Below are 115343 nucleotides of genomic sequence, written 5' to 3' on the forward strand. Positions count from 1 at the left end.
AGGGGCGATGCAGGGATGCATCGCGTTGCCGAAGGGGCAGGAAGCCCCTTTCGGCAACCCCGTTCAAAAACGAGGAGCGCAGGGAATAAACGGCATTCGGGTGTCTTTTCTTTTGGATACTTTTCTTTGGACAAGCAAAGAAAAGTATCGCGGCTGTCGGTCCGCGAACCGACATCTAAAATAACCCGTCGCGTTAGCGACACATCAAAAATGAAAGCCATTCACCAAAACATCACCAAAATCCGCCGCGACTACAACGCCCTGGTCGCCAACGAAACCCTGGAAGACTACGCGCTACGCTATGCGCCGCGCAGTTTCCGGAAATGGAGCGAGTTCCAGGTCGCCAACACCGCGTTCGGCTCGACCTCGTTTCTGGTGCTGGAAGCGATCGGCGGCTTTTTGTCGATCAATTACGGCTTTACCAATGCTTGCTGGGCGATTCTGATTGTTGGTATCGTGATTTTCATCACCAGCTTGCCGATCAGTTATTACGCGGCCCGCTACCATATCGATATCGATTTGCTGACCCGTGCCGCCGGTTTCGGTTACATCGGCTCTACCGTTACCTCGCTGATTTACGCCTCGTTTACCTTCACGCTGTTTGCGCTGGAGGCTTCGATCATGTCGTTGGCGATTGAATTGTATTTCCAGATTCCGCTGGCCCTTGCGCATGTGGTCAGTGCGGTGATCGTGGTGCCGCTGGTGACGTTTGGGATTACCACGATCAGCCGGATGCAGTTATGGACGCAGCCAATTTGGCTGGCGCTGTTGATTGCGCCTTACATTGCTGTGGCCCATGCCGAGCCGGAAGCACTGATGACTTTAAAAACTTACTTCTGGATTGCCGGCAGTGGCGAAGGTTTTGATTGGCTGTTGTTCGGCACCGCGACCACCGTAGCGTTTTCGATGGTCGCGCAAATCGGCGAGCAGGTGGATTTTCTGCGCTTCATGCCGGATAAGACCAAGGCCAATAAATTCAAGTGGTGGGCGGCGATGCTGGCGGCCGGTCCGGGCTGGATCGTGTTCGGGGTGGTTCGGCAAATCGCCGGCGCCTTGCTGGCGCATCTGGCGATTCGGCACGGCATCAGTCCGCAGCATGCTCACGAACCGACGCAAATGTATCTGGTGGCCTATAACGAGTTGTTCGAAAATCCGCAATGGGCCTTGGCGACCACGACCTTATTCGTCGTTCTCAGCCAGATCAAGATCAATGTCACCAACGCTTATGCCGGTTCGCTGGCCTGGTCGAATTTTTTCTCAAGGTTGACGCATAGCCATCCGGGGCGGGTAGTGTGGTTGTTGTTTAACGTGCTCATCGCCTTGTTGTTGATGGAGTTTGGCGTATTCGGCGCGCTGGAGAAAGTGCTCGGTTTATTTTCGAATATGTCGATTGCCTGGATCAGCGCGGTGGCGGCGGAGTTGATGATCAACAAACCGCTGGGACTCAGCCCGAAGGAAATCGAATTCAAGCGCGCCTATTTGTCCGATCTGAATCCGGTGGGGATGGTTGCGACGTTTGTGGCGTCGGTCGTGTCGATTCTGGCTTATGTCGGGCTGTTCGGCGAATGGCCCAAGGCTTTTTCGGCATTTATTGCTTTGGGTTTAGCCTTTTTACTGGTGCCGATCATCGCGTATTGTTGCGGCGGTAAACATTATCTGGCGCGCGACCGGAAAAAGCACAATCGTAAGTCGCAAGACAAATGCTCGATTTGCGAGAACGAATTCGAGCACGATGACATGGCCTATTGTCCGGCCTATGCCGGCAGTATTTGTTCCTTGTGCTGTACGCTGGACGCCCGTTGTCTGGATGCCTGCAAGCCGGGATTTCGCTTCGACGATTATTTGGAGAGTCTGGCCAAGAGCCTGATGCCGGATTTTATCGGCATCACCGCGCGTTTGCGCCTGTTGCGCTTTGGGCTGTTGTTCGGTTTTCTGACCATCCTGACCGGGATTTTTATCAGTATCATTTATTACCAGGATTTACTGAGCGTCCAGCATAACCAGCCGGCCTTTGGCTTGTTGATCAACAACTTCCTGAAGATATATGCGTCCTTGCTGGTGTTTATCGGCCTGTGCACCTGGTGGCTGATTTTGAACGCGGAGAGCCGACGGGTGGCGCATGAGGAAACCGCCAAACAGACCCAATTGCTGCTGCTGGAAATCGAACAGCACAAACAAACCGATCTAAAGTTGCAGCAGGCACGACGGATGGCGGATGCCGCCAATCAGGCCAAGAGTCGGTTTTTAAGTAATATGAGTCACGAGATTCGTTCGCCGTTGAACAGCATCGTCGGCTACGCCCACATTTTAAATCAGGACCAGAATATCCCGGAAAACCGCCGGCAAGCCGTCGATACCTTAAAACGCAGCGGCGAGCACTTGAGCGCGTTGATCGAGGATATTCTGGATATTGCCCGCATCGAGGCGCGCAAATTCGATTTTAAATATCAGCCGATTGATTTTCCCGGCTTTATCGAACATCTGGTGCATGTCTTCAAAGCGCAAGCCGAAGACAAGGGCTTGAGTTTCAATTGTCAGCTGACCACCGTGTTGCCGCAGCGCATACGCGGTGATGAAAAACGGGTAGGGCAGATATTGATGAACCTGCTCGGCAATGCCGTCAAGTTCACCAGCCAGGGCGGCATCGTATTTCGGATCGGTTACAGCAGCGGTGTCGCCAGCTTTCAGGTGTCCGATACCGGCAGCGGCATTGACGAGCAGCAATTGCAAAATATCTTTCAACCGTTCACGCGGTTGGATACGCCGACCGGCAATGCGGTGTCGGGTAGCGGTTTGGGGCTGACCATCAGTAAAATCCTCACCGAGGTGATGGGCGGCGAGTTGACGGTGCAAAGTCGTGTCGGCGAGGGATCTACCTTTAGCGTTAGGCTGTTGTTGCCAAGTCTGGGGGTGGAAAATGAAGCGGAACCCCACGCGCCTATCATCGGCTATCAAGGCGCGCGCCGGCGGATCATGGTGGTCGACGACCAGCGCGAACATCGGGAGTTATTGTTGTCCTTGCTCGAGCCGTTGGGTTTTTATCTGGAAGAGGCCGATTCCGGCGAGGCCTGTTTGGACAAGGTGGCGGAACAGCAGCCGGATCTGATTCTGCTGGATATTTCCATGAGCGGCATAGACGGTATCGAAACCGCGATGCGTCTGCGCGAGCTTGGTTTACAGATGCCGATTCTGGTGCTGAGCGCCAATGCCTATCCCGGCGATCGGTTGGCGGTGTTAAATGCGGGGTGCAACGATTTTCTGTCCAAGCCGATTCAAGTCCCGCAGCTGATCAGCAAGCTAAAGCTGTATTTGTCGCTGACCTGGGTTTATCAAGACGATGGTGTGCAAGCGGTTCCCGAGAAAGCGAGCGAGCCGATGCTGGTGCCGCCGCCGGAATTAATACAAGTCTGCGTGGAATGCGTCAGGATAGGCGACTTGTTGGCATTGAAGAAAGTGCTGGCACAACTCAATCAGACCGAGCCGCGCTATAGCGCTTTTTTTGCCAAGCTGATGGCTTTAGCCAACCAATTTCGGGTAGGCGAAATCAGAAAATTGTTGAATATGCACAAACAGGAGGTGTCCCGATGATGGAAGTATCCGCGAGCAATGGCACTGTATTGATAGTCGATGATACGCCAGGCAATCTGGCTTTGTTATCCGATACGCTGTCCGAAGCCAATTATCGGGTATTGGTGGCTACCGATGGTTGTTCGGCCATTGAACAGATTCAATATGTTAAGCCCGACATTATTTTGCTGGACGTGATGATGCCGGGCATCGACGGCTTCGAGACTTGTAGCCGCCTAAAAGCCGACCCGGCGACCGCGCCGATTCCGGTATTGTTCATGACCGGCTTGAGCGAGCTGGACGATTTATTGCGCGGCTTTGGCGAGGGCGCCTTGGATTACATCGTCAAACCGATTCGGCCGGCAGAGGTGTTGGCGCGTATCGAAGTGCATCTGACTCAATCCCGCAACTTACGGCGGGCCGAGAGTTTGCTGGATCATCACGAATTTGCCGCAGTGGCGGTCGATGCGGCGGGCGGTATTGTTTGGCTAACGCCGGCGGCCAGAGAATGGTTAGCGGATTTTTCCGAATTGCAGGCGATGCCAAAGGCTGCGGATGGCACGCTGCCGGAGTCGCTGCACGGCTGGTTTCAGCGTTGGTTGCGGCAAAGTGGGCGGAATGATGCGGAAACCGAATCCGACGCTCATCGCCTGGCGCCGGGGTTTACGCTTAGAGTGAGTGCTTGCCAGCATCCGGATGAATATCTGCTGCTGTTGCAACGGGAAGACGCGCAATGGACTCCGGAAACCTTGCGCGACAAATTGAAATTGACGTTTCGCGAGGCTGAAATCTTAATGTGGATTGCCCGCGGCAAAACCAATAAGGAGATCGGCATCATCCTTACCACCAGTCCCAGAACCGTGAACAAACATCTGGAACATATTTTCGAGAAACTGGGAGTTTCCACGCGGGCGGCGGCGGTGGCGATGGTGTTGCAACGCGGTTAGTTCGGAGTATTAAAAAAGGCCGACAACTTTTTAATAGTTGCAGGCCTTTTTTGTTTGGCTTGGAGAAAGCTTACCTTCTTTAAGGCATGTACATCCCGCCATTCACATGCAATGTCTCGCCGGTGATGTAGGAGGCTTGCTCGGAGGCCAGGAAAGACACGGCATGGGCAATTTCTTCCGGCTGACCTAAACGGCCCAGCGCGATCGAACCCAGCAGGGCGTTCTTAATGTCTTCGGACAATTCCTTAGTCATATCGGTATCGATAAAACCGGGGGAAACGGTGTTTACGGTGATACCGCGTGAACCGACTTCTTTGGCCATGGATTTAGCAAAGCCGATCATGCCGGCTTTCGCTGCGGCATAGTTGGCTTGGCCTGCGTTGCCGGTGGAGCCAACGACTGAGGAAATATTGATGATGCGGCCGTAACGGACCTTCATCATGCTGCGCAACACGGCTTTGCTCATCCGGAAGATAGAGGTCAGGTTGGTGCTGATGATATCGTCCCATTCTTCGTCTTTCATCCGCATTAATAGGTTGTCGCGGGTGATGCCGGCGTTGTTGACCAGGACTGCCGGTGTGCCGTAGGCATCGCCCGTGGTTTTGATAAAGCTTTCGATATCGGCGGAATCGGCGACATTCAATTTATAACCTTTGCCGTTCTCGCCCAGATAAGCGGAAATAGCCTCTGCGCCGCTATCGGAGGTGGCGGTACCGACGACAAAAAATCCGTCGGCGACTAATTTTTCGGCAATGGCCCGTCCTATGCCGCGGCTGGCGCCGGTAACAATGGCGAGTTTTTTATCCACGGAGTTGCTCCACAACGTTGTCAATGGTTTCGGGGTCGTATAGTGTGTAATGCGCGGCATCCGGCGCGATGCGTTTGTTCAAGCCGACTAATACTTTGCCGGGTCCGCATTCGACAAAGGCGGTAACCCCTTGTTCGTGCATGAATTTGACGCTTTCCACCCAACGTACCGGTTTGAACAATTGTTCTTTCAACGCGTAGCGAATCACTTCCGGCGAACCGTGAGATTTGACGTCGGCGTTGTGGATCAACGTGCTATTCGGCATCTCGACGTTAAGGCCTTGCAGCATTTCGTTTAGTTTGTCTGAGGCGGCTTCCATTAGTGCGCAGTGGGACGGCACACTGACCGGTAACTTTAAGGCGCGTTTGGCGCCCAGTGCTTTCAAGGCTTCCATCGCGCGTTCCACCGCAGCGGTTTCGCCGGCAATCACAACTTGACCAGGGGCGTTGAAATTGGCGGCAGCAACGATTTCGCCATTGGCAACTTCGGCGCAGGTATTGACGACTTGATGATCTTCCAGGCCCAGAATAGCTGCCATCGCGCCTTCTCCGGCTGGTACGGCTTCCTGCATCAGTCGGCCGCGCTCGGCCACCAGACGAATGGCGTCTTCATAGCCCAGCGCGCCGGAGCAGACCAGGGCGGTATATTCGCCCAAGCTGTGGCCGGCCATCCAGGCGGGTTTGATATCAGTTTTTTCGCACCAGGCCCGCCATACCGCAACGCCGGCCGCTAGCATTGCCGGTTGGGTGTTATGGGTTTGGTTCAAGTCGGTGTCCGGGCCGTTGGCGACCAGATTCCAAAGGTCGAATCCCAGCGTGTCCGAAGCTTGCTCGAAAGTTTGCTTGACCAGCGGATTGGCGGCGGCCAGTGTGCCCAGCATACCGACAGCTTGCGAGCCTTGTCCGGGAAATACGAATGCCAGATTGTAACTTTGTTCTATCGTCGTCATGTTTAGTACCTGATTAATGCGGAACCCCAGGTGAATCCGGCTCCAAAAGCTTCCATTAATACGGTTTGTCCGCGTTGAATACGGCCGTCGCGCACACCTTCGTTAAATGCCAATAACACCGAGGCAGACGAGGTGTTGCCTTGGTTCTCCAAGGTCAGAATCACCTGATCCATGGACATGCCCAGCTTTTTGGCGGTGGCGGCGATGATGCGGGTGTTGGCTTGATGCGGCACCAACCAATCAATATCGCTTTGCTGCAAGCCGTTGGCTTCCAGGGTTTCATCGACAATCCGGCCTAGCGTGTTGACCGCGACCTTGAATACTTCGTTGCCGCGCATGCTGATGTAAGCCATTTCGTTTTGTTTGGCGACCGCCGCTACCTGCGGATTGGAGCAATACAATAAATCTTCGTAGCCGCCATCGGAATGAATATGCGTGGACAAAATGCCCGGCTTATCGCTAGATGTCAGCAAAATTGCGCCGGCACCGTCGCCGAACAGAATACAGGTGCCGCGGTCGGTCCAATCGACGATGCGGGAACAAATTTCCGAGCCAACCACCAACACATTCTTGGCGAAACCGGTTTTCAGGTATTGATCGGCGATGCTCAGCCCGTAAACGGAACCCGAGCAGGCAGCCTGAATATCGAAACCGACGCATTGCTTGATACCCAAACGTTCCTGCAATAGGCAGGCGGTGCTGGGATAGACGCGATCCGGGGTGCCCGTGGCCACGATGATCATGTCGATGTCTGTAGCGGCGATGCCGGCCATCTCAATGGCTTGCCTAGCGGCGATTTCCGCCATGCTGGACGCGGTTTCTTCCGGTCCGGCTATGCGGCGACTTTTGATGCCGGTTCTTTCATAGATCCAGCTGTCGGATGTGTCCACCGTGGCGGAGATATCGTCATTGGTGCGGATGGTTTCGGGCAGATAGCCGCCCGTACCGATAACATGAGTCCAGCGTGTCATTCATCAACCTTTTGGGTCAGCGCGAGTTCTAGTTTTTCGCTGATTTTACGAATAACGCCCTGCGCGACTTCCACTTCCGCCAAATGGATGGCGGTTTCGAAAGCCAAAGCATCGGCACCGCCGTGGCTTTTGATAACCAGGCCGCGCAGGCCGATGAAACTGGCGCCGTTATACAGGCGCGGGTCTATGCTGTCTTTAAAGCGCTTTAAAACCGGATAAGCAATCAGGCCGGCTAATTTGGTCAGCCAGTTTTGCGAAAAACTGTCCTTCAGTTTGCCGCCTATCATTTTTGCCGCGCCTTCTATCGATTTCAGGGCCACGTTACCGACGAAACCGTCGGCGACGATCAAATCGACTTTGACGCTGCCGGCGTTGATCGAGTTGCCTTCGACGTAGCCGATATAATTCAGCCCGGAATTTTCCAGTAATTTCGCGGCGGCTTTGACTTGTTCGTTGCCTTTCATGTCTTCTTCGCCGATGTTTAGCAAGCCGATGCGCGGGCGATCGATGTTTTCCACGGCCTTGACCACTTCTTCGCCCATGACGGCGAATTGGTAGAGATGTTCGGCACTGGAATCGACGTTGGCGCCTAAATCCAACATGTGGGTGTGGCCGAAAGTAGACGGCAGCGTGGAAATGATCGCCGGGCGTTCGATGCCGGGTATCATTTTCAGCACAAAACGGGCAGTCGCCATCAGCGCTCCGGTGTTACCGGCGCTGACGCAGGCGTCGGCCTTGCCTTCCTGGACCAGGTTAATCGCTACGCGCATGGAAGAATCTTTTTTGTTCTTCAAGGCTTTTTGCGGCGCTTCGTCCATTTCGACCACTTGCGAGGCGTGTTGAATACTGATCCGACCTTTAAACTCGACCAGCGCTTGGGATAGCAGGTTACCAAGAACCGCTTCATCGCCAACCATGATCAGATTTAAGTCCGGATTTTTTCTTAAACAGGCCAGTGAGGCAGGAACGGTAACTTGAGGACCGAAATCCCCGCCCATGGCATCAATTGAGAGAGTTGAGCTCACGCTTAGGACTAACTCCAGTAGTTGAAAGGAGCCAACAGCTGTCCAGCGACGCGTTGGCTTACCCAGAGACTATCAATAAATCAAATATTACTGCCCGTCGTGCTGACGATTGCGCTGGAAAACGCGATACTTGCGGCCGGTCTTGGACTGAGGGCTGCTCGACTCGCCTTGCGAATGGGCTGCGAGTCGGCCTATGGCAGTTTAAAACGATTAATCTTCGTCGTTGCCGGCAATGATTTGACGGCCTTTGAAGAAACCGTCCGGCGTCATGTGGTGACGCAGATGGGTTTCGCCGGTCAATGGATCCTGAGCCAGGGTTTTGCCGACTAATGCATCGTGTGAACGACGTTGACCGCGTCTGGAACGCGATACTTTGCTCTTTTGTACTGCCATTTCAATCTCCAGTTTTTTTAAGTTTTGCTAAAACAGAAAAAGGGTTGTTAGCCTTAGTCTGACTATCTGTTGCGCTGTAATCGGCATCTTCCGAACGGTTGTGCGCGAGACAATCGTGTTCATGCCGAGGGTAGTCGGGCAATGCCAGCAGGATTTCGTCTTCGATCACGGCGTTTAACGATAGGGTGTCGCCGTCCAGCAATAGCGGTTCGCAATCGTCTAGTTGCTTTGCTTCCTGTAGCGAAGAGACAACAGCCAACTTAAAATCGATATCCAGCGGCCAGGTCAGTGCTTGTAAACAAGACTGACACTCCAGCTCCACAACACCCTCGATATGGCCGGCAACGACGATGCGTTTGCCTTCCTTACCAAATTCGATCTTGGCGCTAACGCTGCCGCCATGATCGATCACGCTATCAGACAAGCGCTCGAGCGCAGCGATTTTTATATCCCCGGATAGCGCGCCACGTCTTTCGGCGAACAATAAGGGATCGATATGGTCGGGAAACTTGTCTGACATAACTGTACAATCATACAGATAACTAACTGTTGCGTCAAACGCACACCTACTCAAACCACTAACTACCGATGACCGCCATAGTCCTTGCCTCGAGTTCGAAATACCGCCGCCAATTGTTGGAAAAACTGGGTCTGGATTTCCTTAGTTGCAGCAGCGACATCGACGAGAGCCCGCAATCGGGCGAATCGCCTGATGCTTTGGTACACAGATTATCGCAGGCTAAGGCTGAAGAAGTCGGCAAAACATACTCAAACCATTTGATCATCGGTTCCGATCAGGTTGCCGTGCTGGACCAAGAAATATTGGGAAAGCCCGGCGGGCGCGACGCGGCAATTCAACAACTTGCCAAGCAATCCGGCCGGACCGTGCGATTTTATACCGGCATCTGTGTTTTGAATAGCGCAACGGGTCGAAGCTTAAGCGATATGGATGTTTGCAGCGTGTATTTCAAAAGGCTGACATCGCCGCAGATTGAAAACTACATCGATCTGGATCAGCCCTTCGATTGTGCCGGCAGCTTCAAGTCCGAAGGTTTGGGCATTGCGCTATTCAGTAAAATTGTCGGCGAGGATCCTAATGCCTTGGTCGGTTTGCCGTTGATAAAACTGGTGGCATTGTTGGAAAAATTCGGCGTCGATATACTCTGATCGGCAGCCGATAGCGTTTAATGAAATTTTTTGTTCGGCCCGAGTAATTCAAACATCTGCAAAAACTCCTCTTCGACTTGTTCCATCATCGAGATGATTTGCTCTCGAGTTAAACGCACCAGCGTTAACGATTGATTAGAAAACTCCGCAACGGCTAATTCCAGACCATCGGCTTGTTGGCCGCTATCGACCAGGCGTGCCGCCATATGCAGCAAATGCGCGTCCAATTTGTGCACTTGGGCATCGGCAGGGTTCAGATAGCAGCCTATGGTTTCGTAGAGGGATTCCGGCAAGCCCCAGGTTTTTAGCAATTCCCCACCAACCTCTGCATGAGTGAAACCAATCAGTTCTTGTTCGAAGCCGGCCAACAAGGCGCGGTTATGGTCTGCGGCAAGCAATGCTCTTAAATACTGCTCGGGCATTTTTTGACTGAGCAGCAGCGAGCCTATGTCATGCAATAGACCAGCCAGGAACAGTCTTTCGGTATGCAGCACAGCGCTGGCTTTTGCCAGCAGACGGGCAATGACCGCGCAATGTATGCTGCGCATCCAGAACGAGGTCATGTCGATCAGCTCGTCGGGAATTTTTCCGAAGCGATCAACGACTGTGGTCGCCAATACCAGATTACTCAAGTCGTCGATGCCTATCACGGTAACCGCCCGGGAAATGGTGTCGATCTTGGCTTGAAAGCCGTAGAAAGGGCTATTCACCACGCGCAACAAGCGCGCGCTCAGGGCCGGGTCCCTGGCGATAACCTTGCCGATGTCGGCCAGCGAAAAGCGCGAATCGCGGATCATCTCGCTGAGTTGAAAATAAATATCAGGCAGGGAAAACAGTTCGGTCGAGCCGGCAATCAATTGCTTGATGGCAGCTGCTTTCAATTAACTTTTCCGATACAGCGCCATCACGTGCTGCACATAATTGCGGGTTTCGGGATAGGGCGGCACGCTGTTATTGTATTTCATCACCGCGCCTTCTCCGGCGTTGTAACCCGCCACCGCCAGCGTGAGATTGGAGTTGAACATTGCCAGCAAGTCTTTCAAATAACGGGTGCCGCCGTCGACATTCTGCTCGGCATCGCGCCGGTCGGTGACGCCGTAACGGCGCGCGGTATCCGGCATTAATTGCATCAAACCCACCGCGCCGGCTGACGACACCGCATTGGGGTTATAGGCTGATTCGGCTTGAATCACCGCATGCAGCAGTTTGGGGTCCATTTGATGCTTGGCCGCAGCCTTGGCAACTAAATCGTTAAATTTGAGTTTATTGCCGGACATAAATTTTAGGTCGCGGCTGTAAGTGCGCGGCCGGGTGCGGATGATCAAACGGTAATCGAAGCCTTTTTTCGGCTCGTCGGTGTAATACACCCGACCGCTCGGATCGGTGTATTTGAAAATGTCCGCCCCCGCATCGGTGATTAGCGCTATAGATAGTGTGGCAACCAGCAGGGGTTTCATCGCGTCACCTTTTACCGATTGAACTCATTCAGTCACGCTAATCAGGCTGGCCGCCTGGACCGCCTTGGCGCGAGCATCGCTAACATTGTCGGCCGTGGCGAGTGCTACGCCCATGCGTCTCGCCACGAAGGCTTCCGGTTTGCCGAATAGGCGGATGTCGGTATCGGCAACAGCCAGGGCTTTTTCCAAGCCATGATAGGTCACGGCTTTGGCGTCTATGCCGCCTAGAATCACCGAGCTGGCGGCGGTTTTATCCAATGCGGTGTTGACCGGTAAACCAAGGATGGCGCGGGCATGTAAATCAAATTCGCTTTGCCGCTGGCTGGCCATCGTCACCATGCCGGTGTCGTGCGGGCGGGGGCTGACTTCGCTAAACCAGACTTGATCCCCAGCGATGAATAATTCCACGCCGAATAAACCCAATCCGCCTAGTGCGGTAGTCACTTTGTCGGCAATTTGCTGAGATAAAGCAATTGCTTTGGCGCTCATCGCCTGCGGCTGCCAACTTTCCCGATAATCGCCGTTTTCCTGGCGGTGACCGATTGGTTCGCAGAAATAGGTTTGTACCTGGCCGTCGCCATCCAGCGCCCGCACTGTCAGCAGCGTAATTTCAAAATCAAAGTCGATCTTGGCTTCGACAATCACCTTGCCGGTGTCGGCGCGGCCGCCGGCCTTGGCGTAATCCCAGGCGGCCTGCAACTGATCGGTGCTTTTGACCATGGATTGGCCTTTGCCGGACGAGGACATGGTGGGTTTGATAAAACAGGGATAGCCAATGCCGTCATTGACGGCGGCTTTTAGTTGTTCAAAGGTTTCGGCAAAGGCGTAATTCGAGGTCGGTAAACCGAGTTCGGCGGCAGCCAGCTCGCGGATGCCCTCGCGGTTCATCGTCAATTGAATCGCCCTGGCGTTGGGTACGATGGTGGTGTGGCCTTGGGCTTGGATTTCCGCCAACGCGTCAGTGGCAATCGCTTCGATTTCGGGGATGATGTAATGCGGCCGTTCGGCGGCAATGAGCGTCTTTACCGCCGCTGGATTGGTCATGTCGATCACGTGGCTACGGTGCGCGACTTGCATTGCCGGCGCACCGGCGTAGCGATCCACGGCAATCACTTCCACGCCGTAGCGTTGCAGGGAAATGGCGATTTCTTTGCCTAATTCGCCGCTGCCCAGTAATAATGCTTTGGTGGCGCTGACGCTGTCAGGGGTGCCTATTTTCATGATTTTGCTAAATAGTTATCGATGTCTTGTTTGGAAAAACCAATTTTTTTCGCGACCCGGTCGGCGTGGCTGACTCTGGAAATGCCGGCTATCAATTTAAATGTCGGCAAGTCGTCGGCAAATTCCACTTGTTTGGGGACCGCGATTTTTCTTTTCACAAACTCGTCCACCAATTGATGGTTATGGGTAATTAAAATGGTGCTGTTGCCTTTGCGGTAAAAACCATCCAGCACGTCGATAGACGACTGCATCTTCTCTTCAAAGGTAGTGCCTTCCGCCATTTCGTCAAGCACGACCAAGCTTTTTGCGGTGCTGGCCAGGAAAATATCGCGGGTGCGTTTCAGTTCCGTGCCAAAACGGCCTTCGCCATCGTCGAGATGACTGATTTCCGGGCATTGATAGAAAATTCGATCGGCGACACTCAAACTGGCAGCTTGGGCCGGCACGAAGCAGCCGATTTGCGCCAGCAATTGAATTTGCGTGACTGTTTTGCAGAATGCGGTTTTGCCGCCGCTATTGGGACCGGTCACGCAGACCAGACGTTCGTCGTCCATACTAAAATCGTTGCCAACATAGGTCGGATTTTTTTGACCCAGCACCGGGTTCTTCGCTGCAACCAATTTGATGTTATGGCGTTCGCTGGCGTTCAGTTCCGGCAGCACCATCTCGCTGCCGTAATCTTCGGCATATTTGATAAAGGCCAGCAACTCGTCTAGTTGGCCCAGGCCGTCCAGCATGTCGCCGAGCGCCTGCGAGTTTTTATAAATAGTGCGTAGCGGAATGATGCAGTTGTCTCGGTCGTAACCGCCGATTACCGGAATATAAGCCAAGGCCAAAGGCAGAAAAAACACCGAAGCCACCGACAAACCGTCGCGGGTGACCTGGAACATGTCGGTCGGGAAGATCTGCATCAAGCCCCAGATAGCGGCGATCAACAAACCGATCAGCATAGGCTTGAACAGAGTGGGCCGGAAGATTGTGGCAGGTGAGAACGAGTTTTTGCGTTCTTCCTTGCTTTGCAGGCCTTTCTCGCTGTTATAGACCGGGCCGACCATCAGCGAATACTCGTTGCTGTGGGAAAAATTGCCGATTTTTTCGAACACGCTTTGCAGATAAGGGCTTTGCGGCTTGCCGGAGTTGTAGATCGCACCAACTAAATTCAAAACCACGCGTATGCCGCGTACGTATTGTTTGTAGCCGTAACCTTCGATTTGATAGTCTTCGCGAGCCGTGCCGAAACCGCCGAGAAATTCGCCGAATAATAATAAATACAGCCGGTTTTCCGACGCGGCGGCATTGGCGACAATATTTTCCACGTTGGCGCGCACATCGGGATTGTCTTGAATTTCCCGTACCGCTGCTTGTTTTGCGGCTATCGCCTCCAGATCGCCCAAGGGTTGGCTTAACGAGCGATACAGCACGGTTTTACCGGCGGTAGTGCTGGCGTAGTTGACATAATCGAATAGCTCGTCCACTTCTATGGTGTTAAACGCGCCTTGATCGATCACGCCTTCACCGGTAGGCAAGGGTTGGCTTGTGCGTACCGCCGGCCATTCGTCGTTCCAGCTTTGTAAGATGTTTTGTTGCATATTACCCCCGGTTTTTATGTGCCGCGCTTTATTTAGTGCACGGTTTTGATTAAATCAAGCATCACCTCGACATGAGCGTCGCTGTCGTTTAAACACGGAATGTAGCGATAGGTCTCACCGCCGGCTTCCAGAAAGATTTCCTGGTTGGCGATGGCGATCTCTTCCAGCGTTTCCAAACAGTCTACCGAGAATCCCGGACAAATCACGTCGACGTTTTTGATGCCTTGTTGCGGCAATTCCTGCAACACTTCCACGCAATAGGGTTTCAGCCATTCGGCCTTGCCGAAACGCGATTGAAACACCAGTTTCCATTGTTGCTCGTTCAGTCCCAACTGCTCGGCGAGCAGGCGGCCCGTGGTTTGGCATTGATAGAAATACGGGTCGCCCCATTCTGTCAGCTTGGCCGGCAAGCCGTGAAACGACAGCAGCAGCAATTCGGCCTGACCGTTGGCTTGCCAATGCTGGCGAACCGATTGCGCCAAGGCTTCGATGTAACTGGGGTGTTCATGAAAGTCGCTGATGAAATGTAGGCCGGGCATGTGTCGCCAACTGACAAATTCCTCGGCAACCACATCGAAAATCGAGGCGGTGGTGGTGGAGGAATACTGCGGATACAAAGGCAGGATGACGATTTCCTGGACACCTTGTTTCTGAAAGTTTTGCAGCTTTTCCCGCAAGGCCGGCTTGCCGTAGCGCATCGCGCAGTCGATGACCAAATTCGAGCCATCTACTCCCGCAAAACCTTGCAACTTGGCGGTTAGCTTTTCGGTGAATACGATCAAGGGCGAGCCTTGTTCGGTCCAGATTGATTGATAGGCATGCGCCGATTTTTTGGGCCGAAACGGCAGCACGAACAGATTCAGAATCAGCCACCATAACGGTCTGGGCAAATTGACCACCCGTGGGTCGCCAAGAAACTCGCGCAGGAAGCGGCGCACATCGCCGGTTTTTGGGGAAGCGGGTGAACCCAGGTTGACCAGTAACACCCCAACTTTTTTCGCGCTTGTGTCGGTCATGTTTTTCAGCGATTGATCAGGTTCAGGAATTCGGAGCGGGTGCTGATTTCTTCTCGAAAAATGCCCAGCATCACCGACGTGGTCATCACCGAGTTTTGTTTTTCCACGCCGCGCATCATCATGCAGAGATGTTTGGCTTCGATGACCACCGCCACGCCGCGGGCGTCGATGGCTGTTTCCACTGCCTTGGCAATTTGCCGAGTCAATTGTTCCTGAATTTGCAAGCGGCGACCGTACATATCGACGATCCGTGCCAACTTGGACAAGCCCAAGACTTTGCCTTTCGGCAGGTAGCCGATGTGGCATTTACCGATGAACGGTAATAGATGATGCTCGCATAAGGAGTAAAGCTCGATGTCTTTCACGATCACCATGTCTTCGGTGTCGGCTTGAAATATCGCGCCGTTCAATACCTCTTCCAGGGTTTTTTCGTAACCGTTATTCAGGAATTTAAAGGCTTTTGCGGCCCGTTTCGGCGTGTCCCGCAAACCTTCCCGATTCACGTCTTCGCCTATCGCTTGAATGATTTTGGAGAAATATTCTTCCATTGCCGCCCCCGAGTAAAAAAATGTCGTGAGTATACAGCATCAAACTGTAAATTCTAAGGCGTCCAAAATCACCTGACTGCCGGCTCCAAAACGGGTGGCGTTTTCGCTGAGATGGCGGCGCCAGGCCCGCGCACCATCGACACCATGAAACAGACCCAACATATGCCGGGCAATGCAATGCAGTCTCACGCCTTGTTGCAATTGCTGCTCTATGTAAGGCAGCATTGCCAATACCGTCTCTTGCCGCGACTGGATATGATGCTCGTCGTTAAACAAGCGCCGGTCTACTTCCGCCAATAAATAGGGATTGTGATACACCTCCCGGCCCAGCATGACGCCGTCGACTTGCGTCAATAAATCCAGCGAGCTATCCAAGGATTCGATGCCGCCATTGATGACGATCTTTAGCATTGAGAAATCTTGCTTCAACTGAAACACCACGTCATAACGCAGCGGCGGCACGTCACGATTCTGTTTGGGCGACAGGCCGGACAACCAGGCTTTGCGGGCATGGACGATAAACGTCTCGCAACCGGCCGCCGCCACAGTCTTTATGAAATGTGTAAGTTCGTCGTAGGAATCGCGATCATCGATACCGATCCGCGACTTCACAGTCACCGGCATCGATACCGCTTGGCGCATCGCTGCCACGCACTCTGCGACCAATTCGGGTTCGGCCATCAAGCAGGCGCCAAAGCGGCCATTTTGCACACGGTCGCTAGGGCAGCCGACGTTTAAATTGATCTCGTCGTAACCATAGTCGGCGGCAATTTTTGCGCATTCGGCTAAATCCGCAGGATTGCTGCCACCCAGTTGCAAAGCCACCGGGTGTTCTGTTTGATTGAACTGTAAATGCCGGTCGCGGTTGCCATGCAAGATAGCGCCGGAGGTGACCATTTCAGTGTACAGCAAGGCATGTCGGGATAAGCTTCTATGAAAATGCCGACAATGCCGGTCAGTCCAATCCAGCATGGGTGCTACGGAGAATCTACAGGCTAGGTTTTTGTCAGCTTGTGGTCGTACATGGACGCGGTCAGCGGTCATCGATGGTTCTGGTAGTTGGGAAGCAGGATTTAAATTCGGTGACTTTATTATACTGTGCCGGACTGAATAAAAACGGCAGTAGGCAATCAGACGTTGATGAGGCTGAAAGAGCAAAGCGGTAGGATAGGAAAATATCAGTCGGCTTTACCCGTGTAAATCTTGTCGACCAATTCTTTAAACCACCGAGGTCTAAAAATCACCACGTACAAACCGATGCTGCTGGTAATCGGGATCGGGCCGACGCTAAACAGCATAAACACGATAAAGACTATCGCACATTTGATTCTCGTAAGGTTTGTCGGATTCATATTGCCCCGCCGATATTAAATGATGCTAAAAGCTAACACGTTGTTGGCAAATGCAGCTATTAAGAGCGAAAAAATCCTCGGTGCTGTTTTGAAATAGCGTTGTCGAGTTGCTTGGGAGTCGGGGATGGCTATCTGGTTTGTCCGCGTGGACGTTTCGAGGTAACTCAGTTTACCGATAGTGTTCGGTTGTACTGTTTGCCGGCTTTGTTCTCAGTGAGGTTGCCAACGCATTTGCTGTTGGTTTGCTTGGCATGAAACCGATGGAGCGAATTACCAACCGGCTGGACCAAAGCCTGAGTGCCGGGTTTGAGCGGGCGTGAGGCAAGCGCGTTAATTGTTTCCATGCTGCCCATGCATTGCTTGTGCTTCGGCATGGTTGCGGCGGGGGCGTTTTGGGTGGCCAGAAATACGCCGATAATGATCAGCAAAAAGCTTATGCCGCAACGCTTTAGCTCGCGTACACAGGTTTTCAGGATTTCTTCGGAATTCATTGTTTGTCTCCTAATGTTGGGGTTATAAAAACTTTGCGAGCAGACCTTTTAATGCGCAAACAGGTGTGAATGTTTTAGAAATTAGCGCCAATGCTTTTGCTGTGACCGGCAAAAACGTTGAATAACGACTCTGATTCGCGACCCGGTTGAACCTAGTGATAGTTATAGGCTGCCGTTTATCGTTGCGCAGCCAGACTTATAACAAGGCAATGCTTAAACCAATCTGAAGTGAATTTTCGCCACGCGATTTTTGGCATGTATTTCTTGGTGAATTTCCAGTGCTTCACTGCGCATGTGGTTGCAGAATGCACAAAGGCCTTCGTGGTCGGCATGTGATTTTTCATGAGCTGACAATAAGTCGCCGCATCTTTTGCAACGAGTAATCTGCTGGAGTGTTTTCATGGTGATCGCCTCGTAATCGGAATTTGTGAAAATAACGCGCTATGGGTTTGTTGGGTGTCCGGCTCTTTGTAAGGAGAGCTAAACTACACACCGCAAAACCAATGCCACTAGAGATGCGGGCATGCGGTAAATATTTTAACTAATTGTTTCTGCGTTATTTTATGAGCTGACAATGCTGGAAAGCAGTGAAAAAATACACAAGAAATTGTTGATTTCAGCACTAAATATCGTAGCGTTTACGAAATGTCGTACAAAGTATTCGGGCGAGTCGATGATTCAGGGACGTTAGAGCCTTTTGCAGGTTGTCGGTCAATTAAAAGTCGGTATTAAGCTTTGGGGTTATGGGTACCTCTACGGCGGTCTCTCCAGCACCAGCGCGACGATTTGTAAGGGTCCGGTCAGTTAATGAGCTGAATTTGGACAAGCCCGTCGCATTTTTAGTGATGCTGCTAAGGGGTTTTACCGGCGGTTAAGTTTTGACGAAATATCGTCAACCATGCAAAAATATGTGATACATTTCGCTTTAAACGTATCGGGAGGATATTCCCATTTAACTAGGTAGTGTGCGTGTCCTACCGATGAAATGCTTGAGAGTCAGCATGCGGCAACGATACTATCCGGCTATATTCAAAACGCTAAGCGGCGCTATCGTTTCTTGTCTCAGCGCACTCGCCACCGTGGTTCCCGTCACGGCAGTTGCCGCAGGTCATATGGGACATATGTCCAGCCATGGCGCCACTGGGCTGCCGGGTGATTTTTTGTTGTTTCCGGCTTTGACCGGTATCGTCCGTTTCGATCAAGAACCTCAAAAAAAACTCAGTAATAGCGAGGTTATCCCAGAGATTAACGTGTTTTACACCACCGACTATCAGCGCTTTCGGTTTCTCGGCGAATGGCTGGTCAGTACCAAAACCCATAACTTGGAAAGATTTCAATTGGGTATGCACGTAGGGGACGAAGCTACTCTGTGGCTTGGTCGCTTTCATAACCCGATCGGCTACTGGAACATGCAGTTTCATCACGGCGCGTTTCTGCAAACCACTATCAGCAGGCCCGGCATTATGGCGTTCGAAACGGCCGGCGGCGTGATACCCAACCACTTGACCGGGTTTTTATGGGAAGGCGTCCACGATCTGGGTGAGGGCGGCCTTTATTACTCGGTTGGGGCTGGCGCGGGCCCGCAAATTAATAAAGGTTTGGAAGCATTCAATCTCGTGGAGCCGGGAGGTTCCCGTCGACCCGGTGTATCGTTTCGGCTGGGCTATCAACCCATCAGCTTCGGCGTGGACGAATTCGGCGTTTCCGGAGCGTATAACCAAATTCGTTCCGACGAGCCCGCCGTAAGAAACGTTAGTCAATTTGTCGCTAGCGCTTATGCGAATAAACAAATTCAATCAGTAAGGCTGCTAAGCGAAATTGTCTATGTGAACAACACCTTGGAAAGTCGGTTGGGCGGTAAAAGCTACGATGATTTTCTTAGCGCTTACGGGCAAGTCGAATGGGAACTCAATCCGACCTGGACTTTGGTCGGGCGGGTCGAAGGCACATTTGGAGGTAGGGATGATCCGTATCTGGCGATGTTTCCCCGATACGTCGAGGACAGGTTTCTCGGTGGCGTACGCTACAAACTCAATCATACCAATTCTTTAAAGCTTGAAGCCTCCCGCGATCATTTACGCGACGATCATTTCGGGCAAGTGATGTTTCAATGGAGCGCGGTGTTTCCATGAAACTGCTTCGCGGCCTAGGTATCGCTGGTCTATTACTGCTGCTGGGTGCGCAGAGCCTGTGGGCTATCACTCGCCACTCTCTGGTACTGGCCACCAGCGCCAACTCGTCCATGCCGGCTTTGACCGTGCAGGAGGCCAGAAAATTGTTTCTGGGCGTACCGCTGGAGAAGGGCGGTGAGCATCCCGTTCCGTTATTGAACATCAGCGATCCGTTAATTTTCGAAGTATTTCTGCAAAAAGTGGCCTTCATGTCGGCTAATGCCTATGAAAGCCAGACCATATCGGTGGTTTTCCGTCTCGGCGGTAAACGTCCGGAAAGTTTTAACGATCTGAAGAGCTTGGTCGATACGCTGCAACAGAATCCGGGCACGGTGACCTATTTGTGGGAGGATCAAGTCAGGGCCAATCAAGGCCTTAAATCCGTCAATGTGTTATGGCAAGGAGCCCTGGAATGAGTCGGTTTTTTCATAGTTTTAATGGCCGAATGATTCTGGCTGTTGTCGGTATTCATTTGCTGTTGGTGCCAGTGTTGTTGTTTGGCATTTATCGGGTGATTAAGCCCAGTTTGGAAGCGCAGTTTGTCAATTACGTCAGGTCCGATGCTTTGTTATTCAGCAATCTGGTCACGCCGCGGCTGGAGCATAGCAAGGCCGGCGAATTGCAAGGCTTGTTAGGCGAGTTTCTGTTGAACGGCCGTTTGGCGTTTGCGGAAATTGCCACCGAGCGCGGCAATATTCGCGCGGACATCGAGCTCAATGCCCAGCAGCAATTTCAGGAAGATTTTTTCTTCGGCGAGCACGACGACGATATTTATTTTTTAGCCGTGCCGATTCTGAATCCGGAAGACGGCTCGCTGGCGATGTTAAGGCTGGGATACGACGAACGGCAGATTCAACGCGACATTGCCACTATCTATCAGCGTAGCGCCTATTTTGTCGCGGTTTACATGGGCTTGACCCTATTGGTGGTTGGCCTGTTCGGGCGCAAACTGGTCATGCCGCTGGAACGTTTACGTGACGAAGCCGAACAAATCGCCGCCGGCAATCACACCGGGCAATTTAATTCCGGCACCAAGATTACCGAAGTGGCGGCGTTGGCGGAGCATCTGGAAAAAATGCGTCAAGCCTTGCTTTCCGCCCGTGACGCGGCGTTGCAGGCGGCCGGGGCGAAGAGCGAGTTCCTGGCGAATATGAGCCATGAAATCCGCACGCCGATGAACGGTATCATTGGCATGATAGGCCTGGCCTTGCGTACCGAACTTACCCCGCAGCAGCGCGAGTTTCTGGGGATGGCGAACAGCTCGGCGGATGCTTTGCTGCGTATCGTTAACGATATTCTGGATTTTTCCAAAATCGAGGCCCGTAAACTCGAGCTTGACCATGCGCCCTTTAAAGTCCGCGAGAGTCTTGGTGATACGTTAAAGTTACTGGCCGGCCATGCCCACGAAAAAGACTTGGAGTTAATGCTGCGCATCGACCCGGAAACCCCGGACGATTTGCTTGGCGACGTTGGCCGTTTGAATCAGGTTATTATCAATTTGGTCGGCAATGCCATCAAATTTACCCAGCACGGCGAAATCGTGGTGCAGGTCAAACCTGAATCGGTCGACGAAAACAAAGTCTGCCTGCAAATTGCGGTTAGCGATACGGGCATTGGCATTTCGCCGGATAAACAACAGCTTATTTTTGAAGCCTTCGCGCAAATAGACGCTTCTTCGACGCGGAAATTCGGCGGCACCGGTTTGGGTTTGTCGATTTCCTCGCGGCTGGTCGAATTGATGGGCGGGCGTCTGTCGCTGGAAAGCGAGGAACATAAAGGCAGTACTTTTTTCTTTACCGCCGTGTTTGACAGGCACACTAAAAGCGAGGTTGATGCACCCTTTCAACCGCTGATCGACGTCAAAAATCTTCCGGTGTTGATCGTGGACGACAATGCCATCAATTTACGGGTGTTCTCGGAAATCTTGAACCATTGGGGCATGCGCCCCACCACTGTCGATAGCGGTGACGCGGCTATCGCCGCATTGCGGAACATGGCGGAAACCGGTGAAGCCTATGCCTTGATTCTACTCGATGCGATGATGCCGATCATGGACGGTTTCATGGTGGCGCAAGCCATCAGAGAAGATCAACGCTTCGAGCCGGTGACCATCATGATGTTGTCGTCAGCCGACCGTCCTGACGATTGCGAACGCTGCCACGATTTGGGCATTAATCTGTACGTGCGTAAACCCGTCAAACATTCCGAGTTATGGAATGCCATTCAATCGGCGTTGGGTAAATCCGCCAAAGCCTCTGAAGCCTCGCCAACAGTATTGGCCGAGCCGCCTCGTAAATTAAAAATTTTGTTGGCGGAAGATAATCCGGTTAACCAATACATGGCAGTAGTGTTGCTGGAAGAACGCGGCCATACCGTAAAGGTGGCCAACAACGGACAGGAAGTGCTGGATATACTGGCGACCGATACCTTGTTCGATTTGATCTTGATGGATGTACAGATGCCGGTAATGGACGGCTTTCAGGCTACCGAAGCGATTCGGGCCGGAGAGCGCGAGACCGGCAAACGTATGCGCATTATCGCGATGACCGCACACGCCTTGAAAGGCGATAAGGAACGCTGTTTAGCCGTCGGTATGGACGATTACATCGCCAAACCGGTGCAAGAACAGGATTTGTTGGCAATGGTGGAGTGCTGGAATATGGCGGGAACAGAACAAGCGGACAACAACAGCGTAGCGTCTGCGCTATTGGCCGAGCCGGCGCTGGATTGGCAACAAGCCTTAAACCGGGTGCGCGGCAGACAGCAGATGTTGTGCAAAATGATGACCTTGTTCCAGGAGCAGTCCACACCGTTGTTGAACGACATGGCGGATGCGATACAGCGGCAGGATGCGGATTTATTGCGACTATCCGCGCATACGCTAAAAAGCTCGGCCAACAGTATCGGTGCATTCCCGTTCGGCAAGATCGCCCAGCAGCTGGAGACGATGGGCCACGAAGCCGCTTTTGTCGATGCGGCCGCCAGTTACGAGTTACTGCAACAAGCTAGCATCCGGTTGGAGCCGGCTATTCAGGACTATTTGCACGAGTTTCAGGAATAATGCTGCCGCCGATGTTTTGGATAGGTTAAGTTAAGGAGAAATGCATGACTCATAAACGCCAGCGCGAGAAACCGTTAATTTTGATGCTGGACGACAATCCGGTCAACCTGGAAGAATTGGCGGGCTTGGTCGATGAAGCCGGATTTGACGTGCTGCGCGCGGAAACCGGGGAAGTGGCTTTAGTACAAGCCGTGGCGCAGTTACCCGATCTGATTTTGCTGGATGTACTGATGCCCGGCATGGACGGCTTTACCGTCTGCCAGACCCTGAAAACCATTCCGACGACTCGCGATATTCCGGTGTTGTTCATGACGGCCTTGGCGGATACCGCCGATAAGTTAAAAGGTTTTCAAGTGGGAGCGGTCGATTACATCACCAAGCCGTTTCAATACGAAGAAGTGCTCGCCCGCGTGCAAACTCATCTGACCCTGCAAAAGTTGAAGTTGGAGTTGCAAGAAAAAGAGCAGCGCCTGTCGCGGATTTTCGAGAATGCGATGGACGCTATTTTGACGCTGGACGAAGCTGGGCGGATTACTTTGTTCAACGCTGCGGCGGAACAGATGTTTCGCTGTAAAGCGGCCGACAACATCGGCCGGGCGGTGGATCGATTTTTGTCGCCCGAGCTATACAAAACCCTGACGAATTTTCGCAACGGCGTGCCTGCGGAGCAAGCGATCTGGGTCTCGGAAGGCATGAGCGCGGTGCGCGCCGATGAGAGCACTTTCCCTATCGAAGCCACCATCTCCCGCGTGGAAGCCATCGGCCAGAAGCTTTATATTCTGATACTGCGTGACATCAACGAACGCAAAGCCCGGCAACAGGCGGAAGCGGAATGCAATACCTTGCGGGGCATTAATCTGTATCTACAAGAAGAAGTGTTGGCCAGCCGCGACGGAGAGGAATTGATCGGCAACTCCCCGGCATTGCATCAAGCCATGGATTTGGTGAGACAGGTTGCCAATACTGACGCGACCGTATTGATCACCGGCGAGACCGGTACCGGTAAGGAGTTGATCGCCCGGGCGATTCACAATCTCAGTGCCCGCAAAGACAAAACCTTGGTGAAATTGAATTGTGCGACGATCCCGGAAAATCTGGCGGAAAGCGAGTTGTTCGGTCACGAAAAAGGCTCGTTTACCGGGGCGATTGCCCGCAAATTGGGTCGTTTCGAACTAGCAAACGGCGGCACCTTGTTTCTGGATGAAATCGGCGAATTGCCGCTGGAGATGCAGGCTAAGTTACTGCGGGTACTACAGGAAGGCGAGTTCGAGCGGGTGGGCGGCACCCAAACCCTGACCTGTAATGTACGGGTCATCGCCGCCACCCACCGGGATTTGGCGCAGTTTTCGCAGCAGGGTAAATTCCGGGCCGACTTGTATTACCGTCTGAATGTGTTTCCCATCAATTTGCCGCCTTTGCGTGAGCGCAAGGAAGATGTGCCGTTTTTGGTTAAACATTTCATCGATAAGTACGCGGCAAAATTCGGCAAGAAAATCCAATCGATTCCGGAACGGATGATGGCCGATCTGCAAAGCTATTTCTGGCCCGGCAATATTCGCGAGCTGCAACATATCATCGAACGCGCGGTAATTTTAACCAAGGGCAGTCAGCTAGCAGCCGTCGATTGCGTGAATGTAATGGGTGCCGGCGCGCCCACCGCCGCGCCGATAGTCACCCTGGACGAAGCCGAGCGCGCGCATATTCTGAAAGCGCTGGAAGCGACGTCCTGGCGTATCGCCGGCAATCAGGGCGCCGCGAAGATTTTGGGCGTGCCATCCACGACCTTGCGGTCGCGGATGGAAAAGCTGGGGATCAGTAAACCGGCCTGAGTCAGGCTAGTTTTCAAAGACATCCACGCCTTTCGGCGCTTTGAAATTAAACAGGGCCTCGTCCAGCTTGGGATTGAGCTGAATGTTGGAAAAATAAATCCGGGTTAATTGCCCGAAATTGTCGCTCAGTTCCATGCCGCCCAACTGGTTGCCGTTCAGGCCGATCAGGATGTATTTAAAACCGCTTTCTTCGTTCTTAGGCGACAGCTTCACCCAGTTCATCCCATCATCCTCCTTGCCTTGCTCCTGTAGGGTAAACTTTTCCTCTATATCCACATCGCCGGTCAGCAACAGGGCGGGAGTAGAACCCAGCGAGTCGTCGAGCTGCTTTACCGTCACTTGTTCCAGATCGGCATCGTAAAACCAGACTTTACCGGCATTCGACACAATTTCCTGCACAAATGGTTTTTGGTAGTTCCAGCGAAACTTACCGGGGCGGCTCAGGTAAAACTTGCCGAAGCTGTTTTGCGCGGGACGGCCGCTTTTATCGAAACTGATTTGCTTGAAATCCGCCGTCAAGGACGCGCTGCCGGCTAAAAAACTTTTCAGCCGGGCAATCGGCGCATCGTCGGCCCAGACTGAAGAGGTGGTAGCGATCAGGAAAATCAGAGCAAAAATGTGTTTAAGAAACATAGTTAAAAAGGGTTCAGGTTATTAAGCCAGCTTTCGCCGGATTCCGGGCTTGCTCCGCAGTCGGCAAACTGGCTGGGCGCCGAGCCGTCCACGAAAGGCATTAATTTAGCGCCGGGGCAGCCTTCATTGCTGAGCAAGCCGCTGGCAGTGTCTATCCAGGTCATCTGCACGTTATCGGGCGGTACCAGACTGACCGGCTTTTTCGACACTTGCCGCATCAGCTCGGACCAGATTTGCAAGGCACCGGTTCCACCGGTCAAGCCGGTGGGTTTGTTGTCGTCGCGGCCAACCCAGACTACGGACAGAAAGTCGCCGCTAAAACCGGCAAACCAGCTATCGCGCAGTTGATTGGTGGTGCCAGTTTTGCCGACTAAGGCCATGTTTTGCGGTAGATAGTTATAAGCTGAATGACCGGTGCCGGCGTACATCACTTCCTGCAAAATGGTATTGGTGATAAAGCTGGCCGCCGGATCGACGGCTTGACGCACGGTAAACGGATAACTCTGTAAAGCTTTGCCATCGGCAGCGTTTACCGCGCGGATCGAACGCAGAGGGGTCGCATAGCCGTCGCCGGCCAGGGTTTGATATAGCTGCGTAACTTCCAGCGGGGTCAGCGGTTGCGCGCCCAGCAGGAAGGAGGGGAACAAATCCACCGGCCGGCTGACGCCCATGCTTTTTAAGGTGTTAGCAACTTTGGCCAAGCCAATGTCCATGCCTATCCGCACCGTCGCCATATTGTAGGAGTGTGCCAGGGCTTTATGCAGAGGCACGACGCCGTGTTCCTGATTGTCGTAATTGTCCGGCGACCAGGTTTTGCCTCTTTCGGCCGGAATTTCCAGGCGGGTGTCGCTGACAGGCGTGGCGATGGTGTAGCGGTCCGGATATTCCAGTGCAGTCAAATAGACTACCGGCTTGATCAAAGAGCCTATCGGCCGTACCGCATCCAACGCGCGATTGAAACCGGTATCCTCGGCGTCGCGCCCGCCGGCCAGCGCGACGATCTCGCCGCTGTCGCGGCGGGTAACGATGGCGGCGGTTTCCAGATCGTTACTTTTCGGACTTCTCTCCAGCTGTTTCAGTTTGGCGGCGATGGATTTTTCCAGCGTGTCTTGAATGCGGGTGTCCAAGGTTGTGACGATGCGCAAGCCTTCCGAGGTTAAATCGTCTTCTTTATATTCCTGCTTCAATTGGCGTTTGACCAAATCGATAAAACCCGGATAGCGATTGGCCGACCGATGAATCACAGTCGCAACACCTATGGGTTGTTTTTTGGCTTCGCTCACTTGCTGTGCGTCGATAAAACCTTCAGTGTGCATCGCGTCCAGCACGATGTTGCGGCGCTCCAGGGTGTGCTCGGGATTGCGGCGTGGATCGTATTCGGACGGTCCGCGCACCAGAGCCACCAAAGTGGCGACTTGATGCAGATTCAGGGTTTTTAAGGACTGGCCAAAATAGAATTCGCTGGCCAAACCAAAGCCATGTACCGCGCTGGCACCGTCCTGGCCAAGGAAGATTTCATTCAAATAAGCTTCCAGAATTTCGTCCTTGCTGTACCGGTATTCCAGAATAAAGGACATTAACGCTTCCTTGAGTTTGCGGCGCAAAGTACGTTTAGGATTCAGGAAAAAGTTTTTCACCAATTGCTGGGTGATGGTGCTGCCGCCCTGCACCATGCCGCCGGCTTTCACGTTCGACCACATGGCGCGGACGATGCCTTTCGGCGAGATGCCGAAATGGTTGTAAAAGTCTTTGTCTTCGGTAGACAGTAGGCCTTGCACCAGGGTTTGCGGCGCTTCGTCCAACTTGATCAGAATTCGGTCTTCCTTGCGGGTCGGATAAAAGCTGCCGATTTGTACCGGGTCCATACGCACGATGGCCAAGCTCTCGCCGGTGCCGGAGTCAGTAATGCTGGCGATGCCGCCGCTAGTGAAACTAACGCTGATTTTGCGGCTTTCCTGGGGGGTATTGCCAAAGTTGAAGGCGCGGGTACGGATGTTGATCTGGCCGCCCTTGACGAAATAAGAGCCTTCGCCGGCCAATTGATAATCCTGACGATAATGCAATTCCAGCAATAAGTCTTCCAGATTTTTGCTGGAAATTTCGTAACCGGCGTACAGCTCGACAGGGCTGGCATACACGCGAGCCGGAATAGACCAACGCTTGCCCTCGAATTGCTCGCGTACCGTGTAATCTAGGTAGCTGACATAAGCCGCCAGTACAAAAGCCGCTATTAAGAACAGCGAAACAAGCGCGCGTTTCAGCCATGATGCTTGGGGTTTCGATTTTCTGCGTCTAACGGTCGATTTGCTGCTTCTGGGTCGTCTGGCCATTAAGTCGGTATCTGATCTCGCCACCGGCATTTAGCGGCGGCTGTGTGTGAATGGGGCGAAAATTGCACCCGCTGGTTCGGCGCAATTCATTTAACTTGTTATTATCTAATAAAATGAGTACTTCCGCACAGATTGCTGGAGTTATTGAGGAGGATAGGCGAGTGCTGATAGTGAAACTGTTTCCGGAATGGTCGACCCAGCTACCGTCGATACTGATGCGTTTCGGCTTGGCGCTGCTGCTATCGCTGACGATAACGCCGGCTGTCGGCGCCGTCGAAAACCGGGTCGATATCGAAGCCTTTGTGCGTGACGGTTGTCCGCATTGCGAACAAGCTGAACAGTTTTTGGCGATTTTAAAAGGTGAGCAACCCGACATAAGGATCGTCATTCGCAATATCTCGCAAACGCCAACCGCCTTGGAACGATTGCAACAGATTAGCGAATCCCGGCAAGCCGGGCCAATCAGATTGCCGACATTTCTAGTGCGGGGCGAATATATCGTCGGCTATTCCGAAGAAGCCGGCAGTGGCGGTTTGATTCGTAATGCCTTGCGTGCCGGTGCGCGGCAAGTTGAAGCGTCCGACGCGGAGGCCGGCAGTTGCGAAGTGCAGGTCAGCGAATCTTGCGATGTGCCGGTTAGCCAGCCAGCCGCGCCCGAATCGGACGTGTTTGCCGTGAACTTATTCGGCAGACGCATCGGTCTTGACGAGGTCGGCTTACCGGCCTTTACGCTGGCCATGGGTTTGCTAGATGGTTTTAATCCGTGCTCGATGTGGGTATTGATTCTGATGATTTCGATGCTGGCGCCTATGCAAAATCGGCCCAGAATGTTGGCGGTGGCCGGGGCTTTTGTGGTGGTGGAAGGGCTGGCTTACTTTGTTTTTATGGCTGCCTGGTTGAATTTGTTTTTGTTGATAGGCTTATCGCGGGCCTCGGAATTGGTTATTGCCGGCATTGCCCTGTTGGCCGGCGCGATCAATCTGAAAGATTTTTGGGCGTTTGGCGTGGGTGTGTCCCTATCGATTCCCGCCTCCGCCAAACCCGGCATCTACAACCGGATTCGGCGGATCCTGCAAGCCGAAAATCTGGCGGGTGCAATGCTGGGTGCCGTGGTATTGGCCTTGCTGGTGCAGATTGTCGAGTTACTGTGTACGTCCGGGTTTCCGGCTCTTTACACCCGCATCCTCACCTTGCGGGAATTAAGCGGGCTGGACTATTACGGCTACTTATTGCTGTACAATCTGGCTTATATGTTGGATGACGTCATAGTGCTGGGTGTGGGCGTCGTCACTTTGAGTCAACATCGCTTGCAGGAAAAAGAAGGCCGTTGGCTGAAATTGCTCAGCGGTTTGGTGATGGTGGGCTTGGGGCTGTATTTAATTTTGCGGGGTTTAGTCGAGTAGATGGGGGTATTGCCGGCGGGCCGCCGTTTGACATCGGCATGCTTTCATACTATCACTTGCCTTAAAACCGAAACGATCTAGGAGAATTCGTGATTGATAACAAGCGCAGGCACCCGCGCCTAAAGCATCGTGCCAAAATCAGAATGACGGTGCCGGCTTCAGCAGTGGCTGTGGTTGTGGATATGCGGGACTTTTCCGAAACAGGCTTGTTTTTACTCTGTGCCAACGAATTAATTCCGCCGATTGGCGCGCTAGTGGAAGTACAAACCACCGAATTCGACGATGCGCCGATACAAACGGCTATTGTGGTAAGGGTAGAGCCGGACGTGGGGTTTGGCCTGGAGTTTGCGCCGCGTTGATCAGGCGGTCAGGTCTATAAGCTCGCCGTTACGGCTGGGTTGTTTTTGCGAATTTAACAATTCCCCGCGGGCTTTATTAGCCATTGCCGCAGCCTTGGCGGCGATGCTTTGATCCGGGCCTGACGGACTGGCCGGTGCTAATGCTGCACGGCGGATGGTGTCGGCTTTACGCAGAGTCGCTTCCGGGTCTCCGGCAACCTCCGAGACATCAATATTCACTTCACCGCCGGTAGCGTAACGTTGACCATCCGGCCCCGTCACAAAAGTAAAACGCGCACCACTGACGGCGATACCGCCGGCAGCACTTAAATGAGCTTGTTCGTGAGCTCGAACTTCCTGGTCGCGGGCTTTAAGCTCGGCAATTTGGCTTAGCTGTTCCGGACTATATTGGCCGGATTGGGCGCTTCCGCTTTTCGCGGTTTGGGGGATGGGTTCGACAGACGCTGCTTCGCCGGTCGCGGCTGGGCTGCGGGCGGTCAGCCGATATAGCGAGGTTTGATTGGAAGAGGCGGTGACCAGCATTTTGGGCCTCGAGCGGATTCTGTTAACTGGTTCTAAGAATACACCTTGACTTCATTCGAGTTCAAGTCTTAGACGCATATTTAGCCTGAGTTGTGGTGGTAGGCGCGACTGTGGAAGTCTTGCCTATTTTTTACTGCCTGGGGCCGTCATTCTCGCTGATGCGGGAATCCAATTTGTTAATTTCACTCGGCTCCTGCTTGCGCTGAAGAGACGATTATGAATTATTGGAAGTTCCCGCTAAATGTTCAGACTGTCTAAGGTCTGCAAAGCCCACTCAATATGCTCGCGCACCATCTCCGAATCGTGACTAGATCTGTCAGATAAAGCCGCTTTGGCCTCTGGCGTTGCTTGACCATTGCCCAGCGCGACCGCGATATTGCGCAGCCAGCGCAAATGGCCGATGCGGCGAATCGCCGAACCTTCGGTTTTTTGCAGAAACTCGGCTTCGGTCCAGGCAAACAACTCAAGCAAGGTGGCCTGATCCAAACGATGCCGGGGTTTGAAATCGTTTTCCGCGCTAAGTTTGGCGAAGCGGTTCCACGGACACACCAATTGGCAATCGTCGCAACCGTAAATTCGGTTACCCAGCAAGGGCCGAAACTCGACCGGGATGCTGCCATGCAATTCGATAGTTAAATACGATACGCAACGGCGGGCATCGACTTGATACGGGCCGACGATGGCTTGCGTTGGGCAAATATCCAGACAGGCCCGGCATTGCCCGCAATGATTGCTGGCGGCTTGGTCGCTTTGCAGCGCCAAGTCTGTGTAAATCTCGCCCAAAAAAAACCAGGAGCCGGCCCGGCGGTTGATCAGATTACTGTGCTTGCCTATCCAGCCCAACCCGGCTTTCTCGGCGATGGCTTTTTCCAAAACCGGGGCGCTATCGACAAAGGCCCGGTAGCCGAACGGGCCAATCTCCGCGCTGATTTTGTCCGCCAGTTTTTGCAATCTATTCCGCAGCAGTTTGTGATAATCCCGGCCCAAGGCATAGCGGGAGACAAACGCCGCAGCCGGATCGTCCAATAGCCGCTGGCTGGCAGCGGGCGGTTCCGGCAAATAGTCCATCCGGGCCGAAATAATGCTGCGCGTGCCTTCCTGCAGCAAGGCCGGTCGACTGCGTTTCAAACCGTGGGCGGCCATGTACTGCATCTCGCCGTTAAAGCCTTGGTCCAGCCAATGCTGTAGATGCCGTTCGGCGTCGTTCAGGTTGGTATCGCTGATGCCGATCTGCTGAAAACCCAATTCCTCGCCCCATTGCTTGATGCGTTGGACAAGCGCTGTCAAATCTTCGGTTTGGTGGGGAGGACTGTTCAATCTAACGGAACCTTAGGCAAAATGTGTAGGGTCGAATTTATTCGACCTTAGGCTTTAAACAGCGGACAGGCCGAATAAATTCGGCCCTACATCCAATATTAGAACGGGTGATTTTATAAAAAGTCTACCTGAACATTTTTGATAAACGGCAATTCGCCCATCCCGGTTATTTGTCTTCTTTCTTATCAAATACCCCGCTAAAACTAAAGCCAATATCGATTTTGCCTATCTCCTCTATCACTTTCTGGCTTAATTCAGCCACCGGCTTATCGGAAAACACCGCGTAACGCATCAAATTTTCCGTATAGGTTTGCTTGTCTTTGTATTGGCTGTAAAACGCGAACATCAACGCCGCGATGCCGGTGACGGTGGTTTGCACAATCGCCGATTTATACCATTCGCGCTCGCCCAGCCGGTCTTTCAACAATACGCCCAGAGCCGGCCATAAAAACACCGCCATCGCAGACACCAGGGACAACCAGAAAAACACTTTGTTTAAAATCGCATAGCTTCTGGCTTTGGCATACAGATCATAAATCAACACCAACTTGCGCTCTTCGTCTACTGTTGTAGGTTTAGTTTCGCCTGCCGGGCCAGTTTTACAGACAGCGGTTTTGGCGTAATCCATCAGCAATTTCGCACTGGTTTGATTGGGATTAAGGATGTTGATGACGTCCTTATCGCAGGATTCCGACGCGCATCCGCTCAGCGCAATTAGTGTCACGGTGATCAACAGAAACTGACGCATGGTTTTGCTCCGTATCGATTTAGTGGGGCAATTGTTGCATAATCGATTGGATAGATCGTGGGGAAAATGCTCTGTTAACCAACGAGGTGGCTACCAGATGATTTATCATCCTTCAATGTTTAGCTATTTAAATTCTTGTTAGAACTTTCAGGATAGCCATGGCTTCTCCAGTAGAACAGTTGTACGAAACTATATACGGTGAGTTGCCGTCGAAATCAGGAGCAGCGTTCGAGCGCCTTGCGTCCATTGCCATTTTCTTGCTCGAGGGTGGCGAAGTACGTCACGACGCCAATTTGAGAGGGCAGTTTTCTAAAACTCTGTATCAACTTGATGTTCATCACAAGCCAACTGCAGGTGACAAAGCAACAATGGGCGAGGCAAAGGATTATTCCAACAGGGGAGCAAAAGTTGGTAGAGGAGATCTTCAAAAACTAGGCGGAGCTTTGCCAGACCTTGCTGAAATCAAAAGTGGCGCGTTTTTCTCTGCTACTGGTTTCACCGCTCCTGCAAAAAAGTATGCACAGGCAGCAAAGGCCATAACCGGAGGAAAGGAAATCAACCTTTATGAACTCTTGCTAAGCACTGAGCAAGATGAAAATGGATTCGTAAAAAAGATCATCATCAACGTACACTTTGAGATTCCAGCGCCATCCCATGGTCAGTTCATCCCAGCATTAACAGAGGAAGCCCAAGAGCTATTGAAGTCCAAGTTCCTCAAGGAAGGCGAGTCAAAGTTTACATACCAGTTAGGGCTGAGTGAGTTCTTTGATGCGTCGGGAAGTCCTATACTATCCCTGGAAACACTAACGACCACTGGGTATGGCGAGGCGAGCGATGATGACAAAACGTCCCATGGTTGCTATTTGCTGCCTGGGCATCACTTGAACATAAATGGGGTCCTAGCAGAACTCAAAGGACTTGAATACCATGTCCCTCACGAGTATTTCACAAGGCAAATCATCATCACGGATGACAGCACGAATAGATTCGTGGTGAAGGATGAGTCAGGCGAATCTCTATTAATTCTTACGGACAAACGCTTGCGAGAGTTTTCATTCGACGATCAGGGGAATTTACTCAAAAAATAGGCAAAAATTTTAACTGTCGATCCAATGAACACCAACACTTTGTGTCGTCTCTGGATAACATGGATATTGAAAGTATAACTTGTCATTGTGTTGAAGTTTTCGTAAGAGCGAGCAGATAATCGGAGTGTCAACCTCCACCCTTGTTAGCGGTGATTGAATTTGCTTAGGCGGAAGATAGGTGCTGTCCGACAAAATGCCAGAGAAGAGCATTTACGCAATCCCGGTAAAATCAGCGCCAATAATCTCAATATTCTATCGATTTTCCCAAGGCCACGACATGCAAACGCCCCAAAACAAACTCTACTGCACCGCCCAAATTCGCGAGGCCGAGCGATACGCGATCGACGAACTGGGGATTCCGGGCCGGGAATTGATGCGCCGGGCCGGTTACGCGCTGTTCGAGCAGATACGGCAGCATTGGCCGGAACAACAAATAGTCACTGTGTTTTGCGGCGCCGGCAATAACGGCGGCGATGGTTACGTGGTTGCGAAGTTGGCCTTGCAGGCAAATTATCAGGTAAGCGTTTATGCCTTGACCGATCCAAATGTTTTGCCGGGCGACGCGCTTAGTGCCTATCAAGATTTTTTACAGGCTGGTGGCAGTGTCAGCGACTTCGAAGCCGGACAATCCAAGCTGCAAGGCGTCATAGTCGATGCCTTGTTCGGTATCGGTTTGAGTCGTGATGTGGGTGAAGTTTATACGTTAGCCATTGCGGCTATCAATGCTTCGAGCTGTCCGGTGGTTGCCGTTGATGTGCCGTCTGGTTTGCATGCCTACACCGGCTCGGTATTGGGTTGCGCGGTCAAGGCTGATTTGACGGTGACTTTCATCGGTTTGAAGTGCGGCTTGTATACCGGAGAAGCGGCTGAGTATTGCGGTGAGATCGTTTGCAGCACTCTGGATATAGAGGACGCAGTTCTTGCGGCAATGCCGCCATTCGCGCTATTGCTGGACAAAATCGAGTTGCCGCGCCGCGCGCGCATTGCCCACAAAGGCCATTTCGGGCATGTGTTGTTGGTTGGCGGCAATCTGGGTTATACCGGGGCGATACGTTTGGCGGGCGAGGCGGCCTTGCGTTCCGGCGCCGGTCTGGTTAGCATCGCCACCCGCGCCGCGCATAGCAGCTTGATTAATATTGGCCGGCCGGAGTTAATGTGTCATGGCGTGGAATGCGGCGAAACTTTGCAAGCCTTGCTGGATAAAGCCAGCGTGGTGGTGATCGGGCCGGGTCTGGGGCAGGATGATTGGGCCAGGGAGATGTTTAACACAGTAATAGCCAGCGATAAGCCTTGCGTGCTCGATGCCGACGCCTTGAATTTGCTCGCGGAGCAGTCGACGCGGCGCGAGAATTGGGTGTTAACACCGCACCCCGGCGAAGCCGCACGCTTGCTGGGTTGTAATACGCGGCAAATCTCGTCAGATCGTTTTGCAGCCTTAACGGACATGCAAAATCAGTACGGCGGCACCTGTTTATTAAAAGGCGCCGGCACCTTGATCAGTAACGGCGAAACGGTGTATGTCGGCACTACCGGCAACCCAGGAATGGCTAGCGGTGGCATGGGCGATGTGTTGTCGGGTTTGATCGGCGGCTTGCTGGCACAGGGGTTGAGCTTGGATGAAGCGACGCGGTTGGGCGTGTATGTGCATGGCGAAGCCGCCGACAGTTTGGCTTTGGAATTTGGCGAGCGTGGCTTGCTGGCCGGCGACTTGCCGGAACGAATTAGGAAATTATTGAATTAATGAATATCTCGCTGGAAACCCCCGAAGATACCGAAGCGCTGGGCGCCGCGCTCTGGCAAGCCCTGCCGGCAAAATGTCTACTATTTTTGTACGGCGAATTGGGCGCCGGCAAGACCACACTGGTACGCGGCTTGTTACGTGCCGCCGGTCATCAAGGCGCGGTGAAAAGCCCCACGTATACCTTGGTTGAGGAATATGAAGTGAATAGCCGGCGCTTGTTTCATTTTGATTTGTATAGGCTGAAAGATCCGGAAGAACTGGAATGGATGGGCATGGACGATTATCTGAATCAAAACGCGTTGTGCTGCATCGAATGGCCGCAAATGGGCGCGGGGTTTTTGCCCACGGCCGATCTGGAAGTAAAGTTGAATTATTTTCAGCAACAACGTACCGCTGAAATCAATGTGTTAGCAAAAAATCGGCTAAATGGTATAAAACTAAACTGGAAAAACAATAACCTACTGCTATAATTTCAACGAAGTTGTCACTAGTGGAAATGCGGGGTATGCAGCAGATGTTTAGAATTTTCTGGATATGGGGTTTGTTATTACCCACGTTTTCCGCATTCGCGGCTCAGACTGAACTGGGTGCGGTCACTTACTCATCGGCCAATCAACTATTGGTCAACCTGCCGAGCACGGTCAAGCATCACGCGTTTGTTTTGAAAAGTCCTAACCGTCTGGTCGTGGATTTTGTCGACGCCAAAATGACGCAGGGTTTGAATCAACCGGCTGCGGATCATCCCTTGTTTGGCTTTGCCCGTAGCGCGATGCGTAACAACAAAGATTTGCGTATCGTCGTCGAATTGAAATCTGATGCCGACGCCAAAGTAGCCATGGTCGGCAAGAATCTGCAAATCGATTTGGCCGCAAAAGATCAGCCGGCGCAGCCGCAATTGGCAGCCAAACCAGCGGAAAGAGCGTTTACTCCTGTCGTTGCGGTTAAAACTGAAAAAACGGCAGCCACATCAGTGATTGCCGTTGCCGAAAAAGCCGATAAATCCAGCAAAAAATCCGAGACCACTGCCAAACCTGTCGCGGTTAAATCCGTCGCCAAAGCCAAAGGTCGTAACATCATCGTTGCCATCGATGCCGGCCACGGCGGTAAGGACGTCGGTGCGCAAGGCGCTAACGGCACCCAGGAAAAAGACGTGGTCTTTGCGATTGCCAAGAGTTTGCAAGGGATGGTCAACAGCCAGCCGGGCATGAAGGCGGTGATGATTCGTGACGGCGATTATTTTGTGAAGTTAAACGAGCGCCGCCGCATTGCCCGTGCCGCTAAAGCCGATTTGTTCGTGTCCATCCACGCCGATGCGTTCAGCGATAGCCAAGCGCATGGCGCATCAGTTTATACCTTGGCGAGCAACGGTGCTTCCAGCGCCGGTGCCGGTTGGTTGGCCGCCAGTGAAAACGCGGTAGATGGCGGCGGCGAGGACAGGGATGACACATTGACGTCGGTATTGATGGACTTATCCAACAAAGCCGCGAAAGAAGCTAGTCAGAATGTCGGCAACAAGGTTTTAAGAAGCGTGAAAAGCGTCGGCCATCTGCATAGAAGCGCGGTGCAAAAAGCCGGTTTCGTGGTGTTGAAGTCAGCGGAAATTCCCTCGATTCTGGTGGAAACCGCCTTCATTTCCAATCCGGAAGAAGAGCGTCGTTTGAATACCAAGGCCTATCAAAACAAAATGGCTTCGGCGGTATTTAGCGGGATAGTCGGCCACTTTAAACAATATGCGCCGGCCGATACGATGATGGCTCAGCTGAATCGTTCCGGCAAATCCAAAGCAGTGCAATTGGCTGCGTTGGCTGTGGATGACAATGAACCGGTGGCTAAAGCGAAAACAGAGCAAAAACCGCTGTTGGCGGCTAGAGAGCTGGATGCTGCTCCGACAGTGGTGGCGAGCAATGCCGGCACCCATCATGTGATCAACCGCGGCGAAACGCTGTCCGGCATAGCCCAACAATACGGGATCAGTATGCGGGCTTTGCGTATGGCCAATGCGATGAACGACGGCAACGTGCGCATCGGCCAAGTGTTGCAGATTCCGCGAGACAGCTAATAATCCAATCTAAAACGGGGCGAATCATTTCGCCCCGTTTCATTTCCATCCGCTAAAATACGCGCTTTTTCCCGAGCGCAGCCGATGCGGATTCACGCCTTACCCACTCAATTAGTCAATCAAATCGCCGCCGGCGAGGTGGTCGAGCGCCCGGCGTCCGTGGTCAAAGAGCTGGTGGAAAATTGTTTTGATGCCGGCGCGACGCAGATTCAGATTGATGTGGAACAGGGTGGGGCGCGGCAAATCAAAATTCGCGATAACGGCTGCGGCATCGTCAAAGACGATTTGGCACTGGCATTATCCCGGCATGCGACCAGTAAGATTGCTTCCTTGGACGATTTGGAACGTGTGATCAGCATGGGTTTTCGCGGCGAGGCCTTGCCCAGCATCAGCTCGGTGGCACGCTTGACCTTGATTTCCCGCACCGCCGATGCCGAATGCGCCTGGCAAGTCAGTGCCGATGGCACCGAGCAAAATTTCGATCCGCAACCCGATCCGCATCCGCTCGGCACCACGGTGGATGTGCGTGACCTGTTTTACAACACGCCGGCCCGCCGCAAGTTTTTAAAAGCCGAAAAGACCGAATTTACCCATATCGAGAGCCTGATCCAAAAGTTGGCTTTGGCACGTTTCGATGTCGGCTTTGTGTTGAATCACAATCAGCGTGAAGTGCTGAATCTCAAGCCCGCCGCGACACAGGACGCTCAGGAAAAACGCATCGCCGCGATTTGCGGCTCGGCTTTTGTTGAGAACAGCGTGAAGATCGATTTCGCGGCGTCCGGTCTGCATCTGCACGGTTGGGTCGGCTTGCCTACTTTCTCCCGCAGCCAGCAGGATATGCAGTTTTTTTACGTCAATGGCCGGCTGATCAAGGACCGATTGGTCGCCCATGCGGTGAAACAGGCTTATCAGGATGTGTTGTACCACGGCAGGCATCCGGTGTTTGTCTTGTACTTGGAACTCGATCCGGCCTTGGTAGATGTCAATGCGCATCCAACCAAGCTGGAAGTGCGGTTTAGGGAAGGGCGGATGGTGCACGATTTTCTGTTTCAGGCTTTACACCGCAGCTTGGCCGATCAACGACCCGGCGGTACGCAAGTTGCGCAGCAGATCGAAATAGCCGCCGATTTTTCGGAAACACAAACTTCGGTAGCGCCGCTAAGAACGCCGTTGAATCAACAAACGTCCTTGCCGCTGACCTTGCCGGAACCCGGTTTGGATAGTATTCAGCAAAGAACCGCGCCCGAGGCATTCGGCGCTTATCGCTACCCGCCCGAGCGGGCGAATTTGTCCGATGTGGCAGAGCAAATCAAGGCTTACGGCAAACTTTATCCGCAGACCGACCGCGCCAACCCAACTCAGCCCGCCATAGAATCGGCGATGCCGCCCTTGGGGTTTGCGCTGGCGCATATCCACAATATTTACATCCTGGCCGAGACGGCCTCAGGCATCATTTTGGTCGACGCCCACGCCGCCCACGAACGGGTGACGTATGAACGGCTGAAACAACATTATCTGAATCGAGCCATTGTCTCCCAGCCGCTGTTGCTGCCTATCAAGTTACAAGTCACCGCCGCCGAGGCCGACTTGGCCGAGCAAGAGCATGAATTTTTTACGGGTTTGGGTTTTGAAATCAACCGCTCCGGCCCGGAAGCCGTGGTGTTGAGAGCCACGCCGGCCTTGTTGGCAAAAGCCGATGTTGATCAGTTGGTGCGCGATATTCTGGCCGATCTGGCCACCCACGGCGTCAGTCATAAAGCCCAGGAAAGTCTTAATGCGATTTTGGCGACCATGGCTTGTCATAGCTCGGTGCGCGCCAAGCGCAAACTCAGCATCGAGGAAATGAACGCCTTGTTGCGCGACATGGAGCAGACCGAGCGTATCGGTCAATGCAACCATGGCCGGCCGACCTGGGTGGCGCTGAGTCATCAGGATTTGGACCGGTTTTTCATGCGCGGCCAATAAATGAGTGAGATAAAAAAGCCGTCGGCCATCCTGTTGATGGGGCCGACCGCATCCGGTAAAACCGCGCTTGGCGTGGCGATGGCGCAAGCCATGAATGCCGAGATTATCAGCGTCGATTCGGCCTTGGTCTACAAAGGCATGGACATCGGCACCGCCAAGCCCACGCTGGCGGAGCGAGCTGGAGTGTCGCATCATTTGATCGATATTCTCGATCCCCGCGAAGCGTTTTCCACCGGCCAATTCCGCAACCGCGCTTTGGAGTTGATGGCAGATATTACGGAGCGCGGCAAATTGCCCTTGTTAGTCGGCGGCACCATGTTGTACTTCAGCGCCTTGACGCAGGGTTTGGCGCAATTGCCTGAAGCCGATCCGGAGATACGCCAGCGATTAGATCAGGTATTGCAAGACTTGGGTAAGGAGGTGTTGCATGCCCGTCTGGCGCAAGTCGATCCGCAAGCGGCGGCGCGGATTCATGTCAACGATCCGCAACGCATTCAGCGGGCCTTGGAAGTTTATGAAATCAGCGGCCGACCGCTATCCAGTTTTTTCGACGCCAATCAAGACGCTGAGCATCCCTTTCGGTTTATCAAGCTGATCGTAGCGCCCGAGCAGCGTAGTACCTTACACGCCAAAATCGCCGAGCGTTTCGACCAGATGCTGGCGCAAGGCTTTCTCGACGAGGTCCAGGCTTTATGGCAACGCGGCGATATGGACGAAAGCATGCCATCGATACGCTGTGTCGGTTACCGGCAAGCGTGGTCTTATCTAAGCGGCGAATACGATATGGCGACAATGCGCGACAAAGCCATCATCGCCACCCGGCAACTGGCCAAGCGCCAATTTACCTGGCTGCGTAAGGAACAGGATGCCCATCATTTGATCACTGGCTCTGAAGGCTTGCTTGAGCAAGCCTTGGCCTACTGCCGTAACCATGAATAAAGCTGAACAACGCCAAATCGCTTACCTAGCGCGCAACGCTCAGGCCGATAAGGATGCGATCAGTGTCGAAATTTGTCGGCGCGTCGTGGAGCAGCCCTGGTATCAATCCGCGCGGACAGTGATGTGGTATCTAAATTGTCGTTCTGAAGTGCGGACCTTGTCGGCCGTCGCTACTGAATTGGGCTGCGGTAAGGGCATCGTCGTACCCTATTGCACCGTTGATTCCGAGGGCCAGAAACAACTGGGGTTATGGTATCTGAAGTCTATCGAAGAACTGCAACCGGGCATGTGGAATATTCTTGAGCCGCCTCGCGAACGTTGGCTAGAGCCTGCAAAGCAAGTGAGTGTCGATGAACTGGATGCGATCATCGTGCCAGGCGTGGCGTTCGATAAACAGGGCGGACGCTTGGGTAACGGCGCCGGTTATTACGACCGTCTACTGCAAAAAGTCCGGCCCGACGCGGTATTGGCGGCGATTAGCTACGAAGCCCAACTATTGCCGCAGGTTGTAATGGATGAGTACGATGTATTCATGGATTTTGTGGTCACCGAGCAGGCGATTTATTCAGGGAAGGGACGCACATGTCGGAGAACCTAGCAGAATTGAAACGGTTCATTCCCAGTTCGCCGGCTTTTGTGCTGGATGAAGAGCAAGTACTTGCCAATTTGCAACCCTTGCTGGCCTTGCGGCAGGCCACGGATTGCAAGATTTTGTATTCGATGAAAGCGCTACCTTTGGCGTCTTTACTGGTGTTGCTGTCTGGGAGAGTGGACGGCATATCGGTCAGTTCTTTGTTCGAAGCGCGCTTGGCAAAAGAGGTTTTGGGTGAAAGTGGCGGCAGCATCCATCTGACCACGCCCGGCATGCGTCCGGATGAGTTTCCCGAACTGGGCAAGCTTTGCAGTCACATCAGCTTCAATTCGCTGTCGCAGTTTCAACGTTTGCATGGGTTGGCCCGCTCGTATTCGAAAGGCTTGCGCGTTAATCCAAAGTTATCATTTGCCGACGATCAGCGCTACGACCCGTGTCGGCCGCATTCCAAATTGGGTGTGGATATTGAGTTACTACAAGACGGTTTGCCGGCCGATATCGAAGGGCTGCATTTTCATACGGTGTTCGCTTGTCAGGATTTTGCGCCGTTGCAACAAACCCTGGAAAAATTGCTGCCGATTCTGAAACGCAGCCAGCTTGAATGGCTGAATTTGGGGGGCGGTTATTTGTATCACGGCATCGCGGATCAGGCGCAGATCGTCGAATTGATTCAAAGGCTCAGAGTTGAGTTCGGCGTCGATGTGTATTTGGAGCCGGGCAAGGCCTTGGTTGGCAACGCTGGGTATATCGTGACGACCGTGCTGGACCGATTTGTTAGCGACGGTAAGGAGGTGTTGATCTTGGACACCTCAGTGAATCATCATCCGGAAGTGTTCGAATATCAGCGCAAACCGTGCTTGCTGGAGGACGAAAATGCCGGCGAGCGGACGGCAATTTTGGCGGGATCGACCTGTCTGGCTGGCGATGTATTTGGGGAATACAGGTTCCAGCAAATCCCGGAAGTGGGCGACAAACTAGTGTTTGCCGATGTCGGTGCGTATTCCTTGATCAAGGCCAATCGCTTTAACGGCTACAACTTGCCGGATGTTTATGCCTTAGCTCAAGGGCAGGCAACAATCCTCACGCGTCACGATTTCGATGATTATCGCCGGCAATGGACAAACGACGGCAATTAACTTTGATGAAACCGGTTTTTTGTCTAAGGGTGCGCGTGCGGCGGCGCTTGGTACTGGTCCAGGCCGGCCATTAAGGCTTCCATTTTTTGAATACTGGCATCGCAACTCTCGATGCTGGCTTGCACCTTGGCTTTAAAACGCAGACTCATGCTTTCGCCTTCGCTTTCCCGTTCGGCATATTCGTTAAGGAGATGGCAGGCGTCGTGCATCGCTTCTTCTGTATTTGCAAAGCTCTCGTTGTCCGGTAAAAGATCGGCTTCACTGAGCATCATGAGTCGACTTAATACCGTGCTCTGGTGACGGAATACCGATTCGGCGTAGTCGGCAAAGCTGTCGTGCTGGCTATTGGCCGGTACGCTGGCGCAACCCATTGCGCCGCAGCCCAATATTGTAAACAGGATTAGAAACTTCAAATGCGGTAAAACCATCGGCATCTTGTTTAAGCCTTTTGTGCAGTAAAAATGCAATATTCTGTCAGTTTTTCGGTAAACAACTGATGTTGCGCCAAACCCACCAGATAATTGGCGGTTTGCGCCTTGGAGCGTAACCCCAGCCATTCGCTGATAGTCTGTACCGGTTTCAGGCGTTTGGCTACTTTGAACATGTGTTCGACGGAGGCCTGGGTTTGTGCGGTGATGTCGTGGCAAACGATGGCTTGAAAACCTTGTTGCTCCAACAGACCGGTGAATTCGTCGCGCGCGCACAGATTTGGCACAGCCCAGCCGTTTAAGCAGGTCACCACCGCCGCCCATTGCTGTTGGTTAAACTGCCTTTGCAACACAAAGCCGTCGCAGACCACAATTCTCCCGCCGGGACGGAGTACCCGCCAGGCTTCTCTTAAAAACTCCCCTTTGTGTAAAGCATGACAGGAGCTTTCCAAGGCCCAGACCACATCAAACGAGGCATCCGGGAAGGGCGTGGCGCAAAAATCCGCGACTTTGAAATCGACTAGTTCGGCCACACCGTGGCGCTTGGCGTGCTGGCGGGCATAAGCGGCTTGCTTGGCACTGATGGTAATGCCGGTAACCTGATTGCCATGCTGTTTAGCCATCCAGATTGTACTGCCACCGATCCCGCACCCGGCATCCAGCACTTTATCGCTGGCTTGGATACCCGCTTTGTCATAAAGAACTTGGTTTTTGTTCAGCAGAGCTTGATGTTGGTCATACGGCTTAGTTTCGTCCCAATAGCCGTAATGCAAGGCCAGATTGTCGCGGTTGCACCAGGCCACCAGATAATCGTTGTAACAGTCGTCGTAGTGTTTGGCGGCGTCGGCTTGCAGTTCGGTGCTGGATAATTCGGCGTTATCGCGCAGGCTTTGGTCGCGGTAATCTTGATTGGGTTCTAGGGTGTACATCGTAGCGGGAAGTGAGGAAAGGGACGGCTGAGCGTAAGACAATGGAAACGGCCGGATTAGTTGGGTTGCCGGCCATTATAATTCAGATCGGCGACTTGCTTCATGTTAGCCGATAGATTGTTGAATTGCGGGTGATTGATTTCCAGCATAGAAAATATCTGTTTAATTGGTAACGCTTTGATTTGCTCCGGTTCCATCCCAAAGCGAATCTTGAATAGGCTTCGCTGTTTGCCGACCGGTAGCGCTGCCAGAATTTCGTTTAAGCGTTGATCGATCAATTGCCTAGCCAAGGCCAGTTCCGGACTCACGTTTTCATCCTTTGCTTTGAAATTGGCTTGAGTAGGCGCGGGTGCCGGCTGATTTGCCGTGGCCGCGCGCTGCCGCATCTCCAGCAATCGCGAGCTTTTGCCTGGATTGACCAACAGCGAATCCGCCGGGCGGGTGGGTGGTTTAGCCATGATGTTTGTTATGGGTCGAGTGGGCTGGATCGTGAATCAAATTGCGGATTACCACCGAAGCGCAGACGCCGCCGAATGCAGCGGGCAAATAAGAGATGGTGCCGTAAGCCGACTTTTTATAATTACTGCCGTCGGTAAACATCAAGGAATCTTTATTGACCACTTCCGGCGAAAACACCACCTTCACGCCACGGCTGATGCCGTGTTTGCGCAGGCGGGTGCGGATGAATTGCGCAAACGGGCAGTTATAGGTTTTGGAGATGTCCACCACTTTCAAATGGGTCGGGTCCATCTTGCCGCCAGCGCCCATGGAGCTGACGATTTTCATGTTGCGGGCTTTGGCGGCGCGAATCAGCGTGATTTTTGGCGTCAGACTGTCGATGGCGTCTACCACGTAGTCGTAATGCCGGCTCAATAGCGCGTCGGCGGTATCGGGGGTGATGAATTCGTGTTTGATGGTCAGTTTTAACTCGGGATTGATCGCCAGCAAGCGCTCGCCCATGATGTCAGCCTTGGACTGACCGTGCGTGGTCGATAGTGCCGGCAACTGCCGGTTGCGATTACTGGGATCGACCACATCGCCATCGACGATAGTCATCGCGCCAACCCCGGCCCGGCAGATAAATTCGGCCGCAAACGAGCCCACACCGCCCATGCCAACCACCAACACATGAGATTGCTGTAGCTTGTCGAGTTTGGGCTTGCCGATCAACAGTTCGGTACGGGACAGCCAGCTTAGATTAGTCATTCAGAAATACTCGTTTGAAATTGCTCATGATGTGTTGCCGCAAAGAGGCATTGTCGAGGCCGAGCATTTTAGCCGCAGCGGCGTATATCGCGTCAATGGATACATTCGCAGCGTCGGTTTCCAGAAATACGCGATCAAACGGCGTTCGGCTTAGTGCTTCTCCGGCATGACTGCGAGGATTCAGCAAGGCGGTCCCAAAGGACAGATAAAACCCGTGTCTTATCAATTGCTCGGCTAGGGCAGGGTTGCCGTTAAAGCCGTGAATGATCCAGGGTGTCTTGGCGTTTGGCGTGGATTTTTTAATCCGGATCAGCTCGTTAAAGGCGCGTACGCAATGGATGATCAGCGGCTTGCCAAGTTGGTTGGCTAGATTGATTTGGCTTACGAATGCTGTGGCTTGTGTTGCCAAAGCTGCAAAAATAGCATTATCCAGTCCGCATTCGCCGATTGCCAGTAGGTTTGGGTCCATACCTGCCGCACTAATTTTCCCTAAAGCTGTTTGCGTGTCTTCTTGGTCGAGATGCCAGGGGTGCAAGCCCAGGCTGTAGAAACCGTCTGGCGTTGCCGCGGTGTCGAAATCCTTGGTGCCGATGCTGATCACTTCAATGGTCTGATTTGCGCCGGTTTGGTGGCAATGGATGTCAATGTAGACATCGGCTAAGCTCAGCGCTTCTAGACCTGTTTCAATTTTCATTGAATTGCCACCTGTTACTCGATAAAAATTAACACCCTTAAAAAACCGTTATCGCACGGTATAATGCTATTTTATTTCTTCAGCAGAAAAACAATGGCGCAATATATTTTCTCGATGAACCGGGTCGGCAAGATCGTACCGCCCAAAAAGCATATTCTTAAGGATATTTCCCTATCGTTTTTTCCCGGCGCGAAAATCGGTGTATTGGGCTTGAATGGTTCCGGTAAATCCACGCTGCTGCGCATCATGGCCGGCATCGACAAGGAAATTGAAGGTGAAGCGATTCCGCTGAAAGGTACCAAAATCGGCTATCTGCCTCAGGAACCACAACTCGATCCGAATAAGACCGTGCGCGGCAATATCGAAGAAGCCGTTGCGGAAATCAAAGACGTACTGGCCAGGTTAGACGCGGTCTACGCCGCTTACGCCGATGCCGACGCTGATTTTGACGCGCTTGCCGCCGAGCAGGCCAAGCTGGAAGACATTATTAACGCCTGTGACGGTCATAATCTGGAACGTACGCTGGAAGTGGCTGCGGATGCCTTGCGCCTGCCGGATTGGGATGCCGATGTCACTAAATTGTCCGGTGGTGAAAAGCGCCGGGTGGCGCTGTGCCGTTTATTGCTGTCCAAGCCCGATATGTTGTTGCTCGACGAACCTACCAACCATTTGGATGCCGAATCGGTGGCCTGGCTGGAGCGCTTCCTGCATGACTATCCCGGCACCGTGGTAGCGGTAACCCATGATAGATACTTCCTTGATAATGTGGCCGGCTGGATCTTGGAGCTGGACCGTGGCATGGGTATTCCCTGGGAAGGCAATTATTCGTCCTGGCTGGAACAAAAGGAAAAACGCCTGGAGTTGGAGGAAAAACAGGAATCTTCTCGGCAAAAAGCCATGAAAGCCGAATTGGAGTGGGTGCGTTCCAACCAAAAAGGCCGGCACGCGAAGAGCAAGGCACGTTTGGCGCGTTTTGAAGAGTTGTCGTCGGTCGAAACGCAAAAACGTAACGAGACCCAGGAAATTTATATTCCACCCGGTCCGCGTCTGGGCGATGTAGTGATCGAAGTCGATAACATCAGTAAAGGTTTTGGCGATAGATTGTTGATCAACAATCTCAGTTTCAAACTGCCGCCGGGTGGGATTGTCGGTATTATCGGGCCTAATGGGGCTGGTAAAACCACGCTGTTTCGGATGATGGCTGGTTTTGAGAAACCGGATTCCGGCGACATCAAATTCGGCCAAACCGTGCAGATGGCTTATGTGGACCAGTTGCGCGATGACATGGATAACAACAAGACGGTTTGGGAAGAAATCTCAGACGGTTTGGACATGATCACGGTCGGCAAATACGAGACTCCGTCGCGGGCTTATATCGGCCGCTTCAATTTTAAAGGCGGAGATCAGCAAAAACGCATCGGCGAATTGTCCGGCGGCGAACGCAACCGCGTACACTTGGCCAAGCTGTTGAAAAGCGGCGGCAACGTGTTGCTGCTTGACGAGCCAACTAACGATTTGGACGTGGAAACCTTGCGGGCACTTGAAGAGGCCTTGCTGGCGTTCCCCGGTTGCGCGGTGGTGATTTCGCATGATCGTTGGTTTTTGGATCGTATTGCCACACACATGTTGGCATTCGAAGGCGATAGTGAAGTGGTGTGGTTTGAAGGTAATTACGCGGATTACGAAGCCGATAGGCATCGTCGTTTGGGCACCGATGCCGATAACCCGCATCGTCTCAAATATAAAAAAATCGGCTAAGCTGAACTTAAGCAGCCGTTGTTATTTTTGCAACGGCTTTGCTAATTAAGATCAGATTGAACTTGAAATAGCGCAGACCAGTCCCAAAGTCATTAAAAGTTTTTTATTGATCCGAACCCCGCGTGTTGAAATTGGCGGGTGTAGCGGGTAATGTATTAATAGCGCACCGAACAATAATAAGGAGAAATAGGATGTCGAAAGCACAAAACTTGCAGGACAACTTTTTGAATGCCCTCAGAAAAGAACACACTCCCGTGTCAATTTTTTTGGTGAACGGTATCAAACTGCAAGGCCGCGTCGATTCTTTCGACCAATACGTGGTGATGCTGAAAAACACTGTGAATCAAATGGTTTACAAGCACGCCATATCCACTATCGTTCCCGGCAAAAATGTCACAATGCACCGTGACCCCGACGTTAGCGATGAAAGCTAAGAGGTTATTTTTTGTTTGAACGTCCCGATGCGGGTGAACGAGCCATTCTCGTTCACCTCAATTTGCAAGCTGGTCAAGAAGACCTCGACGAGCTGAAAGAACTAACCAAATCCGCAGGCGCCCAACCCACTCATGTAGTAACTGGAAGCCGGTATCGGCCTGATCCGAAATATTTCGTTGGCACTGGTAAGGTTGAAGAAATCAGGGCGGCGATCATCGAGCACGAAGCCAATATCGTTATTGTCAATCATCCGCTAACACCCAGCCAAGAGCGCAATCTGGAAAAAGCGTTGGAAGTTCGGGTGGTCGATCGCAACGGCCTGATTCTGGATATTTTTGCGCAGCGGGCGCAAACCTTCGAAGGTAAATTGCAGGTCGAACTGGCGCAGCTCAAACATCTGTCTACCCGATTGATTCGCGGCTGGACGCATTTGGAGCGGCAAAAAGGCGGTATTGGTTTGCGCGGTCCGGGTGAAACGCAGCTGGAGACTGACAGGCGGTTGCTGGCTGTACGCATCAAGCAGATTCAACAGCGCCTAGGTAAGGTTGAAAAGCAGCGCCATCAAGGCCGCAGTAAGCGTAAAAAGGCCGAAATTCCTACCGTATCCCTGGTTGGATATACCAATGCCGGTAAGTCGACGCTGTTTAATACGTTAACCGGTGCCGGTATTTATGCGGCGGATCAATTGTTTGCCACTCTGGATCCTACCTTGCGGCAATTGTCGCTCAGTAATGGTGGCGAAATCATTTTGGCGGATACCGTTGGCTTTATTCGGCATTTGCCGCATGAATTGGTGGCGGCATTCCGATCCACTTTGCAGGAAGCCAGTGAGGCGGATTTACTGTTGCATGTGATCGATGCAGCCGCTGAAGATCGTGAAGACACGATCTATCAGGTTAACCAAGTTTTAAATGATATTGATGCCGCCAAAATCCCACAGTTGATGGTTTTAAACAAAATCGATTTACTCGAGGATGTTGCGCCGCACATTGACTACGATGCCGACGGTAAACCCGTCAGCGTCTGGATTTCCGCGCAAAACGGGGTAGGCTGTGATTTGTTGCAGCAGGCCTTGTCCGAGTTATTTGCTAGCAGCAAGGTGATTCGAAAATGCTATTTGCCAGCCGGCCAAGTAGGATTAAAGGCTAAGTTATTTACTTTTGTGAAAATAATCGACGAAGTAAATAACGATAGCGGCGACTGCGAATTGACGATAGAAATCGACAAAAAGCATTTGGGCTTGTTGAAGGGTATTGATGTTCATGAGCAGGTTTAACTGGCCGATTGCCGGAACAATCACCTAGTTATTTGCTCGGAAATGGCTAACTTACGATAGAATGGCGGTTTTTCGCATAGACAAGCCAAGGCTTCGAGTGATCGAGCAGCTTGTCCTTACGAGATGCAGCTCTAGAGTTTTCAAATCCAATTATTGGAGTGTTTGGTATGTCTTGGAATGAACCCGGCGGTGGTAAAAAAGACCCCTGGAGTGGTCGTAATGATAAGAATGATCCACCCGATTTGGACGAGGTAATTCGTTCGCTACAGGACAAACTGGGCGGTATTTTCGGTGGCGGTTCCAAAGGTGGTCTCGGCAGCGGGCCGTCAATGAAAGGCGTCGGTTTGCTGGCTGCCGGTGCACTGGTCCTCTGGGGTTTGAGCGGGTTTTATACCGTGGACGAAGGTACACGTGGCGTGGTCACCCGCTTTGGTGCCTATGTCAATACCACTCAGCCGGGTCTGAACTGGCATATCCCGTCGCCTGTAGAGCAGGTAGCGGTCATCAATGTCGAGCAACAACGCTTTATCGAAGTGGGTTACCGCTCCGGCGGCGGGCAGGGTATGGGCTCAGTGCCCAAGGAAGCGATGATGCTGACTAAAGACGAAAATATCGTCGACGTCCGTCTGGCTGTCCAATACCAAGTTAAGGACGCCAAGGATTATGCGTTTAACGTCCTGGATCCAGCCTCAACTCTAAAACAAGTTACCGAAAGCGTGCAGCGCGGTGTAATCGGTCGTAGCGATATGGACTTTGTGCTGACCGAAGGCCGTAGCGACATCGTGCTGGCGATTAAATCGGAAATTCAGTCGGTAATGGATGCGTACAAAACCGGTATATTGATCACCAGCGTCAATTTGCAAGACGCGCAGCCGCCCGAACAAGTGCAAGGTTCTTTCGAAGACGCGATCAAGGCGCGGGAAGACAAGCAGCGTTTGATTAACGAAGCGGAAGCGTATTCGAACGATGTGGTGCCTAAGGCGCGCGGTGCGGCTTCACGTATCGTGCAAGAGTCCGAAGGTTATAAAGAAAAAGTGATTGCCCGCGCGAATGGTGATGTCAGCCGCTTCTCGCAATTGTTAACGGAATACAAAAAAGCGCCGGCTGTAACCAAGCAGCGTATGTATATCGAAGCGATGGAGTTGGTTCTGGGCCGCTCCAACAACGTACTGGTTGATGTTAAAGGCGGTAACAACATTATGTATCTGCCGCTGGAGAAGTTGGCGAACAAGGCTGTCGAGGACGCCGCGCCGGCACCAGTAATCAGTCACGAACCAGTTTCTTTAACGTCTCAACCCGTGAAAGAAATTAAAACCGATGTGCGTGCGTCAAGCCGTGAACGCGATGTGAGAGGACGCTAAGATGGGAAATAAGATTTTAGTCGCAGTTGGCGCAATAGTGGTCTTGCTCTCGATGTCGGTATTTACCGTGGCGGAAACCGAGCGCGTAATTAAATTTCAGTTAGGCGAGATTGTGGGTGCCGATTTCCAACCGGGAATGCACCTTAAATTGCCTTTCATTAACAACGTTAAAAAATTCGACGCCCGAATCCTGACGATGGATTCGACGCCTGAGCGCTTTTTGACAGCGGAAAAGAAAAACGTTATTGTCGATTCTTTCGTGAAATGGCGGATTGGCGATGTTAAAACCTTTTATACCACCGTTGCCGGTGATGTGAATCAGGCCAATATTCGTCTCGATCAAATCATCAAAGATTCCGCACGTAGCGAGTTCAGCAAACGCGAGATCAAACAATTGGTGTCCACCGATCGTAGTGCGATTCGTGACGCCTTGATTACTAATGTATCGCCGCATGCCGCGAAATTGGGCATTACTATCGTTGACGTGCAGGTCAAGCGCATCGATTTGCCTGCTGAAGTTAGTACTTCGGTTTACCAAAGGATGGAAGCTGAACGGGCCCGAGTTGCTCGGGAGTTTCGTTCCCAAGGTTCGGAAGCCGCCGAGCGGATTCGAGCCGATGCCGATAAACAGCGGGAGATCATTTTGGCGAATGCTTATCGCGATTCGGAGGTTATGCGCGGTGAAGGCGATGCGAAAGCCGCCGATATTTTCGCCAAAGCGTATAGCGAGGACAGCGATTTCTTCGCTTTCTACCGCAGTCTGATTGCTTACAAGGAAAGCTTGGGTAAATCCGGCAACATCATGGTGCTGGAGCCGAATTCCGACTTCTTCAAATATTTCAAGAATCAGAAATAACCCCCCATTTGGATTACGTGTAGTCAAACGCCCCGCCATGCGGGGCGTTTGCTGTGTTTGAGACAGACAAAATGCAAAAAAAAGACACCTGGCTATTGCCGGAAGGTATTACTGAAGTATTGCCGGAACAGGCGGCGCATCTTGAGAAGTTACGTAGAAAGCTGCTGGATACTTTTGCCTGCTGGGGTTACCAGTTGGTTATTCCACCATTTGTAGACTTTCTGCATTCCTTGCTGATCGGCTCCGGGCATGACCTGGATTTACAGACTTTTAAGCTGACCGATCAATTGAGCGGAGAAATGTTGGGCGTGCGGGCGGATATGACGCCGCAAGTAGCCCGAATCGATGCGCATCACTTTCAGCACGACGGCCCAACCAGGCTGTGCTATGCCGGCACGGTGCTGCATACCTTGGGGGATCCCTTGGAAAAAAGCCGCAGCCCGATGCAGATTGGCGCAGAGCTATATGGTCATGCCGGCTTGGAAAGCGACTACGAAGTCATCCAGCTGATGTTGGAAATGCTGGCGATCAGCGGTTTGCAAAATGTGCATCTGGATTTGGGGCATGTTGCTATCTACCGGGCCTTGGCCGAACATGCCGGTCTAAATCCGCAACAGGAAGCCGAATTGTTCGACGTTTTGCAACGCAAGGCCAGAACCGAATTGGCGGAATTGCTTGCCGAGTTTGAGATTGACGCACGTTACAAAGACATATTCAATGCCTTGCCGAAGCTGAATGGCGGCAGGGATATACTGGACAAGGCTAAAGCATTATTAACCGGTTTTGCCGGTGCCGATGAAATTGCTGGCGCTTTGGCCGATTTACGCGGTATATCCGATAAATTACGTCGCGATTATCCGGGGTTAACAGTCAGTTTCGATTTGGCCGAGTTACGCGGTTATCACTATCATACCGGCATGGTGTTCGCGGCGTTTGTGCCTGCTCTAGGCAAAGAAATAGCCCGCGGCGGCCGTTACGATAACATCGGCGAAGTTTTCGGACGAGCGCGAGCGGCTACCGGTTTCAGCGCAGATTTGAAAGTATTGGCGGGCATGTATAAAGTCGATGACGAAGCGGCACAGGTGGTGTTTGCGCCCTTTACCGAAGACGCCGATTTGCGGGAAGCCGTCAGAGATTTGCGTGCGCAGGGTGTGGCGGTGATTCAACATCTGCCGGAACAACAAGGCGGCGCTGAACAACAGGGCTGCAATGCTATTTTAGAAAAACACAATCAACGCTGGGTTGTTAAATCAATAAGCTGTCGTTAGATCAATAAGCTGTCGTTAAACCACTAGTTTAAGGTTAGATAATATGGGAAAGAATGTTGTTGTTATCGGCACGCAATGGGGCGATGAAGGTAAAGGTAAGCTGGTCGATCTTTTAACCGAACAAGCCGCTGCGGTGGTGCGCTTTCAAGGCGGCCACAATGCCGGTCACACCTTGGTGATTAACGGCGAAAAAACGGTGTTGCATCTGATCCCTTCAGGGGTTTTGCGCGAAGGCGTCCAATGCATGATAGGTAACGGCGTGGTCCTGTGTCCGGAAGCGCTATTGAAGGAAATCGAGATTCTGGAAAAATCTGGCGTTCCGGTTCGGCATAGATTGCAAATCAGCGAAGCCTGCGCATTGATTCTGCCGATACACGTCGCTATCGATCAGGCCCGCGAAAAAGCCCGTGGCAGCAAAGCTATCGGTACTACCGGTCGCGGTATTGGTCCAGCTTACGAAGACAAGGTGGCCAGACGCGGCTTGCGAGCCGGTGATTTGCGCAACAGCGAGGAATTTGCCGCTCGCTTAAAAGAGCTGGTCGATTATCACAACTTCATGTTGACCCATTATTATCATGCCGAGCCTGTGGATTATGACGCGGTGCTGGCGAATACCTTGCGCTTGGGCGAGATAATCAAGCCGATGCTGACCGATGTTGGGGAGGCTATCTACAGCTATCAAAACCAAGGTGAGAACGTGCTGTTCGAAGGTGCGCAGGGCGCACTGCTGGATATTGATCACGGTACTTATCCCTATGTTACTTCATCCAATACCACTGCTGGCGGAGCTGCCACCGGTACCGGCGTGGGGCCTTTGGCGCTGGATTATGTGTTGGGTATTACCAAAGCCTATTCCACTCGAGTGGGCAACGGTCCGTTTCCAACCGAATTGCTGGATAACTACGGTGAGCATCTGGGCGTGAAAGGTCACGAGTTTGGTGCCACGACAGGTCGCAAGCGCCGTTGCGGCTGGTTCGATGCGGTATCGATGCGTAAATCGGCTCAATTAAATAGCTTGAGCGGCATTTGTCTGACCAAACTGGATGTGCTGGATGGCCTGGATAAAATTGGTATCTGCACCGCTTACAAGATTAATGGTCAAATTACTGAAACCGCGCCGCTGGGTGCTGATCAATACGCTGCCTGTGAAGCGGTCATTGAGGAAATGCCGGGTTGGACCGGTACTACGGCCGGCGTTACCGATTTTGCGCAATTGCCGGAAAATGCCAAAGCCTACATCGCCCGAATTGAGGCGTTGGTTGGCGTAAAAGTAACGATCTTGTCTACCGGCCCAGACCGGAACGAAACTATAGTCTTGGAAAATCCATTCCAGGCTTAACGCTTAAGCATTTAAGACGCTGAATACATTCAGCGTCTTGTCTAATCTGCCCAGTTAGTAAAACTGGTTATTAGCTCGGCCCTTAAATTTCCTGGAATCGTCATTCCCGCGAAGGTGGGAGCCGTTAGACCGCGCAGCGAATCCAATATAGCCGCTGGACTTTCGCCTTCGCGGGAGCGACGATATTTATGGGCCGGGTTAATAGGATAATCCCATAAACACTCTTGTTGTCTTTGATGACACCGATTCAATCGGTTGCGACCGGTCTATTCCGGTTGGTGATCCATTCGCTCCACGAGCCGGCGTAAAGTTTCGAACCACTTAGTCCTGCAACCTCCATTGCTAACAGGTTATGACAGGCTGTCACGCCTGATCCGCACATGTGTACTACTTGCTCGGCAGGGTAAGGGGCAAGCAGCTTGCTAAATTGCTGGTTTAACTGGTCGGCGGGTAAAAATAATCCAGATTTATCCAGATTAGTTTGCAAGGGCCGGTTCAGTGCTTTGGGTACGTGGCCGGCTACAGGGTCTATCGGTTCTTGTTGGCCATGGAAGCGTTCAGGCGTTCGGGCATCTATCAAGGTAATGTTTCGTGTCGCCAAGCCATCCGAAACTTGATTGGCGTTAAGCCATTGTTGATTGTCCAGATAGATGCGGAATTGGCTTGCGGTAATCTGTGGTAACTTGGTTGTGACCGGCAAGCCTCGTTTTTTCCAATGTCCAAATCCGCCATCCAATACTGCGACCTGAGTATGGCCCATCGTGCGCAGCAGCCACCACATCCGGCCGGCAAACGCGCCGCCGGCATCGTCATACACCACTATTTGGCTGCGGTTGTTCACACCCCAGTCGCCCAGCTTTTTGCCTAATAGTGAAAAGTCGGGAAGTGGGTGGCGACCGGTATAGGATCGCACTGGCGACGACAAATCCTGGTTTAAATCGGCAAAGCGAGCGCCGGGAATATGGCCTTGTCGATAGGCTTTCTGCCCAGCAGTCACATCGGCCAGAGAGAATCGGCAATCGAATATTCGCCAATCCGGGGTGTTAAGGTTGGTAGCTAAAGTCTCTGCGGAAACCAGCGTGGTGTAGGACATGCTTATACCTCCAAAATAATTTTACCGATATGTTGGCTGCTTTCCATACGTTCGTGGGCTTGGGCAGCCATGGCCAGCGGAAAAACCGAATCGATGATGGGTTCGAGTTGGCCGGATTCCAGTAGCGGCCAGACTTTTTCAAGCAACTGCTCAGCTATTTTAGCCTTGAACTCGTCGCTGCGGGGACGTAAGGTCGTGCCGGCAATGGTTAGCCGTTTCATCAGCACGGATGCTAAATTGATTTCGCTCTTGCTGCCGTTTTGAATGGCAATCTGTTGTAAACGGCCATCAAGAGAGAGGCATTTCAAGTTGCGGGGCAAGTAGTCGCCGCCGATCATGTCTAAAACAACGTCAACGCCTTTGTCGTCGGTGTGATGCATAACGGCTTCGACAAAGTCTTGTTGCCGGTAATTAATCGCTAGATCAGCACCTAGTTTCTGGCAATACTCGCATTTTTCTTGGCTGCCCGCGGTGACGATGACCTGGCTGCCGAAGGCTCTACCGAGTTGAATGGCAGTGGTGCCGATACCGCTGGTACCTCCATGTACTAACAAGCTTTCGCCGGCTTGCAGTTTCGCGCGGTCGAAAATATTGCTCCAGACCGTAAAAAAAGTTTCCGGTAACGCGGCGGCTTGAATAAAACTCAAGCCCTTCGGTATGGGCAGACAGCAACAGACGCTTGCCAGGCAATACTCCGCATAGCCACCACCCGTCAACAATGCGCAAACCGGGTCGCCAACTTTAAATCCAGTTACTTCGCTCCCAATTGCTTCGATAGTGCCTGACACTTCCAAGCCGAGAACAGTGGATGCGCCTGGCGGCGGTGGATACAAGCCTTTGCGCTGCATCAGGTCCGGGCGGTTTACGCCGGCTGCAACCGCTTTTATCAAGACTTGATCCGAGCCGGGAGAGGGTAGTGGCTGATCCGTTTCGATTAAATCGGTGAACTCTGCGGTGCGATAAATCTCGAGGGCGCGCATGATGTTAAGCTTTGCGGGGAGAGTGTCGTATTATATGCGCCGCATTTGACTAACAGTATTTTTTCAACGAGAACATTCATGATACGTGCAGGGATTGTCGGCGGTACCGGGTACACCGGCGTCGAATTGTTAAGAATTTTGGTATTGCATCCTCAGGTCGAGGTCAGCGTCGTGACGTCCCGCGCCGATGCCGGACTGCGATTGGATCAGTTGTATCCCAGCCTTAGGGGCTATTGCGATGTGAAGTTTGCCCTGCCGGAGTTGGATAATTTAAAAGACTGCGATGTGGTGTTTTTCGCCACGCCAAACGGCACCGCCATGCTGATGGCTGAGGCGTTGCTGGCGCTCGGCATCAAAGTTATCGATTTGTCTGCCGATTTCCGGATTAAAGACCGGCAAGAATGGGAAAAGTGGTACGGCATGCAGCACGCCAGTCCGGATTTGATCGCCGAAGCTGTCTATGGTTTGCCGGAAATCAATCGCGAGCAAATTAAGCAAGCTTGTTTGATTGCTTGTCCTGGATGCTATCCGACTGCCGTGCAACTGGGATTTTTGCCGTTATTGGAGGCCGGAGCGATTGATGAGCAGCATTTAATCGCCGATGTAAAATCCGGTGTCAGCGGCGCAGGACGCAAGGCGGAAATATCGTCTCTGATGAGTGAAGCAGGTGAGAGTTTTAAAGCCTACGCGGTCGGCGGGCATAGACATTTGCCGGAAATCAGGCAGGGTTTGCAAAATGTCGCCAAGCAGGCGGTAGGTTTAACTTTCGTGCCGCATCTGACGCCGATGATACGCGGTATTCACGCGACGCTTTATGCGCGATTGAACCGGAAGCTGGATTTGCAAAATCTGTTTGAAGAGAAGTATCGCGAAGAAAGATTTGTGGATGTGTTGCCGGGTGGCAGTCATGCCGATACTCGTAATGTTCGCGGCAGCAATCGCTGTCAGATTGCAGTGCATCAACCGCAAGGCGGCGATACCGTGGTGATTTTGTCGGTGATTGATAACTTGGTGAAAGGCGCGTCTGGGCAAGCGGTGCAGGCTATGAATTTAATGTTTGGGTTGCCTGAGTATGAGTCTTTAGAGACCGTTGCTTTATATCCTTAAGCTGTACTAACAAGCATGGCACATAAAAAAACCGCCTTCCGGTTCAATTCGGGAGGCGGTTTTTTATTGCGAGAACGTTAGCGGTTTAAGCAGCTATCGTTTGGCTTTTGCGATTCATTCTCCAGCCCAACATGCCGCTAGCTAATAACAACAAGCTGGTAGGTTCCGGAACGCTGCCAACACCGCCGCCACCGCCACCGCCACTGCCGCCTGCTGTACCGACAAGTTGAGTAAGCTTGAAGTAGTCGTTGCTGTTATTCAACTGGCTGGAGGGATCGCCTTTACCCGAACCCCAGCTGCTGCTATAAGCGCTAATCAACCAAAGACTTGAAGACAGGTTGCTTGGGTTGATGTCTTCAGCTACGTCTCCTACTGTATTGTAACTACCTACGAATTCCCAGCTGTTACTAAGAAGACCGGAAATACTTTTTCCGGAAATATCTGCTGCACCAGTAAGTGGTCCAGTAGCTGGTACTGCACCGGTATACCTAATAACCGAAATATCCGAATCGTAGGCTGTGGTATCCGGCCAGCCGACAGTCAGTTTGTCTAAAATGGTGCTGCCATCAAACCGAAAAAGTACGGCTTCGATTCTGCCACTGTTATCAACCGCATGGTCTGGAAAGCTTTTCGTCGTCTCGGATCCGCTGAGCACGCCCAAGCCGTTAGCACTGCCGTACCAAGCCAATGTGGCTGGCGAAAAAGTTGAAGTACTTGTAGTCCCGACTGAGTATGCACCCATACTTTGGATGCCTGCCGGTGTCACTGAGCTAGTACTGTTTATAGTCCACACCGTGGCGTTAACCGACCATGGGGCCAGCAACAGGGCTGTTATAGCCAAATATTTTCGGGTCATAATGTCCTCACATTTTTCGAATTTCATTTTCCGTTATTGTCTTCGCCGGTCTGGAAATAACCATTGTACTATTGGCCATAAACAAAGAATTACGGTCTATTTATTAATAAGCACTTAGTGGGCCATAGTAAATTTATTATTAGAATACAATTGCTTAATCATTGCTTCGTTAGTAAATAGGACCAGCGGTTGTGTACGGTGTAAAAAATTACGACATATTTTAAAAAATCGACTATCTGCGGAGTTTTTCAAGCAGTGCTTTGGCTTGTTCACGGCCATTGAAAATAGCGTCGCCTTTTAGCGCTTCTTCCAATTCTTGCTTAGCCTCTTCCTGACGTTGCAACTGATTTAGCGCGACAGCGATATGGTAGCGGATCTCAGGATCTTGCGAGAGTAGAGAGTGTGCGTTTCGTAAGTAATGAAGACCCTGTTCTATTTGTCCCGTGTTAACGAGAATCCAGCCCAAGGTATCGTTCGTCGCCGGTTGATCAGGGGCCAGTTTATGGGCCTGTTCAGCCAGAGACAAGGCTTTGTCGTTGCCGGTATTGAGATACACGTAGGCAAGGTTGTTCAGGAATTGCGGTTCGTTGGGGAATTGTTTCAATAGCTCGACGTAGTACTTCTCTGCCTCTTTAAACTTTCCGCTTTTCAGTAATTCGTTCGCGAAGGCGGCCATCGGCAGTTGGTCTTGTGGATGCTTTTTTATCCACTGCTCCAGTAAATTAAAGGCTTTGTCCGGCTGGTTGATTGTTTTCAAGTTTTCATAGAGCTGTATCAATGATGTTGTGTCAGGCTCCAACTCAAAAGCCGCTTGGTAATGACTATTGGCCAAACTAAGGTTTTTGTCATGATCGGCAATGTTTCCCAACAGCTGGTGAGGAAAAGCGCGTTTTGGATATTGTTTTAGCAGGCTTTCTGCGCGGTTTAATGCAAATACCGGTTTCCCATGGTTCAGTTCCATCTCCACCAAGGCAATTTGCGAAGGTATATGATTTTCGTCAACCAAAACTGCTTTCTTCAAGGTCTTTATAGCTTCAAAATAATCGCCTGCATCTATTTGATAACGAGCAGCTTTGTAAAGTTGTTTGACATTAAACCGGGCTTGGTCTGCCATGCGGATAAACACCCCTAAGGCTTTCTCCTTGTTGTTGTTAGCTAAGTAGCTTCTAGCCAGAGCGTCGATAACCTGAGGATTGTTCTTGTCGATCATTTCCGCAGCTTGTGCGGCGGCATTAGCCTCAGCAGCTTTGCCCATCTTCAGATTTAGCTCAACCAAAGCCAAAAGTGTCGGTAATGACTTCTGGTCCATCATCTTCGCTTTTGCTAGCCAATCATTGGCTGCCTGATAACGTCCGGCGCTTTGTTCGACTTTGGCTAATTCAATGAGAATATCAATGTCTTCCGGGTGATTCTGCTGTAAGGTTTGCAGGCGCTGTCGGGCTTGATCAAGTTTGTTCTCGCCAACGTCCAGTTTACTTAGGTTAATTTGTGCGTCGAGAAAATTGGGGTTCAGTTCAATCGCCTTCTCGAAACTTTGCCGCGCCAGTTTGTACTGCCCGGTATTGACTTGAGCGGTCCCCAGTAGATTTAGTAGTGTAAAGTTTTTCGACGCTTTCTCATGTAGCGCTTGTGCGGTTTTTAACGCTTTTTCCGGTTCACCACGGCTCATGTAAAGAGCCACGAGAGGAATACCTGCCTGAATCGCATCCGGATTCTTTTTGAATGCCACTTCAAGGTCTTGAACGGCCGCTTGTTCCTGCCCCATTGCCAATCTGTTCAGGCCAATTTCGGTTTGCAGGCTGCCACTGTCATTGCTTAACGCAGCGGCTTTTCCAAACATATTATTGGCCATATCGTGTTTGCCGGCCTTCATGAAAGCACTTCCCAATAAAAATGCCAAACGCTGATCCTGGGGATTGCGGATTTGCATCGGGCGGAGCAGATCAATTGCTTGTTCGGGTTCGTCTTTTTGTAACAGTATGGTGGCCAGCAACTTATACGTACCTGATTGTTCCGGGTATTGCTTTACATACAGACGCAAATACTCCGCTGCCAGGTCAAACCGTTGCAGGCTGTAGTTAACCAAGCCGGAGAGCATTAAAGTCGGGCCATGTGCCGATAAATATTCCGGTTTGATACCGGTGATGATGTCGGCTGCCACTTCCAATTCCTTGGTCGCCGCTTCTCTCTGATTATTGCGCTCGAGTAAAACCGCATGCAGATAGGCTGCTTTCGGTTCGAATGGATAAGCCTGGCGTATATATTCCAAATCTTGCCGTGCCCGCTCGTCTTGCTTTAAGTCCATTAAAAGGCCCGCTCTGGCAAGTCGAGTGTCAACATGATCGGGGTTTAGCTCAATCGCCTTGTCGTAAAACTTTAGCGCTTCATCCAGTTCCATGGTGGCATGCTTAATCGAACCTTTTGCATACCAAACGCCGGCATCATTTGCTTGCATTTGTATGGCTTTCTCGGCGGCTTGATCGGCGCCTTTAATATCACCCCGCTTTAACAGCGCGTTGGCGCGCCCGATTGCGGCGTTAACCTGGTTGGGAGCAATTTGCAATGCAATGTCGAATTCGTTCAGCGCTTCACTAATCAAATTGAGTTGCAGATACGCATTACCGCGGTAAACATGCAAAACCGGGCGTAATCCACTGTTAAACTGCGCTGGATCGATTTCCTTCAGTAGGTCGTTATAGCGGATTTGGTAGGTGTAAAGCTTGGCCAGGTTTTCCGCTATTAAAGACGGATCCGCGCCCAGTTGTTTGGCTAAGCTGAGTTGGACTTCTGCTTCCGTCAACGATTTCTGTTGCAAGTAAATTTCGCCAAGCAGCATGTGAGCCGAAACATATCTTTCATTTTGCTGTAGCGCATTCTTCAACTGGATGATGGCTTCGGCGTTATTTTGACTTCTGTACGACTGTAGAGCCTCTTCGTAAAACTTTCCGGCCTGGATGTCATCAGCAAAGCTTATCTGCACGGGGTTGAGTGCCAGAATCAGCAGCAGTTTATTTAACGGGAAATTGGATTTCATCGGATTTTTGCGCATAACGAAAGTGGGGTTGCTCAAGTGTGCACATAGCATAGTCGCAAAGCCAATTCGTCACCAGTCCGGAACTAGCGGCCGTCTTCTTGTCGTCAAAAACTTGACTGTGATTATTTAAGTAGCTGTTTTTAGATGTAAATTTAAATGGTCTAAATTTTGCTGTTAGCGTCTAGACAATCAATTAGGCGACTAAATATGGGTGCTTTAGAGCTGCATCAACAACAAAAAACCGAACGCTTAACCGATGCATTCCGGATATTTAACGAACTTTCGGAAAACCTTGCGCATTCCTATCAGGGTTTGGAAGAGCAAGTGGCAAAACTCAATCGCGAGTTGCAGGCCGCGCGTAGCGAGCGTCTAAACACGCTGATCGAGAAGGAAAAGCTCGCCAGTCGCTTGCAACAGATTCTAGCGGCCTTGCCGGCGGCGGTGGTTGTGCTGAATGCGCACGGAATGATCATCGATTGCAATGTTCATTCCGTGGACTTTTTGGGGGAACCCTTGCTGGGCCAATTATGGTCGAGTGTGGCGGCGCGCAGTTTGCAACCGGTTTTCGAATCGCCGCATGAACGCCAGCTCAGGGACGGCCGTAAAGTCAATATCACCCATAGCTCGTTGGGTAACGATGCCGAACAAATCATTCTGTTGTCGGATGTCAGCGAATTGCGCTCCTTGCAAGACACGCTGGCTCAGCACAAGCAGTTGAGTGCGATGGGGGAAATGGTGGCCGGTCTGGCGCATCAGGTGCGTACGCCGCTGGCGACCGCGATTTTGTATGCGTCACAAATGAGCAAACCCTCGATAACAGATGAAAAACGCCAACAGTTCTCCGAGAAAATTTTAGAGCGCTTGCATTACTTGGAGCGCCAAGTTAACGACATGCTGATCTTTGCCAAGCAGGGCCGCATGGCGATGCAAAGTTTTTCATTGCAGCGGCTGCTGGCGCATCTCGCCGAAGCGGCCGATAGTTTTGCGGGCGAATTTAGCATTGAAAACCGAATCAGCACCGATCAGTTACTGGGAAATGAAGATGCGCTGCGCGGGGCATTATTAAACTTAATCAATAATGCGGCCGAGGCTGGTGCGCAAAAAATTGCTTTAACGGTCCGCCGGAGCGATTTAGGCAGCATCGACATCACGGTGACGGATGACGGTTCCGGTATCGCCGAAGCGCAGCAAACTAAATTATTCGAACCGTTTTACACCACCAAGTCCAACGGCACCGGTCTGGGTTTGGCGGTGGTGGACAGCGTGGCACGCGCGCATGGCGGTAGCGTCAAGTGTCGTTCCACTCCGGGGCAGGGGACGAGTTTTTGCTTGAACCTGCCTTGTATCAGTCAATACACCCTGGGACTGTCCGCAGGTGTTGCCAAAATGGAGCAAAATTATGAAACAGTATGACGTGCTTATCGTCGAAGACGACATGGCTTTATGCGAGGCGCTGTGCGATACCCTGGAAATTGAAGGCTATCGGGTAATCTCCGCGAAAAACGGTATTGAGGCGCTGAGCCAGCTGGCCAAGTATGTGGTTAGATTGGTAGTCAGCGATGTACAAATGCCGGTGATGGACGGTTTTCAGCTGTTGCACAATATTCAGCAAAAATTCGAGCAGTTGCCGGTGTTGCTGATGACGGCTTACGGCACCATCCCCAAAGCGGTGGAAGCCATGCAGTCCGGCGCTGCCGATTATTTGATCAAACCCTTCGAAGCCGGGATGTTGGTCGATAAGGTGGCGTCGTTGATCACGCTGCAAGCGCCAGTGGTTAACGAGCGGGTAGTGGCTGACGAGAGCATGAAAAAGCTTTACGCACTGGCCAGCAAAGTAGCCAAAACCGATGTGACCATGCTGCTGGAAGGCGAAAGCGGTACCGGTAAGGAAGTGCTGGCCCGTTATGTTCATCGCAACTCGCATTATCATGCCGGCCCGTTCGAGGCCATCAATTGCGCGGCGATTCCCGAAAACATGCTGGAAGCGATGCTATTCGGTTACGAGAAAGGCGCGTTTACCGGTGCCATTCAATCGGCGCCCGGTAAATTCGAACTGGCGCAAGGCGGTACTCTATTGCTGGACGAGATTTCTGAAATGGACATATCGCTGCAAGCCAAATTACTGCGGGTGCTACAGGAAAAAGAAGTCGAACGTTTGGGCAGTCATCGCAAGATAACGTTGAACGTCAGAATTTTGGCGACGACCAATCGCAAATTAAAAGATTATGTGCAGGATGGCCGGTTTCGCGAAGATTTGTATTTCAGATTGAGCGTATTTCCGCTCAGAATTCCGCCGCTCCGCGAGCGGCCTGGCGATATTTTGCCGCTGGCACTGGAGCTGTTGAATAAGCATAGCCCGGCCGGGAAAGCGGTTTGCAGCTTTGACGAGGCGGCAATGACTAAGTTATCCGCATACCGCTGGCCGGGTAATGTCAGAGAATTGGAAAATGTGGTGCAGCGGGCGTTGATCCTGCAAAGCCGGAGTCAAATCGGCGCCGACGACCTGATTTTTGAGGAAGATATGTTGGTTTTGCCGAGTTTGCCCGCTGCTGTGCAAAGTCTTGCCGTAGAATCGCGGCAAACCGATAGCGAGAGCAGCCAATTCGAGCTCGGCAGCTTGGGTGACGGCGTGCGTTCGGCCGAGGAAAAAATTATTTTGCAAATGTTACGCGATGTCAGCGGCAGCCGGAAAACCACAGCCGCCAAGCTGGGTATCAGTCCGCGCACCCTGCGCTACAAAATTGCGCGGATGAAGGAAGCGGGAGTGATGGTACCAGGTTAAATCTTGGCTTGAAAAATGCTTATGCTAAGCAAGGCAACCTAAAAGAGTCATTATCATGTCAGATATGAATGTTAACCAAGTGCTCGCGCAGATGCGGGCAATGTCCATAGAGGCCGGCGTCAAGCCACAGCCTAGCGACACGTCCGGCGATTTTGCCGCCATGTTGAAACAATCCATCGACGCCGTGAACAATACCCAGCAAACCGCCAGCGCTATGGCTAAATCGTTTGAGATGGGTCAGAGTGACGTCAGCTTGGCGGAAGTGATGATTGCCTCGCAAAAAGCCAGCGTTTCCTTTCAGGCCATGCTCCAGGTGCGTAACAAACTGGTGGATGCTTATAAGGACGTGATGGGCATGTCAATGTAGGCTAGCGGAATATAAGCCATGAGCGAACTAGACAGAAATCTACCGATGGAGGCCCATAGCCAATTAAGTATGGCGAACGCCGACAAAATGCATCCCGCCCTGAAAAGCCTGAGCAAAATGCCGATGGTTCGCCAACTTGGTCTGATGTTGGGTTTGGCACTCAGCGTCGCGATTGGCGTGGCGGTGGTATTGTGGTCGCAGGCCCCGTCTTACGATTTACTGTTTTCCGGCGTAGCCGAAAAAGATTCCGCGGAAATTCTCGACGCGTTGACCAAATTGAATGTGGATTACAAAGTCGAAACCGGTTCCGGGGCAATTATGGTGCCGGCGGATAATGTCCGGGAACTGAAACTGCAATTGGCGGCGCAAGGTCTGCCGCGCAGTGCGAGTTTAGGCTATGAGTTGTTGGATAAAGACAATGGCTTCGGCGCCAGCAAAAATGTCGAGCAAATGCGTTTTCAACGTGCGTTGGAAGGCGAAATTGCGCTGACCATCCAAACCATCCAGAACGTCAAATCCGCGAAAGTACTGCTGGCTATTCCGGTGCAGTCGGTATTCGTCCGCGAACGTAAAAAGCCCAGTGCCTCGGTGGTGGTGGAGCTGTATCAAGGCCGGATCCTCGAAAAAGAACAAATCGAATCCATTATCCATTTGGTCGCTTCCAGCGTACCGTTGATGGAAGCCAGTCAAGTGACGGTCGTGGATCAGAAAGGCCGCTTGTTGAACAGCAAGGAAGGCGGCGAAGACATGTCCTTGTCCAGCAAGCAATTCGAATACAAGAAAAATATAGAAGAACATCTGCGTGGACGGATCGAAAACATCCTGACGCCATTGGTAGGCGGTGACGGCATGCGGGCGCAAATTTCCGCTGACGTTGACTTTACCGTCACCGAAAAAACCCAGGAAATGTTTAACCCGGATTTGCCTGCCTTGCGCAGTGAGCAAACCCAGGAAGAAAATAACTCCCTATCCAAAGTGCAAGGTGTGCCCGGCGCGTTGTCCAATCAGCCGCCGCCAACGGGTACTGCGCCGGAAGTGGCTAGCGGTCAGGAAAAACAAGCTGCCGCGGAATCCGGTTCCGGCTCGTCCAACAAAACCGCCACCCGCAATTACGAACTGGATAAAACCATTACCCATACTAGACTCGCCACCGGTGCCTTACGACGCTTGTCGGTGGCGGTGGTGGTTGACGATAAAAAAGTGGCGCAAGCCGACGGTAAAGCTACGCTAGTTGCATACTCGCAAGAAGATCTCAATCAACTTCGCGACTTGGTCAAACAGGCAGTCGGTTATGATAACAGCCGTGGCGACCAGGTGACGGTTACCAACGTGGCGTTCAGATTGCCCGATGCAATGGAAGAAGTACCTTCCGAACCTATCTGGGAACAACCCTGGTTCGCCAGTGCGCTGAAACAGTTGGCGGCGGTTGCTGTAGTCTTGCTGCTGATCATGGGGGTATTGCGGCCGGGTCTGCGCACCTTGATTGCCAAGGAAGAACAGTTAGAGGCGCTTGAACAAGCCAAGGCAATCGCGGAAGCTACCGGCGGTGTGGTCCGCTTCGATGAGACCGGTAAGCCGGTGGCTGTCGCGGTGTCGGTTGATGAAGAAACCGGCGAAGTACGCACCATCACTACCGGGGTAGAAGATTTATTGTTACTCGAAGCCCCACAAAGCTACGAAAAACGTTTGGAATATGTACAAAAACTGATCGACGAAGATCCTAAATTGGTCGCGCAAGTGATCAAAACCTGGTTAAAAGACGATGGCTGATCAAGAGAAATTAACGCATGCGCAACGGGCTTCGCTGCTGCTATTGGCGGTGGGGCAGGATAGGGCGGCCTCGGTGTTGAAGCATATGGGACCGAAAGAAGTGCAATTGATCGGTTCGAACATGGCGCAGCTCGGGCCGATTAGCTCGGGCATGGTCGATGAGGTGCTGGAAGAGTTCATCATCGAAATTAAAAACGAAACCGGCCTGGGTCTGGATTCCGACGAGTACATCCGCAACATGCTGACCAACGCGCTGGGCGCCGACAAAGCCGGCAGTATCATCGACCGGATTTTGTTGGGAGCCAACAGCAAGGGTATCGAACAGTTGAAATGGATGGATACCCGTTCCATCGCCGATTTGATCCGCCTGGAACATCCGCAAATCATCTCAATTATTTTGTCCTTGCTGGATGCCGATCAGGCCGCCGACGTACTGACTTTGTTGCCGCAAAACATGCGCTCCGATATTTTAATGCGTATCGCCACCTTGGAAGGTGTGCAGCCTGCGGCATTGCGCGAACTTGACGACATCATGGAAAAGCAGTTGACCGGCAGCGATGGCGTCAAATCCTCGCAAATCGGCGGTATCGACGCGGCGGCCAACATCCTCAACTTTATCGAAAGCGGTGTCAGCGATCCGATGATGCAAGACATCAACGAAGCCAACGCCGATTTGGGTCAACGTATCCAGGATAAAATGTTTGTGTTCGGCGACTTGATCAACGTCGATGATCGCGGTATTCAAACCCTGTTGCGTGAAGTGTCCACCGATCAGTTGTTGTTGGCCTTGCGTGGCGTGGAAACCGGTTTACGTGACAAAGTCTTTGCCAATATGTCCAGACGCGCGGCGGAAATGCTGCGCGACGATTTGGAAGCCGCGCCGCCTGCGCGCCTGAGCGAAGTGGAAGCCGCGCAAAAAGATATTCTGGCGATAGCCAAACGCTTGTCCGATGCCGGTGAAATAGCTTTGGGCGGCAGTGGCGGTGGCGATGAGTTCGTCTAAGAGCAATAAGTTTTCCGAGTCCGAGCTGCAAGCTCTGGATCGCTGGACTAATTTACAGGATTTCAGTAACCCGCGTTCCGAAGCGGTTGAATTGGAAGACGTGACCGAGGTTCTGACGGCCGAGCAGATTGAGGAAATTCAGAAGCAGGCCTATGCCGAAGCGTTTGAACAAGGTAAGCAGCAAGGCTACGCGGACGGACAAAAAGAAGGGTTTGAGGCCGGGCGCAAGCAAGGTTATGAAGAAAGCCTGCATTTGCTGCAAAAACAGGCAGCCGAGCTCACCAGTTTGCTGGAAGCGCTCAGCGAGCCCTTCAAGCAACTCGACGAATCGGTCGAGCAGGAGTTGGTGAAATTGACCATTGCCATCGCCAGTCAATTAATTCGCCGGGAATTGAAGTTGGAACCCGGTGAGATCGTCGGCGTGGTCAGAGAGGCGATCAATGCCTTGCCATTGGCCTCACAGAAAGTCACCGTCAACTTACATCCCGAAGATGCGGCCTTGGTCCGCACCGCGTTAAAACTCGATGAAAACATGCCGCCCTGGCGCTTGCAGGAAAATCCTTTATTGAGCCGTGGCGGTTGCACCGTCGAAACCGAAGTGTCGAGAATCGATGCCAGCGTCGAAAGCCGTGTGGCCGCAGTGATTGCCACGGTACTGGGCGGCGAGCGCCGTGAGGATTCTGGGCGATGATCCCCAGTGTTGATCGTTCCGATGTGTGGCTGGCGCGATTGCAGCCATACAGGGAAAGGCTGGCTGCGGACCCTCTGGAGTTGGTGGTTGAAGGGAAATTGTCGCGTATGGTGGGTTTGACGCTGGAAGCGGAAGGCTGCCGGGCGGCCATTGGTTCGTTGTGTCAAGTGATTACCAAATCCGGCAAGATCATTACGGCCGAGGTGGTCGGTTTTGGCGGATCCCGATTATTTTTGATGCCGACCGGCGATACGCATGGTCTGGAACCCGGTTGTCGGGTGATTCCGATGGGTAAGAACAGTCTAGCGAGTGTCGGCTTCGGTCTGTTGGGCCGGGTGCTTGATGGCGCCGGTAACCCGTTGGACAGCAAAGGTCCGCTGGATACCGATGCCAAGGTGTCCCTGGCCGGTGTCACCATCAATCCGCTCAGTCGCAAACCGATCCGCGAGGCACTGGATGTCGGGGTGCGGGCGATCAATGCCATTCTCAGTGTCGGCCGCGGTCAAAGGATGGGCTTGTTTGCCGGTACCGGCGTCGGTAAGAGCGTGTTGCTGGGGATGATGACCAAGTTTACCAACGCCGATGTGGTGGTGGTTGGTCTGGTCGGCGAGCGGGGTAGGGAGGTCAACGAATTTGTACTGAAGATCCTTGGCGAAGAAGGCTTGCGCCGAGCCGTGGTGGTGGCGTCGCCGGCTGACGATTCGCCGCTGATGCGGGTGCATGGCGCGTTATTGGCGACCAGTATCGCCGAATATTTTCGCGACCAGGGTCTGGATGTGTTGTTGCTGATGGACTCCTTGACCCGTTATGCTCAGGCCTATCGGGAAATCGCTTTGGCGATAGACGAGCCGCCGGCTACCAAGGGCTATCCGCCGTCGGTATTTGCGAAATTGCCGCAACTGGTGGAGCGCGCAGGTAACGGCGACGAAGGCGGCGGTTCGATTACCGCGTTTTACACGGTATTGGCGGAAGGCGATGATACCAACGATCCGATTGCCGACGCAGCGCGGGGTGTGCTGGACGGCCATGTAGTGTTGTCGCGTTCCTTGGCCGAGTCCGGTCATTATCCGGCAATAGACATTGAAGCGTCGATCAGTCGGGTGATGCCGGACATCATAGAGCCGGAGCATCTGCAAATGGCGCGGGATTTGCGGCGTTTGTATTCCACCTACCAACAGAACAAGGATTTGATCAGCGTCGGTGCTTATCGGCCGGGAGCCGATCCGCGCATCGACAAGGCGATAGAAAAAAATCCGGCGATCATGGATTTTCTGCAACAAAGCATGGATGAATCGGTGGACTTGAGCCGGAGTCTGAGCGAGTTAGCGGAATTGCTGGCTAGCTGATGAAAAAATCCCAGCGCCTGAAAGTCATCATCGACCTGCATGCGCGTCAGGAACGTGACGCTCTGGAGGCCTTGGGTATCAGTCAGCAAAAACTGCAAGAGCAGCAAGCCCAGCTAGAAAATCTACAAAGTTACCGTCTGGATTATTTAGGTAAATTCGCCGTCAGGCAGCAGGCTGGTATCAATATCAGCCAGTTGATGGAGTTTAGGGCCTTTGCCGACAAGCTCGACCAGGCCATCGAAAGCCAGCAGCAGACGGTTAGCAACCACGAGCGTGAGGTGCAGCGGGCGCGTAAGCGCTGGGAAGATGCGCATCAGCGTACCAAAAGTCTGCAAAAAGTCAGCGATTTGGCGTTGGTCGAAGAAATGAAAGTCGAACAAAAACGCGAACAGGCCGAGCAAGACGACCGGGCTGCGCGATCAGGACGTAAGGATGGCACGGGAAGTGCTTGAGTAAATAAAAATGTCAGGAGAAATGCCATGAATATCCAAGGTTTAAATCCGCTGTCTCTATTGTCCTCCGCCGAAGGTGCCGGTTCTGCTACTGCGGGTCTGCTGGGTGAAGGCGGCGGGGGCGTGTTTTCGGCGGCGTTGCTTGAGCAGCTGGCGCAATTGCAGAATAGCTTGCTGAGTAAGGGCGCAGCCGGTGACGCCGGATTGGCGAATTTGCAGCAGCTGGGCGGTTTAGGGGCTGACGCCTTGAATAGTCAAAGCATGCAGGATTTTACCGCTCTGTTCGGCAAGAGTTTGCCGACGGCAACCAAGCTGGGTCAGGATATTAATCTGGACGATACCATGCAAGCTTTAGCGGATGTGTTGCAATATCTGCAAGGCTTGGAGTCTGCTACGGTTAACGAACAACAAACCCCGATTTTACCGGCTATCTCGGCAAATCAAGATAACTTTGCCGAGATAGCGGCGGAAAATACCGATACCGCAAATGAGCAGGCAGAGAATGCAGCGATGCTGGCGGGGATGCAGGCTCAGCCCTTGCCGGTTGCGGATAGCGTGAATAATGTTAACGAGGTACTAAAATCCGCGGTAGCAACCAGCGAGGCGATGTCTGCTATCAAAAACAGCCCTGAACTATTGGGTATGGATGCCAAAAAAGAAGCGCTGTCGGCATTGAACGGCACGGAAGAAGGGCGGAAAGGGTTGGTAGCGGAAGGTGGTTTCGCCAAAGCACTGGCCGCCGAGGACGGAGCGTCTCAGCAATTTTCGCAAGACAGTGCGGCTAACGCTTTTCAAAGCGAACAGAGTAATACAACCAAAAATCAAATCGGCGCTAGCGAGACTGATTTGGGTTTGTCGAGAATGACGGCCGACATCGCCCAACTGAATAAGTCGGTGAGTAATGCCGGGCAAACGCCGGCGCCGGCGATAGAAAAACATTTAACTCATCCAGAATGGAACACCGACTTGGGCGAAAAACTGCTGTGGATGCATAAACAAGCGGTACCTTCCGCCGAAATTCGCTTGAATCCGGAGCATCTCGGGCCGATTTCCATCAAGATTGATGTGAATCAGGACCAAGCCAGTGTGGTTTTTACCGCCCAGCATGCGGCGGTCAGGGACGCCATAGAGGCGGCTATCCCCAAATTGCGGGAAATGTTGGGCGGGCAAAACTTGAATTTGGCGGACGTTAACGTTTCCCAGCAACAATCCGAACAAAGACCGGGACGCGAGTCCTTTCAAACGGCCGGCGAGCAAAATCGCGGCGGCAATAGTCGAGGCCAAGGCCAGGCCGATAGCGCGACAAACGATGCATCCAATACTATTCTCGATGAAATTGAAGCAGGCAGAGCCATTGCCAGCAACGGTTTATTGAGCCTGTTTGCCTAGTCTCCTCAGGCGCTGTTGAAAAATTGCTTTGCAAAAACAGCGCCTATTTCTATAATGCCCAGTTTTTTGGGGAATTTATCCCCGTCCCTTGCTTCACTGTCCAGACGGACGGGAGGCTTTTAAACCCGTAAGGAGAAATCATGCGACATTATGAAATTGTCTTCTTAGTCCACCCTGACCAAAGTGCTCAGGTGCCGGCTATGATAGAACGTTATAAATCCACCGTTGAAGAAGCCGCAGGCAAAATTCACCGTCTGGAAGATTGGGGCCGTAGACATTTGGCCTACCCTATCAAAAAAATTCATAAAGCACATTATGTGTTGATGAACATCGAATGCGACCAAGCCACTCTTGAAGAACTGGAAAGCGGTTTTCGATTCAACGACGCTATCTTGCGCAGCCAAACCTTGGCGCAAAAAGCGGCCGTAACCGAGCCTTCCGCGATTGCTGTCAGCGGTAACGACGGCCAAAAAGCCGGTAACCGCGTTAAGGAAGAAGTCGAAGAAGAAACCGAAGAAGCTGAAGTAGAAGTCGTCGAGACTGAAGTCGTAGCGGATTCCGAATAATCAACATTGAACCAAGAGAATTGTGATGGCACGTAATAACATTAGACGCAAAAAAGGGTGCCGTTTTAGCGGCGAAGACGCGATCGTAATCGATTATAAAGATCTGGATTTATTGAGCGAGTACGTCACCGAAACCGGCAAAATCATTCCTAGCCGCATTACCGGTACCAGTGCGAAATATCAAAGACAGCTGACTTCCGCTATTAAACAAGCGCGGTTCCTGGCTTTGTTGCCGTTCTGCGACGCACACAAGTGATTTAGCACGAGGGAATAGCGCGTGCAATTTCTGGCCACTTTCATTATGAAAGGACGGATGCAGGCCATGACGGTCGCATCCAGCCTGGCCTTGCTATCGCTGCTATTTCCTCCTGTCAGTATTGTAAGTTCAGCCGCTGTCTCATTGGTAACGTTGAGGCGAGGGGCTAGTGAAGGCTTGTATGTGCTGATTTGCTCATGCCTGGCTGCCGCTGTATTAAGTACCTTATTGATCGGCAATTACCAGTACGCACTGCTTTACGGTCTGGCCTTTTGGCTGCCGGTTTGGCTGATTTCGATAGTACTGCGCGAGGGCCGCTATCTGACGCTGGCAATTGAAATTGCCGTGTTATTAGGTGTTGCGGTGGTGCTGGGTATTTATACGATTCAGGAGCAACCGGTACAGCTTTGGCGCGAAGTGTTGAACTTCATGTTACAGCCCATGCTGGAAGGCAAAACCGATGTGCCGCTGGAGCAAATTAAGCAGTCCGCGGAACTGTTGGCGCATTTCATGACTGGGGTTGCCGCGGCCGGCAGCGTTTACGGCCTGCTGTTCGGTTTGTTTTTGGCCAGATGGTGGCAAGCGGCGCTATACAACCCGGGCGGTTTCAGAGCCGAGTTTTTGGCCTTGAAAGGGCATGTGCATCTGACATTAATTACCTTGCTTGTGGCTGGGGTAGCGATGTTGACGTCGGGCAAAACCGCAGAGTTGTGCTGGAACGTGTTGTTGGTGCTACTGGTGACCTATACGATGATAGGCACCGCCGTGTTGCACGCCACGTTCTCGGTCATGAAGGGTAGTCGTTTCATGGTGCCTTTTTTATACGTGACGTTGATGTTGATCCCGCATGTGATGGTGGTGATCGTGTTATGCGGACTGACCGACACTTGGCTGGACTTACGAAATAAACTAAAACCAAATGGGGCGTAAGCTCCCGATTTTTCGACAATCAAGTCGATCTAAGAGGTAGAAAACGATGGAAGTCATTCTTCTGGAAAAAACGGCGAACCTGGGTAACCTGGGCGACAAAGTAACCATCAAAGCGGGTTACGGCAGAAATTATCTGATTCCGCAAGGCAAAGCAGTTCCTGCAACGCCTAAAAAAATCAGAGAGTTTGAAGAGCGCCGCGCCGAGCTGGAAAAACAAGCGGCTGAAAAATTGGCGGCTGCCACAGCTCGTGGCGAAGCGATCAGCAAATTGAACGTGTCTATCGCGCACAAAACCGGTGACGAAGGCCGTTTGTTCGGTTCGGTCGGTACGCAAAACATTGCAGATGCTATTACTGCTGCCGGCATTAAAGTCGAGAAACACGAAATACGTTTGCCGAACGGCGTTATCCGCAACATCGGCGAATACGACATCGCTATCAATCTGCATACCGACGTCGTTATTACGCTGCCGGTAAAAGTGGTAGCCGAGTAAAGTCTGTGATCATCGTAACCGGTGGCGCCGGCTTCATCGGCAGCAATCTGGTATTGGGCCTGAATGCTCGCGGTTATGATGATATTTTAGTAGTCGACCATTTGACCAGCGGTATCAAGTACCGAAACTTGGTCGACTGCCAGATAGCGGATTATCTGGACAGAAGCACCTTTTTGGAACGACTCCAACAAGGTGCTTTCCAAGCAGAAACGATAGAAGCCATCTTCCATCAGGGCGCCTGTTCCAGCACCACCGAGTGGGACGGCCGTTACATGATGGACAACAATTATGAATACAGCAAAACCCTGTTTCATTATTGCCAAAGCCACAAAATCCCGTTTATTTACGCCTCCAGCGCCGCTACTTACGGTGCAGATTTAACCTTCAAGGAAGCATTGGCTTATGAAGGTCCGCTGAATGTCTACGGTTATTCCAAGTTTCAATTCGATCAATATTTGCGCAGACACCAAAAGCTGAAGGCGCAAGTAGTGGGTTTACGTTATTTCAATGTCTATGGTCCGCGCGAAGCCCATAAGGGCAGCATGGCCAGCGTCGCCTTTCATCTGAATAATCAGATTAAAGAGTCCGACGAATTACGTTTATTCGAAGGTTGCGACGGTTACGGCAACGGCGAACAGCGCCGCGACTTTGTTTATGTTGGCGACGTGGTGGATATTAATCTTTGGTTTCTGGACAATCCCCAGGTATCCGGCATCTATAATTGCGGTACCGGCCGTAGCCAGACGTTTAACGATGTTGCCAACGCGGTGATTCGTTATCACCAACGTGGGCAGATCAAGTACATACCGTTCCCCGAGCACCTGAAAGGTTGCTATCAAAGTTTTACCGAAGCTAACCTCGAAAATCTGCGATCTACCGGGTGTCAGCATCAATTCAAAAGTGTCGAGCAAGGCGTACAACTTTATATGGAATGGTTGAACCGCTAGCGAGCGCTGTTTTGTCATCAACAAGGTGACAGTCTTAAGGTAAATTCCGGCATATTTCGTTGTTTTTCTAAAGCATAGCCGCGGACCCGGTTGTAAAATATCCTTTCTTTCCGTCAACAGTAACTGCCGAGAACGCAGATGAGTCGCCGAACGGCAATTCGCATTGCCCATTCTTGTTTATCGGACCCCCAGCGGGCGGTTGAAGAGCTTGCTTTAGGGTTGCTGCAAGCCGTACGGCTTTGGTTATTTTCTTTTGCTCGACTAGTTACGACCGAACTTTGCTGGCTTCCGAAATAAGACGCCGATTTCAAGGTATACAAGTCATTGGCTGCACGACCTCTGGCGAAATAGGCGATGCAGGACTGAGTCAACAAAGTCTGGTAGGTGTCGGCTTTTCCGCGCCGGATTTTATTGCGACCAGTGGGCTAATCCCTAACTTGCAACAGTTTCAAATCGCCGAAGGGCATGCGCTTGCCAACGAACTATTGTATGGCTTGCAAGATAGAGTTACGCATCTTAATGCCGAAAATTGTTTCGGTTTTTTGTTGATCGACGGCTTATCGGTGCGCGAAGAGCAGGTCACCCATGCGATACAAGACGCATTAGGCAATATCGCCATGATTGGCGGCTCGGCGGCCGACGACTTGCTGTTCCATAAAACATACGTTTATTGCGATGGTGATTTTCATGCGGACAGTGCCTTGTTGTTGCTGATGCATACGTCGTCACCTTTTAAAATCTTCAAAGCGCAACATTTTGTACCGACGGCGGAAAGATTGGTGGTCACGCACGCCGATGCCAGACGGCGCATCGTACATGAAATCAATGGTCTACCGGCGGCCCCGGAATACGCCAGACTCATCGGAGTTTCGGTAGAAGCGTTAAAACCTGCGCATTTTGCCGCAGCGCCGGTCGTGGTAGCTATCGATGGTAGCTTTTATGTGCGGGCGATTCGCAGTGCCAATGATGATCAAAGTCTGACTTTTTACTGTGCTATCGAGGAAGGCTTGGTGTTGAGAGTTGCGCGTGGGGTGGATCCTATCGAAAATCTACAACAGGCTTTTGCCGAAGTTCGGGCCGAGATTGGCCAACCTCAGGTGGTTATAGCGTGTGATTGCATACTCCGAAAGCTGGAACTGATACAGCGCGGCTTGGCGGCGCAAGCAGCACAAATACTCGGCGATAACAATGTGATAGGTTTCAATACCTATGGCGAACAGTTTCGGGGCGTGCATGTCAATCAGACGTTCGCCGCTGTTGCCATAGGTGCAGTTGACGGGTGCGACGGGGATGATTGAGTCGGATGCACGCGATTTAGAGAGCGAATTAAAGGCGGAAATCGTTCGTCTCAATAAGGTCGTAGAAGCCTTGATGAATCGAGTGGAGCGCAGTTCCACCCAGCATTGTTCGGATTTCGATCAGTTTCAAACCACCATCATGTTGGAGAGTTTGGTGCGCGCTCGGACAAAGGAATTGGAAGCGGCATTGCGGGAGAATGAGAAAATCAATCGGGCGCTGCAAGAAGCCGAGGAAAAGTTTCACCGGGTTCTGGATCAATCCTTGGTTGGCATAACGATGATTATCGAAGACCGTTTCCATTATGTGAATCCTAAGTTTGCGGAAATCTTTGATTACGAGGTCGATCAACTCTTGACTATGGGTATGATGGAATTAATCAGTGATGCCGATCGGCCCGCTCTGCGCGAAGTGATGCAGAATGCCTTAAACAAGGATCGTTCGACAGTTAGTCTCATCGCCAATGCCGTTCGCCGGAATGGTGAGCTGATCACGGTTGAGGTATCCGGTAGTCAGGCAATTGATATAGGCGGCAAACCTGCTTTGATCGCGGTGTTGGCAGATATCAGCGAGCGCTTGCAGTCCGAGCGGCAAGTCAAAGCCCTGCATGAACAGCTTCAATACCAGGCGATTCACGATCCCTTGACCGGGCTGTATAACCGGCTGTTCCTAAACGAAAACTTGGAACGTGAATTGCTGTTGGCCGAGCGGCAAGGCTATCAGGTGAGCGTGGTGATGAGCGATCTGGATCATTTTAAAATGATCAACGATTGTTACGGACATCAGGCCGGCGATGCAGTGTTGAAAGTATTCGCCGATATCATGAAGCGTCATGCCCGCGCTAGCGATTTGGATTGCCGGTATGGCGGCGAAGAGTTTTTTCTGGTGTTGCCGGACACCTCGCAACAAACAGCCAGTGAGCGTGCCGAATTGATACGTTCGGCGCTGGTTGCCCAGCCTGTTGCAGTTGCCGACAGAGCTATTGCCGTAACTGCGTCGTTTGGCGTGGCCACATATCCGGCAAATGGCCTCTCTTCGGCGGCATTGATCGGGGCGGCGGATAAAGCGCTTTATGCTGCCAAGGACGCCGGGCGTAATCGCGTCATGTCATCTCCCCTGCAATCGTAGCCGGCTTTTTGTAGTCCACGTTTCGGATAGCCCGACTCGGTTTGTTTCCGCTGCTAAGCTCTTGCCGATTGCTCTGAACGGCGTATGCTTATAGTCATAAGCATAACAATAGCCAAGGAGCGCATCATGTCCAAGCAAGATCAATACATCCGCTGGTTTTCTGAACTCACCATCAACGACATCCCTTTGGTTGGCGGTAAAAATGCCTCGCTCGGCGAGATGTATCGCGAGTTGGCCTCGGAGGGCGTGATTGTCCCCAACGGTTTCGCAATTACCGCCGAAGCTTACCGTTATATGCTGGATCAGGCCGGCGTTTGGCCGCATTTGCACGCTTTACTCGATGATGTCGATGCCGACGACGTCGCAGAGTTGGCGCGCCGCGCACAACAAGCCCGTGATTTGGTTTACGCAGCACCGCTGCCCGCTGATTTGCAGCAGCAAATTCTGGATGCTTTTGGGCAATTACAACAACAATACCCGGAAGATTTGACCGTTGCGGTGCGCAGTTCCGCGACCGCCGAAGATTTGCCTACTGCCAGCTTTGCCGGTCAGCAAGATACCTATCTGAATATCCGCGGCGGCCAAGCCTTGCTGGATGCCTGCAAGCGTTGCTTCGCCAGTTTGTTTACCGACCGGGCCATTCATTACCGGCTGGATCAGGGCTTCGATCATTTCAAGATCGGTTTGTCGATTGGGGTGATGAAAATGGTGCGTTCCGATCTGGCCGCCAGTGGCGTGATGTTTTCCTTGGATACCGAATCCGGCTTCGACGATGCGGTATTTATCACCGGCGCTTACGGTTTGGGGGAAAACGTCGTGCAGGGCGCGGTCGATCCCGACGAATTTTATGTGCATAAACCCACTTTCGCCCAAGGCTATCGCGCCGTATTGCGGCGTACGCTAGGCGCGAAAAAAATCAAGATGATTTATAGCGACGGCCGCACTCGCGAACCGATTCGTAATGTTGCCACCTCAAACCACGAGCGCCGGCAGTTTTGTATCAATGACGCCGAAGTGCTGCAATTGGCTGACTACGCTCTAAAAATCGAACGCCATTATGGCCGGCCTATGGATATGGAATGGGCCAAAGACGGGCTGGACGGCAAGCTTTATATCGTGCAGGCCCGCCCGGAAACCGTGGCTTCGCAAAAAGTGGGTAATGTGTTGGAGCAATACCAGCTCAAGCAAGCAGGCGAAGCCATCGTCAAGGGCCATGCGGTCGGCAGCAAGATCGCGGTGGGTCAGGCGCGGGTGATAGACAACGTGGCCAAACTCGGTAGTTTCAAACCAGGCGAAGTGCTGGTAGCCGACATGACTACTCCGGACTGGGAGCCGGTGATGAAAACTGCCGCTGCTATTGTCACCAATCGCGGTGGCAGAACCTGTCATGCGGCGATCATAGCCCGCGAATTGGGCGTGCCGGCCGTGATAGGTTGCGAGAACGCGACGGCAGCGATAACCAGTGGCAGCGTGGTCACGGTATCTTGCGCGGAAGGCGATGTCGGCAAAGTCTATGCTGGCCGGCTGGATTTCGAGGTCAAGCATACTGATTTGTCGCAACTCCAGCGGCCAAAAACCAAGATCATGCTCAATCTGGGCAATCCGGAGTTGGCTTTTAAACTCAGCTTCTTGCCGAATGACGGCGTCGGTTTGGCGCGGATGGAATTTATTATCACCGAATATATCAAGGCGCATCCAATGGCTTTGATTCACCCCGAAAAAATCGAAGATGTCGGCGAGCTGGATCAACTTAAGCAATTGACCGAGGGCTATGCCAAACCGGAAGAGTTCTTCATTCAACGTCTGGCGGAAGGAGTAGGCACCATAGCTGCGGCGTTTTATCCCAAGCCGGTGGTGGTGCGGATGTCGGATTTTAAAACCAACGAGTACGCGACCTTGTTGGGCGGGCGTTGGTTCGAGCGCGACGAGGCTAATCCGATGATCGGTTTTCGCGGTGCCTCCCGCTATGTGCATCCGGCTTATGCCGAAGGGTTTGCCTTGGAATGTGCGGCAATGAAACGGGTCCGCGAGCAGATGGGCCTGAAGAATGTGGTGTTGATGATCCCTTTTTGTCGGCGGAAAGAGGAGGCCGAACGGGTATTGGCTTACATGGCGGAACTGGGTTTAAAACGCGGCGATGACGGCCTGGAAATTTACGTGATGTGCGAGATACCGAATAACGTCATCTTGATCGATGAATTCGCCAAATTGTTCGATGGTTTTTCGATCGGTTCCAACGACTTGACGCAATTGACCTTGGGGGTGGACCGCGATTCGGAAATCGTCGCCAACGATTTCGACGAGCGGGACGCCGGCGTGAAGACCATGATCAAGTGGGCCGTGGAAGGCGCTCGCCGCAACGGTAGACATTCGGGTTTGTGCGGTCAAGCGCCGTCAGATTATCCGGAAATGGCCGAATATTTGGTCGAAATCGGCATCGATTCGATGAGTTTGAATCCGGATACGGTGTTGCAGACTACCCGGAGTGTGTTGGATTTGGAACGTAGATTGGGGCGCTAGCTATGATTTGCTTTTGATTGCCTTGGCCGCCCTGTTACTCATCGCTGGGTTAAATGCCAGGGATGGCTCTGTCGCCGAACAGTCAGGGTGACGACCATACAAAAACGACAGATATTGCGGCTGATTTTTAAATGGAGCGTTAAGCCTAAATCAGTCTTGTTCCGGAACACAGGCTGGAAAAATTTACTTGAGTAAGCGGAAAAATCTGAATTATGTTATTTCACCTGTTTTTTGTGAGCTAAATCACGGATTTTGCTTGAGCGCTGAGAATAAGTAAATTCTAATTGTTTGTAATTAATACGTTTTATAGATGGCATAGGGATTGCGTTATGGAGGCAGGCGCCTGTCAGTCATGGCTTACAAGATTGTTGATCAGTCTTGGGGCCTAAGGTGCTTTCTCCCCTAACTTGAGATTTAAGGTAAAAACGTATGATCAAAACAAAATTGGCTAAGGCTGTTTCCATGGCCGTTGCTGGTGTGGCTCTATCAGCCGGCGCGACAACTGCTTCTGCCCACGTCATGTACAACACTTTCACCACCACTTCGGCCAGTTCTACGGATGGCTGGACACGGGTCAACGATATCGGTTCCACGAATTCAACAACAGGTGTGTATACCCCGCCTGATGGAATCTTTACCGGTCCGGAAAGTAAGGGAAACAGTGGTAATCTGGTACCTTGGGTCGGTACCGCTGGCGGAGCGTTGCCTTTCGGTTACGCCGGTTCTTCTCATTTGAACTGGGCGGCCCACTTGCATTCAGCGGGTTCATCACTGACAGTTTCGGCAGCGGATGCCTTGGCGGATTACGGTGTAGCTGCCGAAATTGATACCGGTGCTGGCGCCTGGCTGGATGCTGGTGGTGTTAGCTCGACTGGCGCGCCAATCGCCCCAACAGGTTGGAGACATCAAACTGATATTGGTTTGATCAAGTCAGATGTCACACAAAAAGTGACTATTAACCTGTCAACCTTAGGATCCTTCAACAATAATTTCGGTGTTACCGTATTTACGGGTATGGATACCAATACCGGTAACTATTCTCATCACGGTAGCTGGAATTGCCCAACTTGTGCGACTCCAAAACCTTTAACCGCCAGTAACCCTTTTGGTACCTCGGGTTTGGCTTATTTGACCCACGATGAGTCAGTCGATGCGCTTAATGGCTTGACCTTTACCGCAGTTGCCGGTCAGATCTATTCGATTTACCTGGGTGGTAACGGCGTAGGAAGATGGAGCCAAAATGTTGCAGGTTATTCAATGGACATCACTACCTCGGCAGTACCTGTTCCCGGCGCAGTTTGGTTGTTCGGCAGCGCGATGGCCGGCCTGATCGGTTTTGGCGGTCGTCGTAAAGCAGCGGTAGCAGCTTAAGTTTGGAAATATCGCTGCAAATCTCAAGGTTTGTGGCGTTAGGATTTGTTTTTAGGATAGTTCAGGATGATTGCCACGGATGGCGCAGCTACCGCCGGTCTGCTTCGAACATCGCAGACCGGTTCAATTCATGGGCCAAGGCTACTCGGTCCTGTCTACCAGTTGCTGAATTGTTGGGCCAAATATTCTGTTTAGTCTAGGATGTTATTGCTACCCCCAACCGAATCGATACACGCACCCTGGTATTCCGTCAACTTATCGCATCACTGTCACTATCCCACTGTGTAGATCAACACCGTTGTGTCCAATCGCAGTTTAGGTCAATTATCGGGAATCAACAGCTTCCTTGCTTTGTTAGATTTCCTGTACTTAATTTTATTTTTGGTGCAAAAAGTTAAGGGTTGATCTGCCTGGTCTTAGTCAATACTCAATCACTAAAATCGTTCGAAATGGTTTATGTCGAATCCCTCAGGATTGTCTGCGTGATTAACATGTAGTGCCGGCGGTATTGCCTTTGGCGATTTAGGCGGCGTTCTCGTTGCGTTGCGGGGCGGCGTTGGTTGCAAATTTTTGATTTTGAAAAAGCTCATCAGATTCTGCAATTGCGCGGCTTGGCTGGTCATTTCTTCTGCTGTTGCCGCCAATTCCTCGCTCGCAGAAGCATTTTGCTGCGTAATTTGATTCATCTGATTCATGGCAATATTAACCTGCCTGACACCCGCCGATTGTTCCTGGGAGGCGGCGGCAATTTCTTGCACCAGATCCGAGGTTTTAGCAATGCTGGGGACGATGGCGTCCAGCAATTGACCTGCACTTTCAGCAGTTTTAACGCTGTTCTCCGCCAGCTGACCGATTTCTTGTGCTGCTACCTGACTACGTTCCGCCAATTTTCTGACCTCCGCAGCCACTACCGCAAAACCTTTGCCGTGATCGCCCGCTCGAGCCGCTTCGATGGCGGCGTTGAGAGCCAACATATTGGTTTGGTAGGCAATGTCGTCGATGATGCCAATTCGATTGGCGATATCTTTCATTGCAGTGACGGTTTGTTTAACGGCTGCTCCGCCTTCGCTGGCTTCCTGAGTGGCTTTACCGGCCATGCCATCGGTCACTTTGGCGTTTTCCGCATTTTGGTTAATGCTTGCCGCCATTTGTTCGATACTGGCCGTGGTTTCTTCGACGCCGGCTGCCTGTTCGCTGGATGCTTGCGATAAAGATTGTGAGGTGGCGCTGATTTGCGCTGAGGCACTGCCTAACTGGTCGGCAGCACTGATGACTTCGGCGATGGTTTGCGAAAGTTTGACTATGGTATTGTTAACCGTATCTTTAAAGTCATTAAGCTGACCTTTGTAATCCCCTCTGATTTTACGGGTCAAATCCCCTTGTTCGACCAATGTCAGTACTTCGACAGCCTCATTGAGAGGCAGAATGACCCCGTCCAAGGTATTGTTGAAACCTTCCACTATCTTACGAAAGGCGCCCTGATGTTTACTGGCGTCGGCGCGGGTTTGTAAGCGGCCTTCCACTGCCGCTATCGAAAGTTTGTCGGCATCGGCTACCAAGGCCTGAACATTGCCTTTTAGCAGCATTAACCATTCATGGATCTGGTCGTCGTTTGAGGCCTTGCCCATTTCCGCCGTCATGTCGCCATTGGCTAGTTTGGTAACGTAAGCGATTAAATCCGAGAGCCAACTATGAACGCCGTTAACGGCTTGTTTCATCTGGTCGTGGTCGCCTTTACAAGCGATTTCCACGCGTTGGCGTAAATCGCCGCCCCGGATCATACGCAAAATGCGGTTGCCTTCGCCTATGGGAATCAGGATTGCATCCAGCATATCGTTGACACCACCAATAATCTCGGCGTAGGCGCCTTTAAACTGCTCGGTTTTACCCCTTTCCGAGAGTTGACCATCCCCAGAAGCGCTAGTTAAGCGGCGCAACTCGTTCTGCAGGCCTTGCAAGGTGATTGCCATATTGTTGACCGCTAATTTCATTTTTTCGTGATCGCCCCGGTAAGTTTTCTCGATCAATTCGTCGATTTTGCCGCCGGAAATCTGCGCCAGGATGCGATTGCCTTCCTCGATGGGCAGCAGAATGGCGTCCAGCATCTCATTGACGCCGCCGATGACTTCGGCGTAGGCGCCTTTAAATTGCTCAGCGTTGCCGCGTTTGGATAATTGTCCTTCTCTGGAAGCTTCTTGGAGTCTTTGTAACTCTTTTTGCAGGCCCTGTACCGAGATGGCGACGTTGTTGACAGCCAGTTTCATTTTCTCGTGATCGCCTTGGTAGGTTTGTTCGATCAATTCGTCGATTTTGCCGCCGGAAATTTGCGCCAGAATGCGATTGCCCTCGCCAATCGGTAGCAGAATGGCATCCAGCATTTCATTGACGCCGCCGATCACTTCCGCATAGGCGCCTTTAAAGTGTTCGACTTTACCCCGCTCGGTAAGCTGTCCCTGTCTGGAAGCGATGGTGAGACGTTGCAATTCATGTTGCAGGCCTTGCAAGGTGGTGGCGACATTGTTAACGGCCTGTTTCATTTTCTCGTGATCGCCACGGTAAGTGTCGCTGATCAATTCATCGATTTTGCCGCTAGAAATCTGCGCCAGAATGCGATTACCCTCGCCAATCGGCAGCAGAATGGCGTCCAACATTTGGTTGACCCCGTGAATGACTTCGGCGTAAGCGCCTTTGAATTGTGCCGGGTTACCCCTTTCGGTTAGTTGGCCGTCTTTTGACGCACCGGTCAGACGCTGGAGTTCGGTTTTCAAGTTCTGCTGCACATCAACGACTTTGACCAAGCTTTTCGCCAGAGCATCGTGTTCGGAGCGAACATTGATATGAATAGTGAAATTCCCGTCGGCAATGGCCTGAGCGGCGGATGATTGCTGGGCGATAGCCTCTATAAGCTGATTGAGGTGGTTTTTCAGTGCGTTGAAATCGCCACGGTAATGATCGCTGATTTTAGCCGGAACGGCGCCGCTGGCGATTTGTTCGATGCAATCGGCAACTGCATTGTACGGTTGGGTAAAGGCATCCAATATCTGATTAATCGCATGACCGAATTGCATGCTGTTCTCGGCAAATCCCGCGGTATTGACGCGTACATCCAATTGCCCGGCGACGATGGCCTGCGCGACCCTTTCTATTTCGAGGGTGGTCTGTTTTTCCGCTGCTTGTTTATGGCTTGAAAACAAATGAGTTAACTTCATAAATCGATCTCCTCGGTTGGTTTTGTTCAGATTTAAAATCATGGTTGCAAGACGCCGAATTACTCCTCTTGCTAGATGTAACGCACTTTCAAAAGCAAATTGGATCTGACTTGTTGTTTGGTCTCCGGGTATAAGGGGAAGAGCGAAGGCTATTTGGAAACCGCTGTGCTGCGATCTCGATTCAATGCCAAAACCAGAATTGAACATGAGCGTAAAAATTACTTTGCTGTCAGTTGAATCCAAAAGCCGTCTTTCGGGTATATAACCCTATCGCTCCAGTTAGGTTGACTGATGCGTGAGTCTCTGAGTGACGAAATAAATTTACCTTGATGGGGCTGGTCCGACGATCAGTATAGACGGGAATAGCTTATATGCAGCGACTAAACAACTGTGTTAGCAATGTGGCTACGCGACGTAGTTTCGATCCTGACTATGCTTTTAAATATCCGCGGAGCACTAGAGGCTGTCATGCTTGGCTGATGCTTCCGCAAATGAAGGATTGGATGCCGGGTCGTCGTTTTATCAGCACGCTTGGACGATTTCGATGTGGCTGTTAAAGGTAGCTTACGGGCGAAATTGGCCGGTTAATAGTTTAAGATTGCATTGGTTTAACCCAATAATTTGCGAGAACGGATGTAATGCGTAACCTATACACGCTGCTTTATGGATTGTTGTTGCCTGCTGTTTTATTGCGATTGTATTGGCGGGGCTTCAAGGCGCCGCAATACCGGCAACGCTGGTTAGAGCGCTTGGGCTTTTACCAAAGGCCGTCCAGGCAGGGGGTAATCTGGATACATGCTGTTTCAGTGGGGGAGGCGGAAGCGGCTTTCCCATTAATCGCACATTTGCGCCACTGCCATCCGCAGTTGCCGGTACTCGTTACCACCACCACCCCAACCGGTTCTGCCAGGGTGCAGGCGGCATTGGCCGGTCAAGTAGAGCATGTCTATCTACCGTATGATCTGCCGTTTGTGATTGAGCGTTTTTTGAAATGTTTTCGGCCTAGGCTGGCGGTCATGATGGAAAAGGAAATCTGGCCCAATTTGTTTGCAGCCAGTGCGGCGCAGAATATTCCGTTGTTTATCGTCAATGCCAGATTGTCGGCGCGTTCCGCGCGGTCTTATCGAAAAATTCCCGGACTGGTAAAGCCGGCGTTGGCTTGCGTTACCACTGTTGCTGTGCAAACAGAGGAGGACCGCTTACGATTTATCGAAATCGGCGCCGCTCCTCAGCAAGTTCAGGTGTTGGGTAATATTAAGTTCGATGTGACGATAGACGCCGCCGTTATCGCGGAGGGGCGAGCGCTCAAGCAGCAGTTATTTGCAAAACGCTGGGTCTGGATTGTCGCCAGCACTCATCAGGGTGAAGAAGAGACATTTCTTGCGCTTTACTCGGTTCTTAAAGTAAAGATACCCGAGTTGCTGTTATTAATTGTGCCGCGTCATCCGGAGCGTTTTCAAACCGTTAAAAAGCTCTGCGAACAGCAGGGTTTGGCGGTGGTGATGCGAAGCGAGCAAAGGCAGAATCATGAGCAAACCGATGTTTATATCGCCGACAGCATGGGCGAGCTGAAAATGTTATATGCCGCTGCCGATCTGGCTTTTGTCGGCGGTAGTCTGGTGGCAGTAGGCGGGCACAACGTGCTGGAACCGGCCGTCATTGGCGTACCGGTGTTATTTGGCCCGGAAATGTTTAATTTTCAGGAAATTGCCGAGCGGATTTTAGCCTTGGAAGGGGCGATGCAGTGTCGTGATCGCCAAGCCATAATGGATGCCGTGTTGCGTCTCTATCGAGACATAGCGTTTAGAAACAGCTTGATCGATAACGGCAGGTTGTTTGTAGAAAATAACCAGGGCGCTACAAAACGGGTGGCGGGATTGTTGGCGGAGTACCTGTAAGTTTTACGCTTGGGTTAGGGTGGTTAGCGGGCAATTCGTTGAGGTTTTCCGTTATAATTCGCCAGTTTTTTTAATTTGTAAAAGGTGTGAAGCGCATTATGTCGGATATTAAAAAAGTGGTGTTGGCCTATTCCGGTGGTTTGGATACCTCGGTTATTTTGAAGTGGCTACAAGATGTGTACGACTGTGAAGTGGTGACATTTACCGCCGACATCGGTCAGGGCGAAGAGTTGGATCCGGCTCGTGCCAAAGCCACGGCGGCCGGCATCAAGGAAATTTATATCGACGATTTACGCGAAGAATTTGCTCGCGATTTCGTATTTCCGATGTTCCGCGCCAATACCATTTACGAAGGCGAATACCTGCTTGGAACCTCGATTGCCCGGCCGCTGATTGCCAAGCGTTTGATCGAAATCGCCAATGAAACCGGCGCCGACGCGATCTCCCATGGCGCCACTGGCAAAGGCAACGATCAGGTGCGTTTCGAACTGGGCGCTTACGCCTTGCGCCCGGACATCAAAGTGATTGCGCCGTGGCGGGAATGGGATTTGAATTCCCGGCAAAAACTGCTGGACTACGCCGAGCAACACGGCATTTCAGTGGAAATGAAAAAAGGTAAAACCTCGCCTTATTCCATGGATGCCAACTCGCTGCATATTTCGTACGAAGGCCGTATCTTGGAAAATCCATGGACGGAACCGGAAGAAGATATGTGGCGCTGGACCGTATCGCCGGAAAATGCGCCTGACCAAGCGACCTACGTTGAGCTCACCTATCAGAATGGCGATATCGTCGCCATCGACGATGTGCCTCACACGCCGCATCAAGTGATGGAAAAATTGAACAAAATCGCCGGTGCCAACGGGGTTGGACGTCTGGACATCGTCGAGAATCGTTATGTCGGTATGAAGTCCAGAGGCTGTTATGAAACGCCAGCCGGCACCGTGATGCTGAAAGCACACAGGGCCATCGAATCGTTGACCCTGGACCGCGAAGTCGCGCATTTAAAAGACGAATTGATGCCGCGTTATGCGTCCTTGATTTATAACGGTTACTGGTGGAGCCCAGAGCGGGCGCTGTTGCAAACCATGATCGATGCCTCGCAGGTCAATGTTAACGGCAAGGTCCGGGTAAAATTGTATAAAGGCAATGTGGTCGTGGTCGGTCGGGCCTCGGAAACCAATAGTCTATTCGATGAAAATATCGCCACTTTTGAAGAAGATGGCGGCGCTTATAACCAAAAAGATGCCGAAGGCTTTATCAAACTGAACGCCCTGAGAATGCGAATTGCCGCAAAAAAAGGGCGTTGATTGCGGTTTGTATAAAACAGGACATTTTTGATTTAGCTTGTATAATGCGCCGATGTATTTCCGTTGAGCATGCGGTGCCGTTTAGGCGCCGCGTGCTCACGGTGATATCTATAGAGCTTCCCGATTAGCAACACTAAAAGAATAATGAGCGATATGCCTGAGATTAATCTGGATGATGTCAATACCGATAAGCATGAGATAGTCTATCTGCGCGCCCATCAGCATCAGGCGCTGATGAAGGCCAATCGCTTTTTGTTAATGCTGGTTTTGGCGTTGATGGCCGCGGTTTTTTTGTTGGGTTTTGTATTGCTGCCTAAGCAAAATCTGTTGACCGAAATACAAAAGCATCAGGCCATCTCGACTGCTTACGCTACGCAGCACCCGGTGCTATCTGCCGAAATCAGCGCCTTGAAAGGCCAGTTGTTCGGCTTGTTAAGCGGTTCCATCGACAGCAAATTAAGAGCCCTGGAAGAGAATATCAAAAAAGGTAGCGTCGCCGATTCCCTGGAGACCATTCAGGATTTGAAAGGCGATGTGAAGATACTGACGACTTATTCTGTCGATTCGCCGGCCAAGGTTGAAGGCGCGGCTGTCAACCAGGTTCTGATCAAAGAACTGAATGACATCAAGGATTTGGTCTATTTGACCTTTGTGTCTTGTGGGCTAATGATAGCGGCGATTGCCGGAGTTTGGCTGCGTAACCGTTACCGGTTAACCCATCAACGTAGCCAGCAGGCGTATCTCAGTAAACAAGATTAATCGGCATATTCTTTATGACATAAAAAAGCCGCTATCCGAAAGGGTAGCGGCTTTTTCTTTGCCCGGAAGGCTACGATTATTTTTTCAGATATTCGTAAACTGCATCGATAGCTTGGTCTTCGGTGTAACCTGCTTTTTTCACAGGACCGACTTCCATGATAGCTGCAACAGCTTTAGGCATACCGTTTTTGCCTTCTTTCAACACTTTGGCGAACTGGTCTTTAGGCAGTTTGCCGGCGCTGATCAAAGCCGATAATTGTGGGTTGGAAGCGATGTCATGGCAAGCGCCGCAGCCACGACCGAAAGCACGCTCATAAATTTTCGCGCCGATTTCTTCCGCTTCGTTAGCTGCAACTTGTCCGCTGATAGCGATCAAAGCTGCGCCTACTAATAAACCGAATGATTTTTTCATATGATTCTCTCGTTGTGTTTAAAAAAAAGAACTGCATATTGTTATTTGCATAGGCAGTTCATTGGGAAATTAAGCGGGTAAAGGATAGGGAACTTTAGCGAAAAATTCAATCGATTTTCTCTGTGGTTCGCGCCGTTACCGAGTTTGCGGGCTGATTTTTCCAGCTAAAACTTAACATCGTCTGAAATAGGGAAAAATTCATATACGCTTAGTTTTGATTGGGTTGAAACCATTCCAGTTGTTTGCGCAGGCGCACTACCGTGCCGACTATGATCAAGGTGGGTGGTTTTATATCAGCGTTTTCGACGCGTTTAGGCATATCGCCCAGGGTACCGGTAATGACCCGTTGATGGCGGGTAGTGCCTTGCTGGATCAGTGCAATCGGTTGATCGACAGGGCAGCCGTGTTCGATCAACGATTGGCAGATAGTCTCCAATCCAACCAGACCCATGTAAATCACGATGGTCTGATTGGGCGAGGCTAGCTGGCTCCAGTTCAAATTGATATTGCCGTCTTTCAAATGCCCGGTCACGAAGGTGCAGGACTGCGCATGATCGCGATGCGTCAGCGGTATGCCGGCATAGCTGGCACAACCGGCCGCGGCGGTAATGCCGGGCACCACTTGAAATTGAATGCCTTGTTGCATCAGCGTTTCGATTTCCTCGCCACCCCGGCCGAAAATAAACGGATCGCCGCCTTTCAGGCGCGCGACGCGTTTGCCTGATAAGGCCAGCTTCGCCAGCAGCTCGTTGATCGATTCTTGCGGCAGGCTGTGATTGCTGCGTTGTTTGCCGACGTAGATTTTCTCTGCGTCGCGGCGCGCCATCTCCAATATCTCCTGAGAAACCAGCCGGTCATAGACAATTACATCTGCTTGCTGCATTAAACGCAGGGCTCGGAAAGTCAGCAAATCCGGATCGCCGGGGCCGGCGCCGATCAAATACACCTCGCCACGATTTTGCGTCTGCTCCGCCGCATCGAGTTTGGCTTGTAGTTCTGTTGCAGCTTGCTCACGGCGGCCGGAAAACACCAATTCGGCGATATGTCCCTGCAAGGCGTCTTCCCAGAATACCCGGCGGCGGTTGGGTTCTTTCAGTCGTTCCTTAACCAATGCCCGAAAATCCTCGGCAAACTGTGCTAGCAGGCCGAACGCGCCGGGAATGGCGCTTTCCACCTTGGAGCGCAGCAAACGCGCCAGTACCGGTGAGACGCCGCCTGAAGACACGGCTACGATTAATGGCGAGCGATCAACAATCGCTGGAAAGATAAAACTGCACAAATCGGGATTGTCGACCACGTTTACCGGAATATTCTGAGCCGTGGCGGCCTGAGCGACCGCTTCGTTGACCGTTCGGTTATTGGTTGCGGATATGACCACGCGCATGCCTTTCACATCATCCGCGGCAAAGGCTTTTTCTTGGATAAGCACTCGTTTGTCTCTGCCCATCTCCGCGACGCTGGAGCCAATTTCCAGTGCCACCACCGTAATCCGTGCCCCGGTTTTCGCCAAGAGCTCGATTTTACGCGAGGCGATTTCGCCGGCGCCCACAACCAGACATGGCTGGTCTTTTAGTTTTAAGAAAAGCGGAAAGTAATCCATGGTGCTTGATTTTCGTGGTCTGGGGTTGGTGTTATTATAAGTGTTGTCTAAAGAACAGTTGAGTGAGCACTACTATGATCGAGTTTGATTTGGAAGTCGATGCCAGCGGATTGCAATGTCCGTTACCGTTGCTGCGTTTGAAGAAGGCGATTATGGAAGTGGAAAGCGGCAGGGTAGTCAAAGTGATTGCTACCGATCCGGCGGCCCATTTGGATTTCGGCGTCTATATCGATCAGGCCGGACATATCCCGCTGAAGATATTCAAGGAAGCCGACAAACAAGTTTTCTTTATACAGAAAAAATAGAAGCGATTCAATATTATAAAGATTCAAAATCCTGTCTCGCTCGGACCTTGCTCTCCGAATCTATTTCCTCAAGCTGATAATCGGCCAGTTTGCTTGCCTAGCAACTTCCCGTAGTTTTTCGTCGGGATCGACTGCGACAGGTTGATCGACCAAATTCAATAGTGGCAAATCGTTATGCGAATCGCTATAGAAGCAACTGCCGGCGAGAGTTTCCGTAGAATTGGCCAGCCAGTCGTTTAGCTGCGCTACTTTTCCTTGCTGGAAGCAGGGTGTACCGTTGAATTTGCCGGTGTAGCGGCCATCAAGGAATTCGGGTGTAGTAGCCAGCAGGTTGTCGATACCGTAAAGTTTTACGATAGGCTCGGTGACGAAGCGATTGGTGGCGGTAATCACCAGCAAGGTATCCCCAGCTGCACGATGCTTTTCCACCAAAGCCTGCGCGGCTTCCAGCATGATGGGCTTGATCAGCGTTTCGACGAATTCGGCGCGCCAGCGATACAGTTGCTCGGCGTCGTGTTGGGCCAGTGGCGCCAGAGAGAAATGTAAAAACTCGACGATATCCAGCGTGCCGTGTTTGTAATCCTCGTAAAATTTTTTATTGGCCTGTTCATACTGCTCTTTGTCGACGATGCCGCGGTCGACTAAAAATTGGCCCCATAAAAAATCGCTGTCATCGGCGATCAGCGTGTTATCCAGATCAAAAATCGCTAAGCTCACGGCAAATCCGTCGTCATAAAGAAAAAAGTAGCGGCCTGTGGCGTCCGCCGGTTATTTGTGGAACAATTGCGCCATTAATTTTAATGGCCGTGCCGTTGTTAATTTTAACATCCAGGCATTAGCAACAGGGCGGCAAATAATACAGGTTTTTACATGATAGACTCGAAAGGATACCGACCTAATGTCGGCATTATCCTTTGCAATGACGAGGGTCGTGTGTTCTGGGCAAAGCGCAAGGGCGCTAATTCGTGGCAGTTTCCGCAAGGCGGAATTGACGGCGACGAGGATCCGGAAACCGCGATGTATCGGGAGTTGTGGGAGGAAACCGGCTTGCGCGCGGAACACGTGCAATTGCTGGGCCGCACCCGCTATTGGTTGCGTTACAAACTGCCGGATCGGTATATTCGCAAAAATTCCACGCCCTTGTGCATTGGTCAGAAACAGATCTGGTTTATTCTGCGCCTGACCACCGACGAATCGATGGTGCGTTTCGATTGCGGTCACAAGCAGGAATTCGATAACTGGAAGTGGGTAGAGTACTGGTATCCGCTGAAAGACGTGGTCTACTTCAAGCGCCGGGTTTACCGCAAAGCGATGGACGAATTGGGGGCTTTGCTGATTGCCAATGATGTGGGAGTCAATGCCGACAGTTACTTATCCGGAAGACTAGCGTTCGGTTAGTAACTGTGTTCGTTGGTTTGTAAGCCGTTCATGCTGATAGGCACTCGATAGCACCTGGATTGCAAATTACCGTCATCGTACAATTCGAAGACCCTATACCCAGGCGCTTGCGTGTCCAGTTCAAACTCGGTCGCAAACGGTTTGAACTGAAAACAGCTGGCCGGCGTAGCGAATATCGCTATTTGTTTATGACTAGTTTGCATTTCCTGATGCAAATGGCCGCAAGTGATAGCTTTAGCTTGCGGAAAGCGTTCTGCTACTGCCAGCAATTCCTCGCCGTTCTCAATTTGCATCGTATCCATCCAGCTACTTTGGCTGGCAATACAATGATGGTGTATTGCGAGCAGGGCAGGCATCTCATTTGTGCTTAACGTTTGCTGTAAAAATGCCAGTTCTTCCTGTGATACAAACCCAGCGGGACTGCCCGGTTTTTGGCTGTTTAAGGCAATAATCTGCCAATTCTTCAGCAGCAGGTGTTTGCGGCAACTGACGAAACCTACGTTCAGCTCGGTTTCCATTAGTTCCCAGTCGTCATGATTACCCGGCAGACATAGGCAAGGTGTTTGATAAGTTTGCAGATGCCGGCAAATTCGCCGGTAGCTATCGGCGCAAGGGTCTTGGCCTAAATCGCCGGTCAACAAAATCAGATCGAATGGGCCATGCGTGGCATGCGCGTGGGCCAGGGTTTTTTGGAAATACTGTTCCGTATCGATACCCAGCATTCTGTCGCCGACATGCGGCAATATATGCAGGTCTGTCAGCTGCAAGACTTTTAAGATTGGCATTGTTCAGCGCAGATAGGGATAGTAGGCTTGGCTGTTAGGATGAACTTCACTCAAGTCTTCATGTTTGCCAAACCAACGGTAATTAGAATGTTGTTGTGCAGGTAACTGATTAATATCGATATCCAGCTGCAATTGATAGCCTAAAACCACGTAATGGGTACTTATACCCGGCTGTTTGGCAAAATTAGTGTCATACAGATGGGTGAAAGCACCGAGTAAATCAGCGCTTTCCATGCTGTAGGCAGTGCCCAATTCGGTTTCAGTGATTCTTTGAAACGCATCTTCCAGGGTTTCGGATTTAAAAATTCTGCCGCCGGGCACGAACCAATAGCCCGCCGCCGGTTCATTCACGCGCATGCCCATCAATATTTCGTCCTTGCTGGAACGTACAATTAAATCGATAGAGACTAAGGGGGTGTTTTTTACGACTGTAAGAAAATCCTGTTTATCGAGCATCCTATATTCCGCGAGCTGATAGTGGGTGGAGGGTGATGTTAAACGTCTTTATACAATACCTTGGAATTGCGCTGATAGTTGTAAGCGCTTTTCATCGGCTCCGGCAAATCGTCGATTTCGCAAGGTGTAAAACCTCGCTCGACGAACCAATGCACGGTTTGCGTGGAGCGCACGAACAGGCGCTGGATATGCTCGGTTTTGGCCTTATTGCCGAGATACTCCAGTAAGCTGTTGCCGCGCGCGCCTTTTTGATAGTCGGCATGCACCGCCAAGCAGGCGATTTCCGCGCTGTTGCCGTCGTTCATCACGTGAAAGGCCGTGCAGCCGATGATCAGGCCGTCCCGCTCGATGACGATGTAGTCGCCGATTTCCATTTCCAGCTTTTCCCGCGAACGCTTAACCAGGATACCTTGCAGTTCCAGAGGTTTGATTAGTTCCATAATGCCGCCGATATCGTCCAATGTCGCCGGCCTAACGGTTTCGAACGCGTTAGAGCTGATCAGCGTACCGATACCGTCGCGGGTAAACAGCTCCAGGAGTAGGGCGCCGTCCACATGGCGATTGATCAAGTGCGCGCGCTGTACGCCTTTTTCGCAGCTTTGCATCGCGGCGCGCAGTGAGCGGGCGACTTCATCAGGTAGTGTCGGCGTATCTTGCAAGAGTGCCGAGACTTGAATCGTTGTGAGCTGTTGGATCGGCCGGTTATCGTCAGGCGATACGCAGTTTTGTTCGGTTAGCAAAATTAATTTTTCGGCTTGCAAGGCGATGGCTACTTCGGTGGCGACTTCCTCGGCTGACAAGTTGAACACTTCGCCGCTGGGAGAATAACCAATGGGTGAAATCAGTACCACATTCTGCTGATCCAACTGTTGATGGATGGCTTGGGCATCGATGCGCCGTACCTTGCCGGTATGGCAATAGTCGATGCCGTCTAATACTCCCAAAGGTTTGGCGGTAACAAAATTGCCGGACGCGACGCGTATCTTCGCGCCGGCCATCGGCGAACCGGAAACGCCCATCGATAACAGCGCTTCAATTTCCACCCGCACCAGTCCTGCCGCTTGCTTCACATATTGCAGCGTCGTGGCATCGGTGATGCGTAAATGGTGGTGAAACTGCGGCGTGTCGCCATGCCCTGTGACTTGCTCGTCGATCTGCGGGCGAATGCCATGCACCAGCACCAGTCTGATGCCCAGACTTCTCAACAACGCGAAATCGTGAATCAGATTGTCGAAATCAGGCTCCGTCACCGCGCTACCACCGAAAAAAATCACGAAAGTGCGATTGCGGTGGGCGTGGATGTAGGGAGACGAGTTTCTGAACCAATTAACGAAAGTTGATTGATGTTCCATGGTGTGTGATGGTTTGCGACGTCGCTGGCTGCTTAGTTTAACTTTGCCGGCGTTAAAACCCAATCAGGGCTGGTTACTTGGCTTTTTTCCAACGGCTGGCAACATAATCCAACGCTTCTTGAATGTTGAGATCCCGAGTGCCACCGCCGGTTCGTACGAAGAATTTGGGTGTGTTGCTCTGAGTCAGAAATACCGGCCGATGTGAGGGTGAAACGATGACTCGGCACACATCACGGTCGGTCAGCTTATGAAATAACACATGTATAAGCGGGCATAAATCGGCACCCAGATTGCTGGAGATTGCGGTCATCAAGGTTTGCTCGAAGCCATCGTGATCGGGTTTTTTTAGGGTTTGAAAATCGGATTCCAGACCCATGATCTCGCCGTTGTCGGCCACGCCGATCAGCAAAGTGCCGCCAACCGGACTGTTAAAGAAGCCGGCCAGGGTTTTCATAATCACGCCTTCCAGGGTCTTATTGACGCGTTGCTCCTGGATATCCCAGCGCAGCGACGATTTAAACTCCAATAACGGCCCTTCGCCTTGACGGATGATGGTCGGCAAATCTTTTTCCAGCTCGATTTTCAGTGCGTCCAGATCCACCAGCCGTTTATGCAGAATCTGATAAAAGCCTAGCGACAGCAAGCCCAGTATCGCGCCAATTTCGGCGTAAAAAAAGATCAGATTATTCTGATTAATTTGGCCGGTCATCACCTCTTTGAACTGACTCAATACGAATTCGATTGAGGAAAGCGGGTCGGCGTTGCGCTCGCGCGAGCTAATATAATCGTAACTGGGCGCTAATAAAAATATCCCCATCCCGGCACCAATCCAGCCGGCTATGAAATAGATTTTTAGCTTTTGTTTCCAGATGTAGAGCAGTTGGAGGAGGAAGCGTTTCATCGGCAAATGGGATTAAGGCGAATTCGGGGCGGTAATGAATCAATTACACAGTTGAGCCGGTTTTGATCGCTCCATCCGCAATCGCTATCAAAAATTAAGTGCTATACCCTGGGGTGCAGCGCTGAGAAATTTGGCGAAGGTTGTCGGGCGTTAGCCTTATTAGTCAGGCGGCTTCCGGGTATTTTCTGAAGCGGTAGATGACATCGTGTCCGCTAAAATGCAAGGTTCAAGACTTGACGGCGTTTCAACAGTCTACACCGCCAAGCCTCTACCAGCATCGCTTTCTTAATGATCCTCAAGCCGCGACAAATCTCGCACCGCCCCCTTATCGGCGGAAGTGGCAAAATAGGCATAGGCTTTCAGTGCTACAGACACTTTGCGCGGACGTGGCTTGGCCGGTTTCCAGCCGAGTTTGGCCTGTTCGGTCCGGCGCTGGGCCAGTTCCTCGTCGCTGACCAATACATTGATCGTGCGATTGGGAATATCGATGCGGATACGGTCGCCGTTGCGCACCAGACCAATCGCCCCACCTGCCGCCGCTTCCGGCGAGCAGTGGCCGATGGATAAACCGGAGGTGCCGCCGGAAAAACGGCCGTCGGTCAACAGTGCGCAGGCTTTGCCCAAACCCTTGGATTTGATATAGCTGGTCGGATACAGCATTTCTTGCATGCCGGGGCCGCCTTTGGGGCCTTCGTAGCGTACCACCACCACGTCGCCTGCTTTGACTTTATTGTTCAAGATATTCTCGACGGCTTCGTCTTGCGATTCGACCACATGGGCGCTGCCTTCAAACACCAGCAGGCTGTCGTCCACGCCAGCTGTTTTGATCACGCAGCCGTCCAGGGCGATATTGCCATGGAGTACCGCCAAACCGCCTTCCAAACTGAAGGCATGTTCAATGGAGCGAATACAGCCTGCAGCGCGATCCTTGTCCAGGCTGGGCCAGCGGGAGTTCTGACTGAAAGCAACCTGAGTCGGAATCCCGCCCGGCCCGGCTTTGTAAAACGTTTCAACTGCTTCGCTGGGGTTCGCGGCAATGTCCCATTGTGCGATGGCCTCACCCAGGGTTTTGGCGTGCACGGTGGGTACGTCGGTATGCAGTTTGCCGGCCCGATTCAGTTCCGCCAGAATTGCCATTATGCCGCCCGCGCGGTGCACGTCTTCGATATGGTATTTATCGGTGTTGGGTGCCACTTTACACAATTGTGGTATCACTTTGGACATGCGATCGATGTCGGCCAGTGTGAAATCGATACCCGCTTCTTGAGCGATGGCCAGCAGATGCAAAATGGTATTGGTCGAGCCGCCCATGGCAATATCGAGCGCGATAGCATTTTCAAACGCTTTAAAGCCGACCGAACGCGGTAGCACCGATTCGTCGTTTTGATCGTAGTATTGTTTGGCCAGTTCGACAATTCGCCGTCCGGCTTGTTTGAATAACTGTTCGCGGTCTGCGTGGGTGGCAAGCACCGTGCCGTTCCCGGGCAAGGATAAGCCCAAAGCCTCTGTCAGGCAGTTCATGGAATTGGCGGTGAACATGCCTGAGCAAGAGCCGCAAGTTGGACAGGCGGAGCGCTCGACAGCTGCTAAGTCCACATCTGAGACTTTGCTGTCGGCCGCCATCACCATCGCATCGACCAAATCCAGTTTTTTGATGTCGGCACGTTCAGCCAAACGCACTTTGCCGGCCTCCATCGGCCCACCGGAAACAAAAATGACCGGGATGTTGATGCGCATCGCCGCCATCAACATGCCGGGGGTGATTTTGTCGCAATTGGAAATACACACCAGCGCATCGGCGCAGTGCGCATTGACCATGTACTCAACGCTGTCGGCAATCAGATCGCGGCTGGGCAAGCTATACAGCATGCCGTCGTGCCCCATAGCAATACCGTCATCCACGGCGATGGTATTAAATTCCTTTGCCACGCCGCCGGCTTGTTCGATCTCGCGCGCCACCAGTTGCCCCAGGTCTTTCAAATGCACATGGCCGGGCACGAACTGAGTGAAGGAGTTGGCTATGGCGATAATCGGTTTATCGAAGTCGCCGTCTTTCATGCCGGTGGCGCGCCACAGCGCGCGCGCGCCCGCCATATTGCGGCCTTGAGTGGTGGTATGAGAACGATATGCAGGCATGATGATTCCAACTGAAAGCAAAAGCGGCGCTTAAACTGCCGCGGGAAAGGGCGTCGTTTACCGCAGTAAAGTACTGCGGATAAATAGTTTAAAAGTTAAAAACTGTCCCAGCCGCTGGAGCGGCGGCGCCAGCTAAGTTTGGGCAGAATAAAGCCCAGCAAGACGCCGAATAAGGCCAAGCCGCCGCCGTATAAAAACCAGTCCTGGTTACTGCTATCGGTTAATGCCTGATTTTCGCGTTTCAACTGTTGTAGCTCGCGCTCGACGGAGATTACGCGTTCCTGCAATTGGTCGCGCTGTTGTTTGAGTTGTATCGCATTGGCAGCGGTTTGCTGAAGTTCGCTAAGGTCTGCGCTGAGCTTGTCCCGTTCTTTGCCAATTTCCTGACTGTTGGCTTGTCCGGCTTTAAGTTGTTTGTTTTCTTCCTGCAGCATTTCGAGTTTTTTGCTGGCGGCTTCCAGCTGATTACGGGCACTGGGTTCGCCGGTTAGGTAACGGCTGAGAATGAAGCCTTCCGCGCCGGTACTGGTTTGGATATAGGTGTAGCCGTTCTCGGTACTTTCTTGCAATACGCTGACAGGAATACCGTTTTCCAACATTTTTACGATCTTGGTGCGCTCGCTTTCGCCGCTACGCAACGGCACCTCGACTTTGTCGGTGACGTAGGCGGTTCTTGCCATGGCAAGCGGGCTAATCAGCAGACAGGCAAAAATGTAGGCAAAAGATTTTTTCACAGTATCACTCTTCGTTCGGCTTAAATAAAGCGGCGATTCTAGCGAAATTATCGACAGATGAGAAATTCCAGTAGTGCTTTCTGGGCGTGCAGGCGATTCTCGGCTTCCGGAAATATTACGCTTTGCGGGCCGTCGATCACCTCTGCCGTGACTTCTTCGCCGCGATGCGCAGGCAGACAATGCATGAACAGTGCATCGGATTTGGCGGCAGCCATGGTTTTGCTGTTGACCTGAAAATCCTTAAATACGAATTCGCGTTTTTTCTGTTCCTCTTCCTGGCCCATGCTGGCCCAGACGTCGGTTACGACCAAGTCGGCTTGTTGCGCGGCTTGCTCCGGCGTATTGAAAAACGCTACTCGGTGCCCAGCCGCATCGACGATACTTTGCTGCGGACGATAATCGATAGGGCAGGCGATGTTTAATTTAAAGTTGAATTGCCGTGCGGCGTTAATATAGGAATGACACATGTTATTGCCGTCGCCGATCCAGGCCACGGTTTTGCCGGCGATGTCGCCACGCAGTTCAAAATAGGTCTGCATGTCCGCCAGCAACTGACACGGATGCAACAAATCCGTCAGACCGTTGATCACGGGTACCCGCGAATACTTGGCAAAGGTCGTTACTGTTTCATGATTGTTGGTCCGCAGCATGATGCAATCCACCATGCTGGATATGACCCTGGCGCTGTCTTCCAGCGGTTCGCCGCGACCCAATTGCGTGTCGCGCGGTGACAGAAACAGCGCAGTTCCGCCGAATTGGGCCATGCCGGCTTCGAAGGAGATGCGGGTCCGGGTCGAGGATTTTTCGAAAATCATCGCCAGTACTTTGCCTTTGAAAGGCTGATAGTCCGGGTCGCGATGCGCTTTGAGTTGAATCGCCCGTTGGATCAGGGTGTGTAATTCGGCGCTGGACAAATCCAGCAGACTGATGAAGTGTCTGGGTTGCATGGTTATTGTCTGCTAAATTCCTGAATGAGCGCTGCCAAGGTTTCGGTCAGCGTTAGTATTTGTGCGTCGTCGATAATCAGCGGCGGCAATAAACGGATAGTGCTGTCGGCGGTGACGTTGATCAACAAGCCTTGTGCCAAGGCCTTGCCGACCAATTCGCCACAAGGCCGGTCCAGTTCAATGCCTATCATCAAGCCTTTATGCCGAATATCCACGATATGGGGATTGCCCGCTAATGCATCTTTGAAGAGTTGGCAAATCCGCGCGCCTTTGGTTTGGGCATCGGCAATCAGTGTGCCGGTCGTTAACGTTTCCAGTACTGCCAACGCCGCGCTACAGGCCAGAGGGTTGCCACCAAAGGTGGAGCCGTGATTGCCGGCTTGTAATACTTCCGCAGCTTTGCCACGCGCCAAGCAGGCGCCAATCGGCACGCCGTTACCCAGGGCTTTAGCCATCGTGCATACATCCGGCAGGATGTCATTATGTTGATAGGCCAGAAAGCGCCCGGTACGGCCGGCACCGGTCTGAATTTCGTCCAGCATCATCAGTAAATTATGCCGATCACACAGAACGCGAATTTGATTCAAATAATCCGCGGCCGGAATGTTCACACCACCTTCACCTTGCACCGGTTCGACCAGAATCGCCACGATGTTTTTATCCGCCGCGATGGCGGTTTCGATAGCAGCAATGTTGTTATACGGCACATGCGTAAATCCAGCCAGCAACGGGGTGAAGCCTTGCTTGATTTTGGCGTTCCCGGTTGCGCTCAAAGTACCCATGGTCCGGCCATGGAAGCTTTTTTTCATGGTCAAAACCACGGGATTGTCGATGCCTTGTTGATGGCCGTATTTGCGCGCAATTTTAATCGCCGCTTCGTTGGCTTCCGCGCCGGAATTGCTGAAAAACACATTATCCATGCCGCTCAGCTCGATTAATTTATCCGCGAGTTGCGACTGTAGTTCCACGCCGTACAGATTGGAGGTATGCAGCAGGGTTTTGCTTTGCCGGCAGAGCGCTTCATGCACGGCCGGATGGGCGTGACCGAGGTTGCATACGGCAATGCCGGCGACCGAGTCGAGATAGCGGCGTCCAGCGGTATCCCACAGCCATGCGCCTTCGCCGCGTGCAAAAGTGACCGACTGGCGGGCATAAGTAGGCATGATGTGACTGGTCATTGTGCTAAGACTCTGAAAGTGTTTTGAAAAACGCTATTCGCTCGAAAAAAGCGCGCGATTATATTTTTTTCATCCCGTATAAGCAATAAATAGTTTTTCCTGAAAATCCGGTAATTCGCTCGATGTGCAAAACCTTATCGGGGCGGCTTCCAGCAAATTTTCGAGTGCCGGGGCGTTTGTTATAAATCTGTAACATTGATGCTTTAAATTCTTGCAAATTAAGCTGTTTCGACCGGTTTGAATTTACCGGCGATATACTCACAAAGGACTTGCGTTGAACGACAACGAACATCTTTTAGACGATAAAAAGCACATCGTTTCCATCCGGTTAAACAATTCCGACCGGATTGCCGTGCGTGCCATGGCGGCTCGGCTGTTTGTGCGTGAGTCCGAATTGTACCGGTTTGCGGTCTACCATTTGCTAAATCGTTTACACAAGCTGCACGAAGACACGTGCGTCGGTAGCGATTTGTTACCGTTATTTATCGAATTTAAAGACGAGCTCAATACCCATTTAGGCTTGAAAAAGCATCAGCTGTTCAAGATTTTTAACGGCAAGAACCCTGATCCGGAAAAGTTTGTGTCTATGGCTGATATCGAGCTGTTGTTACTGCCGCAACACGCGGTGCGTCAGCGTTTACAACAAATGAACGAGGCTGCCGGGCAGCGTAGAGCCGACACCAATGCCTGGCTTTTGGAATACTTGAAGGAGAAATACCGCTTCAGTGTGTACGACCCGGATGCGGAATTGCCGTTGCTGGATTCGCTGGCTCTGGAAAATAGATAAATCGTAAGTCATTTCAATTATACCCGGCCGGTATTGGGCGAATGGGTTCTGACGTATTGCCGATTTTATCCAGTGCCCTATGTTTGACGAGTGCTTACAGCTGGACAGTAGTGGTACGTTTTAGCTATGCTCCTCGATCACATTGTTTTGTCGCGCGGAGGCTGTATGTCATTGACCCCATCATTGTTTCCGGAATTGATTCAAGCGCTGATCGCTACTATCGATGCGCATGCCGAGGAAATAACCGAATTGGATCAGGCGATAGGCGACGGCGACCACGTGTTTAATTTACAACGTGGTTTGCAGGCCTTGCGCGAGCATGCCGGCGAGATAGCGCCTCTCGACTGGGTTGCGGCGTGGCAGAAAATCGGCATGACGGTGATGGCCGCTGTAGGCGGTGCTTCCGGCTCCCTGTATGCGACTTTGTTTATTGCCCTGGCGAAGCAGGGTAAAGACAAAGTCATTGATTTATCCGGATTCTCCGAGGCATTTCTACAGGCGGTGGAGGCCGTGAAGCAGCGCGGCAAGGCCGATGTCGGCGAGAAGACCCTGTTGGATGTGCTGGTGCCGGTGGCGGTGGTATTGCGAGACGAGGCTGCTGCCGGCAAACCGTTAACTGAGATTCTGGAGCGGCTTTGCGCCGTGGCGGCCGAAGGTGTGGAAGCCACTCGCGAGATGCTGGCTACCAAGGGCCGCGCTTCGTTTCTGGGCGAACGCAGCAAGGGCCATATCGACGCCGGTGCCAAGACTGCGCAGTTGATGATCGCGGCGATAGCCGAGGTGTTGAAAAACGCCCAAGCTCAGCCCACTTAGGCTGCTACCCGTTTCAACAACCCCAGCGCAACGCAGCGGTATTCACCGGTGCGTCCCACAAGCCTAGCATTTCGTCGTCCAACAGCGTCAGCGTCAGCGAACAGCCGGCCATATCCAGCGACGTGGTGAAGTTGCCGACCAAAGAGCGCCGGACGATCACGCCGCGTTTGCTGAAATATTGCCAGGCCAATTCGTAAATCAAATGTAGTTCGATCAGCGGCGTGGCGCCGAAACCGTTCACATGCAGCAACACGGCTTGACCGGTTGTTGGCTGTAATTCGTCGAATATATGTCCGGCTAATTGTTCGACAATTTCGCTGGCGCTCACCAGTTTCACGGTTTCGCGGCCGCGTTCGCCATGGATGCCGACACCCATTTCGATTTCGTCGTCGGCGATAGCAAAGGTCGGATGGCCCAAGGCCGGTACCGTGCAGCTGGTCAAGGCGACCCCCATGGAGGCGGTGGCTTGATTGACGCGTTCGCCCAGGGCTTTACAAGAAGCTAAATCCGCGCCGTTTTCGGCGGCGGCGCCGACGATTTTCTCGACAATGGCTGTGCCGGCCACGCCTCTGCGGCCAATACTGTGAGTTTTAGGCAAGGAAATATCGTCGTCGATCAGGACGCTGGTGTTGGGTAAATCCAGCATTTCAGCGGCCATTTCAAAATTCATCACATCGCCGGCATAATTTTTAACGATGAATAACACACCGGCACCGCCGTCCACGGCTTGCGCCGCTGCCAGCATCTGGTCCGGCGTTGGCGAGGTGAATACCTGGCCGGGGCAGGCCGCGTCCAGCATGCCGAAGCCGACGAAGCCGCTGTGTAGCGGTTCATGGCCTGAGCCGCCGCCGGAAATCAGTGCGACCTTGCCGGTTTTGCGGGTGTTGCGATACACAAAGCGCGGTTCGGGGTTGAACTGCACGATGTCGGCATGGGCTTTGGCAAAGCCTTGCAGGCTGGTTTGCAGCAAGGTGTCCGGGGTGTCGATGAATTTTTTCATGATTCGCCTCCGCTATATTGGCGTGGAATGAAATTAGGGAGTGTTGTTACGCAATATCTCGGTGATGTCGCGGATGTCCGGCACGATCCAGGTCGGGCCGAAGTCAGCAGCTGCGACGTCTTGTTCGCTGGATACGCCGCTAAGTACCATCAGGCTGCGGATGCCGGTGCGCACTGCGCCGAGAATGTCGGTGTCAAGCCTGTCGCCAATGGCAACAGTGTAGGCCGGGTCGACATTTAACAGGCTCAAAGCTTGACGGTAGATGATAGGCTCCGGTTTGCCGATAATCATCGGCTTAATGCCGGTGGAAGCGGTTAATCCTGCCAGAATGGCACCGTTGCCATGTGTTTCGCCACGTTCGGTAGGTAGCGATAGGTCGCCGTTGGTGCCGATGAAGTGCGCGCCGGCTCGCAGATTCAGGGTGGCGGTAGCCAGTTTGTCCCAGCTCAGTTCTCGGTCCATGCCGCAAACCACCAGATGCGCGCGCTGATCCGGCTCGGTCTCGTAAAGTCCGGTAAGTTTAAAGCCCAAATCCAGCAGCGGTTGCCGGGCACCGATGCCGCCAATCACAAATACGCGAGTGGTCTGTGGATCATAGCGTTCCGACAAATACAGCGCGGTGGCCATGCCCGAGGTCAGGATCTCGTTCAATGCGACCGTTACACCCATTTTCGCCAGCTTATCGACATATTGTTCTGCGGTCAGTCCGGCGTTGTTGGTGGCCAGGATGAAGGGCAGCTTTAAATCGCGTAGGGTCTGAAAAAACTCAACGAGTCCTGCTTGAGCTCGGTCGCCGTGCCAAAGGACTCCATCCATGTCTATGATTAGGGCGCGGATGTCGGTGAAAGCTTGCATAAGCGGTCTCGTTTGCTTGGGTTGTTTAAATGGGGTTTGTGTCTTCAAGGCCTGGTATTTCATGGTAAAAATCCCAGGAATTTGCGGTGCGCAAGAATTGCATAAATCGCCGTCTACTGTCCAGCCAGTCGGCAATAACGGTATTTTCCTTGACTAATCGTTTATAACCTAGTTTAATGCGCGGCTCTTGACGCCCAGGTAGCTCAGTCGGTAGAGCAGAGGACTGAAAATCCTCGTGTCGACAGTTCGATTCTGTCCCTGGGCACCATTCTGGTTTTAGGTTAAGTCGCTGCCCAGGTAGCTCAGTCGGTAGAGCAGAGGACTGAAAATCCTCGTGTCGACAGTTCGATTCTGTCCCTGGGCACCACCACCTGAAAACAAGCATCCCCTCGTAATATAGGCCGACCGGCTAAGGTCACCCGAAATACTGATTCTCCTTGTTGTCGTTAAGAAGTAACTGACGGATTGCCCCCATCAACTCAATGTCATTGTCGATTGAGGTTTGGCTGGCGAGTGAGGTTGACGAAAATTTGAAGCCTTTGTCTCGAATGTTATTTTTCTAAGTGCGGCGCTACGAGATTTTGTCGAGAGAACGGCTTCCAGGAAAACCAGCATGTTTAGCCAATCTTGTCCGGTGATAAGTAACGGTGATTTACATCCTTGAAAGATATGGTTATAATCCGGCTTTTAATTTTTCGCCGCAGTTTTTGGCGCGGGAAATTGTTTCCTGACAAGTGTGCTTTTCGAGACAAAAAGTTTCGATAAACGAGGGTATGTTCCTCGACGCGGTCTCAGGCGTGGTTTTGCTAAGAAAGCCCCTATAAGGGGTTTTTTCTTTTGTGGGCTTTCGAAAACGCGAAGCCCACGGGTTTTGGTTGTTTATGGAAGAGCCTGAGGCTCTTTTTTTTTGGGTTTGAAAAGGTGAGGCGTTAATGAAACAGGCTCCTGAACATTTGGTGGATTTGATCGAGCCAATTGTGGAAGGTCTTGGCTATGAGTGTGTGGGGATAGAGTACAACCCGCATCCGACACACGGCATGTTGCGCATCTACATCGATAGCGAAAACGGCATTTTGCTGGAAGATTGCACCAAGGTCAGTCATCAGCTCAGCGGAGCGCTGGATGTCGAAGATCCGATTCAAGGCGAATATCAATTGGAAGTTTCTTCGCCTGGTGCGGATCGGCCCTTTTTCAAGCTCAGCCAATTTCAACGCTTTTTGGGGAGCACTGTACTGGTGAGTTTATTTAAGCCCATCGATAAACGCCGCAAAATTACCGGACAGATTATGGCCGTCGAAGGCGAGACTGTTCTGTTGCAGGATGGCGAACAATTATTAAGCATCCCGTTTCAGGCAATGAGCAAGGCACGCTTGGTGCCGGATTACTTACTCACTAAAGGAGGTCGTAGTGGCAAATAAAGAAATTTTATTAGTAGCAGACGTTTTTGCTAACGAAAAGGAAATAGACAAGGAAATTATCTTTCAGGCCATTGAGTCCGCTTTGGAAGCGGCGACTGTCAAGCGTTACGAAAACCCGATTAAGGCCCGAGTAGCCATTGATCGTCATACCGGCGATTATTCGACCTATCGCCGTTGGCTGGTGGTCGATGCCAATCCGGAAATTAACGGCGATGTCGAACATCCAGGCTGGCAGGTATTGCTGGAAGTGGCTCAATTCGATAATCCCGATATTCAAATCGGCGACTATGTAGAAGAAGAGATCGAGTCGGTCGATTTTTGCCGAATTGCCGCGCAAACCGCCAAGCAAGTCATTATTCAGAAGGTTCGCGAAGCCGAACGTAAAAAAATTGTCGAAGCCTATCAGGATCGGGTTGGCGAGTTAGTTACCGGCGTTGTGAAACGCTTGGAAAAAGGCAGCGTTTATCTGGATTTGGGCGGTCATGTCGAAGCCTATATTGCCCGGGAAGATATGATCCCGAAAGAGCCGGTCAGAATGGGTGACAGAGTGCGCGGCTATTTGAAAGCCGTGCGTTCCGAGCCGCGCGGGCCGCAACTGTTTGTCAGTCGTACCGCGCCGGAATTGTTGATTGCGTTGTTTCGTTTGGAAGTGCCGGAAGTGGGTGAAGGTTTGATCGACATTCTGGCGGCGGCACGCGATCCCGGTTCCCGCGCTAAAATCGCCGTCCGAGCGAACGATCCGCGCCTGGACCCAATCGGTGCCTGTGTCGGTATGCGCGGTTCCAGGGTGCAAGCTATCTCCAATGAATTGGCCGGCGAGCGGGTCGATATCATTTTATGGAATGGCAACGACGCGCAGTTCGTGATCAATGCAATGTCGCCGGCGGAAATTCAATCGATTGTGGTTGATGAAGATAAGCACAGCATGGACGTGGCGGTTGCCACCGACAGTTTGTCGCAAGCCATCGGTCGTGGCGGTCAAAACGTGCGCTTGGCTACCGAATTGACGGGTTGGGAGTTGAATATTCAAGACGCCGCGCAGGTAGATAAAAACCACGACGAAGCCGCGGCAAAATCCAAACAACAGTTCATGGAGTTGTTGGATGTCGATGAAGAAATTGCCGGTATCTTGGTCGATGTGGGTTTGAATAACATCGAGGAAATTGCGTATATCCCCGTCGACGAAATGCTGGAGATCGAAGGCTTCGACGAAGAGTTGGTGGAAGCTTTACGTACTCGCGCAAAGGACGCTTTACTGATCAGTGCGATCGCGTCCGAAGAAAAAATTGAAACCGCCGTGCCTAGCGAGGAATTGTTGAGCATGGATGGGATGGACGAAGAGTTGGCACACCAAATGGCTGCCAAGGGCATTGTTACCTTGGACGATCTGGCGGAGCAGGCGATAGACGACATTATCGAATTTACCGGCATGACCGAGGAGCGTGCTGGTAAACTAATCATGAAAGCCCGCGAATCTTGGTTCGCAGAGGATAAGGGCTGAGGCAGGAGGATACTATGAGCGATAAAACAGTACAGGAATTGGCAGAGGTTGTTGGCATCCCTTTGGAGCGTTTTTTAGAGCAATTGAAGGAAGCCGGCTTAACCGCCAGCGCGCCCGACGATGTGATAAATGATGAAGAGAAAGTCAAGCTACTCGCGCACTTGCGCAAGCGCCACGGCAAGTCGGACGCCGATCAGGAAGCCGCCGCCCCCAAACGTATTACCTTGAAACGCAGTACCAAAACCGAATTAAGACAATCCTCGCCGCCGGGTACAGCTGTGAAAACCGTCAGCGTTGAGGTGCGTAAACAAAAAACGTACATCAAACGCAGCGATGCTTCTTCCGGTAACGACGAGCTAAGACAGGCCGAATTAGCCAAGCAAGCTTTGGAAGAACAGAGACGGCAACAAGCTATCGAAGAAGAAAAGCGTAAACACTTGCATGAGCAAAAGTCCGTTCAGCCTGTCCAAGAAGAGCAAGTGGTCAGAGAGGAAGTCGCTCAGCCCGTTGAAGTGTCCGCAGCGGCTGTGACGGCGGTCTCAGAACCAGTTGCTACGGAACTGCCTGTGACGGAAGAGTTGCCGGTTGTTGCTGAAGCGCAGCCTGAGGTGATCGCTAAGGCCGAAGCTCCCGTCCCGAGCGCGGCGCCGGAGATGACCGAAGAGCAGCGCCTGGAAAAAGAAAAGAAAGAAAGGCTGGAAGCTGCGGTGCAAAGAACCGCCGAAAAGGTCAAACAGAAAGCCGAAGCCAAGCAGCAACAAACCACGCTGCATAAGAAAAAAGCCGAATTCAAGCCGACTCGAGGCCCGACTACCGATGGCGATATCGGTGGCGGCGGCGATGCTGCGCGTCGCGGTGGCAAAGGCAAAAAAGGCAAGGCGCCATCGCGCCGGGAAAAACCCGAATTCGAGATCGATGTCAATCAGGCTCGACATAAGTTCGAAAAGCCGATCGCGCCTACTGTCTATGACGTAACCATTCCGGAAACCATCGTGGTCTCTGATTTGGCTGCGAAAATGAACATCAAGGCTGCCGAAGTCATCAAGCATTTGATGAAGTTGGGCATCATGTCCACCATCAACCAAACCATCGATCAAGAAACAGCGGTAATTTTGGTTGAAGAGATGGGCCATAAAGCCATCATGCAGAGCGAAGATGACTTTGAACAGGAAATGCTGGCCGAAGTACAAGGCGAAAGCGACGAACGTAAAGTTCAGTTTAGAGCGCCTATCGTTACCATCATGGGTCACGTTGACCACGGTAAAACCTCTTTGCTGGATTACATCCGCAAAACCCGGGTTGCCGCCGGCGAAGCGGGCGGGATTACTCAGCACATTGGTGCTTATCAAGTAAAAACGGACCATGGCGCTGTAACTTTCTTAGATACTCCGGGCCATGCCGCGTTTACCGCGATGCGGGCGCGTGGTGCGGAAGTGACCGACATCGTGATCGTGGTGGTTGCAGCCGATGACGGCGTGATGCCGCAAACCAGGGAAGCCATTGATCATGCGCGTGCTGCTAATGTGCCTATCATCGTAGCCTTAAACAAAATCGATAAACCGGAAGCCAATCCGGATCGGGTCATGCAGGAACTGGCTACGCTGAATGTGGTGCCGGAAGAGTGGGGCGGAGATGTGCAATTCCTGAAGGTATCAGCCAAAGTCGGTACCGGTATTGACGAATTGATCGAAGCGCTGATCGTCCAGGCAGAAGTGCTGGAGTTGAAAGCGCCGGTTGACGGCATCGCGTCAGGTATTTGTATCGAATCACGTCTGGATAGAGGCCGCGGTGCGGTCGCTACCATATTGATTCAGAAAGGTACCTTAAGCAAAGGCGAATTCGTCCTTTGCGGCCACGAATATGGCCGGATTCGGGCGATGTTCGATGAGAATGCGCACGCCATCAAATCGGCCGGACCGAGTATGCCTGTGGAAATTCTCGGTTTGTCCGGTACCCCGGACGCTGGCGACGAGTTTCTTGTGGTGCAAAACGAACGCGTTGCTCGCGAACTGGCTGCGCATCGGGAAGACCGCAAACGCTCCAATCGTCACGCTGCACAACATGCGTCGAAATTGGACGATGTATTCTCGCGGATGTCCGCCGGCGAAACGTCCACGCTCAACGTCGTTATCAAAACCGATGTTCAGGGCAGCTTGGAAGCTTTGCGCGAATCCTTGGTGGGTTTGTCCACCGAAGAAGTGCAAGTTAAATGCATTTTCGGCGGTGTCGGCGGTATCAACGAAGGCGACGCAAACTTGGCTTTAGCATCCAGCGCGATTCTGATCGGTTTCAACGTACGTGCCGACGCTGTCGCTCGTAAATTGATCGAAGAAAAAGACATCGATCTGCATTACTACAGCATCATCTACGAAGCCATCGACGAAGTAAAACGCGCGATCAGTGGTATGTTGGCGCCGGAAATTCAGGAAAAAATCGTTGGTCTGGCCGAAGTGCGCGACGTATTCCGGTCGCCGAAATTCGGTGCGGTTGCCGGTTGTATGGTGGTCGACGGTTTCGTCAAACGCAATCTGCCGATTCGCGTACTACGCAACAACGTGGTGATTTACGAAGGCCAGCTGGAATCCTTGCGCCGCTTCAAAGACGATGTCAACGAAGTGAAAATGGGCATGGAGTGCGGTATCGGCGTGAAAAACTACAACGACGTGCAAAACGGCGATCAGATCGAAGTGTTTGAACGCATCGAAGTCAGACGGGAAATCTAATGGCAAGAGAGTTCGGCCGCAGTCAGCGGGTGGCGTCGGAAATGCAGAAAGAGTTGGCGTCGATATTACAGCGCGATGTCGACGACAGCCGCTTGGGTTTTGTCACGATCAACGACGTTGAGCTGTCCAAGGACTTGGCGGTTGCCAAGATCTTCGTGACGGTGTTGGATGCCCAGGATGATGCCGGTAAGCGTGCGAATGTGAAAGTGCTTAACGAGATTTCGCCGTTTATCCGCCACGAGCTGGCCAAGCGCATGCGTTTGCGGCATATCTCCGAATTGCATTTTTACTACGACCATTCCTTTGATACCGGTATGCGCGTCGCCGAGTTACTTGGCGATTTGCATCACGACGAGGGACATGACGCTAGTGCAGCGCCGGAAGACGTTGTCGATAAACCGCAACAGGACAATTGATGGCAAAACGTAAGTCCGGGCGCGATGTGCATGGCATCGTGCTGCTCGACAAACGTTTGGGTGCTTCGTCCAATCAGGCTTTGCAGGAAGTCAGGCGATTGTTCAATGCCAATAAGGCAGGTCATACCGGGGCGCTGGATCCTCTTGCGACCGGTTTGTTGCCCTTATGCTTTGGCGAGGCGACCAAGGTATCCGCTTTAATGCTGGATGACGATAAGTGTTATCAGGTAACGATACAGCTTGGCGTAATGACCGATACCGGCGACAGCGAAGGTAAAATCGTCGCCGAAATGCCGGTGCCGGCTCTGGATGGCGAGCGCTTACAAGCATGTTTGCAACACTTCACCGGGCCGATCGAGCAGGTGCCGCCGATGTATTCGGCGCTCAAGCATCAAGGCAAGAAGTTATACGAGTTGGCTAGGGAAGGCAAAACCGTAGACCGGCAGGCTCGGGCAATCACCATTTATGAATTGCACTTATTAAGTGTCGATGCCGAAGCGGGGCAATTGACGCTGGATGTATTTTGCTCCAAAGGTACTTATATCCGTTCGCTGGCCGAAGATATTGGTCACTGGTTGGGGACCTGCGGCACGGTAACCGCGCTACGCAGAACTAAGGCCGGTATGTTCGATCTGGATCAGGCCTATACCTTGCAGCAGTTGCAGGCTATGGACTTCGCGCAATTGCAGAATACCTTGATTGCGCTGGATGTGCCGCTGCAAAGCATACCGGACGTATCGTTGTCTTTGGAGCAAGCCGAAAAAATTAAGCTGGGGCAGCGCATTGCCTTTAGCGGCGGTATGGCGGGCCAGGTCAGAATATACTCGCCGCAAGCCTTTTTGGGGTTGGGGGAAATCCTATTGGATGGTAAACTAGCGCCGAAAAAACTATTTCATTTGGATAGTCAATCAACTTGATTATTCAAGAAAAAACCGCAAAGTTTCTACACCCTATTGTGGAAACGCGGCTACATGGTCATCACGCGATGGCCTTTATTCAATCAAAATTAATCGATAGGGATTAAGAATGTCATTAAACGCAGAACAAAAGAAAGCCATCGTTGAAGAATATCGTTTGTCAGATACCGATACCGGTTCAACCGAAGTCCAAGTTGCCTTGTTGACCGCCAATATTAACCAACTGACTCCGCATTTTGCTACACATAAAAAAGACAATCACTCGCGCCGCGGCTTGCTGCGCATGGTAAACCAACGCCGTAAATTGTTGGATTACCTGAAAAACACCGAAGTTGCACGTTACCGTTCGTTGATCGAGCGTTTGGGCATCCGTAAGTAGCACCAAAACTGGAAACGGCGCATTGGGCGCCGTTTCTGCTTTAAGGCACATTTCAGCATAACCTTTAAACAAAGGAACCTTATAGTGAATCCTATCAGGAAAGAATTTCAGTACGGCGATCGTCTCGTCACCTTATCCACCGGTGAAATTGCCCGCCAAGCCAATGGCGCGGTGATGATCGATGTCGAAGGCACCTCGCTGCTGGTGACAGTGGTGGGTAAAAAAGAAGCTAGCGGTGGCGATTTTTTCCCGCTTACCGTTAACTACCAGGAAAAAGCATTTGCGGCCGGTAAAATCCCCGGCGGATTTTTCAAACGTGAAGGCCGTCCTAGCGAAACAGAAACCCTGATTTCCCGCCTGATCGACAGACCGATTCGTCCACTGTTTCCAGAAGGCTTCACTAACGAAGTGCAGATTATTGCTACTGTCGTGTCACTGAACCCTGAAGTGGATACCGAAATTCCAGCGCTATTGGGTGCTTCCGCCGCTTTGGCCGTATCCGGTTTGCCTTTCAACGGCCCCTTGGGTGCTGCTTGCGTCGGTTATAAAGATGGTGCCTATTTATTAAATCCAGACAAACCAGCACTCAAAGAATCGCAACTGCAATTGGTGGTTGCCGGTACTCAGCATGCGGTACTAATGGTCGAATCCGAAGCGGACTTGCTGTCGGAAGAAGTAATGTTGGGTGCGGTCTTGTTCGGTCACGAACAAATGCAGGTAGCGATCAACGCGATTAACGAGTTTGCTGCTGCCGTCGGTACACCGGCTGTGGCCTGGACACCAGCAGAAACCAACACTGCATTAAAAGCAGCAGTGCTCGCCGAAGCCGAGCAAAGCATCAAAGCGGCTTACCAAGTCGCGGAAAAACTGGTTAGACAAGACACGCTGAGCGCTATCAGAAGCGCGGTAGTTGAAAAACTGACTGCCGATGGCCTGTATAACGAAAAAGACATCCGTAACGTCATCGAGAATCTGGAATACGACGTGGTGCGCGGTGCGATTCTGAATGATCGCAAACGTATCGACGGCCGCGACTTGACCACGGTTAGACCGATTACCGTCAGAACTGGTGTATTGCCTAGAACCCATGGTTCTGCTTTGTTCACTCGCGGTGAGACCCAAGCCTTGGTTGTTGCGACTCTGGGTACCGAGCGCGATGCGCAAATCATCGATGCACTGTCCGGCGAGTACAAAGACCCGTTCATGCTGCATTACAATTTTCCTCCGTACAGCGTTGGTGAAACCGGTTTTGTCGGCTCGCCAAAGCGTCGCGAAATCGGTCACGGCCGACTAGCGAAACGCGGTGTGGCGGCAGTATTGCCGAACATGGCGGAATTTCCTTACGTCATCCGCGTGGTTTCGGAAATCACCGAATCCAACGGCTCCAGCTCTATGGCGTCTGTCTGTGGTAGCAGCTTGGCGCTGATGGATGCCGGCGTGCCTATCAAAGCCCCGGTTGCCGGTATCGCGATGGGTCTGATCAAGGAAGGCGATAAATTCGCGGTATTGTCCGACATCCTGGGTGACGAAGATCACTTGGGCGACATGGACTTTAAAGTGGCCGGCTCCGAAAACGGCGTCACTGCGCTGCAAATGGACATCAAGATCGACGGTATCACCGCCGAAATCATGAAAGTCGCACTAGAACAAGCCAAACAAGGTCGTCTGCACATTTTGGGCGAGATGAACAAAGCCTTGTCCAGCACCCGTTCCGAAATGTCCGACTTTGCGCCGCGCATTATCACCTTCAAAATCGATCCGGCTAAAATCCGCGAAGTGATCGGCAAAGGCGGTGTGACCATCCGCGCTATCACCGAACAAACCGGCGCCAGCATCGATTTGACCGATGACGGCGTGGTTAACGTCGCCTCTGTCGACAGAGCGGCCGGTGAAGAAGCCAGACGCATGATCGAAGAAATCACCGCCGAAGTCGAAGTGGGTAAAACCTACGAAGGCAAAGTGGTGCGTCTGATGGACTTCGGTGCGTTTGTGACCATTCTGCCGGGCAAAGACGGCTTGGTGCATATTTCGCAAATCTCCGATGAGCGCGTTGAAAAAGTCAGCGACAAACTGTCGGAAGGCGATGTGGTAAAAGTCAAAGTACTGGAAATCGACCGTCAAGGCCGCGTGCGTTTGAGCATGAAAGAAGTCGATAGCGAATAAGTTTAAATTCGTTCGACTCCGCAATGAAAGGGCCGTAAGGCCCTTTTTTTGTAGCTGAAATTTCGTTGAGCTATGAATGTCTGTTGACTTTTTAGATGTGGCTTAGCAGTATTGACTCCTAATCGTCCTGTTAAAACGGTTGAGCGGCATTGATCATTTACTCGTCAGTGCTCACGGTTTAATTCTATTCGGAGGTTCCAAAGCGCTATGAGCACTGCCAAATTCGACACGATTGGACAATACCTCCTCAAACGCCTGTATCAGGCCGGTGTAAAAGACATCTTTGGCGTGCCTGGCGACTATGTGTTGGGATTTTACGATCTGATGATAAAAAGTCAGGTTCGGCATATCGGTACTACCAGGGAAGATTCGGCAGCCTTCGCGGCCGATGGCTATGCGCGTTGCGTCGGCATGGGGGCGCTGGCGGTAACATACGGTGTCGGCGCATTGAACACGGTCAATGCGATTGCCGGTGCTTACGCGGAATCTTCACCCGTGGTGCTTATCAGCGGCGCACCCGGCGTCAGCGAGCAAAAAGACGATCCGTTAATTCACCATCGTTTTGGGCCTTTTACGTTCCAGCGGGAAATTTTCGAACGCATTAGCTGTGCGTCGGTGGTACTAAACGATCCGGTGATCGCCTTCCGGCAAATAGATCATGCCATCGAGGCCGCTCGCCGCTGTTGTAAGCCGGTTTACATCGAACTGCCCCGCGATCTGGTGATGGCGGAAGGCTATCCGATGCCGACCGAGACCGTCGAAAAATTTACCAGTGACCAAGCGGCTTTATCCGAAGCGATTGCCGAAACCATGACGCTGTTATCCAAGGCCGTGTCGCCAATGATCGTGGCGGGTGTCGAATTACATCGACGCGGGCTGCAAGGCGCTTTGGCCAATTTTGTTGAACGTACCGGCTTGCCCGTGGTTGCCACGCTAACCGGTAAGTCGGTGATGTCCGAGCGGCATCCAGCTTACCTGGGGATTTACGAAGGTGCGATGAGTTCTGAGGCAGTGCGCGACAGAGTCGAAAAGTCCGATTTGCTGTTGATGTTGGGCGTGACCTTGAATGAAATTGATACCGGCATCTACACGGCAAAACTAAATTCCCACTCGACCATCCGCGCCGCGTTGAACGAGGTGGTGATCAGCGCGCATCGTTATCCTGGCATCGCCTTGGAAGATTTTCTCGGTGCCTTGGCCGGCTCGGTTGGTACATCCAGCGGAGAAGGAGTGGTTCCCAGCCTGGAGCCGCCAGTAAGCATTGCGTTTCCCGAGCCCGACCGGCCAATTACTACAGCTCGATTGGTTGAGAGGCTAAATAGTGCGCTGAGCAACGACATGATCGTGGTGTGCGATGTCGGCGATTGCCTGTTTGCCGCTATCGATCTACGTGTCCACGAGCAAAGCGAGTTTCTGGCTTCGGCTTTTTACACCACGATGGGCTTTGCCGTACCGGCCGCGCTCGGTGCGCAAATCGCTCGTCCGGATCGGCGGGCATTGATTTTGGTTGGCGACGGTGCTTTTCAAATGACCGGGACCGAACTGTCCACCCACGCGCGCCTTGGTTTAAATCCCATCGTGGTGGTGTTTAACAACGGCGGCTACAGCACGGAACGCTGTATTCTCGAAGGTCCGTTCAACGATATTAATCCGTGGCGCTTCGATCGTTTGGGAGAACTCTTCGGTCCGTTGGCGGGCTACGAGGCAGCTACGGAAGCTGAATTCGAAGAGGCTCTGCTTAATGCTCTGGATAACCACGGTATGCCCAGTATTATTAATGTCCACCTGGCGGCCGACGACTCGTCCGAAGCGATGAAACGTCTTGCCGAGCATTTACAGTCGAAGATCAAAAGGGATGCGTGAGCGGCGAGTCTTTATCCCGGCAATCCGGTTTATCGGGTAGGCAATCATAATCGGCTTGCCGAGTCGAATTTTCGGCAGAGTGTATCTAAACTAAGCACTCCCCTTAATCATCCTCTATAACGCTATGCAAATCGCCAACTGTTATCTCGAACCAGCCAGCTACGCCGTTGATTTTGAGGATATAAGGTATGTGCGAAATTTGGTGTTTGTCGTCGAACAGCAAATACCGTTAGAGGTGGAATTTGACGAACTCGACCCGGATTGCCATCATTTTTTGGTGCGGGATCTTGATTACCGGCCCATCGCTACTTGTCGGCTCTCTCCGGAAGGCAAAGTGGGGAGGATGGCGGTTCTGTGCGAATGGCGGGGTCAAGGTGTCGGGGAGTCTTTGTTGCGTGCAACAATCGACAAAGCCCGCAACCTGGGGCTGACCAGTGTTACCGCCAACGCGCAACTGTCTGCGTTGGGGTTCTACCAAAGATTCGGCTTTGCCGCTGAAGGCGAAGTGTTTGGAGAAGCCGGTATTCCGCATCAGGCTATCCGGCTTATGTTGCAGCCGCGTGAGCAATCGGTGCGATCGATGCCACCGGCCCGTGAGGTTTCCGTCGAGGCCGTCCGGCTGGAAACAGTCGAGTCGACCTCGGCCGCCACCCAGCAATTGATAATGGCCGCCCGGCGGCAGATTTATATCTACAGTCGGGATCTGGATTTTGCCTTGTATGGACAAAAAGACCTGGTCGAGGCGCTAAAACAGTTTGCCCTCGGCAATCGTAACGCTAGTGTGCAGATCATCGTTCAGGACCCGACTAGCCTGCGCAATCAGGTTCATCCTGTCGTGGAATTGGCTCAGCGTTTGCCGTCGTATTTTTTGATTCGGGTACCCGATGAAACCGAGGACTTGCAATACGCCTCTGCTTTTGTGACTAATGATAGCGACGGTTATTTATTTCGTTTACTCGGTAATCGCTTCGAGGGGCATTGGAGTCCAAACTTGCCGGCACGTAATCGGCCATTGCGCGAGGAGTTTGAGCGGGTCTGGCAGCGCTCAAGTGCTAGCGCGGAATTTAGAGCATTGAGTTTGTGATTGATTTTTTCTGTGAAATTTAACCTTCGTGGCGCGCAGAGGCCATAAAAAACCCGCCTTTCGGCGGGTTTTGTGGTTCTGAATCAATCAGATTGATCAGGTCTTCTTATTTTTTCAAAGGTTGTTGCGCTTTGCCGTCAACTTCCAATTGCACGCGACGGTTATTAGCGCGGCCTTCCTCGGTTTCGTTGGTGTCAACCGGTTTGTCCCAGCTATAACCATGAGACGAGATATTGGGGTTGTGAGTACCTTTGGTCAGGTATTTCTTAACCGCCAGCGCCCGGCGCTCCGACAAGTCTAGATTGTGTTTATACGAGCCGGTATTGCTGGTATGGCCTTGCACTTCAAACGCCATATCAGGGTACTGTTTAATACGGTCAACGACTTTATCCAGTTTTGGGAAATACTGTGGTTTGATCACGTCTTTGTCGTTATCGAACTTAACGTCAACGATCCAGCAGCCGTAAATGCTGACTTCAACGCCCGGTAATGTAGTCGGGCATTTATCCACACAGTTATTTACACCGTCTTTGTCGTCATCCATTTTCGAGCAATCGAGTTTAGCCGGCATGGGTGCTGGAGGTGGAGGAGTCGGCTCGGCTTTAGCAATCACAGCTTTAGGTTTCTCGCCGAATGGAATCACGAAACCCAGATTGACCGTCATGTCATGAAACTCTTCGGTGCCAGGTTGCAGTTTGGCGTTGAAATTGTTGTTATAGCGGT

Annotated in this window: 104 protein-coding genes, 2 tRNA genes and 1 pseudogene (1 of these 107 running past the window's edge); 62 read left to right on the forward strand and 45 right to left on the reverse strand. The window is 52.0% G+C overall.

Annotated features, from left to right (window positions below; all coding sequences use genetic code 11):
• From A1332_RS26165 to A1332_RS21185, 3 genes and pseudogenes are all read left to right on the forward strand, one after another.
• Positions 1-184, forward strand: a pseudogene (locus A1332_RS26165) (hypothetical protein); the annotation flags it as partial.
• A gap of 26 nt (positions 185-210) precedes the next feature.
• The gene (locus A1332_RS21180) at positions 211-3588 is read left to right on the forward strand and encodes a response regulator (protein ID WP_064010403.1); all 3378 of its coding nucleotides are present in this window, start codon (positions 211-213) and stop codon (positions 3586-3588) included.
• A complete protein-coding gene (locus A1332_RS21185) occupies positions 3585-4514 on the forward strand; it encodes a response regulator transcription factor (protein ID WP_064010404.1) in 930 nt (309 codons plus the stop codon). Before A1332_RS21180 ends, A1332_RS21185 begins: the two co-directional genes overlap by 4 nt.
• 79 nt (positions 4515-4593) lie before the next feature.
• Here A1332_RS21185 and fabG read toward each other — a convergent pair whose 3' ends face one another.
• The 6 genes from fabG to A1332_RS21215 form a co-directional block, all read right to left on the reverse strand.
• Entirely contained in the window at positions 4594-5382 is a 789-nt protein-coding gene (fabG, locus tag A1332_RS21190) for a 3-oxoacyl-ACP reductase FabG (protein ID WP_231890380.1), read from the reverse strand.
• Positions 5315-6271, reverse strand: coding sequence for an ACP S-malonyltransferase (gene fabD / locus A1332_RS21195; protein ID WP_064010406.1), 957 nt, complete (start codon positions 6269-6271; stop codon positions 5315-5317). The genes fabG and fabD overlap by 68 nt, the downstream gene beginning before the upstream one ends.
• A 2-nt stretch (positions 6272-6273) precedes the next feature.
• Entirely contained in the window at positions 6274-7242 is a 969-nt protein-coding gene (locus A1332_RS21200) for a beta-ketoacyl-ACP synthase III (RefSeq protein WP_064010407.1), read from the reverse strand.
• On the reverse strand, positions 7239-8267 hold the full coding sequence (plsX, locus tag A1332_RS21205) for a phosphate acyltransferase PlsX (RefSeq protein WP_082879817.1): 1029 nt from the start codon (positions 8265-8267) through the stop codon (positions 7239-7241). The genes A1332_RS21200 and plsX overlap by 4 nt, the downstream gene beginning before the upstream one ends.
• A 210-nt stretch (positions 8268-8477) precedes the next feature.
• Positions 8478-8660 carry a 50S ribosomal protein L32 gene (gene rpmF / locus A1332_RS21210; RefSeq protein WP_020482631.1) on the reverse strand — a complete coding sequence of 61 codons (183 nt, stop codon included), beginning with the start codon at positions 8658-8660 and terminating at the stop codon, positions 8478-8480.
• 1 nt (position 8661) lies between these two features.
• Positions 8662-9180 (reverse strand): YceD family protein, encoded by a 519-nt coding sequence (locus A1332_RS21215; protein ID WP_064010409.1) that lies wholly within the window; start codon positions 9178-9180, stop codon positions 8662-8664.
• A 68-nt stretch (positions 9181-9248) separates the two neighbouring features.
• Between A1332_RS21215 and A1332_RS21220 the strand changes: the two genes are divergently transcribed.
• Positions 9249-9827 (forward strand): Maf family protein, encoded by a 579-nt coding sequence (locus tag A1332_RS21220; RefSeq protein WP_064010410.1) that lies wholly within the window; start codon positions 9249-9251, stop codon positions 9825-9827.
• Positions 9828-9844: 17 nt separating this feature from the next.
• Here A1332_RS21220 and A1332_RS21225 read toward each other — a convergent pair whose 3' ends face one another.
• From A1332_RS21225 to A1332_RS25450, 10 genes are all read right to left on the reverse strand, one after another.
• Positions 9845-10708, reverse strand: a complete 864-nt coding sequence (locus A1332_RS21225) for an HDOD domain-containing protein (protein WP_064010411.1) — start codon at positions 10706-10708, stop codon at positions 9845-9847.
• Complete coding sequence (locus A1332_RS21230) at positions 10709-11284, reverse strand: lytic transglycosylase domain-containing protein (RefSeq protein ID WP_064010412.1); 576 nt, start codon at positions 11282-11284, stop codon at positions 10709-10711.
• 24 nt (positions 11285-11308) lie between these two features.
• Positions 11309-12505 carry a formate-dependent phosphoribosylglycinamide formyltransferase gene (gene purT / locus A1332_RS21235; protein WP_064010413.1) on the reverse strand — a complete coding sequence of 399 codons (1197 nt, stop codon included), beginning with the start codon at positions 12503-12505 and terminating at the stop codon, positions 11309-11311.
• Positions 12502-14094, reverse strand: coding sequence for a MutS-related protein (locus A1332_RS21240; protein ID WP_064010414.1), 1593 nt, complete (start codon positions 14092-14094; stop codon positions 12502-12504). Before A1332_RS21240 ends, purT begins: the two co-directional genes overlap by 4 nt.
• A gap of 32 nt (positions 14095-14126) precedes the next feature.
• Positions 14127-15110 carry a ferrochelatase gene (gene hemH, locus A1332_RS21245; RefSeq protein ID WP_064010415.1) on the reverse strand — a complete coding sequence of 328 codons (984 nt, stop codon included), beginning with the start codon at positions 15108-15110 and terminating at the stop codon, positions 14127-14129.
• A gap of 5 nt (positions 15111-15115) precedes the next feature.
• Positions 15116-15658, reverse strand: a complete 543-nt coding sequence (folE, locus tag A1332_RS21250; protein ID WP_064010416.1) for a GTP cyclohydrolase I FolE — start codon at positions 15656-15658, stop codon at positions 15116-15118.
• 39 nt (positions 15659-15697) lie between these two features.
• A complete protein-coding gene (dusA, locus tag A1332_RS21255) occupies positions 15698-16702 on the reverse strand; it encodes a tRNA dihydrouridine(20/20a) synthase DusA (RefSeq protein ID WP_082879818.1) in 1005 nt (334 codons plus the stop codon).
• A 134-nt stretch (positions 16703-16836) separates the two neighbouring features.
• A complete protein-coding gene (locus tag A1332_RS25775) occupies positions 16837-17010 on the reverse strand; it encodes a hypothetical protein (RefSeq protein WP_197491528.1) in 174 nt (57 codons plus the stop codon).
• A gap of 164 nt (positions 17011-17174) precedes the next feature.
• Positions 17175-17501 (reverse strand): hypothetical protein, encoded by a 327-nt coding sequence (locus tag A1332_RS21260; RefSeq protein WP_064010418.1) that lies wholly within the window; start codon positions 17499-17501, stop codon positions 17175-17177.
• Positions 17502-17714: 213 nt separating this feature from the next.
• On the reverse strand, positions 17715-17903 hold the full coding sequence (locus A1332_RS25450; RefSeq protein ID WP_157204076.1) for a hypothetical protein: 189 nt from the start codon (positions 17901-17903) through the stop codon (positions 17715-17717).
• 599 nt (positions 17904-18502) lie between these two features.
• Between A1332_RS25450 and A1332_RS21265 the strand changes: the two genes are divergently transcribed.
• From A1332_RS21265 to A1332_RS21280, 4 genes are read left to right on the forward strand one after another with little or no spacing between them, the layout of a single operon-like run.
• Positions 18503-19633, forward strand: a complete 1131-nt coding sequence (locus A1332_RS21265; RefSeq protein WP_157204077.1) for a hypothetical protein — start codon at positions 18503-18505, stop codon at positions 19631-19633.
• Positions 19630-20088, forward strand: a complete 459-nt coding sequence (locus tag A1332_RS21270; protein ID WP_064010420.1) for a hypothetical protein — start codon at positions 19630-19632, stop codon at positions 20086-20088. The genes A1332_RS21265 and A1332_RS21270 overlap by 4 nt, the downstream gene beginning before the upstream one ends.
• On the forward strand, positions 20085-22733 hold the full coding sequence (locus tag A1332_RS21275) for a hybrid sensor histidine kinase/response regulator (protein ID WP_064010421.1): 2649 nt from the start codon (positions 20085-20087) through the stop codon (positions 22731-22733). Before A1332_RS21270 ends, A1332_RS21275 begins: the two co-directional genes overlap by 4 nt.
• Before the next feature lie 44 nt (positions 22734-22777).
• The gene (locus tag A1332_RS21280; RefSeq protein ID WP_064010422.1) at positions 22778-24562 is read left to right on the forward strand and encodes a sigma-54-dependent Fis family transcriptional regulator; all 1785 of its coding nucleotides are present in this window, start codon (positions 22778-22780) and stop codon (positions 24560-24562) included.
• Between the two features lie 6 nt (positions 24563-24568).
• Here the strand turns inward: A1332_RS21280 and lolA are convergent, their stop codons facing one another.
• Together lolA and mrcB are read right to left on the reverse strand one after the other, a co-directional pair.
• The gene (gene lolA, locus A1332_RS21285; RefSeq protein WP_064010423.1) at positions 24569-25195 is read right to left on the reverse strand and encodes an outer membrane lipoprotein chaperone LolA; all 627 of its coding nucleotides are present in this window, start codon (positions 25193-25195) and stop codon (positions 24569-24571) included.
• A 2-nt stretch (positions 25196-25197) separates the two neighbouring features.
• Positions 25198-27525 (reverse strand): penicillin-binding protein 1B, encoded by a 2328-nt coding sequence (gene mrcB / locus A1332_RS21290; protein WP_064010498.1) that lies wholly within the window; start codon positions 27523-27525, stop codon positions 25198-25200.
• 161 nt (positions 27526-27686) lie between these two features.
• Between mrcB and A1332_RS21295 the strand changes: the two genes are divergently transcribed.
• Entirely contained in the window at positions 27687-28928 is a 1242-nt protein-coding gene (locus A1332_RS21295; protein WP_082879820.1) for a glutaredoxin family protein, read from the forward strand.
• 89 nt (positions 28929-29017) lie between these two features.
• On the forward strand, positions 29018-29287 hold the full coding sequence (locus A1332_RS21300; protein WP_064010424.1) for a PilZ domain-containing protein: 270 nt from the start codon (positions 29018-29020) through the stop codon (positions 29285-29287).
• On the opposite strand, the gene A1332_RS21305 is transcribed toward A1332_RS21300, so the two are convergent.
• The 3 genes from A1332_RS21305 to A1332_RS21315 all read right to left on the reverse strand — a co-directional run bounded on the left by A1332_RS21305 (position 29288) and on the right by A1332_RS21315 (position 31874).
• On the reverse strand, positions 29288-29809 hold the full coding sequence (locus A1332_RS21305; protein WP_064010425.1) for a putative metalloprotease CJM1_0395 family protein: 522 nt from the start codon (positions 29807-29809) through the stop codon (positions 29288-29290).
• A 237-nt stretch (positions 29810-30046) separates the two neighbouring features.
• Entirely contained in the window at positions 30047-31126 is a 1080-nt protein-coding gene (queG, locus tag A1332_RS21310; protein WP_064010426.1) for a tRNA epoxyqueuosine(34) reductase QueG, read from the reverse strand.
• Between the two features lie 166 nt (positions 31127-31292).
• Complete coding sequence (locus A1332_RS21315) at positions 31293-31874, reverse strand: hypothetical protein (protein WP_064010427.1); 582 nt, start codon at positions 31872-31874, stop codon at positions 31293-31295.
• Between the two features lie 158 nt (positions 31875-32032).
• Here A1332_RS21315 and A1332_RS21320 point away from each other — a divergent pair, with 158 nt between their 5' ends.
• The 8 genes from A1332_RS21320 to A1332_RS21355 all read left to right on the forward strand — a co-directional run bounded on the left by A1332_RS21320 (position 32033) and on the right by A1332_RS21355 (position 41394).
• Positions 32033-32962, forward strand: a complete 930-nt coding sequence (locus A1332_RS21320; RefSeq protein WP_064010428.1) for a restriction endonuclease — start codon at positions 32033-32035, stop codon at positions 32960-32962.
• A 277-nt stretch (positions 32963-33239) separates the two neighbouring features.
• On the forward strand, positions 33240-34703 hold the full coding sequence (locus tag A1332_RS21325) for a bifunctional ADP-dependent NAD(P)H-hydrate dehydratase/NAD(P)H-hydrate epimerase (RefSeq protein WP_064010429.1): 1464 nt from the start codon (positions 33240-33242) through the stop codon (positions 34701-34703).
• The gene (gene tsaE / locus A1332_RS21330; RefSeq protein ID WP_064010430.1) at positions 34703-35173 is read left to right on the forward strand and encodes a tRNA (adenosine(37)-N6)-threonylcarbamoyltransferase complex ATPase subunit type 1 TsaE; all 471 of its coding nucleotides are present in this window, start codon (positions 34703-34705) and stop codon (positions 35171-35173) included. The genes A1332_RS21325 and tsaE overlap by 1 nt, the downstream gene beginning before the upstream one ends.
• 35 nt (positions 35174-35208) lie before the next feature.
• Complete coding sequence (locus tag A1332_RS21335; RefSeq protein ID WP_064010431.1) at positions 35209-36762, forward strand: N-acetylmuramoyl-L-alanine amidase; 1554 nt, start codon at positions 35209-35211, stop codon at positions 36760-36762.
• An 84-nt stretch (positions 36763-36846) separates the two neighbouring features.
• Positions 36847-38727 (forward strand): DNA mismatch repair endonuclease MutL, encoded by a 1881-nt coding sequence (mutL, locus tag A1332_RS21340; RefSeq protein ID WP_064010432.1) that lies wholly within the window; start codon positions 36847-36849, stop codon positions 38725-38727.
• Positions 38728-39666, forward strand: coding sequence for a tRNA (adenosine(37)-N6)-dimethylallyltransferase MiaA (miaA, locus tag A1332_RS21345; RefSeq protein WP_064010433.1), 939 nt, complete (start codon positions 38728-38730; stop codon positions 39664-39666).
• Positions 39659-40264, forward strand: coding sequence for a 5-formyltetrahydrofolate cyclo-ligase (locus tag A1332_RS21350; protein WP_064010434.1), 606 nt, complete (start codon positions 39659-39661; stop codon positions 40262-40264). The genes miaA and A1332_RS21350 overlap by 8 nt, the downstream gene beginning before the upstream one ends.
• A complete protein-coding gene (locus A1332_RS21355; RefSeq protein ID WP_064010435.1) occupies positions 40249-41394 on the forward strand; it encodes a carboxynorspermidine decarboxylase in 1146 nt (381 codons plus the stop codon). The genes A1332_RS21350 and A1332_RS21355 overlap by 16 nt, the downstream gene beginning before the upstream one ends.
• Before the next feature lie 23 nt (positions 41395-41417).
• On the opposite strand, the gene A1332_RS21360 is transcribed toward A1332_RS21355, so the two are convergent.
• Genes A1332_RS21360 through A1332_RS21380 form a run of 5 tightly spaced genes read right to left on the reverse strand, consistent with a single transcriptional unit; the run spans position 41418 to position 44651 of the window.
• On the reverse strand, positions 41418-41828 hold the full coding sequence (locus tag A1332_RS21360) for a hypothetical protein (protein WP_064010436.1): 411 nt from the start codon (positions 41826-41828) through the stop codon (positions 41418-41420).
• A gap of 5 nt (positions 41829-41833) precedes the next feature.
• Positions 41834-42751: a methyltransferase domain-containing protein gene (locus tag A1332_RS21365; protein WP_064010437.1), complete on the reverse strand. Its 918-nt coding sequence runs from the start codon at positions 42749-42751 to the stop codon at positions 41834-41836.
• A 56-nt stretch (positions 42752-42807) separates the two neighbouring features.
• Positions 42808-43209, reverse strand: a complete 402-nt coding sequence (locus tag A1332_RS21370) for a hypothetical protein (protein WP_064010438.1) — start codon at positions 43207-43209, stop codon at positions 42808-42810.
• Positions 43202-43957 (reverse strand): tRNA threonylcarbamoyladenosine dehydratase, encoded by a 756-nt coding sequence (locus A1332_RS21375; protein ID WP_064010439.1) that lies wholly within the window; start codon positions 43955-43957, stop codon positions 43202-43204. The genes A1332_RS21370 and A1332_RS21375 overlap by 8 nt, the downstream gene beginning before the upstream one ends.
• Entirely contained in the window at positions 43950-44651 is a 702-nt protein-coding gene (locus A1332_RS21380; protein WP_064010440.1) for a TatD family hydrolase, read from the reverse strand. Before A1332_RS21380 ends, A1332_RS21375 begins: the two co-directional genes overlap by 8 nt.
• 93 nt (positions 44652-44744) lie before the next feature.
• Here A1332_RS21380 and ettA point away from each other — a divergent pair, with 93 nt between their 5' ends.
• From ettA to A1332_RS21415, 7 genes are all read left to right on the forward strand, one after another.
• Positions 44745-46409, forward strand: a complete 1665-nt coding sequence (gene ettA, locus A1332_RS21385) for an energy-dependent translational throttle protein EttA (RefSeq protein WP_064010441.1) — start codon at positions 44745-44747, stop codon at positions 46407-46409.
• Positions 46410-46600: 191 nt separating this feature from the next.
• Positions 46601-46843, forward strand: coding sequence for an RNA chaperone Hfq (hfq, locus tag A1332_RS21390; protein ID WP_020482487.1), 243 nt, complete (start codon positions 46601-46603; stop codon positions 46841-46843).
• A gap of 11 nt (positions 46844-46854) precedes the next feature.
• Positions 46855-48120 (forward strand): ribosome rescue GTPase HflX, encoded by a 1266-nt coding sequence (gene hflX / locus A1332_RS21395; protein WP_064010442.1) that lies wholly within the window; start codon positions 46855-46857, stop codon positions 48118-48120.
• A 167-nt stretch (positions 48121-48287) separates the two neighbouring features.
• On the forward strand, positions 48288-49481 hold the full coding sequence (hflK, locus tag A1332_RS21400; RefSeq protein WP_064010443.1) for an FtsH protease activity modulator HflK: 1194 nt from the start codon (positions 48288-48290) through the stop codon (positions 49479-49481).
• Position 49482: 1 nt separating this feature from the next.
• The gene (gene hflC, locus A1332_RS21405; protein ID WP_064010444.1) at positions 49483-50337 is read left to right on the forward strand and encodes a protease modulator HflC; all 855 of its coding nucleotides are present in this window, start codon (positions 49483-49485) and stop codon (positions 50335-50337) included.
• A 71-nt stretch (positions 50338-50408) separates the two neighbouring features.
• Positions 50409-51605 carry an ATP phosphoribosyltransferase regulatory subunit gene (locus A1332_RS21410; RefSeq protein WP_064010445.1) on the forward strand — a complete coding sequence of 399 codons (1197 nt, stop codon included), beginning with the start codon at positions 50409-50411 and terminating at the stop codon, positions 51603-51605.
• A gap of 43 nt (positions 51606-51648) precedes the next feature.
• The gene (locus A1332_RS21415; protein ID WP_064010446.1) at positions 51649-52944 is read left to right on the forward strand and encodes an adenylosuccinate synthase; all 1296 of its coding nucleotides are present in this window, start codon (positions 51649-51651) and stop codon (positions 52942-52944) included.
• Positions 52945-53191: 247 nt separating this feature from the next.
• Here the strand turns inward: A1332_RS21415 and A1332_RS21420 are convergent, their stop codons facing one another.
• Positions 53192-54037: a sulfurtransferase gene (locus A1332_RS21420; RefSeq protein WP_064010447.1), complete on the reverse strand. Its 846-nt coding sequence runs from the start codon at positions 54035-54037 to the stop codon at positions 53192-53194.
• A gap of 2 nt (positions 54038-54039) precedes the next feature.
• A complete protein-coding gene (locus tag A1332_RS21425) occupies positions 54040-55017 on the reverse strand; it encodes an NAD(P)H-quinone oxidoreductase (protein ID WP_064010448.1) in 978 nt (325 codons plus the stop codon).
• 78 nt (positions 55018-55095) lie between these two features.
• On the opposite strand from A1332_RS21425, the gene argC reads away from it, so the two are divergent.
• Positions 55096-56124 (forward strand): N-acetyl-gamma-glutamyl-phosphate reductase, encoded by a 1029-nt coding sequence (gene argC, locus A1332_RS21430; protein WP_064010449.1) that lies wholly within the window; start codon positions 55096-55098, stop codon positions 56122-56124.
• Positions 56125-56209: 85 nt separating this feature from the next.
• Here argC and xdp1 read toward each other — a convergent pair whose 3' ends face one another.
• Entirely contained in the window at positions 56210-57007 is a 798-nt protein-coding gene (xdp1, locus tag A1332_RS21435) for an exosortase-dependent surface protein XDP1 (protein WP_082879821.1), read from the reverse strand.
• Positions 57008-57212: 205 nt separating this feature from the next.
• Positions 57213-60014, reverse strand: a complete 2802-nt coding sequence (gene prsT, locus A1332_RS21440; RefSeq protein WP_064010500.1) for an XrtA/PEP-CTERM system TPR-repeat protein PrsT — start codon at positions 60012-60014, stop codon at positions 57213-57215.
• A gap of 207 nt (positions 60015-60221) precedes the next feature.
• Between prsT and A1332_RS21445 the strand changes: the two genes are divergently transcribed.
• The 18 genes from A1332_RS21445 to A1332_RS25785 all read left to right on the forward strand — a co-directional run bounded on the left by A1332_RS21445 (position 60222) and on the right by A1332_RS25785 (position 79321).
• A complete protein-coding gene (locus A1332_RS21445) occupies positions 60222-61427 on the forward strand; it encodes a sensor histidine kinase (protein WP_064010451.1) in 1206 nt (401 codons plus the stop codon).
• Positions 61414-62796, forward strand: coding sequence for a sigma-54-dependent transcriptional regulator (locus tag A1332_RS21450; RefSeq protein WP_064010452.1), 1383 nt, complete (start codon positions 61414-61416; stop codon positions 62794-62796). Before A1332_RS21445 ends, A1332_RS21450 begins: the two co-directional genes overlap by 14 nt.
• A 55-nt stretch (positions 62797-62851) precedes the next feature.
• Positions 62852-63163 (forward strand): flagellar hook-basal body complex protein FliE, encoded by a 312-nt coding sequence (gene fliE, locus A1332_RS21455; protein ID WP_064010453.1) that lies wholly within the window; start codon positions 62852-62854, stop codon positions 63161-63163.
• A gap of 18 nt (positions 63164-63181) precedes the next feature.
• Complete coding sequence (gene fliF / locus A1332_RS21460) at positions 63182-64933, forward strand: flagellar basal-body MS-ring/collar protein FliF (RefSeq protein WP_082879822.1); 1752 nt, start codon at positions 63182-63184, stop codon at positions 64931-64933.
• Entirely contained in the window at positions 64926-65936 is a 1011-nt protein-coding gene (gene fliG / locus A1332_RS21465) for a flagellar motor switch protein FliG (RefSeq protein ID WP_064010454.1), read from the forward strand. The genes fliF and fliG overlap by 8 nt, the downstream gene beginning before the upstream one ends.
• Positions 65923-66627 (forward strand): flagellar assembly protein FliH, encoded by a 705-nt coding sequence (locus A1332_RS21470; RefSeq protein ID WP_064010455.1) that lies wholly within the window; start codon positions 65923-65925, stop codon positions 66625-66627. The genes fliG and A1332_RS21470 overlap by 14 nt, the downstream gene beginning before the upstream one ends.
• Positions 66624-67973: a flagellar protein export ATPase FliI gene (fliI, locus tag A1332_RS21475; RefSeq protein WP_064010456.1), complete on the forward strand. Its 1350-nt coding sequence runs from the start codon at positions 66624-66626 to the stop codon at positions 67971-67973. Before A1332_RS21470 ends, fliI begins: the two co-directional genes overlap by 4 nt.
• Complete coding sequence (gene fliJ / locus A1332_RS21480) at positions 67973-68425, forward strand: flagellar export protein FliJ (RefSeq protein ID WP_064010457.1); 453 nt, start codon at positions 67973-67975, stop codon at positions 68423-68425. Before fliI ends, fliJ begins: the two co-directional genes overlap by 1 nt.
• 27 nt (positions 68426-68452) lie before the next feature.
• The gene (locus A1332_RS25780; RefSeq protein ID WP_064010458.1) at positions 68453-69814 is read left to right on the forward strand and encodes a flagellar hook-length control protein FliK; all 1362 of its coding nucleotides are present in this window, start codon (positions 68453-68455) and stop codon (positions 69812-69814) included.
• A gap of 140 nt (positions 69815-69954) precedes the next feature.
• On the forward strand, positions 69955-70380 hold the full coding sequence (gene rpsF, locus A1332_RS21490) for a 30S ribosomal protein S6 (RefSeq protein WP_036274688.1): 426 nt from the start codon (positions 69955-69957) through the stop codon (positions 70378-70380).
• A gap of 25 nt (positions 70381-70405) precedes the next feature.
• A complete protein-coding gene (rpsR, locus tag A1332_RS21495; RefSeq protein ID WP_036274687.1) occupies positions 70406-70636 on the forward strand; it encodes a 30S ribosomal protein S18 in 231 nt (76 codons plus the stop codon).
• A 21-nt stretch (positions 70637-70657) separates the two neighbouring features.
• Positions 70658-71566 carry a hypothetical protein gene (locus A1332_RS21500; RefSeq protein ID WP_064010459.1) on the forward strand — a complete coding sequence of 303 codons (909 nt, stop codon included), beginning with the start codon at positions 70658-70660 and terminating at the stop codon, positions 71564-71566.
• Between the two features lie 46 nt (positions 71567-71612).
• Positions 71613-72059: a 50S ribosomal protein L9 gene (rplI, locus tag A1332_RS21505; protein WP_036274685.1), complete on the forward strand. Its 447-nt coding sequence runs from the start codon at positions 71613-71615 to the stop codon at positions 72057-72059.
• 5 nt (positions 72060-72064) lie between these two features.
• Entirely contained in the window at positions 72065-73006 is a 942-nt protein-coding gene (gene rfaD, locus A1332_RS21510) for an ADP-glyceromanno-heptose 6-epimerase (RefSeq protein ID WP_064010460.1), read from the forward strand.
• 278 nt (positions 73007-73284) lie between these two features.
• Positions 73285-74304 carry an FIST N-terminal domain-containing protein gene (locus A1332_RS21515; RefSeq protein ID WP_197491529.1) on the forward strand — a complete coding sequence of 340 codons (1020 nt, stop codon included), beginning with the start codon at positions 73285-73287 and terminating at the stop codon, positions 74302-74304.
• A complete protein-coding gene (locus A1332_RS21520; protein WP_064010461.1) occupies positions 74297-75430 on the forward strand; it encodes a GGDEF domain-containing protein in 1134 nt (377 codons plus the stop codon). Before A1332_RS21515 ends, A1332_RS21520 begins: the two co-directional genes overlap by 8 nt.
• A 126-nt stretch (positions 75431-75556) precedes the next feature.
• Complete coding sequence (ppsA, locus tag A1332_RS21525; protein WP_064010462.1) at positions 75557-77950, forward strand: phosphoenolpyruvate synthase; 2394 nt, start codon at positions 75557-75559, stop codon at positions 77948-77950.
• 429 nt (positions 77951-78379) lie between these two features.
• Entirely contained in the window at positions 78380-79321 is a 942-nt protein-coding gene (locus A1332_RS25785; RefSeq protein WP_197491530.1) for a hypothetical protein, read from the forward strand.
• A gap of 434 nt (positions 79322-79755) precedes the next feature.
• Here A1332_RS25785 and A1332_RS26170 read toward each other — a convergent pair whose 3' ends face one another.
• Positions 79756-82530: a methyl-accepting chemotaxis protein gene (locus A1332_RS26170; RefSeq protein WP_231890381.1), complete on the reverse strand. Its 2775-nt coding sequence runs from the start codon at positions 82528-82530 to the stop codon at positions 79756-79758.
• Positions 82531-83168: 638 nt separating this feature from the next.
• On the opposite strand from A1332_RS26170, the gene waaA reads away from it, so the two are divergent.
• From waaA to A1332_RS21550, 3 genes are all read left to right on the forward strand, one after another.
• Positions 83169-84428 (forward strand): lipid IV(A) 3-deoxy-D-manno-octulosonic acid transferase, encoded by a 1260-nt coding sequence (waaA, locus tag A1332_RS21540; RefSeq protein ID WP_064010464.1) that lies wholly within the window; start codon positions 83169-83171, stop codon positions 84426-84428.
• Between the two features lie 98 nt (positions 84429-84526).
• Positions 84527-85738: an argininosuccinate synthase gene (locus A1332_RS21545; RefSeq protein WP_064010465.1), complete on the forward strand. Its 1212-nt coding sequence runs from the start codon at positions 84527-84529 to the stop codon at positions 85736-85738.
• Positions 85739-85882: 144 nt separating this feature from the next.
• Positions 85883-86497, forward strand: a complete 615-nt coding sequence (locus A1332_RS21550) for a hypothetical protein (protein WP_064010466.1) — start codon at positions 85883-85885, stop codon at positions 86495-86497.
• Between the two features lie 76 nt (positions 86498-86573).
• Here the strand turns inward: A1332_RS21550 and A1332_RS21555 are convergent, their stop codons facing one another.
• Together A1332_RS21555 and cysG are read right to left on the reverse strand one after the other, a co-directional pair.
• Positions 86574-86909, reverse strand: coding sequence for a c-type cytochrome (locus A1332_RS21555; RefSeq protein WP_020482446.1), 336 nt, complete (start codon positions 86907-86909; stop codon positions 86574-86576).
• A 208-nt stretch (positions 86910-87117) separates the two neighbouring features.
• Positions 87118-88509, reverse strand: a complete 1392-nt coding sequence (cysG, locus tag A1332_RS21560; protein ID WP_064010467.1) for a siroheme synthase CysG — start codon at positions 88507-88509, stop codon at positions 87118-87120.
• Between the two features lie 74 nt (positions 88510-88583).
• On the opposite strand from cysG, the gene A1332_RS21565 reads away from it, so the two are divergent.
• On the forward strand, positions 88584-88814 hold the full coding sequence (locus A1332_RS21565; RefSeq protein ID WP_020482444.1) for a sulfurtransferase TusA family protein: 231 nt from the start codon (positions 88584-88586) through the stop codon (positions 88812-88814).
• A 60-nt stretch (positions 88815-88874) separates the two neighbouring features.
• Here A1332_RS21565 and A1332_RS21570 read toward each other — a convergent pair whose 3' ends face one another.
• Complete coding sequence (locus tag A1332_RS21570; protein ID WP_064010468.1) at positions 88875-89531, reverse strand: HAD family hydrolase; 657 nt, start codon at positions 89529-89531, stop codon at positions 88875-88877.
• A gap of 153 nt (positions 89532-89684) precedes the next feature.
• Here A1332_RS21570 and A1332_RS21575 point away from each other — a divergent pair, with 153 nt between their 5' ends.
• Complete coding sequence (locus A1332_RS21575) at positions 89685-90212, forward strand: RNA pyrophosphohydrolase (protein WP_064010469.1); 528 nt, start codon at positions 89685-89687, stop codon at positions 90210-90212.
• Here A1332_RS21575 and cpdA read toward each other — a convergent pair.
• The 8 genes from cpdA to A1332_RS21615 all read right to left on the reverse strand — a co-directional run bounded on the left by cpdA (position 90209) and on the right by A1332_RS21615 (position 98701).
• A complete protein-coding gene (gene cpdA / locus A1332_RS21580; RefSeq protein ID WP_064010470.1) occupies positions 90209-90997 on the reverse strand; it encodes a 3',5'-cyclic-AMP phosphodiesterase in 789 nt (262 codons plus the stop codon). The genes A1332_RS21575 and cpdA overlap by 4 nt on opposite strands.
• A 3-nt stretch (positions 90998-91000) precedes the next feature.
• Positions 91001-91453: a GDP-mannose mannosyl hydrolase gene (locus tag A1332_RS21585; protein ID WP_064010471.1), complete on the reverse strand. Its 453-nt coding sequence runs from the start codon at positions 91451-91453 to the stop codon at positions 91001-91003.
• Positions 91454-91491: 38 nt separating this feature from the next.
• Positions 91492-92805 carry an amino-acid N-acetyltransferase gene (gene argA / locus A1332_RS21590; protein ID WP_064010472.1) on the reverse strand — a complete coding sequence of 438 codons (1314 nt, stop codon included), beginning with the start codon at positions 92803-92805 and terminating at the stop codon, positions 91492-91494.
• A 73-nt stretch (positions 92806-92878) separates the two neighbouring features.
• Positions 92879-93706, reverse strand: coding sequence for a helix-turn-helix domain-containing protein (locus A1332_RS21595; RefSeq protein ID WP_064010473.1), 828 nt, complete (start codon positions 93704-93706; stop codon positions 92879-92881).
• 285 nt (positions 93707-93991) lie between these two features.
• Positions 93992-95842 carry a dihydroxy-acid dehydratase gene (gene ilvD, locus A1332_RS21600; RefSeq protein WP_064010474.1) on the reverse strand — a complete coding sequence of 617 codons (1851 nt, stop codon included), beginning with the start codon at positions 95840-95842 and terminating at the stop codon, positions 93992-93994.
• Between the two features lie 95 nt (positions 95843-95937).
• On the reverse strand, positions 95938-96576 hold the full coding sequence (locus A1332_RS21605) for a TIGR04211 family SH3 domain-containing protein (protein WP_082879823.1): 639 nt from the start codon (positions 96574-96576) through the stop codon (positions 95938-95940).
• A gap of 47 nt (positions 96577-96623) precedes the next feature.
• The gene (gene argF, locus A1332_RS21610; RefSeq protein WP_064010475.1) at positions 96624-97523 is read right to left on the reverse strand and encodes an ornithine carbamoyltransferase; all 900 of its coding nucleotides are present in this window, start codon (positions 97521-97523) and stop codon (positions 96624-96626) included.
• A 2-nt stretch (positions 97524-97525) separates the two neighbouring features.
• Positions 97526-98701 (reverse strand): aspartate aminotransferase family protein, encoded by a 1176-nt coding sequence (locus A1332_RS21615; RefSeq protein WP_064010476.1) that lies wholly within the window; start codon positions 98699-98701, stop codon positions 97526-97528.
• 274 nt (positions 98702-98975) lie between these two features.
• Between A1332_RS21615 and A1332_RS21620 the strand changes: the two genes are divergently transcribed.
• Positions 98976-99488 (forward strand): hypothetical protein, encoded by a 513-nt coding sequence (locus A1332_RS21620; RefSeq protein ID WP_064010477.1) that lies wholly within the window; start codon positions 98976-98978, stop codon positions 99486-99488.
• Positions 99489-99653: 165 nt separating this feature from the next.
• Positions 99654-100301, forward strand: a complete 648-nt coding sequence (gene dhaL, locus A1332_RS21625) for a dihydroxyacetone kinase subunit DhaL (RefSeq protein ID WP_064010478.1) — start codon at positions 99654-99656, stop codon at positions 100299-100301.
• Positions 100302-100314: 13 nt separating this feature from the next.
• Here dhaL and dhaK read toward each other — a convergent pair whose 3' ends face one another.
• Together dhaK and A1332_RS21635 are read right to left on the reverse strand one after the other, a co-directional pair.
• Entirely contained in the window at positions 100315-101301 is a 987-nt protein-coding gene (gene dhaK / locus A1332_RS21630) for a dihydroxyacetone kinase subunit DhaK (RefSeq protein WP_064010479.1), read from the reverse strand.
• 33 nt (positions 101302-101334) lie between these two features.
• Positions 101335-102156: an HAD-IIA family hydrolase gene (locus A1332_RS21635; RefSeq protein WP_064010480.1), complete on the reverse strand. Its 822-nt coding sequence runs from the start codon at positions 102154-102156 to the stop codon at positions 101335-101337.
• 192 nt (positions 102157-102348) lie between these two features.
• Between A1332_RS21635 and A1332_RS21640 the strand changes: the two genes are divergently transcribed.
• The 11 genes from A1332_RS21640 (at position 102349) to A1332_RS21690 (ending at position 114620) form a co-directional block, all read left to right on the forward strand.
• Positions 102349-102424, forward strand: a tRNA-Phe gene (locus A1332_RS21640).
• Between the two features lie 23 nt (positions 102425-102447).
• Positions 102448-102523 (forward strand) — tRNA-Phe (locus tag A1332_RS21645).
• A gap of 565 nt (positions 102524-103088) precedes the next feature.
• On the forward strand, positions 103089-103574 hold the full coding sequence (rimP, locus tag A1332_RS21650) for a ribosome maturation factor RimP (protein ID WP_064010481.1): 486 nt from the start codon (positions 103089-103091) through the stop codon (positions 103572-103574).
• On the forward strand, positions 103564-105075 hold the full coding sequence (gene nusA, locus A1332_RS21655; protein ID WP_064010482.1) for a transcription termination factor NusA: 1512 nt from the start codon (positions 103564-103566) through the stop codon (positions 105073-105075). Before rimP ends, nusA begins: the two co-directional genes overlap by 11 nt.
• A gap of 14 nt (positions 105076-105089) precedes the next feature.
• Positions 105090-107798, forward strand: a complete 2709-nt coding sequence (gene infB / locus A1332_RS21660) for a translation initiation factor IF-2 (protein ID WP_064010483.1) — start codon at positions 105090-105092, stop codon at positions 107796-107798.
• The gene (rbfA, locus tag A1332_RS21665) at positions 107798-108214 is read left to right on the forward strand and encodes a 30S ribosome-binding factor RbfA (RefSeq protein WP_064010484.1); all 417 of its coding nucleotides are present in this window, start codon (positions 107798-107800) and stop codon (positions 108212-108214) included. The genes infB and rbfA overlap by 1 nt, the downstream gene beginning before the upstream one ends.
• The gene (gene truB, locus A1332_RS21670) at positions 108214-109131 is read left to right on the forward strand and encodes a tRNA pseudouridine(55) synthase TruB (RefSeq protein ID WP_064010485.1); all 918 of its coding nucleotides are present in this window, start codon (positions 108214-108216) and stop codon (positions 109129-109131) included. Before rbfA ends, truB begins: the two co-directional genes overlap by 1 nt.
• Positions 109132-109240: 109 nt before the next feature.
• A complete protein-coding gene (gene rpsO / locus A1332_RS21675; protein ID WP_064010486.1) occupies positions 109241-109510 on the forward strand; it encodes a 30S ribosomal protein S15 in 270 nt (89 codons plus the stop codon).
• Between the two features lie 84 nt (positions 109511-109594).
• Positions 109595-111673, forward strand: a complete 2079-nt coding sequence (gene pnp, locus A1332_RS21680) for a polyribonucleotide nucleotidyltransferase (RefSeq protein WP_064010487.1) — start codon at positions 109595-109597, stop codon at positions 111671-111673.
• Positions 111674-111880: 207 nt separating this feature from the next.
• Positions 111881-113536, forward strand: a complete 1656-nt coding sequence (locus A1332_RS21685) for an alpha-keto acid decarboxylase family protein (protein WP_064010488.1) — start codon at positions 111881-111883, stop codon at positions 113534-113536.
• A gap of 190 nt (positions 113537-113726) precedes the next feature.
• Positions 113727-114620 (forward strand): GNAT family N-acetyltransferase, encoded by an 894-nt coding sequence (locus tag A1332_RS21690; protein ID WP_231890382.1) that lies wholly within the window; start codon positions 113727-113729, stop codon positions 114618-114620.
• A 106-nt stretch (positions 114621-114726) separates the two neighbouring features.
• Here the strand turns inward: A1332_RS21690 and A1332_RS21695 are convergent, their stop codons facing one another.
• Positions 114727-115343 carry the 3' portion of an OmpA family protein gene (locus A1332_RS21695; protein WP_064010490.1) on the reverse strand. Its footprint extends 451 nt past the window's final position, so the window shows 617 of its 1068 coding nt (coding positions 452-1068); its start codon lies off the right edge, out of view; the stop codon is at positions 114727-114729.

It is taken from the genome of Methylomonas methanica (assembly GCF_001644035.1).
GTDB classification, from domain to species: Bacteria; Pseudomonadota; Gammaproteobacteria; order Methylococcales; family Methylomonadaceae; genus Methylomonas; species Methylomonas methanica_A.

Excerpts from the sequence above, each read along its gene's own strand:
- A1332_RS21180 (WP_064010403.1), top strand. The coding sequence starts at position 211 with ATGAAAGCCATTCACCAAAACATCACCAAAATCCGCCGCGACTACAAC.
- A1332_RS21185 (WP_064010404.1), top strand. The coding sequence starts at position 3,585 with ATGATGGAAGTATCCGCGAGCAATGGCACTGTATTGATAGTCGATGAT.
- fabG (WP_231890380.1), bottom strand. The coding sequence starts at position 5,382 with ATGCCGCGCATTACACACTATACGACCCCGAAACCATTGACAACGTTG.
- fabD (WP_064010406.1), bottom strand. The coding sequence starts at position 6,271 with ATGACGACGATAGAACAAAGTTACAATCTGGCATTCGTATTTCCCGGA.
- A1332_RS21200 (WP_064010407.1), bottom strand. The coding sequence starts at position 7,242 with ATGACACGCTGGACTCATGTTATCGGTACGGGCGGCTATCTGCCCGAA.
- rpmF (WP_020482631.1), bottom strand. The coding sequence starts at position 8,660 with ATGGCAGTACAAAAGAGCAAAGTATCGCGTTCCAGACGCGGTCAACGT.
- A1332_RS21215 (WP_064010409.1), bottom strand. The coding sequence starts at position 9,180 with ATGTCAGACAAGTTTCCCGACCATATCGATCCCTTATTGTTCGCCGAA.
- A1332_RS21220 (WP_064010410.1), top strand. The coding sequence starts at position 9,249 with ATGACCGCCATAGTCCTTGCCTCGAGTTCGAAATACCGCCGCCAATTG.
- A1332_RS21230 (WP_064010412.1), bottom strand. The coding sequence starts at position 11,284 with ATGAAACCCCTGCTGGTTGCCACACTATCTATAGCGCTAATCACCGAT.
- purT (WP_064010413.1), bottom strand. The coding sequence starts at position 12,505 with ATGAAAATAGGCACCCCTGACAGCGTCAGCGCCACCAAAGCATTATTA.
- A1332_RS21240 (WP_064010414.1), bottom strand. The coding sequence starts at position 14,094 with ATGCAACAAAACATCTTACAAAGCTGGAACGACGAATGGCCGGCGGTA.
- hemH (WP_064010415.1), bottom strand. The coding sequence starts at position 15,110 with ATGACCGACACAAGCGCGAAAAAAGTTGGGGTGTTACTGGTCAACCTG.
- folE (WP_064010416.1), bottom strand. The coding sequence starts at position 15,658 with ATGGAAGAATATTTCTCCAAAATCATTCAAGCGATAGGCGAAGACGTG.
- dusA (WP_082879818.1), bottom strand. The coding sequence starts at position 16,702 with ATGACCGCTGACCGCGTCCATGTACGACCACAAGCTGACAAAAACCTA.
- A1332_RS25775 (WP_197491528.1), bottom strand. The coding sequence starts at position 17,010 with ATGAATCCGACAAACCTTACGAGAATCAAATGTGCGATAGTCTTTATC.
- A1332_RS21260 (WP_064010418.1), bottom strand. The coding sequence starts at position 17,501 with ATGAATTCCGAAGAAATCCTGAAAACCTGTGTACGCGAGCTAAAGCGT.
- A1332_RS25450 (WP_157204076.1), bottom strand. The coding sequence starts at position 17,903 with ATGAAAACACTCCAGCAGATTACTCGTTGCAAAAGATGCGGCGACTTA.
- A1332_RS21265 (WP_157204077.1), top strand. The coding sequence starts at position 18,503 with ATGCGGCAACGATACTATCCGGCTATATTCAAAACGCTAAGCGGCGCT.
- A1332_RS21270 (WP_064010420.1), top strand. The coding sequence starts at position 19,630 with ATGAAACTGCTTCGCGGCCTAGGTATCGCTGGTCTATTACTGCTGCTG.
- A1332_RS21275 (WP_064010421.1), top strand. The coding sequence starts at position 20,085 with ATGAGTCGGTTTTTTCATAGTTTTAATGGCCGAATGATTCTGGCTGTT.
- A1332_RS21280 (WP_064010422.1), top strand. The coding sequence starts at position 22,778 with ATGACTCATAAACGCCAGCGCGAGAAACCGTTAATTTTGATGCTGGAC.
- lolA (WP_064010423.1), bottom strand. The coding sequence starts at position 25,195 with ATGTTTCTTAAACACATTTTTGCTCTGATTTTCCTGATCGCTACCACC.
- mrcB (WP_064010498.1), bottom strand. The coding sequence starts at position 27,525 with ATGGCCAGACGACCCAGAAGCAGCAAATCGACCGTTAGACGCAGAAAA.
- A1332_RS21305 (WP_064010425.1), bottom strand. The coding sequence starts at position 29,809 with ATGCTGGTCACCGCCTCTTCCAATCAAACCTCGCTATATCGGCTGACC.
- A1332_RS21315 (WP_064010427.1), bottom strand. The coding sequence starts at position 31,874 with ATGCGTCAGTTTCTGTTGATCACCGTGACACTAATTGCGCTGAGCGGA.
- A1332_RS21320 (WP_064010428.1), top strand. The coding sequence starts at position 32,033 with ATGGCTTCTCCAGTAGAACAGTTGTACGAAACTATATACGGTGAGTTG.
- A1332_RS21325 (WP_064010429.1), top strand. The coding sequence starts at position 33,240 with ATGCAAACGCCCCAAAACAAACTCTACTGCACCGCCCAAATTCGCGAG.
- tsaE (WP_064010430.1), top strand. The coding sequence starts at position 34,703 with ATGAATATCTCGCTGGAAACCCCCGAAGATACCGAAGCGCTGGGCGCC.
- A1332_RS21335 (WP_064010431.1), top strand. The coding sequence starts at position 35,209 with ATGCAGCAGATGTTTAGAATTTTCTGGATATGGGGTTTGTTATTACCC.
- mutL (WP_064010432.1), top strand. The coding sequence starts at position 36,847 with ATGCGGATTCACGCCTTACCCACTCAATTAGTCAATCAAATCGCCGCC.
- miaA (WP_064010433.1), top strand. The coding sequence starts at position 38,728 with ATGAGTGAGATAAAAAAGCCGTCGGCCATCCTGTTGATGGGGCCGACC.
- A1332_RS21350 (WP_064010434.1), top strand. The coding sequence starts at position 39,659 with ATGAATAAAGCTGAACAACGCCAAATCGCTTACCTAGCGCGCAACGCT.
- A1332_RS21355 (WP_064010435.1), top strand. The coding sequence starts at position 40,249 with ATGTCGGAGAACCTAGCAGAATTGAAACGGTTCATTCCCAGTTCGCCG.
- A1332_RS21360 (WP_064010436.1), bottom strand. The coding sequence starts at position 41,828 with ATGCCGATGGTTTTACCGCATTTGAAGTTTCTAATCCTGTTTACAATA.
- A1332_RS21365 (WP_064010437.1), bottom strand. The coding sequence starts at position 42,751 with ATGTACACCCTAGAACCCAATCAAGATTACCGCGACCAAAGCCTGCGC.
- A1332_RS21370 (WP_064010438.1), bottom strand. The coding sequence starts at position 43,209 with ATGGCTAAACCACCCACCCGCCCGGCGGATTCGCTGTTGGTCAATCCA.
- A1332_RS21375 (WP_064010439.1), bottom strand. The coding sequence starts at position 43,957 with ATGACTAATCTAAGCTGGCTGTCCCGTACCGAACTGTTGATCGGCAAG.
- A1332_RS21380 (WP_064010440.1), bottom strand. The coding sequence starts at position 44,651 with ATGAAAATTGAAACAGGTCTAGAAGCGCTGAGCTTAGCCGATGTCTAC.
- ettA (WP_064010441.1), top strand. The coding sequence starts at position 44,745 with ATGGCGCAATATATTTTCTCGATGAACCGGGTCGGCAAGATCGTACCG.
- hfq (WP_020482487.1), top strand. The coding sequence starts at position 46,601 with ATGTCGAAAGCACAAAACTTGCAGGACAACTTTTTGAATGCCCTCAGA.
- hflK (WP_064010443.1), top strand. The coding sequence starts at position 48,288 with ATGTCTTGGAATGAACCCGGCGGTGGTAAAAAAGACCCCTGGAGTGGT.
- hflC (WP_064010444.1), top strand. The coding sequence starts at position 49,483 with ATGGGAAATAAGATTTTAGTCGCAGTTGGCGCAATAGTGGTCTTGCTC.
- A1332_RS21410 (WP_064010445.1), top strand. The coding sequence starts at position 50,409 with ATGCAAAAAAAAGACACCTGGCTATTGCCGGAAGGTATTACTGAAGTA.
- A1332_RS21415 (WP_064010446.1), top strand. The coding sequence starts at position 51,649 with ATGGGAAAGAATGTTGTTGTTATCGGCACGCAATGGGGCGATGAAGGT.
- A1332_RS21420 (WP_064010447.1), bottom strand. The coding sequence starts at position 54,037 with ATGTCCTACACCACGCTGGTTTCCGCAGAGACTTTAGCTACCAACCTT.
- A1332_RS21425 (WP_064010448.1), bottom strand. The coding sequence starts at position 55,017 with ATGCGCGCCCTCGAGATTTATCGCACCGCAGAGTTCACCGATTTAATC.
- argC (WP_064010449.1), top strand. The coding sequence starts at position 55,096 with ATGATACGTGCAGGGATTGTCGGCGGTACCGGGTACACCGGCGTCGAA.
- xdp1 (WP_082879821.1), bottom strand. The coding sequence starts at position 57,007 with ATGAAATTCGAAAAATGTGAGGACATTATGACCCGAAAATATTTGGCT.
- prsT (WP_064010500.1), bottom strand. The coding sequence starts at position 60,014 with ATGAAATCCAATTTCCCGTTAAATAAACTGCTGCTGATTCTGGCACTC.
- A1332_RS21445 (WP_064010451.1), top strand. The coding sequence starts at position 60,222 with ATGGGTGCTTTAGAGCTGCATCAACAACAAAAAACCGAACGCTTAACC.
- A1332_RS21450 (WP_064010452.1), top strand. The coding sequence starts at position 61,414 with ATGAAACAGTATGACGTGCTTATCGTCGAAGACGACATGGCTTTATGC.
- fliE (WP_064010453.1), top strand. The coding sequence starts at position 62,852 with ATGTCAGATATGAATGTTAACCAAGTGCTCGCGCAGATGCGGGCAATG.
- fliF (WP_082879822.1), top strand. The coding sequence starts at position 63,182 with ATGAGCGAACTAGACAGAAATCTACCGATGGAGGCCCATAGCCAATTA.
- fliG (WP_064010454.1), top strand. The coding sequence starts at position 64,926 with ATGGCTGATCAAGAGAAATTAACGCATGCGCAACGGGCTTCGCTGCTG.
- A1332_RS21470 (WP_064010455.1), top strand. The coding sequence starts at position 65,923 with ATGAGTTCGTCTAAGAGCAATAAGTTTTCCGAGTCCGAGCTGCAAGCT.
- fliI (WP_064010456.1), top strand. The coding sequence starts at position 66,624 with ATGATCCCCAGTGTTGATCGTTCCGATGTGTGGCTGGCGCGATTGCAG.
- fliJ (WP_064010457.1), top strand. The coding sequence starts at position 67,973 with ATGAAAAAATCCCAGCGCCTGAAAGTCATCATCGACCTGCATGCGCGT.
- A1332_RS25780 (WP_064010458.1), top strand. The coding sequence starts at position 68,453 with ATGAATATCCAAGGTTTAAATCCGCTGTCTCTATTGTCCTCCGCCGAA.
- rpsF (WP_036274688.1), top strand. The coding sequence starts at position 69,955 with ATGCGACATTATGAAATTGTCTTCTTAGTCCACCCTGACCAAAGTGCT.
- rpsR (WP_036274687.1), top strand. The coding sequence starts at position 70,406 with ATGGCACGTAATAACATTAGACGCAAAAAAGGGTGCCGTTTTAGCGGC.
- rplI (WP_036274685.1), top strand. The coding sequence starts at position 71,613 with ATGGAAGTCATTCTTCTGGAAAAAACGGCGAACCTGGGTAACCTGGGC.
- A1332_RS21520 (WP_064010461.1), top strand. The coding sequence starts at position 74,297 with ATGATTGAGTCGGATGCACGCGATTTAGAGAGCGAATTAAAGGCGGAA.
- ppsA (WP_064010462.1), top strand. The coding sequence starts at position 75,557 with ATGTCCAAGCAAGATCAATACATCCGCTGGTTTTCTGAACTCACCATC.
- A1332_RS25785 (WP_197491530.1), top strand. The coding sequence starts at position 78,380 with ATGATCAAAACAAAATTGGCTAAGGCTGTTTCCATGGCCGTTGCTGGT.
- A1332_RS26170 (WP_231890381.1), bottom strand. The coding sequence starts at position 82,530 with ATGAAGTTAACTCATTTGTTTTCAAGCCATAAACAAGCAGCGGAAAAA.
- waaA (WP_064010464.1), top strand. The coding sequence starts at position 83,169 with ATGCGTAACCTATACACGCTGCTTTATGGATTGTTGTTGCCTGCTGTT.
- A1332_RS21545 (WP_064010465.1), top strand. The coding sequence starts at position 84,527 with ATGTCGGATATTAAAAAAGTGGTGTTGGCCTATTCCGGTGGTTTGGAT.
- A1332_RS21550 (WP_064010466.1), top strand. The coding sequence starts at position 85,883 with ATGAGCGATATGCCTGAGATTAATCTGGATGATGTCAATACCGATAAG.
- A1332_RS21555 (WP_020482446.1), bottom strand. The coding sequence starts at position 86,909 with ATGAAAAAATCATTCGGTTTATTAGTAGGCGCAGCTTTGATCGCTATC.
- cysG (WP_064010467.1), bottom strand. The coding sequence starts at position 88,509 with ATGGATTACTTTCCGCTTTTCTTAAAACTAAAAGACCAGCCATGTCTG.
- A1332_RS21565 (WP_020482444.1), top strand. The coding sequence starts at position 88,584 with ATGATCGAGTTTGATTTGGAAGTCGATGCCAGCGGATTGCAATGTCCG.
- A1332_RS21575 (WP_064010469.1), top strand. The coding sequence starts at position 89,685 with ATGATAGACTCGAAAGGATACCGACCTAATGTCGGCATTATCCTTTGC.
- cpdA (WP_064010470.1), bottom strand. The coding sequence starts at position 90,997 with ATGCCAATCTTAAAAGTCTTGCAGCTGACAGACCTGCATATATTGCCG.
- A1332_RS21585 (WP_064010471.1), bottom strand. The coding sequence starts at position 91,453 with ATGCTCGATAAACAGGATTTTCTTACAGTCGTAAAAAACACCCCCTTA.
- argA (WP_064010472.1), bottom strand. The coding sequence starts at position 92,805 with ATGGAACATCAATCAACTTTCGTTAATTGGTTCAGAAACTCGTCTCCC.
- A1332_RS21595 (WP_064010473.1), bottom strand. The coding sequence starts at position 93,706 with ATGAAACGCTTCCTCCTCCAACTGCTCTACATCTGGAAACAAAAGCTA.
- ilvD (WP_064010474.1), bottom strand. The coding sequence starts at position 95,842 with ATGCCTGCATATCGTTCTCATACCACCACTCAAGGCCGCAATATGGCG.
- argF (WP_064010475.1), bottom strand. The coding sequence starts at position 97,523 with ATGCAACCCAGACACTTCATCAGTCTGCTGGATTTGTCCAGCGCCGAA.
- A1332_RS21615 (WP_064010476.1), bottom strand. The coding sequence starts at position 98,701 with ATGACCAGTCACATCATGCCTACTTATGCCCGCCAGTCGGTCACTTTT.
- dhaL (WP_064010478.1), top strand. The coding sequence starts at position 99,654 with ATGTCATTGACCCCATCATTGTTTCCGGAATTGATTCAAGCGCTGATC.
- dhaK (WP_064010479.1), bottom strand. The coding sequence starts at position 101,301 with ATGAAAAAATTCATCGACACCCCGGACACCTTGCTGCAAACCAGCCTG.
- A1332_RS21635 (WP_064010480.1), bottom strand. The coding sequence starts at position 102,156 with ATGCAAGCTTTCACCGACATCCGCGCCCTAATCATAGACATGGATGGA.
- rimP (WP_064010481.1), top strand. The coding sequence starts at position 103,089 with ATGAAACAGGCTCCTGAACATTTGGTGGATTTGATCGAGCCAATTGTG.
- infB (WP_064010483.1), top strand. The coding sequence starts at position 105,090 with ATGAGCGATAAAACAGTACAGGAATTGGCAGAGGTTGTTGGCATCCCT.
- rbfA (WP_064010484.1), top strand. The coding sequence starts at position 107,798 with ATGGCAAGAGAGTTCGGCCGCAGTCAGCGGGTGGCGTCGGAAATGCAG.
- truB (WP_064010485.1), top strand. The coding sequence starts at position 108,214 with ATGGCAAAACGTAAGTCCGGGCGCGATGTGCATGGCATCGTGCTGCTC.
- rpsO (WP_064010486.1), top strand. The coding sequence starts at position 109,241 with ATGTCATTAAACGCAGAACAAAAGAAAGCCATCGTTGAAGAATATCGT.
- A1332_RS21685 (WP_064010488.1), top strand. The coding sequence starts at position 111,881 with ATGAGCACTGCCAAATTCGACACGATTGGACAATACCTCCTCAAACGC.